The sequence below is a fragment of the Pseudomonas sp. Q1 genome (assembly GCF_009935975.1).
Classification (GTDB): Bacteria; Pseudomonadota; Gammaproteobacteria; order Pseudomonadales; family Pseudomonadaceae; genus Aquipseudomonas; species Aquipseudomonas palleroniana.
In genome coordinates, this window is the sequence record NZ_QODI01000003.1 from 400,485 (window position 1) to 482,922 (window position 82,438).

Here is an 82,438-nt window from a genome sequence, read left to right on the forward strand (position 1 = left end):
AGCGCCGAGGATAAGCAAGAAATGCAAACGGTCATCGGCCAATACCGCCACGGCATCGTGCCGCTGGTGGTGCCGCTGACCTTGCTCAAGCATCACTTTCGCCAACATCCGGACCGCTATATCGCGCAGCAGGCGTACCTGCAACCGCACCCGGAAAACCTCAGCCTGCGAAACGCGATCTGACTCATATGAAAGCTGCCCTGCTAGACGAACCCGGCGAGGACATCGCGCAAGCCCTGCAAAATGGCTGGCTGCCGATCCGTGAAGTGGCGCGCCAGACCGGTGTCAACCCGGTCACCCTGCGCGCCTGGGAACGCCGTTATGGCCTGATCGTGCCGCAGCGTACGCCCAAGGGCCACCGGCTGTTCAGCGCCGAGCATGTCCAACGTATCCACACCATTCTGACCTGGCTCAATCGCGGCGTGCCGGTCAGCCAGGTGAAATCCCTGATCGACTCAGCCCAATCTCCGCCTGACGCCGTCGAAAACGAATGGCACGCCCTGCGCCAGACACTGGTGCAGGCCATCAGCGAGCTGGCCGAGCGCCGGGTCGACGATGCGTTCAACCAGGCCATGGCGTTGTACCCGCCACGGACCTTGTGCGAGCAATTAATGCTGCCGCTGCTCAATGAACTGGAGCAAAAGTGGCAGGGCCAACTCGGCGCACAAATGGAGCGGGTGTTTTTCCTGTCATGGCTGCGCAGCAAGTTCGGCGCGCGCATCTATCACAACAATCGTCAACTGCATGGCGCCCCGTTGCTGCTGATCAACCATTCCGACTTGCCCGTGGAGCCGCACCTGTGGCTGTGCGCCTGGCTGGCCAGCAGCGCCGACTGCCCGGTGGAAGTCTTCGACTGGCCACTGCCGGCCGGCGAACTGGCGCTGGCCGTGGCTCACCTGAAACCCCGCGCCGTGGTGCTGTATTCGAGCAAATCGCTTCAGTTGACGGCGCTGCCTAAACACTTGAGCGGCGTTGCTTGCCCTCTATTGATTGCCGGCCCCACGGTATGCATCCACCAGGCCGAACTGGTCGCGTTGAGCCGTGATACCCCGCAATTGTTCGTGGCCGAAGACCCGTTGTCGGCTCATCAGCTATTGATCCAGCGTGGAATTGTCTAAATGCATTTGATCTGGCTGCGCACCGACCTGCGCCTACACGACAACACCGCCCTGGCTGCCGCATGCCGGCGAGGCCCGACCGCGGCCATCTACGTGATCACGCCCGAACAATGGCTGGCGCACGATGATGCACCGTGCAAAGTCGACTTCTGGTTGCGCAACCTGCAGCACTTGAGCCAAGCGCTGGGCACGCTGAATATTCCTTTGCTGATTCGCACAGCTGCGACCTGGGAAGAGGTACCGGGCGTGCTGAGCGCACTGTGTCGGGAGCTGTCGGTCGCGTCGGTGCATGTCAACGAGGAATACGGCATCCACGAAAGCCGCCGCGATGCCGCAGTGGCCAAGGCCCTGGAAGCCGACGGCGTGACGTTCCACAGCTACCTCGACCAACTGTTTTTCCAGCCAGGCAGTGTACTGACCAAGACCGGCACCTACTTTCAGGTATTCAGCCAGTTCCGCAAAGTCTGCTATATCCGCCTGCACAGCGCCTTGCCGCCGATCGTGCCCACGCCAGAAGCCCAGGCGCCACTCAAGCTCGACAGTGATGCGGTGCCGACCACCGTTGAAGGCTTCGAAACACCCAGTAAAAGCTTGCGTGCCCTGTGGCCGGCGGGTGAGGACGAGGCCCGCCGCCGTCTCGATGCTTTCGCCGATCAACAGATCAGCTACTACAAGGACGAACGCGACTATCCGGCCAAACCCGGCACCAGCCAGCTATCGGCGTACCTTGCCGCCGGCGTGGTGTCGCCGCGCCAATGCCTGCATGCCGCGCTGCAAACCAACCAGGGTGAATTCGAAAGCGGCGACATCGGCGCTATCACCTGGATCAACGAGCTGCTCTGGCGCGAGTTCTACAAACATATCCTCGTCGGCTACCCAAGGGTGTCGCGCCATCGCGCCTTCCGCCCCGAAACCGAAGCCGTGGCCTGGCGCCACGCGCCCAAGGAACTGGCCGCCTGGCAGCAAGCACGCACCGGCCTGCCGATCATCGACGCCGCCATGCGCCAATTGCTGGAAACCGGCTGGATGCACAACCGCCTGCGCATGGTCGTGGCGATGTTCCTGACCAAGAATCTGCTGATCGACTGGCGTGAGGGCGAGCGCTTTTTCATGCGTCACCTGATCGACGGCGACCTGGCCGCCAACAACGGTGGCTGGCAGTGGAGCGCCTCCACCGGTACCGACTCGGCGCCGTACTTCCGGATTTTCAGCCCATTGAGCCAATCGGAAAAATTCGACGGCGAGGGTGTGTTCATCAAGCGCTGGCTGCCGGAACTGGCCGCGCTGAATAAAAAACAAGTGCACAACCCGGAGTCCGTCGGCGGCCTGTTCGGCGTGGCCGATTACCCGCGCCCGATGGTCGACCTGAAACACTCCCGCGAGCGCGCATTGGCCGCGTTCCGCAGCCTGCCGCAACGCCAGGAGGCGGCTGAACATGAGTGATTTCCTGCAACGGTTCGCCCAGGCCTTCGCCGCGTTGGACAAGCACAACCTGCACCGGCTCGACAGCCTGTACAGCCCGGACATTGTGTTCGCCGATCCGCTGCACGAAGTCCACGGGCTTCCCGCAATGCACCGTTACTTCACCCAGCTGTACAGCCATGTCAACCAGTTGCGCTTTGACTTCCAGGGGTTTGACCAAGTGGCGGAAGGCGAAGGCTACCTGCGCTGGAACATGAGTTTTCGCCACCCACGCCTGAACCACGGTGATGAAGTGAGGGTACAAGGCTGCTCACACCTGCTGTGGCACGAAAAGGTCTACCGCCATCGCGACTATTTTGATGCAGGCGCACTGCTCTATGAACACTTGCCGCTATTCGGCCGATTGATCCGTTGGCTGAAGAGGAGACTGGGATGAGCCCTACACCGCCCCGCCGTTATTGGCTGACCGGCGCCAGCAGTGGCATCGGTGCCGCGCTCGCCGTGGAATTGCTCAACAGCGGTGCCCACGTGGCACTGAGCGCGCGCACCAAAGGCCCGCTGGAAGCACTCGCCCAACGTTATTCGGGGCAGGTGCTGGTAGTGGCCGGCGACCTGACCAACAGCCAGACCGTACGCGAGATCGGCGAGCGGATCGAGGCGGCCTGGGGTTCGCTGGACACGGTGATCCTCAACGCCGGCACCTGTGAATATGTCGATGCCAAACAGTTCGACTCATCGATCATCGAGTACGTGATACGCACCAACCTGCTGGCCAGCAGTTACTGCATCGAGGCCGCCTTGCCGCTCTTGCGCAAAGGGCAGAGTCCGCATCTGGTGGGGGTAGCCAGCGCGGTGACGTACCTGCCGATGCCACGTGCCGAAGCCTATGGTGCGTCCAAGGCCGGGCTGCGTTACCTGTTCGAAGCGCTGCGCATCAGCCTGTCGCCGGAGAATATCGACGTGACGGTGATCAGCCCGGGATTTGTCGACACGCCACTGACCGAACGCAATGATTTCCCGATGCCCTTGAGTTGGTCCGCCGACAAGGCGGCGAAGCATATCTTCGGCCAGCTTGCCAAACGGCCTTTGGAAATCGCCTTTCCCGCGCTATTCATCGCCACGTTGTGGCCGTTGTCGAAACTGCCCAACCGCGCGCAACTGATCATCGGCAAACGCATGCTGCGCAGCCCGCCACCGCAGAAGGACGACCTGTGAAGATCGCCATTATCGGCAGCGGCATCGCCGGGCTGACCAGCGCCTACCTGCTCAACCGTCGCCACGACATTACCCTGTTCGAGGCTGGCGACCGTATTGGCGGACATACCCACACCGCCAACGTGACGGTCGAGGGCAAGCAATATGCGGTGGACACCGGTTTCATCGTGTTCAACAACTGGACCTACCCCCACTTCATTCGCCTGCTGGAGCAGCTTGGGGTGAAATTCAAACCCACTGAGATGAGTTTCTCGGTGTGCGACCAGAGCAGCGGTTTCGAGTACAACGGCAATAACCTCAACAGTCTCTTTGCCCAGCGCCGCAACATCCTGTCGCCGGGATTCTGGGGCATGCTGCGCGATATCCTGCGCTTCAACCATCAGGCGCCGCTGGACCTGCAACAGCAGCGCATCAGCGCCGAGATGACCCTGGGGGATTACCTGGCAGCGGGCGGCTACGGCCCACGGTTTATCCAGCACTACATCGTGCCGATGGGCGCGGCGATCTGGTCGATGTCCCTGGCGGATATGCTCGGGTTTCCCTTGCAGTTCTTTGTGCGTTTCTTCAAGAACCACGGTTTGCTGTCGGTGAACAACCGGCCACAGTGGTGCGTGATCGAAGGTGGCTCCAGCCGTTACATAGAACCGTTGACCCAAGGCTTTCGCGAGCGGATCCGCCTCAATTGCCCTGTGCATAAGGTCGAGCGCACGCCTGAGGGCGTGGTTATCCACAGCCCTGCCGGCAGCGAGGCCTTTGACCGGGTAGTGTTGGCCTGCCACAGCGATCAAGCCCTGGCGTTGCTCGCCGACCCGAGCCAGGCCGAACAGGAGATCCTTGGCGCCCTGCCCTACGCCAACAACGATGTGGTGCTGCACACCGATACGCGCCTGTTGCCTGAGCGCAAGCTGGCCTGGGCCAGTTGGAACTACCGGCTGGCCGGCGATGCGCAGACGCAGGCGGCCGTGACCTATGACATGAACATCCTGCAAGGCATCGACAGCGAGACGACCTTCTGCGTCAGCCTCAACCAGACGCCGATGATCAACCCACTGAAGATCCTCGGGCGCTACACCTATGCCCATCCGCAATACAGCCTGGCGGCAGTGGCCGCACAAGCACGCTGGGAAGAATTGCACGGCGCGCGCCACACCTTTTATTGCGGCGCCTACTGGGCCAACGGTTTTCACGAAGACGGCGTGGTCAGCGCGCTGCGCGTGGCGCAAGCCTTTGGAGAAAGCCTGTGAACAGCGCCTTGTACAGCGGCTGGATCGCCCATCGCCGGTTTGCGCCCAGAGGCCATGCCTTTCGCTACCGCATCGGCCTGCTGTACCTGGATTTGAACGAAGAACACCAGGTACTCGGGCTGTCCCCCTTGGCCGGCGCCGGCCGGCTGGCCCCCTTCGGTTTTCGTCAGCAGGATTACCTGCGTGAGTTCACTCGCCATGGCATGAGTTTGAGCGACGCCGTGCGCCAGCAAGTCGGCCAGGCGCTGGGGCGCACACCCCAAGGCGCTATCTGCCTGCTGACCCAGGCCCGCAGTTGGGGCCTGGCGTTCAACCCGGTGAGCTTCTTCTATTGCTACGAGGCCGATGGATCACTGGCCGCCATCCTGTGTGAGGTGACCAACACCCCGTGGCGCGAACGCTACCACTACGTGCTGCCGGCCCAGGCCCTCGATGCCGGTGAGCACCAGCACTTCGCCGTAGCCAAGGCGTTTCATGTGTCGCCGTTTTTGCCCCGCGACCTGGAATATCGCATGAGTTTCAGCCCTCCCGGCGCCAGGCTGGGCGTGCATATGGCTGATTGGCAGGGCGCGCAAAAGGTCTTCGACGCCACCTTGAGCCTGCAACGCCAAGCACTGGATCGCGCCAGCCTGCATCGCTACCTGTGGCGCTTTCCCTGGATGACCGCCAAGACCTGCCTGGCGATTTACTGGCAGGCGCTGCGCCTGCTGCTCAAACGCACACCGATTTTTTCCCATCAGGCCGCCGATGGCGCCTCTCGCACTGCAGTCGGGTATACCAAGGATCACCGCCATGAAATCCCCTAGCTTATCGGTCAAGCCCCACCGCATGAACGTCAACGGCATGACCGGCGCCCTGCTGCGCAAAGGCGTGCTGCGTCAACTCAGCCAACTGCGCCACGGCCAACTGGTGGTGATCGAGGATGGCGAACGGCAGGTATTCGGCGCACGGGAAGCGCATTTGCTTGGGGAAATCCACATCCTCGATTCGGCGGTATGGGGCCTGGTGGCGGCCAACGGCTCTATCGGTGCCGGTGAGGCGTTCATTCATGGTTACTGGAGCAGTCCGGACCTGACCGCCGTGGTGCGGGTGATGGTCAGCAACCTGGAGGTGCTCGACGCCATGGAGGGCGGCCTGGCGCGCCTGGCCCGCCCGTTCACCCAGGCGTTGCACTGGCTCAACCGCAATACCCGCAAGGGCTCGCAGAAGAATATCGCGGCCCATTACGACCTGGGCAATGACCTGTTCGAAGCATTCCTCGACCCGACCATGATGTATTCGGCAGCCCAATTCCTCACGCCCGATGACACCCTGGAACAGGCGCAACTGAACAAGCTTGCACGCATCTGCCAGAAACTGGCACTCAAGCCCACCGACCACTTGCTGGAGATCGGCACCGGCTGGGGCAGCATGGCGCTGTACGCGGCGCAGCACTACGGTTGCAAGGTCACCACCACGACGCTGTCCAAAGAGCAGTTCGCCTACACCGAGAAGCGCATCGAGGCGCTGGGATTGCAGGGCCAGGTCACCCTGTTGCTGCAGGATTACCGCGACCTGAGCGGCCAGTACGACAAGCTGGTGTCCATCGAAATGATTGAAGCGGTCGGCCATCGTTTCCTGCCCACCTACTTCAAGCAATGCGCCCACCTGCTCAAGCCGCAGGGCCTGATGTTGCTGCAAGCCATCACCATTCGCGAGCAACGCTTCGAACAGGCCAAGCGCAGCGTCGACTTTATCCAACGCTACATTTTCCCCGGTGGCGCCCTGCCGTGCGTGCAAAACATGCTGCAGATCGTCTGCCGCGACACCGACATGAACCTGCTGCACATGGAAGACTTCGGCCTGCATTACGCACGCACCCTGCGCCTGTGGCATGAGAACCTGCGCCGCGCTCACGCGCGGCTCTCCGAGCTGGGCTACGATGAGTACTTCCTGCGCTTGTGGGAGTTCTACTTGTGCTACTGCGAAGGAGGCTTCATGGAACGAACCATTGGCACCGCGCAGTTACTGCTGGCCAAACCCGCGGCGATCACTCCGCCCTTGCTCGGCCGCTTCAGTGCTTAAACCCTTGGCAAACGCCGTGCTATTCCAGTGCGGCTGGTTTGCCTGTGTGCTCGGCGGTGACAGTCGCTGGTTACTGGTGGGCAGCGCAGTGCTGGCCATCCACTTGTTATGGACCAGTTCATGGTCCCAGGAAGGCCAGGTGATTCTTGCCGTGGCCTTGCTGGGCATCGTGATCGATACTTTCCTGCGTACATTTGGGGTGTTTCATTTCAGCTTTCCAGGGCCGCTGATTCCCTTTTGGCTGATGCTGCTGTGGGCGTTGCTGGCAACCACCCTGCGGCATTGCCTGGCCTGGAGCGCTCAGCCGTGGTGGCGGGCGAGCCTGTTGGGGGCGATCGGCGGGCCGTTGTCTTATTACGCCGGCAGCCAATTGGCGGGCGTGCGTTTCGGTTACGGCACGACACTTACCCTCATCGGCCTGGCGCTGCTGTGGGCGGCGCTGTTCCCACTGCTGCACTGGATCGCACGGCAACTGGAGCAGTGACGTCTGTCAGAGCATTCATACGCACATCATGCGCTTGCCTTACACTGCGCACCTATGACCCACATCCCCCATACCCAGATCACCGAACCCGCCGTCACCTGCACGACATGCGCAGCCTGCTGTTGCCAGCTGGAAGTCATGCTGATCACCGATACCGGTGTGCCGGAGCGCTATATCGATACCGATGAATGGGGCGGTGAAGTCATGCTGCGCCTTGACGACGGCTGGTGTGCGGCGCTGGATCGGGACACGATGATGTGCACCATTTACGACAGACGACCGCTGATTTGCCGGGAGTTCGAGATGGGAGCGCCGGAGTGCCTGACCGAGCGTGAAGGGATTGCGACCGCGTATCGCTGATGTTGAGATGAGCGCAGAGCAGAATGCGGGAAGGGCTTGCGGTCGATTGCGTGGTGTCAGTTGCAGATGCATTGACTGAACCCGCGCTATCGGGGGCAAGCCCTGATGCCAGTCAGTTAAAGGGTGGGATGTAGAACACATCATCTGTAGTGAGCGGGCTTGCCCCGCGCTGGGTGGCGCAGCCGCCCCAAACCCAGGCACCTCGGTCTTCCTGAAATACCGCGGCGTCTTCGTTGGGGCGGCTGCGCCACCCAGCGCGGGGCAAGCCCGCTCACTACAGAGTTTGGTCGCGGCAGGTTCTCTTAACTGACAGGCATTAGGGCAAGCCCCCTCCCACAGGGGTTTGGCAGTGCTCTGAAGAATTACAACGGTAGGGTGTAGTGCAGCGAGTAGCTTTCCACCCCGTCGTTGTTGCTGCTGATGCCCGCGTTGGAATAGTGCGTGGCACGGATACCCACTTCATGCCCACCCGCAAAGCGCAGGCCAAAGCCCAACCGGTCTTCGAACTGGAAGGACTGGCCGATGTTATTGTCCTCGACCCGCGTGCGCGAGAACAGCGCCACACCGACCCCAGCCTCGATGTAGGGTTTGACCGACTCTCCGGCAAACTCATACACAAACACCGGTGAGAACGACACGCTGCTTACACTGGCGCGCTTGTCACCGTCCCAATAGGTATAGGCGCCGCTCCAATAGCCGGTCAGTCGGCCGGTATCGCTCTGCCACCAGCTTTTATCCCAGTCGGAAGTCAGACCCAGGCGATAGGTCATCGTCGAATCACTCGTGCCCCCCACCCCGAATTCCAGGCCGGCGGCCTGGGCCGAAACAGAGTGTCCCACCACAGCGGCCACAATCGTAGCCAAAGCGAACAAACGCTTCATAAGAAACAGTCCTTTAAGAACGGAGTTAGAGTGATATGTAAGGGCTAACTCGGTATAGAAGCCTGCGTAGTGTCAGAAGTTCAGCTTCTAACCGAGGTTTTTTCACGAATTTTTCACGAGCCAAAACTACTCACAACGCAAGGATATTTCCATAGTGTCGGTAAGATATTTCTTAAATGATCGACATCACCACTGGTCCAGAACTGCGCATGTTCAGGCTTATCAGTGCTTATCAGGTCACGCTCGCCCAATAATCGCTTGAGCTGACGTGCCACGGCGGCGCCGGTGTCGATCAGAATGATGCTCGGCGGGAGCATCTGCTCCAGCAACGGCTTGAGGAATGGGTAGTGGGTGCAGCCCAGAATAATGGTGTCGCAGCCGGCGTTGAGCAGCGGTTCGACATAACCCTGCAACATAGTGCGCAGCGCAGGGCTGACGAGGTCGCCGGTTTCAATCAACTCCACCAGCCCCGGGCAAGGCTGGGTAATCACCCGCACGTCGGTAGCGAAGCGGTCGAGCAAGGCGGCGAACTTGGCACTTTGCAAGGTACCGGTAGTGGCAAGTACACCGACGACGCCGCTGCGCGTAGCGGCAGCCGCTGGCTTGACCGCGGGCTCCATTCCCACCAGAGGCCAGTTGGGGTAGTCCTGGCGCAAGTCAGCGACGGCGGCGACAGTCGCGGTGTTGCAGGCGATCACAAACGCCTTGGCGCCGCGCTTGCGGAAAAACTCGGCGACTGTGCGGGAGCGCTCGAGAATGAACGCCGGGCTTTTCTCGCCGTAGGGAATATGCCCACAGTCCGCGACATACAGCAGCGACTCATGGGGCAACAACCGTTGAATTTCATCCAGCACCGTCAAGCCGCCGACGCCGGAGTCGAACACACCGATAGGCGCGCCCTTATCCACGCTGAGTCCCGCACACGCTGCAGCCCGGGTCGCGCTTGACCCGCAGTTCGCGAAACCGTGTGGTCAAGGCATCGACCAGCAACAAGCGGCCCACCAACGGTTCACCAAAACCGGCGAGCAGCTTCAACGCCTCCAGCGCTTGCAGGCTACCGACCAGCCCCACCAGAGGCCCGACGACGCCGGCCTCGCTGCAAGTCAGTTCGGTATCGCTGCCGTGCCCATATAAACAGTGGTAGCACGGGCTGTCGGCGCGACGCGGATCGAACACCGACAACTGCCCCTCAAGCCGAATCGCCGCGCCGCTGATCAATGGCTTGGCAGCGGCGACGCAGGCTGCGTTAACGGCCTCACGGGTGGAGAAGTTGTCGCTGCAATCGAGCACCACATCCACATTCGCCACCGCCGCCGCCAGGGAATCGGCATCCAGCGCCACACGGTGGGCAAGCAAGGTGATATCAGGGTTGATGGCCGTCAGGCGGCGCATGGCTGAATCGACCTTGGTCTGCCCAACGCTGTCGGTGTCGTGGATGATCTGGCGTTGCAGATTGGTCAGGTCGACCGTGTCGAAATCCGCCAGGTGCAATTGGCCCACACCCGCAGCCGCCAGGTACAACGCGACCGGCGCGCCCAGCCCGCCGAGGCCGATGATCAGTGCCCGGCCGTTTTTCAGGCGCAACTGACCTTCGATGTCGACATGCTGCAACAGAATCTGTCGGCTGTAGCGCAACAGCTCCTGGTCGGTCAGCATGGCCGGCGCCCCAGGGTGATGCGTTCGTGCTCGCCAAGGTCGATGCGGCTGTGCACCTGTTCGAACCCCTGGCTCAGCAACAGATCACGCACGGCGGCCGCCTGGTCGTAACCATGCTCGAGCAACAGCCAACCACCGGCATTCAGATGAGCAGGCGCCGCTTGGCTGATCAACCGCAAATCATCCAGGCCATCGTGGCCCGCCACCAGTGCGCTGGCCGGCTCAAAACGCACATCGCCGGCGACCAGATGCGGATCGTTGTCGGCGATATACGGCGGGTTGCTGATGATCAGATCAAAGCGCTCGCCTAGCAGGGCGCTGAACCAATGGCTGTTCAACACCCTGGCGTTCTTCAGGTGCAGGCGCTGGCGATTGCGCTCGGCCAGGGCCACGGCTTCCAATACCCGGTCGACGGCGGTGACTTGCCAGGCCGGCCGCTCGCTGGCCAGGGCCAGGGCAATGGCGCCGCTGCCGGTGCCCAGGTCGAGGACCTTGGCGGGCGATGCGGGCAACAGTTCCAGGGCGGCTTCCACCAGCAGTTCGGTTTCAGGACGCGGGATCAGCGTGTGGGGCGCGACCTCCAGGTCCAGCTTCCAGAAGCCCTGCTGGCCGAGGATATACGCTACCGGCTCGCCGCTGCGGCGGCGCTGCAGGTAACCGGCGAAGGTCAGCGCGTCTTCACTGCTGACGATTTTCTCCGGCCAGGTGTGCAGGTAACTGCGCGATTTGCCCAGGGCAGCCGCCAGCAAGAGTTCCACATCCAGGCGCGCAGTGGGCGAGTCGGGCAGGTCGGCGGCGCGCAGCAGGCTGGCGATGATGGTCATTTATTCACCGATCGCCGCTAATTGATCAGCCTGGTACTCAGCGAGCAACGGCTCGATCACCGCTTCAACGCCGCCGGCAAGAATTTCGTCGAGGGAATAAAGGGTCAGGTTGACGCGGTGGTCGGTGACCCGGCCCTGGGCAAAGTTGTAGGTACGAATGCGTTCGGAACGGTCACCCGACCCGACCAGCAATTTACGCTCGCTGGCAATCGCGTTGGCGGCAGCGCTGGTCTGCTGGTCGTTGAGTTTGGCCGACAGCCAGGACATGGCCCGCGCACGGTTCTTGTGCTGGGAACGCTCTTCCTGGCACTCCACCACGATCCCCGACGGCAAGTGGGTGATCCGGATCGCCGAGTCGGTCTTGTTCACATGCTGGCCGCCGGCACCCGACGAACGGTAGGTGTCAATGCGCAAGTCCGCCGGGTTGATCTCGATGGCTTCCTGCTCGTCCGGCTCGGGCAACACCGCCACGGTACACGCCGAGGTGTGGATGCGGCCCTGGGACTCAGTCGCAGGAACCCGCTGTACACGGTGCGCGCCGGACTCGAACTTGAGCTTGCCGTAGACGTTGTCGCCTTCAACCCGGGCGATGACTTCTTTATAGCCACCGTGTTCGCCCTCGTTCTCGGACAGGATCTCCACGCGCCAGCCACGACGTTCGGCATAACGCGAGTACATGCGAAACAGGTCGCCGGAGAAGATCGCCGCCTCGTCACCACCGGTGCCGGCGCGAATTTCGAGAAACACGTTGCGGCCATCGTTCGGATCTTTGGGCAGCAACATGCGTTGCAGGTCGCCTTCCAGCTCGGCCAGCTTTTCCTTGGCCTCGCGGACTTCTTCCACGGCCATTTCACGCATGTCCGGGTCGCTGTCCTTGAGCAGCGCCTGGGCGCCTTCGAGGTCGGCCTGCACCTTCAGCAAGTTCTTATAGGTGGCGACCACCGGCTCGACTTCGGCGTATTCCTTGGAATAGGCGCGGAATTTGGTCTGATCGGAGATGACCTCACCATCGCCGAGCAAGGCGGTCAGTTCTTCGAAACGGTCCTGGAGCACATCCAGTTTATTGAGCAGTGACGCTTTCATTGCGGTTTTTTATCCGAAGAGCTATCTGACGCGCCCTCACCGAGGGCAAAGAGTTCCTGGGCCATGGCCAGCGCATCAAGGCGGCCTTCGGCGGTAAGCTTTTTCAACTGCACACTGGGTGCATGCAGCAACTTGTTGGTCAGGCCACGGGCCAGTTGCATCAACACCTCTTCGGCACTGCTGCCGTTGGCCAGCAACCGCTGGGCCTTGGCCAACTCCTCGTCGCGCAGGCGTTCGCTCTGCTGACGATACGCCTTGAGTACATCCACCGCTGCCAGTTCACGCAGGCGCACCATGAAATCTTCGGCGCCGACGCTGACCATTTCCTCTGCGGCCTGGGCAGCGCCCTGGCGGCTCTTGAGGTTTTCGGCGACCACTTCATGCAAGTCGTCGACGCTATAGAGGTAAACGTCGTCCAACTCGCCGACTTCGGGTTCGATATCGCGGGGAACAGCGATATCGACCATGAAGATCGGCTTGTGCTTGCGCAGTTTCAGTGCGCTTTCCACCGCGCCCTTGCCCAGGATCGGCAACTGGCTGGCGGTTGAGCTGATCACGATATCGCTGCGCACCAGTTCGGCCGGAATGTCCGAGAGCAGAACAGCGTGCGCACCGAACTGCTCGGCCAGGATGCTCGCGCGCTCAAGCGTACGGTTGGCCACCACGATACGTTTGACGCCCAGGTCGTGCAGGTGCCGGGCGACGAGCGTGATGGTCTCACCGGCGCCGATCAGCAGCGCCTGGCTGCGCTGCAGGTCACTGAAAATCTGCTTGGCCAGGCTGACGGCGGCAAACGCCACGGATACCGGGTTTTCGCCGATGGCCGTGTCGGTGCGCACTTGCTTGGCCGAATTGAAAGTGGCCTGGAACAGGCGGCCCAGCAGCGGCCCCACGGTGCCGGCCTCGCGGGCCACGGCATAGGCGGACTTCATCTGGCCGAGGATTTGCGGTTCGCCCAACACCAGCGAGTCGAGCCCTGCGGCGACGCGCATCATGTGACGAACTGCCGCATCTTCTTCGTGCACATAAGCGCTGGCGCGCAGGTCGTCGAGGCTTAAATGGTGGTAATCGGCCAGCCAGCGCAGTACCCCATCCGCTGAAAGATGCTCCTGCTCTATATAAAGCTCGCTGCGATTGCAGGTCGAAAGGATTGCAGCTTCGCGGCTGTCGGTGAGCCGGCAGAGCTGCTGCAAGGCCTCAACCAACTGCTCTGGCGTAAACGCCACGCGCTCGCGCACGTCTACGGTAGCAGTCTTGTGGTTAATACCGAGTGCGAGGAAGGCCATTCAATATCGCTGATGATGTCGGGAAGCCGACAATTGTCCTACTTCGAATGATTCAGAACAACCACCGTAGGCTATTGTCCTAATGCCTTGTGTCTATAAAGGCATCAACTGAGACTCGGTTATGTTTGGCCGAAGGCTTGTGTCATGATGATCCGACCGCAGGTTAGTCGTCCTCTTCCTATATGAATAGATCCTCCGCGTTGCTCCTTGCTTTTGTCTTCCTCAGCGGCTGCCAGGCCATGGCACCCGTATCGCCGGACGGTACGCCACCGGTGGAAGACAGCACTCCCGCCCCTGAAAAGCCCAAGGTTTACTCCTCGTTCAGTGAAGATACGGTCTACAGCCTGCTGACGGCGGAACTGGCCGGCCAGCGAAATCGTTTCGATATTGCGCTGGATAACTATGTGACCCAGGCGATCAACACCCAGGACCCCGGCATTTCCGAGCGGGCGTTTCGCATCGCCGAATACCTGGGCGCCGACCAGGCTGCGCTGGACAGCTCGCTGATCTGGGCAAAAAACGCCCCGGACGACCTGGAGGCCCAGCGGGCCGCGGCCGTTCAACTGGCACGCGCCGGGCGCTATGACGACTCCATGGTTTATATGGAGAAAGTCCTGCAAGGCAAGGGTGACACCCATTTCGACTTCCTCGCGCTGTCGGCCGCCGATACCGACCAGGACACGCGTAATGGCCTGATGAAGGGTTTCGACCGCCTGCTGCAAAAGCATCCGAAGAACAGCCAGCTGATTTTCGGCAAGGCGTTGCTGTTGCAACAGGATGACGAAGCCGACGCAGCCCTGAAGCTGTTGGAACAGAACCCGCCGGAAGAGGGCGAGATCGCTCCGATCCTGCTGCGCGCACGCCTGCTGCAGAACCTCAATCGCGGCAAGGAAGCGATTCCACTGCTGGAAAAAAGCATCAAGAAATACCCGGACGACAAGCGCCTGCGCCTGACCTACGCGCGAATGCTGGTCGAGCAGGACCGCATGGAGGACGCCAAAGTACAGTTCGCCAACCTGGTCCAGCAGTACCCGGACGATGACGAGCTGCGCTATTCCCTGGCGCTGGTATGCCTGGAAGCCAAGGCCTGGGACGAAGCCAAGGGTTACCTGGAGGAGCTGATTGCGCGGGAAAGCCACGTGGATTCGGCGCACCTGAACCTTGGCCGTATTGCTGAAGAGCGTAATGATCCCCAGGCCGCCCTGCTGGAGTACGCCCAGGTCGGCCCAGGTAACGACTACCTGCCCGCCCAGTTGCGCCAGGCCGATATCCTGATGAGCAACGGCCGTACCGATGAAGCGGAAAAACGCCTGGCTGCGGCCCGCGATGCCGAACCGGACTACGCGATCCAGCTGTACTTGATCCAGGCCGAAACCTTGTCCGCCAACAAGCAGGGCGAGCGCGCCTGGAAATTGCTGCAACAAGCCTTGCTGCAATACCCCGATGATCTGAACCTGCTATATACCCGCGCCATGCAGGCGGAAAAACGCAATGACCTGGCGCAGATGGAAAAAGACCTGCGCCTGATCATCAAGCGCGACCCCGAGAACGCCATGGCACTCAACGCCTTGGGTTACACCTTGTCTGATCGCACCACGCGCTACGACGAAGCCAAGGCGCTGATCGAGCAAGCGCACAAGATCAACCCGGAAGACCCAGCCGTACTCGACAGCCTGGGCTGGGTGAATTACCGCCTGGGTAACCTGGACGAAGCGGAACGCCTGCTGCGCCAGGCACTGGAACGCTTCCCCGACCAGGAAGTCGCCGCCCACCTGGGTGAAGTGCTGTGGGCCAACGGCAAGCAGCGCGAAGCGCGACAAATCTGGGAAAAATTCCTCAAGGAACAACCCGAAAGCCCCATTCTGCGCGGCACCATCAAGCGCCTGACCGGATCCGAGACCCTTTAAGCTTATGTTCTTGCGCCACATTGTAGTGTTCAGTCTTATTGCCCTGCTCGCCGGTTGCGCGGGTGTCGGTAGCCGCGAATCCGTTGAAGGCCAGGGCAACCCAGGGCAATGGAAACAGCACAAAAACCAGCTCAGCAGCATTGATGGCTGGCAGATAGAGGGCAAGGTCGGAGTGCGCGCGCCGAAAGACTCGGGCAGCGGCACGCTGTTCTGGCTGCAACGCCAGGACTACTACGATATTCGCCTGTCCGGCCCGCTCGGTCGCGGCGCAGCTCGCCTGACCGGTCGACCCGGCCAGGTGAGCCTCGAAGTGGCCAACCAGGGGCGCTATGAAGCGGCATCGCCGGAAGCGCTGCTGGAAGAACAGATTGGCTGGAAACTGCCCGTGTCGCACCTTGTATGGTGGGTGCGCGGCTTGCCCGCACCGGACAGCAAGAGCCGTCTGAGCCTCAATGGCGACAGCCGCCTCGCATCACTGGAGCAGGATGGCTGGCAGGTCGAGTACCTCAGCTATGTAGAACAGGGCGGCTACTGGCTGCCGGAGCGTATCAAGCTGCATGGCACCGACCTGGACGTCACCCTGGTGATCAAGGACTGGCAACCGCGCAAGCTGGGGCAATAACGTGACCGTAGAAAAGTTGACCCTACCCTCGCCTGCCAAACTCAATCTGATGCTGCACATTCTCGGTCGCCGTGAAGACGGCTATCACGAATTGCAGACACTATTTCAATTTCTCGACTACGGCGATGAACTCACCTTCGCCGTGCGCGACGATGGCGTGATCCGCTTGCACACCGAATTCGAAGGCGTGCCCCACGACAGCAACCTGATTGTGAAGGCGGCTAAAAAACTTCAGGAACAATCCGGTTGCTCACTGGGCATCGATATATGGATCGATAAAATTCTACCCATGGGCGGCGGAATCGGTGGTGGCAGCTCGAATGCCGCGACCACACTGCTGGGTCTGAATCACTTGTGGCAACTGGGCTGGGACCTTGATCGCCTGGCCGCGCTGGGCCTGACGCTAGGCGCCGACGTCCCGGTTTTCGTGCACGGACGGGCCGCTTTCGCTGAGGGCGTGGGGGAGAAACTCACGCCGGAATACCCCGAAGAGCCGTGGTACGTCGTGCTTGTTCCGCAAGTATCTGTAAGTACAGCAGAAATTTTTTCAGATCCGTTGTTGACACGTAACTCTTCTCCCATTAAAGTGCGCCCCGTTCCCAAGGGAAACAGTCGAAATGACTGCTTACCGGTTGTAGCAAGGCGTTATCCAGAGGTACGTAACGCTCTGAATTTGTTAGGTAATTTTACCGAAGCAAAATTAACCGGAACTGGAAGTTGTGTGTTTGGGGGCTTCCCAAACAAAGCTGAAGCTGATAAAGTCTCGGCCCTTCTTACAGAGACCCTTACAGGGTTTGTAGCAAAGGGAAGCAACGTTTCGATGTTGCATCGCAAGCTGCAAAGTCTGCTCTAAAAGGAATCGAGTGTTAGGCACTCGTTGCAACAGATACAGGGGCGTCGCCAAGCGGTAAGGCAGCAGGTTTTGATCCTGCCATGCGTTGGTTCGAATCCAGCCGCCCCTGCCATTTTCTAATACTCATCCAGGTTACCCTCAGCCTCTAGGTACTGCGCGTGTCCAAGATGATGGTCTTTACGGGGAACGCTAACCCCGATCTGGCTCGACGTGTCGTACGTCAGCTGCATATCCCTCTCGGTGACATCTCTGTCGGCAAGTTTTCCGACGGCGAAATTACAGCCGAGATCAATGAAAACGTTCGCGGTAAAGACGTCTTCATTATTCAGCCGACCTGCGCTCCGACCAACGATAACCTGATGGAACTCGTCGTGATGGCTGATGCCTTCCGCCGCTCCTCAGCGACTCGAATCACAGCTGTAATCCCTTACTTTGGTTATGCCCGTCAGGATCGCCGTCCGCGTTCCGCACGTGTGGCTATCAGCGCGAAAGTCGTTGCTGACATGCTGACCGTGGTAGGCATCGACCGTGTTCTCACGGTTGACCTGCACGCTGACCAAATCCAGGGGTTCTTCGATATTCCGGTAGATAACATCTACGGCTCCCCAGTATTGGTGGATGACATCGAAGATCAGCGCTTTGAAAACCTGATGATCGTGTCCCCGGACATTGGTGGCGTCGTGCGTGCACGGGCTGTTGCCAAATCCCTGGGCGTGGACCTCGGGATCATCGACAAACGCCGTGAAAAAGCCAATCACTCTGAAGTGATGCATATCATCGGTGATGTCGAAGGGCGTACCTGTATTCTGGTTGATGACATGGTCGACACCGCCGGCACCCTGTGCCACGCGGCGAAAGCCTTGAAAGAGCACGGTGCGGCTAAAGTCTTCGCCTACTGCACACACCCTGTGCTGTCGGGCCGAGCGATCGAGAACATCGAGAATTCCGTGCTGGACGAACTGGTGGTGACCAACACCATCCCGTTGTCCGCCGCCGCTCAAGCCTGTGCGCGTATCCGCCAACTGGATATCGCACCGGTCGTTGCCGAGGCGGTTCGCCGCATCAGCAATGAAGAATCGATCAGCGCGATGTTCCGTTAAGGGTCAAACCTTCGGAACACCTCACTGACGAAAAGCGCCCCGCCCCGGCATCCTGTCGGGGCGGGGCTTTTTTGCCCATATCGAGTACGGCGCTGGTCGCAAACGCCCCTCGATAATGGCTATTTTGGAGATACAAAATGACTGACTTTACTCTGAACGCCCAAGCGCGTACTGACCTGGGGAAAGGTGCGAGCCGCCGCCTGCGTCACGCCGCCAACATCCCTGCTGTTGTTTACGGTGGCAACAAGCCAGCTGAATCCGTAACCATCCTGGCCAAAGAAATCGCCAAGCTGTTCGAAAACGAAGCTGCCTACAGCCACGTGATCGAGCTGAACGTCGATGGCGCCAAGCAGAACGTCATCGTTAAAGCGATGCAGCGTCACCCGTCCAAGCAATTCATCATGCACGCTGACTTCGTTCGCGTTGTTGCCGGCCAGAAACTGACCGCGATCGTGCCTGTGCACTTTGTTGGTGAAGAAGCTCCGGTCAAGAAAGGCGGCGAGATCTCGCACGTTCTGAACGAAATCGAAGTGACCTGCTTGCCGAAAGACCTGCCTGAGTTCATCGAAGTCGACCTGTCGGCTCTGGAAATCGGCGCCATCGTTCACCTGTCCGACATCAAGGCGCCAAAAGGCGTTGAGTTCGTTGCACTGGCTCACGGTGATGACAAAGCTGTTGCCAACGTTCACGCTCCACGCGTTGCTCCAGAAGCTGAAGAAGGCGCTGCAGAGTAATTACTCTGTATTGCCGGAGTTTGAGGAAACATCGCGGACCGAGACGTAGCGAGAAAGCGGGCGATAACGCGGCGTTTACTCTTGAGTAAATGATGTAATGTCGTCCACTTTCGCCGCACTCAGGTCTGGCGATCTTATCCACAACTCCAAAAGAAGGGCCCCTGTCGTGACTGCCATTAAACTGATCGTTGGCCTGGGAAATCCAGGCGCCGAATACGAACAGACCCGGCATAACGCAGGGGCCCTTTTTGTTGAGCGTATCGCCCACGCACAAGGTGTGAACCTTGCGGCCGATCGCAAATATTTTGGCCTGACCGGACGCTTCTCGCATCAAGGTCAGGATGTTCGTCTGCTGATTCCCACCACCTACATGAACCGCAGTGGCCAGGCCGTCGCGGCGCTTGCGGGCTTCTTTCGGATCAAACCCGAAGAAATCCTGGTGGCCCATGACGAACTGGACCTGCCTCCCGGTGTCGCCAAGCTCAAGCTGGGCGGCGGGCATGGTGGGCATAATGGTCTGCGCGACATCATTGCGCAGTTGGGTAATCAGAATAATTTCTACCGCTTGCGGCTCGGCATTGGCCACCCAGGCGTCGCCAGTATGGTTTCAAATTTCGTCCTGGGTCGTGCGCCACGCGCCGAACAGGAAAAACTCGATGCCAGCATCGACTTTGCCCTCGGCGTGCTGCCGGATATCTTCGCCGGTGAATGGAACCGTGCGATGAAAAACCTGCACAGCCAGAAGGCCTGACTCTTACCGAGGGGAAAACACCATGGGATTCAATTGCGGCATCGTCGGCCTGCCCAACGTCGGCAAATCCACCCTGTTCAACGCCCTGACCAAGTCCGGTATTGCGGCGGAGAACTTCCCCTTCTGCACCATCGAGCCCAACAGCGGCATCGTGCCGATGCCGGACCCTCGCCTGGACGCACTGGCGGCTATCGTCAATCCGAAGCGCATCCTGCCGACCACCATGGAATTCGTCGACATCGCCGGCCTGGTGGCCGGTGCCTCGAAAGGTGAGGGCCTGGGCAACAAGTTCCTGGCCAACATCCGTGAAACCGATGCTATCGCCCATGTGGTCCGCTGCTTCGAAGACGAGAACGTGATTCACGTCTCCAACAGCGTCGACCCGAAACGCGACATCGAGATCATCGATCTGGAACTGATCTTCGCTGACCTAGACAGCTGCGAGAAACAACTGCAGAAAGTCGCACGCAACGCCAAAGGCGGTGACAAGGACGCCGTGGTCCAGAAGGGCCTGCTGGAGCAACTGATCGCTCACTTCACCGAAGGCAAGCCGGCACGCAGCCTGATGAAGAACATGGGCGCGGATGAGAAGGCCGTGATCAAAGGCTTCCACCTGCTGACCACCAAGCCTGTGATGTACATCGCCAACGTCGCCGAAGATGGCTTCGAGAACAACCCGCTGCTCGACGTGGTCAAGGCCATCGCCGAGGAAGAAGGCGCAGTGGTTGTGCCTGTGTGCAACAAGATCGAAGCGGAAATCGCCGAGCTTGAAGACGGCGAAGAGAAAGACATGTTCCTTGAGGCCCTGGGCCTGGAAGAGCCGGGTCTGAACCGCGTGATTCGTGCCGGTTACGAAATGCTCAACCTGCAGACCTACTTCACGGCCGGTGTTGAAGAAGTCCGTGCCTGGACCGTCAAGGTCGGTGCCACCGCGCCACAGGCTGCGGGTGTGATCCACACCGACTTTGAAAAAGGCTTCATCCGCGCCGAGGTGATCGCCTACAACGACTTTATCCAGTACAAGGGTGAAGCCGGTGCCAAGGAAGCCGGTAAGTGGCGCCTGGAAGGCAAGGAATACATCGTCAAGGATGGCGACGTGATGCACTTCCGTTTTAACGTGTAAGCATTACCGCAAGACTTCGCTACAACATCAAGCCGATGCAATGCATCGGCTTTTTTGTGGGCGTTGGATTTAAAACCACAAACAAGCTGTTACTTGCCTCCACTCATCACTACTTTAAGATTATTCTTACTTGCTGTGCGGCGTTAAAAACAAAAAAGCACTTGCACAACTTAACCGCTCACTCAATCCAACTTTTCCCACTCTACTTCCTGCGATTATCCATTGAAGAACTCATGACATTCTTCGCAATTTAAGCTCTACTGAGTGGCCTTTATCATTTGCGCCACCCACAGTGAATTAAACGTGAGAGTAGAGCATCCACACTATGTCGGCCGTCTTTCAAGAAGAACACGAAACAGACCATCCACTCAATGAAAGTTCCGATATCGAGCATACAATCAATAGCACTGCAACACTCAATGTTGACATTCTGTTATTAGGAGAAACGGGGACTGGCAAAGACACACTGGCCCAACGCGTTCATCGTTTATCCGGGCGTCGAGGAAACTTCGTCGCCGTGAACTGCGCGGCGATTCCGGAAAGCCTGGCGGAAAGCCAATTGTTCGGTGTGAACAGCGGCGCTTATACCGGCGCGGTGCAGTCACGTGCCGGGTTTATTGAAGCCGCGCATTTAGGCACGTTGTATCTGGATGAAATCGATAGCATGCCCCTCGCGCTGCAAGCCAAGCTATTGCGTGCACTGGAGTCTCGCGGAGTGGAACGTCTGGGGTCGACCCGTTTCATCCCGGTAGACATGCGTGTGATCGCCTCTGCCCAGCAATCGCTGCATGACATGGTTGAACAAGGTACCTTCAGGCGCGATCTGTTCTTCCGGCTCAATGTTGTCAGCATCCGCCTCGCACCGCTGCGTACTCGCCAGGAGCAAATCATTCCGTTGTTCTTGAGCATGGTTCAACAGGAAGCCGAGCACTTCAAATGCGCCGCACCGACGCCTTCCCCTACGTTGTTCCAACAATTGCTGTGTCACGGCTGGCTCGGCAACATCCGGGAGCTGCGTTCAGCGGCAAAGCGCTTTGTGTTGGGCTTGCCGCCCCTGTGCGAACCGCTGGTGGAGCAGAGGGTGCAACCGTTCAAGGAAAAACTGCAACAAATCGAGAAATCACTGATTGAGGCCTCCCTGAAACGTCATGCCGATTGTGTGGAAAGTGTGGCGGTGGAACTGGGAATCCCGAAGCGCACGCTTTACTACCGTTTGAAACACCTGAACATATTCAACTAGGCCGTTAACAGACAACACCGACGAAATATCCAGAAATAACTAAACAATACTCATCAGGAACCGTTGAAGCCTCTTCCGCCACCCATAACATGAGCACTAGCTCGCTAGCTTTTAAACACACAGTGCTGAGCACTTAGCAAGATCCAATCTTAAAAAGGTACTGCATATGTCTATTAACAATGTTTCCTCACTCGGACGTCTCACAAACGAACAGGCAATACTCCAGACAAAGGAACTGCAAGAAACTAAGAATGCGGAAAACGTCGAGCTCACCCGCACCAGTATTCTTGTCGAAAAACTCACCAAAATAATGCAGCAAATAGGCGCGAACAGGCCCTGACCCTATTGCCTCCTTTGCCTGGTTTGCAAGGGAGGCAACTCTCTTCGTTATCAATCTCGTGCAATGGGTGGAGATTACATGCTTTTAAAAAACGAGTGGGCCTCGCCGCCTTCCACACCGCTTCCAATCGCCGAAGCCACGACGGGAGCTGACAGCACCATCGACAGCCACTTTTTTGCGTCAGCCCTGGCAACCAATGACAGCGTGAAAACACCACCCCCCACCATCGGCACGCACTTTCTGGCCGAGCAATCCAACTATCTGAGAACGCGTGCCAACGATGTCTCCAAGGGTTTGAGCGACCTGGTGAAAAACAAGAACTCGATAAAATCAGTTCAAGTCCCCCAGGCGCTGGCTGAAAGCAAAGAGGTCCTGACCGTGTCGGTGAAAATCATTAAGCACTGCGTTTCGATGGTAGAAAAAACCACCAACTTGCAGTAGGCCGCTTATGCGCACGCGTTTCATTTATTTATTACTTGCGCTGATGTTCATGCTGAGCGGCTGTGGTGAACGCATTGACCTTCACCGCCAACTGTCCGAGCAGGAAGCCAACGATGTGATCGCCGAACTGGCGGACAAGCATATCCGTGCCCAGAAAGCGCTGGAGAAAGACGGTGTCGTGGTACGGGTTCGCACAAGCGATATCGCCCGTGCGGTTCGAACGCTGGAGGCGGCAGGGCTGCCAAAAACCGCGCGCACCACACTCGGTGAAATTTTTCGCAAGGAAGGGGTCATCTCCACCCCGCTGGAAGAGCGTGCGCGCTATATCTATGCCTTGTCCCAGGAGCTGGAGGCGACGCTATCCAACATAGATGGGGTCATCGTTGCCCGCGTCCATGTTGTGCTGCCCGAGCGTGTAGCGCCGGGCGAACCCGTACAACCGGCTTCAGCCTCGGTCTTTATCAAGCACGATCCAAGGCTGGAGCCGGACAACATCAGGCCACGCGTGCGCAGGATGGTTGCCAGCAGCATCCCCGGCATGAGCACCACGGCGGACAACCCGCAAAAACTCACCGTTACGTTCGTGCCGGCCGCGACCTATATCGAGCGCGAACGACTGGTCTACTTCGGCGCGTTTCTAGTACCCGAGGCTGACCTGGCCTTTTGGCAGATCTGTGTGACGGTCTTGCTGATCCTCTTGATAGTGTCACTCGTTGCCGCTGCTCTATGGCTTCGCAAGACGCGAACCGCATCACCTTCGAGCTCGCCACCACATGCCTGATATCCGTGACTGGGTGCATTGGTGGGCCTGCCCCTGGAGCCGTTCGCAGCATCCATGGGTCGCCTTCGATCTCAACTCACCCGTCAGCCTGGCGTTATGCCGCGGCCGGCATGAGCTGATCAGTCGCGCATTGGGCATCACGCCCTGCCTGCCGATCCAGCCCTCTGCAGCGCTATTGCGGATGGTACTGGCACCGCCTGAACAACAAGCGTTGATGCTGACCCTGGTCGACGGCATTTACCACCCACAGCGCGATACCGCTTTGAATCATGACCAGCGCCAGTGGTGCGCCCGCCTATCCATGGCCCTGCCCTCCTCGTCCCGACAACCCAGTGAAGACCCTCTGCATCATCTGCGCGCCTGGGTCGATCACACCGTGTGGCAACGCTTGCGCCTCAGTTTTGCGCGCCGTCGGGTACTGGAACTCGAAAGCCAATACCTACCGCAAGTGGGAAGCAAACTGGACACTGTCTGGCAGGCGGTCATCTGGCGTGCCACCGCTGCGGCGGAAGACGACTTTCACGCTGCCCCCTCCGGAGTGCCCCCGCACCATGTTATGCCGACGCAAGATTGAACTGTCGATGCCCACCGCAAGCCTGCCGCATGCCTTGATTCCCCGAGCTGTCCTTGCCGACAGCCGACAGGCCGAGCAGTTGCTCGAAAACGCCCAGGCCCAAGCCGACGCGCTGCTGCGCCAGGCTCAGGCACACAGCGAGCAATTGCTTGAACAGGCCCAGGTCGAGTTCTGGCAGCGTGCCAATCGCCAGCTCGAACGCTGGGAAGTAGAACGCCAGGCCATTTGCGAGCGCCTCGAGCAGATTGCCACCTCCGTCACCAATCAGGCGCTGATCAGCCTGCTGGAGCTGACACCTCCCGCCGAGCGCCTCAACGCCTTGCTTAAAAAACTGCTGAACACGCAAGTCCCGGCAATCGCAGCCAACCTGGTCTGCCACCCACAGGACCACGTGCAGGTCGAGCAATGGCTGCAGCTTCACACTGAGGCCCCCTGGTGCCTGCGCCTTGATGACTCCCTGGCGGCCGAGACACTCATACTGGAAACCGACGAAGGCAGCTTCCACATCGAGTGGCGCTCTACCGTTGATGGCCTGCTATTGCTTGAGCCCGTGTCCCGCGGCAGGTAAGGAATTTCCGGCAACGCTGATTACATTGCCTTTCAAAACTCTTGGCGTGGAACCGTTACCAGCCTTTAGCCACTTATAGCGGCAAAGCCACCGGAGAGCCGACCATGAGTTTTGATTACCGCCAGCAACAACGGCAATACAGGGAACTGGATACCGTCAACCGCCACCTCGAACAGATGAAGAAAGCCTCAGAAGAGCCGCTCGATAACGAAACGTTCGCGGCCTTACTGGAACAGGCCTTTGAGCTCAAGATGGATGCCAACCAACTGATGACCTCAACCTTCGCGATGACCAATCACATGGCCGATAAAGGGAAGATCGTCTTTGATGGAATCCCTTGAAGGTGAGGATGACCTGGCGCGCTGGTTGAGCGGTTCCGATCCGCAGATCACCTTGACTGAAGGCGATAGCCGTATCGTCCTGCAACGTGACAGCGGCGCGCTGGTACTGGGCGTTGAACTCACTCAGCACGTGCCCACCAATGCCCAGTTGGAGAACTGGATGCGTCCGGGCGCCGCCAGCTTGCATCATTTTCCAGGGGCGCTCGCCCAAGACCCGGTCCATGGCGCGCTGTGGTTGCTCGAGTGCCTGCACGACGCGCCAAACCCGACGCAGGTGCAGAAAAGCCTCGAGGCGCTGCTCAATCAGCGTGACACCTGGCGGGCAGTCATGGCCCGCCTTGCACGCCCTGCCCGTGCGCCGCGCCCCGCCTCGCGACATCCGCTTTCGCCTTAATCAGAGAACGCCTTATGAACAATACCTCCGACAAGCCTGATGGCTTGCATGCCCCCTCGCCCCGGTTAACTGCAAAGCGCTCCGGCTGGCGCGGCCTGCTCGTTCTGCCATGGTTGCTGATCCCTTGGCAAAGCGCGCAGGCCGCCATTCCCAGCGAATGGAAAAATACCGCGTATGCCTATGAAGCCGAACACAAGCCTTTGCGCGAGGTACTTGAAGACTTCGCCCAGACCTTCGGCACGCAGTTGCAGATCGAGGGCCTGCTGGAGGGTGTCGTCAATGGAAAGATCCGCGCCAATACCCCCCAGTCGCTGCTCGACAGGTTGGGCGTTGAGCATCGTTTCCAGTGGTACTTGTACAACAACACTTTGTACATCAGCACCCTGGACCAACAGGAATCCGCACGCCTCGAGGTCTCCTCGGAAACCATCGCGGACTTGAAGCAGGCATTGACTGATATCGGCTTGCTGGAAAGCCGCTTCGGCTGGGGCGAGCTCCCCGAGGACGGTGTGATATTGGTTTCCGGCCCCAGACGCTACATCGAGCAGATTAAACAGTTCGCCAGCCAGCGCCGGTCGCCCGATGAAAAACAGAGCGTACTGACGTTCCCTCTGAAGTTTGCCAATGCCGCAGACCGGCAGATTGATTATCGTGGCGAAAAATACAACGTCCCCGGCGTCGCCAATATGCTGCGCGGGCTATTGGAAACGCGCCCAGCGTCAGCCTTGTCATCCCGTGCCACGCCCCCTTCCGCACCCGCACCGCTCGCGGCGAGCGGCGCTCGCTTGAGCAACCCGTTGCTGGGGCAGATGCTGGGCACCACGGCACCTTCGGAGCCCCCAGGCACTGGCCCCATGGTCACGCCGCGTGCGCCCGTCGGCAGCGGCAAAATCCGCGTCGAGGCGGACGTGCGCAACAACGCGGTACTGATCTATGACCTGCCCGAACGCCAGGCCATGTATCGCGACCTGATTGCCCAACTCGACGTAGCGCGCAAGCTGGTGGAAATCGACGCAATCATCCTGGATATCGAGCGCACTCAACTGCGTGAATTCGGGGTTAATTGGGGGTTTCAGAACAGCCGCTTCCGAGGCGGCGTGAACACGAGCCCCGGTACGTCATCACAACTTTCATTTGAAAATCGCGACCGGTTTTACGCAGACATACGGGCCCTGGAAAGCCGCGGCCTGGCGACCCTGGTCTCGAATCCGTCGGTCCTGACCCTGGAAAACCACCCCGCGGTGATCGATTTCAACCGCACTCAATACCTGGTCGGCGGCACCGAGAACGCAACCATTTTGCCCGTCACGGTCGGCACCAGCTTCCAGGTCGTGCCCAGGGTCATCACGTCCCGGGGCAAGCATCAGATCCACCTGCTGGTGGACATCGAAGACGGTAACTTCAATGAGTCCAACCCCCTGAGCACAACACCGGATGTGAGCCGTGGCAAAGTCAGTACCCAGGCGGTGATGGCGGAGAAACGCTCACTGGTGATCGGTGGCTTCCACGTCAGCGAAAGCACCGACAAGCACAACAAAGTCCCATTACTGGGGGATATTCCCCTGCTGGGCAAGGCTTTGTTTTCTTCCACTGAACGCCAGAACAATCGCCGCGAAAGGCTGTTCATCCTGACCCCCCGGGTCATCGGCGATCAGGCCGACCCTTCGCGCTACCTGCCACAAGACGATCAGGCCGAGTTGCAAGCCGCCCTCAAACCCTTGGCCAGGCGCGATGCCCCTCACCAACCGGTGATCAAGCGCAGCGATATCACCAGCACCCTGGCGCATCTGGTGAGCGGCCAGGTACCCAAGCCTTTCAAGACGGCCCCCTTGCCCTTGGGGCTCAATACCCTATGCGTCACGCGCGATCTGCTGGCGCTCAATACCGACCGCAGCCAGTGGTACAGCGGCCCGGACTTCAACGTGGCCGTCGTCGTGCTGCGCAACCAGTTCAACCGCAATGTACGCATTGATGAAAAGGAGTGCAGTAACTCACACACCCTGGCCGTCAGCGTCTGGCCGCGAGCCTGGCTCAAGCCGGGTGAAGAAGCCGAGGTCTTTATTGCCATGCGTCCAGTGGTGAAAGACGAACACATCGGCGTCTCCCGCCCTTCCCTGCTCACCCCAACCCGGAACCAACCGCAATGAAGCCTTTACTGTTGTGCTCCACACTCATCGGTGCGGCACTGCTCGTCGCCGGCTGCACGCCGACCTGCCAAGGCGACTCGTGCTCACGTCCGCAGTCAGGCAAGCACACGCTGGTGGTCTGGTGGCCACCGCAGATGCGGGCCGAGTCGGGCCCGTCAGGCGAGCGTTCGGATTACCAGACGATATCGCTGGAACGATGACGCCCCACGCACTTGCCGATAACCAGCAGCGTCGCAAGGCATTCAGCGACGCATGGGTGGGCGGCCCTGGCGCCCACCTGCCAGTCGGCCCCGGCATTGCCATCTACGCCATGGATACGGCTGCCGGTCCGGGATTGGCCCTGCAGGTGAACCGCGACGTCTTGCAACCCCGACAATTGCAGCGGGCACTTGAGCGCCGGTTTGAACAAGCAGTGGCCTTCAGTGGCTGCTTTGTCTACCTGGACGCCGGGGGCAACCTGGTGATCTGGCATGCACTGCCGACACAGCGCCAGGCGCTCGACGCAACCATCAGCCGCCTGCTCTCGCTGGCCAATCTCGAGACGCTGGACCGGCGCGCCGCTCGCTGAATCAACGCCGCTCCAGTCCCGGCAATTCCAGGGTTTCGCGCTTGGCTTCAGCGTCAAGCTCACGCAAGGTCCGGTAGATCAAGGCGACCGCCTGCAAGGTTTCACGAGGAATCCCCATCCCCAGCTTTTTCTCGTACAGCGTACGGGCCAGCCAGACGCATTGGACCACCGGGACATCGGCGGCTTTCGCCCGGTCGATCAACGCGCGTGCCTGCGCATCCGTGCCCTTGTCCACCAGTAACGGCAGCGGCGTCTTGCCTGGGCTGTAATACAAGGCGACGGCAAAGTGCGTCGGGTTGACCACCAGCATGTCGGATTCCTCCAGCTTGGGCAGCTTGACCTTGGGTTCTTCCTGGGCCAGTTGATAAGCCAGGGAGCGACGCTGCCCCTTCACGTGCGGGTCGCCTTCCATATCCTTGTATTCCTTGAGTACCTCCACTTGGGTCATGCGCATGCGCTTGGCAAAAAAATGCTTCTGCAACGCCAGGTCAATCAACGCCAAGACCAACAGCAAGCCCAGACAGGCATGCAGTAGATGGCGGAACACTACAATCAGCGCCTGGACATAGGTTTGCAGGTCGCTACCGGCCAGCTTGATCAGGGTTCCCAAGGACGGACCGATCACGGCATACAGGATCACGCCCAATAGCAGGGCCTTGGCCAGGCTCATCAACAGGTTCATGACCTGCTGGGCCGAGAACATCTGCTTGAGTTGACTCAGAGGGTTCAGGCGACTGAAGTTGAGCTGCAGGCTCTGTGGCGCAAACAGCAACCCGAACTGCATCCAGCTGCTGATCAACTTCACGCTGATCGCCACGCCGGCCATCATCAGGGCAAACGCAAAAAACACGATCAGGCTTTCCAGCAACACCTCTTCCAAAGCGCGTGCGAAGGGTTGGCCCATTCGCGACATGGGCAGCACCATCAGCTGCTGGAAGCGTTGCATGCTGGGTTCGGCCGTGAACAAGGCGATCTCGCTCAAGGCGGTCAACACCAGCAATTTACCGACATCCTGGCTCTGCGCGACCTGGCCTTTTTGACGTTGGTCACGCAACTTCTTCGGCGTCGCCGCGTGCTTTTTCTCACCGGAGTCACTCATGGCGTCGAGCCCTGAAGCAATAGGCCCAGGGCGTGTTTGAGATCACCCAGCAGGCTCATGCGACCGACGATCAAATCCTGCAACAGGGGAAAGTACAGAATCAGGATCATCAACCCGGCCAGGCTTTTGAGCGGCGGCGCCAGGGTCGACACTTGCAGTTGCGGGCTATACAACCCGAGCAAGGCGACGCCGAATTCCAGCAACAGCAACACGCCAATAAACGGTGCGGCATACAGCATCATGTGCATGAACGTATCGCCAAGCAGCCCGAGGAATACGCTGAAGCCATTCACCGCCACCGACGGCAGCCACGCCGTCGGCGGCCACACCAGGTAGCTGTCCCAGATCACCTGGGTCAATACGCCAAGCCCGAGGGTCGCGATCAACAGGTAGATCGCCAACTGCTTGAACAGGTGGCCCACGGGCGTAGCATCCGGCCCCAATGAAGGGTTGAGCTGACCACCGGCCAGGGCGCCACGCTGGTTGTCCAGCAAGGCGCCCACTGACTCGAACATCCAGAACGGCATGGCCAGCAAGATCCCGAGCAGGAACCCCAGCACCAGCTCCTTGAACACCAACCCAGCGATCATCAAGGCCGAGTAGTCCTGGCCGTTGAGCACGCTGTAGATGCCGGGTGCCGGAATCAGCGCGAGGACCATGACGATGATGTGTCGAGGCATCCCCCTAAGGTGCTGGAAGCAGAATGCAGGCACCAGAAAAGCACAGGGATAGATGCGCGCCATGGCGACCAGCAGGCTGGGCAGGTAATCAACGAGAAGCAGCAAGCCGGTAACCTCAGTTCAGTGCCGAACGGGCAATCATGTCGAACGTCAGGTTGATCAGTTGGATCAACTCCACTCCAATCCAGCGCCCGGTCAATATCAGCGTGACGCCTACCGCGACCAACTTGATGCCAAAGGGCAGGGTCTGATCCTGTATTTGCATCAACGCCTGCACCAGCGATGTCAGCACACCGACCACCACTGCCACGATCAACGGGGGCGCCGACAGGACCACCACCAGCAGCATGCCTTGCTTGAACAGCACGATCGGTTCCATAGGCCACTCACAGATAAGAAAGGAACAGGCTGTCGAGCAGACGCGACCATCCGGACACCAGGACGAACAGGAGCAGCTTGAGCGGCAGTGAGATGGTCATGGGCGAGACCATTTGCATGCCCAATGCCAGGAGCAGATTGGAGACGATCAAATCGATGACGATAAACGGGATGTAGATCAGGAAGCCGATCTCGAAACCCGCCTGCAACTGCGAGAGAACAAAGGCCGGCATCAACAGGATCAAGTCTTCGCGCTGAACCTGCTGCGCCATTTCCGGCGGCCACATGCGCGCACTGTTTTCCTTCAGGTGGGTCAGGACATCCGGATCGGTATTGCGCTGCATGAACGTGCGCAACGGCTGGATGGCCACCAGGCCAGTCTCTTGCATCGTCTGCACGCTGCTCAAGTCCAGCGGTGACACCTTGAGCGTCTGCGCCACCTCATAGCCGACGGGCGCCATGATAAACAGCGTCGCCGCCAGGGCGATGCCATTGATCGCCATGCTCGGGGGTACCTGCTGCACGCCGATGGCGTTGCGGGTAATCATCAGCACGATGACGATCTTCAAGAACGCCGTGCAGACGATCAACAACATCGGCATCAGCGACAATGAACCCAGAAACAGCGCGAGAACGAGCGGGTCCACGCCTTGAAAGGTCATCGGGAGAACACCACACGGGACAACTGCAAGCCGAGCCGCCCATCCACCTCAACCAACTGGCCCTGGCCGATGGGCCGGTCGCCATAGTAAAGCCCGGCCATGCCGGGAGCGTATCCGGTTATCCCCAACACGGCGCCGGGGGCGAGGTTGCGCAACTCGCCGAGGCTCAGGTTCAGCGTGCCGCAGCGTACATTGAGCGCCATGCTCAACTCATCAAATGGCTCATGACCGAACACATCCGTCACCGGTCGATCGTCCCCGCCTTGCGGAGCGTGATGAGCAACCAAATCTTCATCCACAGGTGTTTCCTCTATTGAAGTCACGGTCAGGCACAGCGACCCGCTTGCATCGTCAATGCACCCGTGCAGGCGATGCTTGCCGACGGGCAAGTAACCGGTGCCCTGCACTTGAAAATAGGTGTGTTCGAGCACCACGACGTCGCCTTCGCGGACGCTGCACAGCTGCGCGATCGACAAACGCAAATGCCCCAGCGTGACCGCGAGCGTCAGTTGGAATCGGTCCGGCATCGGCGCGGCTGTCGGCTGCCAAGGCCCGGCCTCGCACAGTGCCAGGAAGCTATGCGTAGACATCCACAGAAAACCCTCGACCCTGGATGCGCCAAGGCACACCCACAGCCGACAACCGAAGTCCAACACCGGCACCGCGGGGGATAAACGCAGGTAGCCGAACAACGCGCGAACCTGTGGGCTCAGATGTTGTTCAAACAGGGCCCAGAACCAGGAGTCCGGATCATTGCCGGCCTGGGCCAGTGTCACCGGGCACTCGCCCAACAGGCTGAGCTGCGGCGAAGGCTCACCGAACGCCAGCACCCCGCAGGCCGTTTCAAAACACAACGGCGTTACGCCTTCCGGTGCGCGCGCGGGCTCAAGCCGCAACTCCCCGCGCTGGCCGTCGACCTCAAAGGGCAGGCGCAACCCGCCCCCCAACCGACGCAGCGCAGCGACCACGTCACCCTGCACCGGGCGCAAGGCCAGAGGCGGCATCATCACGTGCGCTCCAGATGCGCCAGATGCAGGCTGACCGGCTGGCCAACGGCCTGGGCAATCCGATCTTCACAGCGCTGTCGCACACCACTGAGCCAACGCGTCGTCGTGTCCTGCTCGGCCTCCAACTCAACGCTCCAGGCGCCCTGCTCTCGGCGGATACGGGTCTGAATCCGCCCCAGCCGAGGCACGTACAGCATCGCTTCCAGCGGCCACTGCGAAGCGATGTGTAACCGAGGGGCCAACTGTTCGGTCAATGTCTCGATCATGGCGATCTCTGCGGCTGCGCTTCGTCCCGCCGCAGCGTGGCTGCCATAGCCCGTGGGCTCACCTTCATCAGCGAATAGCCGGCGGAACAACTGCCCTTGTTCTTCAGGGATAGCCACGCCGGCCCCGGCCTCACGCGCCTCACGAAGCTCCCGCAGGCGCGGACGCTCGACCTTGTCTGCCGGCACCTGAGTCACGCCTCCTCCTGAATCAATAAACTGGCCAGTTCCTGAAGCTTTTCGACCTCACGCAAACATTGGCTGACCTGCTTCTGCACGCTGCTGATGTGCTCGGCCTGCTGCGCCTTTTGCTCATGCAAGGCGTGTAGCTGGTCTTCTTCACGCTGGGTGCCGGCCGACAGGTTGCGCTCTTGGGCGCTCCAATCTTTCAACGCCTTGAAGGTCATGACCTGCCCCTGGTGCTGACTCAGCAGTTGCGCGCATTGCCGCGCCTCTTCAAGGCGTGTGTGTTCAAGCGCCTGCTGCGCCTGCGCGATCTGTTCCAGCAGGGTTCGCTGGGCTCGCTGGGCGGCACTCAACGCTCGCTCGACACGATCCGCGCGATGCCGACGCAAGCGCCGCAGTGTCTCGACTTCAACGCTCAGTGACTCAGAAGGGGACATACGCTGTCAGCTCCGTCAGTTGCTCCAGGGTCGTCGTGATAGGTGATGGCTCTCGCAAGTCCTGGCGCAGAAAACCATCGACGGACTGACGGCTGTCCACGGCCATATCGGTCAAGGCATCACTGCCGGGCTGATACTCACCCAGCTTGAGCATCAGCTCGATCTGCTGATACGCCGACAACAAGCGTCGCAGCGCGGTGCCGGCCCGGATATGTGCGGGCTCGGCCACATTGCTCAAAATCCTCGATAAGCTGGCCAGTACATCCACCGCCGGATAGTGACCACGCTCGGCCAGCTTGCGCGACAGCACGATGTGACCATCAAGCAGGGAGCGAACCTCATCGGCCACCGGATCGCTCATGGAGTCCTGTTCGATCAGCACCGTGTAGATGGCGGTGATCACACCGTCTCGCGTCAGCCCGGCCCGCTCCACCAACCGCGGCAGCAAGCTATACACCGACGGCGGCAAGCCCCCGCGCCCCAGGGGTTCGCCGGCCGCCAGGCCGATCTCGCGCTGGGCTCTGGCGAAGCGGGTCAGGGAATCGATCAGCAACAACACCCGCTGGCCTTTGCGCCGAAACCCTTCGGCCAGCGCCGTTGCGGTGAAAGCGGCGCGGGCGCGCTCCATGCTGGAACGGTCGGAGGTGGCACAGACCAATACCGCCTTGGCGCGTAATGCGTCATCCAGCTCATGGTCGAGAAACTCACGCAGCTCGCGGCCTCGCTCACCAATCAGGCCGAACACAATCACATCGCAGTCCACGTTGCGGGCAATCTCGGCCAACAAGGTGGTCTTGCCACAACCGGCCCCTGCAAACAGGCCCACGCGCTGGCCCTCGCCCAAGGTCAACAGGCCATCGATCGAACGCACCCCGGTGGCAAGCGCCCGATTGATCCTCGGTCGCTCGGTCGGCAGCGGCGCCTCGCACAATACGGTGCTGGCATCGAGCGTGTCGGTCACGACAAACGCACTGGGGCCGTCCCCCGCAATAGGCCGACCAAAGCCATCCAGCACCTGCCCCAGCAGCGCCTCGCTGACTTGCACTCGGTGTGGCACGCCCAGGCGCTCAACACTGGCGCCTACGCGTACACCTTCCAGGTTACCCAGGGCGCTGAGCACCGCGTCCTGCTGATCGAACCCGATGATTTCGGCCAGCATGCAATCACCCGGTTTTTTCTCCACCTGGCACAAGTCACCAATACGTGCGTCAGGCAACCGGCATTGCAACAGCATGCCGTTCACGCGCTGTATGCGACCGCGCATCGAAACGGGCGCAAAGCGGGTCAACGCGTGTGACTGGTTCAGCCGCCACGCTTCCAGGCGCGCCTGTATCGAGTTGTTCACCAGCGCACCTCATACCGTTGCGTACCGTCAAAAATCACTTTGTTGTTGTCGATCAACACCAACCGCAGGCCATCCAGTTCGTCGCCCACGAACAACCGGACGCCATGCTCCAGCACCACGTGGCCGCTGACGCCGCCGACGATTTGGAGGATCTTGAAAGGGAGTGTGTTATCGCGTACCTGCACGCGGCTGATCACCGGCACGGCGGTGTCGAACTGCTCGGCGAAACGACTGAGCATGCGGGCGACCAGCTCGACCTCCTCCTGGGAAACATCGCCGTTGAGGACAATCTGGGCATTGATCACCTGCAAGCTGACCCGCTGGGCCAACTCACGTTCGCTGAGCATCTTCAACAACTGCTGCCGCACCTCGAAGGGCGAGATCAGCTCCTGCTTTTGCTCCACGGCGGGCATCAGCGACGCCTGTGCCCCGCGCCCTGGCGTCGAGACGATACCGATCGCGACGATGACCACGGCACACAGCAACACCAGGCTGATCAAACGTTTCTGTTGCAACGGGGAGATCGACGACAGCACCAGCCGCTGGGCGGGTTCAGGCGGCGGCGCCAACGGTGTTGGCCGGTCAGGCGGCGCCTGCGGCCAAGGCTGATCAGCCGGCACCACACACAAGCGCACGGCACCGATCACAAAAGGCGTATCGAGTGCCAGGTCGCCGATCTGCGCCAGCACTTGCCCGTCGCTGTCTTGCAACAGCCCCGCTTCGGCCTGCACCGTCCAATGTCCGTCGACCAGTTGCAAACGGGCGTGGTGCTCGGTGATACCCGGGTCCCTCAACAACAGGTCGGCATCCGCGTGGGCGCCAAGGCTCCACTGCTCACCAAACAACGGCAAAGCGGCGCCTTTTTGCAGTCCATCGAGTACCCGCAGCTCGAACATCATCGCACCTGTGGTGTCAGCATTAACGGCGGTGTCATGCCACTGCTCCGCGCATCAACTCGTCCTGGCCCAGGTCAAAACGCCCCAGCACCCTGACCTTGGAAGTACTTCCCAGCTCGGCAAAGGACAGCACCGGTACATGGCTGAATTCGTCCAGCAACAAGGTGCGCAAGGGACTGCGCAGATCCTGTGCCACCAGCATCACGCTCTTGCTTTTGGGCCGCGCCGAAAATGCCTGGTTGAGCAGGTTGATCAGGGCTGCACTGCTCTCGTTGTCGAGGGCAAAGAACACGCCGCTCTGGGTCTGGCGCAACGCTTCGCGCAGGATGTTTTCAGTCTGGGGCGACAGCAGCCAGGCATGCAGGCCATCGGGCTCGCTGTATTGGTGGTAGATCTGCGACTTGAGGGCAATGCGCGCGTAATCGGCCAAGGCATCCGGTTCGCGCTCATGCTGGCCGTACTCGATCAACGACTCGACAATCAAGCGCACCGCACGCAACGGCACGCCTTCGCTGGCCAGGCGCTGCAGCACTGACGAAAACCGCGAAAGCGGCATGATGCGTTGCAGTTCCTGCACCAGTTCCGGCTGGTTGTGTTCCAGCCAACTGAGAATCGCCTTGCTCTCCTGGATACCGAGAAACCGCGGCCCGCTAAGCATCATCGCTCGCGTCATGCGCTCGATGATCAGGCTCGGGGCAGTGAAACGCTCGACCTGGGGGTCGTCCAATAAAGGGTCATCGGGAGCAAGCCATAACCAGTCCTGCTCATCGCGCTCAGGAAGCCCTCTCTCGCCTCGCTCCAAGGGTGGCGTCAGCGATGCGTATTCAACGGCGATGCGATCACTCAGGGTCGCCGCCATCACCGGCACTTCGTGCACGCAGAAGCGCATCTCGTCAGGCGCCAGCAAGTCATCGAATTCGGCTTCAAACGGCGGCAGCGTCAGGCCGATGCTTGTGACCAGCCCGTTCCGGGCCTGGCGAATCTTATGAACGATATCGATGACCTGCGGCGTTGCGTACAACGTCGGGTGGAACTGCAACAGATAGGGGCGTGACGGATCAAAACCGCGCAAGTCTTCGTCGCCGTTTTCCTCGGGCCGCACCACTTTTTCAGCCTGCGGCGGCGGGGCAGCCTCGCGCTGGCGCTGGCGCGCCAGGTAGTAGCCCAGGCTGCCGGTCATCAGCGAGATCAGAATAAACACCACCGTGGGCATGCCCGGCAGCGCGGCGAAGGCGAGCATGCCTACCGAGGCGATCATCCAGCTCTTGGGCTCACTGGTCATCTGCCGGGCAATTTCGGCGCCCATGTTATTGGCGCCCTTGCGCCCATCCGGTGCCACACGGGTAATGATCATGCCGGCGGTCAGGGAGATCAGCAGCGCCGGAATCTGTGCGATCAGGCCATCGCCAATGGTCAGCACCGAATACAACGCCATCGAATCTCCCGCACTCATCCCATGCTGGAACATCCCGGTGGAGAAGCCACCCAGCAGGTTGATGAGCACGATGATCAAGCCGGCAATGGCGTCGCCTTTGACGAACTTCATGGCCCCGTCCATGGCCCCGAACAGCTGGCTTTCGCGGGACAACTGCTCGCGCTTGTCGCGAGCTTGCCCACCGTCGATCAGCCCGGCGCGCAAATCGCTGTCGATCGACATCTGCTTGCCCGGCATGGCATCCAGGCTGAAGCGCGCGGCGACTTCGGCGACCCGTTCGGAGCCCTTGGTAATCACCAGGAAGTTGACCAGGGTCAGGATCATGAAAATCACCAGGCCCACCGCGAGGTTACCGCCCACCACAAAATTGCCGAAGGCTTCGACAATGTCACCCGCGTCCTGCTCCAGCAGGATCAAACGCGTAGTGGCGATCGACAATGCCAGGCGAAACATTGTGGTCAGCAGCAAAATCGACGGGAACGACGAGAACGCCAACGGCCCGGGCAGGTACAGCGCGAGCACGATCAGCAGACAGGAAATGCAGATATTGAGTGCGATCAGGATATCCACCAACCAGGTGGGCAACGGCACAATAAAGATGAACACGATGGCCATGACCACCACCGCGCCTAACACTTCAGCACGCTGCGCCACTTTGAGCAGCACAGCGTTGATGGCGGCCAGCACCGTCACGGGAGGCTCCTCGACTCACCGTCGAAGTGCAGATGACCGCGCTCGGCACGGGTGAATTCGTCCATCACCAGCAAGATGTTATGCAGGGCCTCTTCACGCCCACGGCTGTCACGCCACAGAGCCAGGGGCAAACGTTGCATCACCGGGTACAAGCCGTTGAGAGACACCAGTTGGGCAGCCGGTAGCGCGCCGCCAAAATCGCAAGCTAGCCGCTGGACTTCCGCCGATTCGATACCGGTGCCGGCATAACCCAGAAGCCGTTGCAGCAGGCCTACCGCATCCAGTTCCGCATCCAGGCGCTGGATCAACGCCTGGCAATTGGATAACGCCCCGCCCAGCTGGCTGCAGCTCTGCAAACCCAGCAGCAACGTACGCAGTTGTGCCGTGGGTACCGAAGGCGTGTGGGCGGCGATATCGTCGGCCAAAGCACGACGCATCAGGTTGAGCCCGGCGCCAAACTGCTCGCCACCGTACACCCCGAGCAGCGATTGCATCATGAACGCCAGGGATTGGCGCATGACCACACTGGCGTAATACAACGCACGCACCGCTTGGCGTTCCTGTGGGTCACCACTGGCCTGCTGCAGCGTCAGTGCGATATTCAGCCCGGCCTGGATTTCCCGCTTGAAGCGGATTTCCAACTTTGCGAGTGCATCTCGCGCCAGGGCCGCCTCGACTTTGCGCGCTTCGGCTTGCGCCTCGGCCGCCACCCGCTGAAGTACCACGAAGGTGCGCGCTGGATCACGCCCGGTCGTTTCGAGCAAGGTGTCGATACCAAGGCGCTGCAACAGCTGCATGCGGACCTGACGGGCAACGGTTGCCAATGTCGCCTGGCCAGGATGGCCCAGTTGTTCATAGAGCTGGGTGATCTGCTCGATCGGTGCGATTTGCCGCCCAATCGACCGGCGGCCCAGCGCTATGCCGTTGAGCGCCATTTCTTCGTTGAATATCTGGGCAATGTCGTCGATAGCCGTGGCACCGGCCTGCGTTTGGGTAACGCCGATGCGGGGTTGATCCGGGCTCAGGATCGGTTGCACATCGTTGAACGGTTCGACTTTCATGGGCGGGCCAGGACAGGGAGTTTGTGTCCCTATGTGGCAGGCGCGCGCCATACGGTTCCATCGAAACTACCCCTGCGGCGTTTTTGAAAATACCCGCACAACAGCATCCCCGCTTTTTGCAAACGACTGCACAAAACTCAGCACAAAAAATAAATATCTACTTATAAATCAATGAATTAAAACTTTTTTTCCTTTGGCACAGCCAGTGCAAAAGGGGTCACGTCGAAACCACTTCGACCGTGTCCACCCAGAGGAAAAAATCATGGATATCCCTATTGGTGCCCTCGCTCATCTTGTTGGCAGCTCGCCTCAATTCATGCTCCACCTGACGGACGACCAACAAAAAAAACTCCGGCGCTTCATTCATAAGCGCGTGCTCAACCCGGAAGATGCGGACGATCTTCTGCAACTCACCTACCTGGAAGCCTGGCGTAACCGCGAGCGCTACAGCGGCCAGGCGACACTCAGCACCTGGATGTGCGGAATCGCGCAGAACCTGATTCGCAACCACTTCCGGCGCCTGTATGCCAAACCGGTGCATTGCGAATTCGACGAGGCGCTGTGGCATGGCCAGGAGGACAGCCGTAATCTGGACTGGGAGTTCGAGGTCAATCGCCGGCTGGAAAAAACCCTGATAGCCATCAAGGACCTGCCGCAGGAAATGCGCAAAACCCTGTATGCCTCGCTGGAGACGGATGGCAGCTATCAGGACACCGCCGATGCACTGGACATCCCCATCGGCACTGTTCGCTCGCGCCTGTCACGGGCACGTGAACAACTCAAGCGCGTCACCCATACGCCGTTGCGACCTTAAGCCAGACTAGCTGGCCATCGTTGGGCGACAGGGATATCAGCCCAACTCGATCTAGCCTTTTCATGCGCGACAGCAAGGCCGTGCCCATCCCGCCGAAACCTGACGCCCAACCCGCCACTCGTCGCTGTTTAGCCCGATTTTCGTTAAACAGTTGAAAGCGTAGAAAAATTTTCAACAAAAACGCTTGACGCATTCCCGTTCTACGCGAATAATGCGCGCCACTTGGCTACATAGCTCAGTTGGTTAGAGCATAGCATTCATAATGCTGGGGTCCGGGGTTCAAGTCCCTGTGTAGCCACCAAGTACCGATCCATAGATGTCTACAGCAGTCTGTGAATCACCTCAAGAAGCCCGCCTCGTGCGGGCTTTCTTGTTTCTGGACATCCATGCGGGTCCAGCGAAGTCAAACTCCCCCCTCTCCAATACGACACTCGCCAACCTGGCTGCTTGATCATGCCTGTACTCCAGGCTTTGAAGATGCCCGCCCACGTCCAGACCAACGCACCACAGTTCTCTGCCGCGAATATCATGCAGGCATCGTCGCCGATCAGGCTTAAAGCTAACTTCTAGAAACGCATCAAGCTGAAACGTATCAGCCTGTGTAAAAAGTCAAATTATGCACAAATGCAAATTTACGCTTGACCCCAAAAACCGGTTTGCCTAAGATGAAATCACTGTATGCACATACAGTATTTTTTATAACTTCCTTCACGGACGAGGTATTACCCATGAAAAGCAACACCGAAAAATTCGGCAAGATCCCCCATCAACCCAGCCTCTGGACTCGGGCCGATGCGCTGAAAGTCCACGCGGACGATCCCACTACGACCCAGCCACTGGTCAGTGCGGATTTCCCGGTATTGAGCAATGAGGTGTTCATCTGGGACACCATGCCGCTGCGCGACCTGGACGGAAACGTGACCTCCGTCGATGGCTGGTCGGTGATCTTCACCCTGACCGCGGATCGCCATCCTAACGACCCGGAGTACATCGACGAGAACGGTAACTACGACATCACCCGCGACTGGAACGACCGCCATGGCCGGGCAAAGATGTACTACTGGTTTTCCCGTACCGGCAAGGATTGGAAACTCGGTGGCCGGGTGATGGCCGAAGGGGTCTCGCCGACCGCTCGCGAATGGGCCGGCACGCCAATCCTGTTGAACGAAAAGGGGGACATTGACCTGTACTACACCGCCGTCACGCCAGGCGCGACCATCGTCAAGGTGCGTGGTCGAGTGGTGACGACCGAGCATGGTGTCAGCATGGTCGGCTTTGAAAAGGTCAAGCCGCTGTTCGAAGCCGACGGCCACATGTATCAAACCGAAGCGCAGAACGCCTTCTGGGGCTTTCGCGATCCTTGGCCGTTCCGTGACCCCAACGACGGCAAGCTGTACATGCTGTTTGAAGGCAACGTGGCCGGCGAGCGCGGTTCGCACAAGGTCGGGAAAGCCGAAATCGGCGATGTGCCGCCGGGTTATGAAGACGTCGGCAACTCGCGTTTCCAGACCGCCTGTGTCGGTATCGCCGTGGCCCGTGACGAAGACGGGGACGACTGGGAAATGCTGCCGCCGCTGCTGACCGCGGTCGGCGTCAACGACCAGACCGAACGCCCACACTTCGTGTTCCAGGACGGCAAGTACTACCTGTTCACCATCAGCCACACCTTTACCTATGCCGACGGCGTGACCGGGCCGGACGGGGTGTACGGTTTCGTCGCCGATTCGCTGTTCGGCCCTTACGTGCCGTTGAACGGTTCCGGCCTGGTGCTGGGCAACCCGTCCTCCCAGCCGTTCCAGACCTACTCGCACTGTGTGATGCCCAACGGCCTGGTGACCTCGTTTATCGACAGCGTGCCGACCGACGAAACCGGCAAACAGATTCGTATCGGCGGTACCGAAGCACCGACGGTGGGGATCAAGATCAAAGGACAGCAGACGTTCGTGGTGGCCGAGTATGACTACGGTTACATCCCGCCGATGCTCGATGTAGCACTCCAATAATAGCGACAACGGGTGCTTGGGCAGCGGGCTCGAATTCGATAAAGAGCCCGTTGTGGATAGGATCGAGTATCCCGCCCGGCTCACTGCGACACCGACCCGTTACGGGCTGCAAGGATGCAGCCCGTAACGGGTCTTCCTCTTTGTGAGCTACTTCATCACACTCTTGCCTGTCTGACATACCCTTGAGCGCAGCAGGAACGCCCTTTATGAGCCTCGACGTATTCGCCATCATCCTGCTGGGCGCCGCACTTCACGCCACCTGGAATGCCGTAGTCAAAGGGGGGGCCGACAAGCTCCTGACCACCTGCATGATCGCCTCAGTCGCTTCGCTGATCGCGTTGACGACTGTCCCGTTCCTGGAGCCCCCGGCGCGAGGCAGTTGGCCGTTCATAGGGGCATCAGTGGTTTTCCAGGTGCTGTATTTCGCCCTCATCGCCTCGACCTACCGCGTGGCCGACATGAGCCAGACCTATCCGATCATGCGCGGTACCGCGCCACTGCTGGTGGCGACGGTGAGCGTGCTGCTGTTGTCCGAGGCATTGTCGGCATTCGCCTGGCTCGGCATCGCAATCATCTCCCTCGGCATCTTGAGCATGGCCGCCGTCCCTTCGGCAGGTTCGCGAAAGGGCGTGGTGCTGGCCTTGATCAACGCCGGCGTGATCGCGGGCTACACCCTGATCGACGGCGTGGGTGTGCGTAAATCCGGCGCGCCGGCGGCGTACACCCTGTGGATATTCCTGCTGACCGGCATCCCGCTTTGCGCATGGGCCCTGGCCACGCGGCGCGGCGTCTTCATTGAATACGTCAGGCGCCACTGGCACCTTGGCGTGGTGGGCGGCTTCGGCACACTGGCTTCCTATGGCCTGGCCCTGTGGGCGATGACTGCGGCACCGATCGCCACGGTTTCTGCGCTACGGGAAACCTCCATCCTGTTTGGCGTGGTGATCTGTGCATGGGTACTCAAAGAGCATCTGACGCGGGCTCGCCTCCTCGCCGCCTGCATCATTGCCGGCGGGGCGATGGTATTGCGCCTGGGCTGAACAGCGTTTGCGCTCAAAAAAACTTCGTATCTGTATTTTGACGCTCTGGGGACCCACTGTTAGTGTCCGGCCTCCCCTACACGGAGTGCTCCTGATGAAATTGGATATCTACCAGGTCGATGCTTTCAGCCAACATCCCTTTGGCGGTAACGCGGCGGCGGTCTGCCCGCTGACCGAATGGCTGACCGATGAGCAACTGCACAACATCGCCGCCGAGAACAACCTCTCGGAAACCGCGTTCTTCGTGCCCCGTGATGGCTTTTATGAGTTGCGCTGGCTAACCCCGGAAGTCGAGGTAGACCTGTGCGGCCACGCCACGCTCGCGGCGGCATGGGTCTTGATTCACCAGTTGCCGGCTGCACCGGATGTGTTGCGCTTCGCCACCCGCAGCGGTGAGTTGCGCGTAACGCGCAACGGCGACGAACTGGCGATGGATTTCCCGGCCAAGCAGCCCGAGCGTTGTGAGCCGCCCGCCGGCCTGTTGAACGCCTTGGGGGTTGAGCACGCCGAGGTGTATGCCACCGATGACTACATCGTGCTGCTGGAAGACGAAGCCCAGGTCGCCGCCCTGACGCCGGATTTCGTTCGCCTCAAGGGCCTGCCTAAACGCGGAATTGCGGTGACGGCCAAAAGCACGCGGTTTGATTTCATTTCTCGCTGGTTCGGCCCGAATGTCGGTATCAATGAAGACCCTGTCACCGGCTCTGCGCACACCTCGCTGACGCCATTCTGGGCCGAGCGCCTGGGCAAGTCGCAATTGACCGCCGAACAGGGAGGCAACCGTCGTGGACAACTGCGTTGCGAACTCAAGGGCGACCGCGTGATTATCGCCGGGCACGCAGTGCTCTACCTCAAGGGCACGATTTACCTGTAAAAAGGAGCCACCCAAGGACAACAGATCATTCTCACAATGAACGGAGTTCAGCGCGTGCTTTCGATTTTCCGCCGTCAACTGTCAATGGTTGCCGCAGCCTTCGCCCTCGCCGGCTGTCACACCCCCGTCACTGAACAACCTCCAGCACCGGAGCTGGGTTCGGGCTACCGCAGCGATCTTGTGACGCAACACGCCGAGCGCCATATGGCTGCCGCCGCCAACCCGTTGGCGGCCGAAGCCGGGCGTGAGATGTTGCGCCAAGGAGGCTCGGCCATTGATGCGGCGATCGCCATGCAGGCAGTGCTGACCCTGGTGGAACCGCAGTCGTCCGGCATCGGCGGCGGTGCGTTCATCATGCTCTGGGATGGGCAAACCGTACACGCGTACGACGGTCGCGAAACGGCGCCGGCCGGTGCGACCGAGCGCTTGTTCTTGAAGGCCGACGGCACTCCCATGGCGTTTCCCGAGGCGCAGATCGGCGGGCGTTCGGTCGGCACGCCGGGCGTCTTGCGTGCGCTGGAAATGGCCCACAAGCAAACCGGCCACCTGCAATGGGCCAAGTTGTTCGAGCCCGCCATTCGTTTGTCGGAGCAGGGCTTCGCGATATCCCCCCGCTTGCACGCGCTGATTGCCGCCGACCGCTACATCGCGCAGTCGCCTGACATGGCGGCCTACTTTCTGAACGCCGATGGCACGCCTAAAGCCACCGGCACGCTGTTGAAAAACCCGGCACTGGCGAGTGTATTCAAGCGCATTGCCAAGGAAGGACCCGACGCGCTGTACCACGGCCCGATCGCCGACGAGATCGCACGCAAGGTCCAGGGCAATCGCAATGCGGGCAGCCTGTCGCAGGCCGACCTCAAGGGCTATGTCGCCAAGGAGCGCACACCGCTTTGCACCGACTACAGACAGTACCGCGTGTGCGGCATGCCGCCCCCCTCCTCGGGCGGGATTGCCGTTGCGCAAATCCTCGGCACGTTGCAGGCCGTGGAGGCTCGCGACCCGCGCCTGGCCATCGCGCCGATGGCACCCGTGAAAAGTGCCTCGCCCGCCGGTCTTGAGCCCAGCCCCGAAGCCGTGCACCTGATCGCCGAGGCCGGTCGCCTGGCCTTCGCCGACCGCGCATTGTATGTGGCCGATTCAGACTTCACCCCCGTCCCCGTCGCGGGCCTCGTCGCACCGGACTACCTGGCCCAACGCGCCACGCTGATCGGCGAGCGCAGCATGGGCATCGCCAAACCGGGCCGACCTGCGGGCATCCAGGTGGCGTACGCGCCGGACCGTTCGCCGCTGCGTATCTCCACCTCACAAGTGGTGGCCGTGGACGACCAGGGCGGCGCCGTATCGATGACCACCACGGTGGAAGCGGCGTTCGGCTCGCACGTGATGGTCCAGGGCTTTCTGCTGAACAACCAGATGACCGATTTTTCGTTCATCCCCGAAGAAAACGGCCAGCCGGTGGCCAACCGCGTCGAGCCGGGAAAACGCCCACGCTCGGCCATGGCACCGACCCTGGTGTTCGACCGCAAGAGCGGTGAATTGCTGGCCACGGTAGGCTCGCCGGGCGGCTCACAGATCATCGAGTATGTGAGCAAATCCTTGGTGGCTATGCTCGACTGGAACCTCGACCCGCAAGCCGCCATCAGCCTGCCGAACTTCGGCAGCCGCAACGGCGCGACCGAACTGGAGGCCGGCCTGTTCAGCCCAGGGTTGAAACAGTCGTTGCAGGACAAAGGCCATACGTTGAGCGAGATTGAGATGACCAGCGGCATCCAGGCCATCGTGCGCACGCGGGATGCCCAGGGCAAGGTGTCGCTGAGCGGCGGCGCCGACCCTCGGCGTGAAGGCGAAGCGGTCGGCGACTAATTTTTTCAGCGGAGACATCCTGTGCAGCAGGCAGACAATCTCGGCGCCGTCCCCGGCGTCGACCATGGCTTTTGCTCGATCAATGATCCGCTACGGCCAGAAACCGTGTTCATCTGCAAGCAGGTGCACAGCGCCTCGGTGATTGAATGGCAGGCCGATCAGGTGGCCAACACCCTTGAGGCGGACGGCGTGTTCACCCGCGAGCATCAGGCGATTGCGGTGATTACAGCCGACTGCCTGCCGGTGCTTGTCGCCTCGGAAAACGGCGCAATGGTTGCCGCCGTGCATGGCGGTTGGAAGGGACTGCAAGGCGGGATCATCGCCAACGCGGTGCAACGCTTTGCCGACCAAGGCATTCCCGTGGACCAATTGCGAGTGGCCATCGGACCGTCGATCAAGCCGTGCTGTTATGAAGTGAGCGAGGGGTTTATCGGGCAGTTCCAGATCGATCAAGGCCACTTGTGGTGGAATGGCCTGGCGCCATGGAGCTTTGCGCAACCGACCCCATTGCTGCCACCCGAGATTGCACCGCCGTATGCCAGGCAAGCGGGAAGTGCCTGGTTCGATTTGAGCGGGTATGGGGTGATGCTTCTGCAAGCGGCGGGACTCAAACGTGAGCAGATTGAAGTCAGTGAGGTGTGCACTTATTGCACATCGCCCACCTTCGCCAGCTACCGCCGAAGAACTCATCACCCGCAGGAACCGAAGACGTTGATCTATTCGTGGATTGCTCGCCGAGACCGGTGAGAGAGAACCTACAAAGGATACCGAGAATATTCCAGCGCATATCCTGCACAAAATCGCAAAGGACATGAACCATGCCACTCACTGAGAAGCAACTGAAGGAACGTGACGCCAAACGTAATATTGGCGAAGAGTTACTGGCCGCCATACAGGATGTTAAAGCGGGACATTACGGCGCTGTGCATCAGGTTGAAATCACTCAAGCCGCAGAAGCCAGGAGTAAAACCGGATTGTCACAACCCAAGTTTGCCGAGCTTTTAGGGGTTTCGGTAAGAACACTTCAAGAGTGGGAACAAGGGCGTCGCTCTCCTTCCGGGGCCGCACGCTCACTGCTGCACATAGCAGCCATACGGCCAGACGTTTTCCGGGAAGTACTCAGTAACGCCTGATGACGCTACTGAGCTGTCGGTCGATGACTACCGACTGATCTTGAGCCCCTTGCGCCCGGCATGGCGCTCCAGTGCCAGCTCGATCAAGCGGCTCACCAGCTCGCTGTAGCTCATCCCCGCTGCCTGCCACAGCTTGGGGTACATGCTGATGCGGGTGAAGCCGGGCAGTGAGTTGATTTCGTTGATCAGCACTTCGCCGTCGTCGGTGAGGAACACATCGACCCGGGCCAGCCCGGAGCAGCCCAGCACACCGAATGCCTCGATGGCCAACTGGCGGATACGCTCACTGGCGTCATGGCTGATAGCGGCCGGCACCACCACTTGGGCGGCCTGCTCGTCGATGTATTTACTGTCGTAGGAATAGAAGCCGTTGCTCACCACGATCTCGCCACAACCGCTGGCGATGGGGTTGTCGTTGCCCAATACGGCGCATTCGATTTCGCGGCCTTGAACGGCGGATTCCACCAGCACTTTTTCATCAAAACCCAAAGCCAGCTCGACGGCTGCGTGGTACTCGGCTTCGCTGGCAACCTTGCTCACACCCACCGAAGACCCCTGGTTCGCGGGTTTGACGAACATCGGCAAGCCCAGTTTGTTGACGGCCGTTTCAAAGGATGTGCGCGCCGCATTGCCACGGGTCAGGGTGATGAACGGGGTAACGCCAATACCGGCATCGCGTAGCAGGCGCTTGCTGATGTCCTTGTCCATGCACACCGCCGAGCCGAGCACATCGGAGCCAACGAAAGGCATATCGGCCATGCGCAGCAAACCTTGCAGGCAGCCATCTTCACCCAGGGTGCCGTGGACGATGGGGAAGATTACGTCGATGTGTTCCAGCATACCCTGCCCGGAGGTTTCCACGACTTGCCGGCTGCCCTTGCCTGGCACCACCGCCAGTTCGCGGTTGGACTGGTTGAGGGCGATCAGCGCCGGGTTCTCCTGGTTGATCAGGAAGTTCGACGTGTCGTTGAGGTGCCAGTGGCCGGCCTTGTCGATGCCGATCAGGACGGGCTCGAAGCGCGTACGGTCCAAGGCGTCGACGATATTGCGCGCCGATTGCAAAGAAACTTCGTGCTCGGCCGAACGGCCACCAAAAATAATACCCACCCGCACCTTGCTCATGACCCGGCCTCACAGTTGAAAGTAAGGCTTCTTAACACGGGCGGTCAGCGATTCGCCACCAGATGTGCACCGAACAGTACGTAGCAACCACCGGCAAAACGGTCGAGCCACTTGCGCGAACGACTGTAGAGGTTGGCCATGCGCTCACTGGAAAACACCAGTGCAACGGCGCAATACCAACTGAACGACAAGCTGGCCATGACGACCACAGCCAGCGTCAGCAGCAACGGCGAGGGCGAAGGAGGCATGGTCGAGGCGAAGATCGTCGCGACAAACAAGGCGGACTTCGGGTTGGACAAATTACCGAGCAAACCCAGCCGCCAAGCCGACAACAGCGAGCGTCGCTGCCCATCCGCCAGCGGGTTCCGGCCCGCGACCGGTACCGAACGTTTGAACAGCCTGAGCCCCAGGTAAATCAGGTAGCAGCCACCGATAATCTTGAACGCCAGGTACAACATGGGCGCCGCCGTAAACAACGACTTGATGCCCAGGCCACCGGCCACTCCCCACAGCACCGTACCCGAGGCGACACCTGCCGAGGCCGCCACACCATGGCGGCGCGAGGCATTGGCGGCTAACTGGGCGATGTTGAAAAAATTCGGCCCCGGGGTGACGACAGCAACTATCCAGAGCAACGCTAACGAGAGCAATGGCGCGGTATAGACCCAGTGTGAAAGCTCCATAAACTGACCCCTGCTCGAAAAAATCGCCAATCCGTGTGAAAGCAGCATAAGCCGATCCCTGTTCGAAAAATAGTTAGCCGCTACCGCTCGACCGGAGGTTCCGGCATATGCACCAACAGATCACCGGGCTGGCACTGCAGATAGGCGCAGATGGCATCCAGCGTTCCCAGCCGTATACCCTTGACCTTGCCTTGTTTGAGCAACGACAGGTTCTGTTCGGTAATCCCGATGGCGGCCGCCAGGTCCTTGGATTTGACCTTGCGCCGGGCAAGCATGACGTCCAGCTCAATCACAATGGGCATTTCAATCTCAGACAAAGGTGCGGTTTTCGGAATCGACTTCACTGGCCTGCCACAGAATACGCGCAATCACTGCGATACAACCGGCCAGAAACAGTGCCACAACGCTGGGCGCCGTCACGCTCAGGGTGATCAATCGCTCGCCGACCGGCAAGGTCATCGTTATCCAGGCGCTCAGCAATGGTTCGCATAGGAAGTCCAGCAAGACCCAGATCGCGACGGCTTTCCCAACCTTGCCCAAGTGCGAAGCGGCCGTGCTGGAAAAGTACTCACCCCGCGAATAGCGCTGGAACAGCTTGCGCAGATGATTCAAGCCACTCGCCAAGGCCATCAGCGGAATACTCGACAGCACAATGGCGCCCAGGGTTTGCCATAGCGGGAACAGGGCTACCTGGTCCATGCGCCCCTGGATCAGGCGATCGCTCAGCGCAAAACTGAAGCCTCGCCCACCAGTAGAGGAGCTCAAGGTTGGAAACAACCACACAGCCGCGTTCAGGACCAGCATGCCGACAATCAGCAACAATGTGATCACTGACATTCGTTGGCTAAGCAGGGCAAGACGTTGAGTGTTCATAAACAACCTCGTTGAATTAATGTCGAGGCAAAATAGCGAATTTATTATCGTAAAACAATAATAATTTACCGATAAACGATTAAAACCGCTCATCCTTCCCAAAAAAACCTGCACAATCGTTCAAGACCACGCCCCACAACCTGCACAGACTGGGTTAACGTGTTTCCACCTCTATTTGTGACAAGTCACCATGGGCCAACCCACCTCCACCCTCGACTGGCTGCACCGCGCCCCGCACGCCAGCGGCCTGGACCGTATCGAGGCGTACTTTGCGGGCTTTGCATTCGATCCCCATCGCCATGACACCTATGCGATCGGGCGCACGTTGTTTGGCGTGCAGAGCTATCACTACCGGGGCTGCATGACCCACAGCCTGCCCGGCACGACCATGGTGATTCACCCGGATGAAACCCATGACGGCCGCGCCAGCAGCGTGGAAGGCTTCAAGTACCGCATGATTTATGTGGAACCGGCGTTGATCCAGCAGATTCTCGGAGGCCGGCCTTTACCGTTTATCCACAAGGGCCTGTCGACAGACCCACGGTTATTTCGCGCCAGCGAAGTGTTGCTGCAAAGCCTCGATTGCCCGATCGACCCGATGCAGGAGCAGGACGCACTGTACGACCTGGCCCAGGCACTGAACGCCGCCTCGGGGGTGATTGTCAGCCGCAAGTCGTTCGACTACGTCGCCGCCGAGCGCGCTCGGGAATTTATCCACAGCGCGCTGGGCCGCAGCATTACCCTGGATGAAATGGCCGACCACTGCGGGCGTGATCGCTGGGCCTTGTCGCGGGACTTTCGCTTGTTGTTCGGTACCAGCCCTTATCGCTACTTGACCATGCGGCGGCTGGACCTGGTACGCAGCCTGCTGGCCCAGGGGCAATCGTTGGTAGACGCGGCACTGACCGCCGGCTTCACCGACCAGAGCCATATGACCCGGCAATTTCGCAGCACCTACGGCATGCCGCCGTCGCGCTGGGTGAAGATGCTCGGGCGCTGAAAAAACTGGCTCGCTTTATGTGTAGGAGCGAGCTTGCTCGCGAAAAACTCACAGGCACCGCGCTCATCCAGGCAGCACGCGTTATCGTTGACGTTTTTCGCGAGCAAGTTCGCTCCTACAGAGGGTGGGTTCAGGGCACCAGTTGACGCCCGACAACCGGTGCGCCGATGCTCAGGAAATTCCCGCCGGCAATGTGGTGCAAGGTGCGTAGCTCATCATGCCCTTCAAAATGCCAATGCCCCTCGCTGAACACCCGCACATCGGCGTAGGCGGCAACCACTTCGCCCAGAAACAGGTCGTAGGTCTGCTGGTTGTGGGGTTCGGGTAACAAGCGGCATTCCAACCAGGCCACGCAGCCTTCCAGCAGCGGCGCTTCGGTGTGCTCCCCGCTAAAGGTTTGCAGGCCGTAGGCGGCAAACTTGTCGGTTTCAGCGCCGGTCGTATTACCGACCGTCTGCACCAGGTCAGCCTGGGCCACACAGGGCACCTGGAGCACGAAGGTGCCGGCGCTTTCGAGCAATTGGCGGGTCCAGGTGGATTTGTCCAGGACCACCGCGACTTTCGGCGGTTCGAAATCCAAGGGCATGGCCCAGGCTGCAGCCATGATATTGCGCTTGCCCTCAAAGGCTGCGCTCACCAGTACGGTCGGCCCGTGGTTAAGCAAACGATAAGCTTTGGACAGAGGAACGGGGCGACGATGGGTAGGACTCATGGAAGGTCGGCTCTTCATGCAAGAAAGAACCTACGATACCTGAGCCCTATGCTCAGCTCGACAGCTGATTGGCGAACTGCCCGACCGCGCTGACCACTTTCTGCGCGCCGTCCTGGATTTCCACAATCACCGTACCCGCCTCGGACGCCAGCGCCAGCCCCTGTTCGGCTTGCACGCGGCCATCGGTCATCAGGGCGACCGCATCGCGGGCCATATCCTGGTTCTGACGCACCACACCGACAATCTCCTCAGTGGCTTTGCTGGTACGTGATGCCAGCTGACGAACTTCATCCGCCACCACCGCAAAACCACGGCCTTGCTCACCGGCACGGGCCGCCTCGATGGCCGCATTGAGCGCCAGCAGGTTGGTCTGCTCGGCAATACCGCTGATGGTCTTGACGATGCTGCCGATCACCTGGGACTGCTCGTTCAGCGCTTCAATGCCTTCGCCGGCCTGCTGCATGTGCTTGGCCAGGTCACGCATCACCCCCACCGCCTGCGTCACGACAGTGGTGCCGCGCTGAGCGCTGCTGTCGGTTTGCTGCGAGGTGCTGTAGGCAATGTTGGCGGCCTCGGCCACGGCCTGCTCCCGGTTGACCTGGTCGGTGATCACCGTGGCGAACTTGACCACTTTGTACACTCGATCATTGGCATCCAGCACCGGGTTGTAGGTCGCTTCCAGCCACACCAGACGACCCTGGCTGTCGACACGCTTGAAGCGCGCCGCGATGAATTCTCCGGCCTTCAAGCGCGTCCAGAAATGCTGGTATTCGGCGCTGTTGTATTCCTCCGGCTCGCAGAATATGCGGTGATGCTTGCCCTGAATCTGCGCCAGGCTGTAGCCCATGCCATTGAGAAAACGGTCGTTGGCGGTCAGCACATGACCGTCGAGGTCAAACTCGATGACCGCAGTGGAGCGCACCAGCGCCGTGATCAGGTTTTCATGCTCACGCGAGGCCTCGATGGTACGGGTCAGGTCGCTGGAGACGATCGAGAAATATTTGATGCGCCCGTCCGAACTGCGCACCGGCTGCACGATCGAGCGCAGCCATGCTTCCTTGCCATTGCCGCGCATCAGGCGCACGGTGCCGGCATAGTGTTCACCGCGTACCAGTGCGTTCTTGAAACGCTGCTGGAATTCGTTGTCGCGTACATGTGCCGGAAACAACTCGTCAATCAAGCGCCCCGACAGTTGCGTACCTTGATAAGCCATCTCCTGAAGAAAGAGGGCGTTGACCGATGCGATACGCCCTTGCGGGTCCAGGGTGATCGCGATCATTTCGCTTTCCAGGCTCTCTTTAACCTGTTGCAAGCTGGACAACTCTTCGCGAAGAGCCGACAGCTCCTGCTTCAAACGGGTCGTGAACATGGGGCACCAATGATCAAATGATGACAGGGTATTGTCTGCATCGGCGCGGCCGGCGTTTTCTGAAGAGGGTTTCACCTCAGATCCAACTATATTCCTGGCCGGTCAGCCGCCATTGTTCCGGCATACCCCCATCACTTGATACTCCAGGGTATTGAGCTTGCCCGTGGAGTCCTCATAGGTCATGCGTGACGGCACCGGGTTGCACGAGCGGATGGGCGGCGTCACGTTGACCACGTTGGCGATGTCCAGCTTCATGCCGTAGCGATACGCCTGTACCTCGGGTGCCGGCTTGCCGACCCTGGCCGCGTAATCGGCCATAGCCTTTTCATTGCGCTCCATCATCAGAGCGAACGTACGATCCCCGCCGCCTTCGGCCAATGCGCCAAAAGACAGGATAGCCGTTAATACACCCAGGCCAATTTTATAAAAGTTCATTACCGGTTCCTCGTCTGAAAGTTCAGTGCCGAGATTAACCAGCCAACCCTGACGCCATGTTCACGACAACATTACTTATTTGTTAGGTGGCCATGACTTTCCAGAATTGTAATGTTCGAGCCACTTTCCCGTTATCTGAGGTTTGCAACTATCAGCTTGGGCCAGATCAATAAGAACGCCCGCCCCCATAAGAAGCCGATAACTGCCAAGCCCCAGGAGCGAACCATGAATATCCGCCACTACACCCTTCCCTTTTCGTTGATCGCCGCATTGCCCCTGACCGCCGTGGCTGCTGAGGACAAGCCCGAAGGGTTTATCGAAGGCAGCAGTGTCAACGTGCTAGCGCGCAATTTTTACTTCAACCGAGATGATCGCAAGGGCCAATCCAGCCCCACCGGTAACGGTTATTCCGCGGCCTGGGCGCAGGGGTTGATCGGCAAATTCGAATCCGGTTTTACCCAAGGCACGGTGGGGTTCGGCCTGGATGCGTTCGCCATGTACGGCCTGCAACTCGACTCGGGCAGGGGCCGCAGCGGCGGCAAGGGCTCGTTCGGCGTGCTGCCGGTGGATAGCGACAACCACCCTGAAAACAGCTACAGCAAAGTTGGCGGCGCGGTGAAATTGCGCGTGCTCGACACCGTGATCAAGGCCGGTGATGTGTTCCCGCTCACCCCCGTGGTGGCGTACGGCGACTCGCGTTTACTGCCGCAAAGCTTTCGTGGCGTGACCGCGCAAAACACCTCCATCGAGGGTTTGAGCCTGCAAGGCGGGCGCTTGAGCGGCATGAGCCAACCCAACGAAAGCGGCATGAACAACGGTTTCGCGACCTTCTATGCAGGCAAGGTGGACTCGCCCTGGATCGGCTACTTCGGCGGTGATTACCAGCTCAACAAACACTTGAGTGTGAGCCTGTACAGCAGCCGCTTGAAGGACGCCTGGGATCAATATTATTTCGGCAGCGCCGCCAGTTACCCGATGAACGATGACGTCTCATTGTTCGGCGACTTCAACTATTACAAAGCGGTGGACGAAGGCAAAAAACGCCTGGGTGAGTTCGATAACAACATCTGGAGTGCCAGGCTCGGGGTCAAGATCGGCGCCCACAGCGTAGCCGTCTCGCATCAGCGCAACAACGGCGATGACGACTTTGATTATCTACGCCAATCAGACTCGATCTTCCTCAATAACTCGATCCAGTACAGCGACTTCAACGCGCCCAAGGAACGCTCCTGGATGCTGCGCTATGACCTGGACATGCAGCCGTTCGGTATCCCCGGCCTGTCGTTCATGACCCGCTACGGTAAAGGCACGGGTGCCGACTACAGCAACGCCAACGCCGTCTACATGCGCCGCGATGCAGCGGGTAACCCGCTGACCGACCAGCGTCGCTGGGAGCGGGATATCGAGGCCAAATATGTGGTGCAAAGTGGCACCTTGAAAGACCTGTCATTGCGCCTGCGCCAGGCCAGCGTGCGCTCCAGTGCATTTGAGTCGGACCTGGAGGAAGTTCGCTTGATTGCCGAATATCCACTGGTAGCGCTGTAAGTGATTACATTCGTTCGCCGTTGACCAACATCTGTTCACAAATTCCCAGTTATCAAAACTGTAATATTGGCCTCACCTTCTCGTTAAGTTGATCTTCCTATACTGGCCTCAACTTATTCACCGAGCACATTCATCTCTGAAGCTTTTGTGTAGCTCCTTTGGAAAGAGATGGATTTTTAACGCCCCGCCTGGGGCGTTTTTTTTGAGCCCGGCTTTGTGCGGCCGATGGTCGCAGTTGACCCTGAAGCTACTTCACGGTTCAGACTTTTCCTACTCCCCCAACGCACAGCCCATAAGGAAATGGCCTTCTTTTCTCTTCGTGATAGGTAACCCCCCATGCGTATCCTTGTGGTTGAGGACGAACAAAAAACCGCCGACTACCTGCAGCAAGGCTTGAACGAAAGCGGCTATGTGGTGGACTGCGCCAGCAATGGCATTGACGGCCTGCACCTGGCCGGGCAACACGCGTATGAACTGGTGATTCTCGACGTCAACCTGCCCGGCAAAGATGGCTGGGAAGTGTTGGAGCAATTACGCCGCAACGGCACCCAGCGCGTGATGATGCTGACCGCCCGTGGCCGACTGGCGGACAAGATCAAGGGCCTGGACATGGGCGCCGATGATTACCTGGTCAAGCCCTTCGAATTTCCCGAGTTACTGGCGCGGGTGCGCACGCTGCTGCGGCGCAGCGAACATATTCAACAGCCCGAAGTGTTTCGCGTGTCGGACCTTGAGTTGGACCCTCGCCGCCATCGTGCCTATCGCGGCAACCGGCGCATTGACCTGACCACCAAGGAGTTTGCCCTGCTGCAGGTGCTGATGCGCCAGACCGGCGAAGTACTGACCCGCACGCAGATCATTTCCCTGGTGTGGGACATGAACTTCGACTGCGATACCAACGTGGTGGAAGTCTCCATCAGCCGCCTGCGTGCCAAGGTCGATGACCAGAGCGAGGTCAAGCTGATCCACACCATCCGCGGTGTGGGCTACGTGTTGGAGGCGCGCCCATGAAAACCGGCAGTCTGTCGATGCGCCTGGGCCTGACCGTCAGCCTGATGGGCGCGGGCCTGGTCGTGCTGCTGGCGACCCTGGCCTACCTGGCCCTGACCCATGAGCTGGAAAAACTGGCGCGCAAGGGCCTGGAAAGCAAGATGGAACAGATCCAGCACAGCCTCGCCCTGGGCCTCGATACCCATGCCATTCGTGCCCGGCCACATTCGCTGATGGACCTGGTAATGGGCCACGACAACTTCTACCTGACCATCGTCGGCACCGCGCCCAACAACAGCGTACTGCTGAGCGTCGGTGCCAAGCCGCAAGAACCGCTGCTGACCGACTTCAAGCCTCGGGAAACCCTCGGTTACCTGAACTGGACGGACAGCTATGGCAACCAGGTACTCAGCGCCTCCAGCCTGATGCGCCTGGCCAGCGGCGAACGCGTACGGGTGCTGCTGTCGCTGGACCGCATGGACGACCAGGCACTGCTCAGCGCCTACCTGCGAGCCACTATCATCGCGCTGCCCATGTTGCTGATCCTGATCGGCATGGGTGCCTGGTGGCTGGTGCAACGCGGGCTCGCGCCATTGAAGCAGTTCAGTCATGTGGCAGCCCAAGTCACCACCCAGGACCTCACCCATCGGCTGTCCATCGATAACCTGCCCAAGGAACTGGGCGAGCTGGCCCAAGGCTTCAATGTGATGCTCAATCGCCTGGACGCCGGGGTGCAGCAGCTCTCGCAATTTTCCGATGACCTCGCCCACGAACTGCGTGCGCCCCTGACCAACTTGATGGGCAAGGCCCAACTGACCTTGTCACGCCAACGCCCGCCGGAGGAATACAAGGCCGTGCTGGAATCCAGCACCGAAGAACTGGAACGCCTGGGACGCATCGTCAACGACATGCTGTTTCTGGCCCAGGTCAGCCACCCGGCGGCACGCGCCTCATTTACGGCGGTCCCCTTGGCTGCTGAAGCCCATCGGGTCATGGAGTTGTTTGCGCTGAGTGCCGAAGACAAACAATTGACCCTGACCTTGAGCGGCGACGCCCAGGTACTCGGGGACCGCCTGATGATCCAGCGTGCGCTGTCCAATCTGCTGTCCAATGCCATCCGCCACAGCCCGGCGGGCTCGCATATTTCGTTGCTGGTGGAAACCTATGGCAACCAGGTGTCGGTATCGGTGAGCAACCCCGGCCCAGGCATCGAAGCCCAGCACCTGCCGCACCTGTTCGAACGTTTCTACCGCGTCGACAGCAGCCGCGCCCGCAACGAGGGCGGCACCGGCCTGGGGCTGGCCATCGTGCGGTCGATCATGACCTTGCACCAGGGGCAGGCCGACGTACGCAGCCTGCCCGGTGGTTTCACGCTGTTTCGCCTGGTCTTCCCACTCGTATGAGTTCATCTGACCTCAGACACCTAAATGTAGTGAGCGGGCTTGCCCCGCGCTGGGTGGCATAGCCGCCCCAACAAGGACGCCACGGTGTTTCAGGAAGACCGAGGCGCCTGGGTTTGGGGCGGCTGCGCCACCCAGCGCGGGGCGAGCCCGCTCACTACAAGGTCATTCTTCCTTGCGGTGCGCCCATTGATACAGCGCCGGCAGCACCAGCAAGGTCAGCAGCGTCGATGAAATAATCCCGCCGATCACCACCGTCGCCAACGGCCGCTGCACCTCTGCGCCGGTGCCGGTGGCGAGTGCCATGGGAATAAACCCGAGGGAGGCCACCAACGCAGTCATCAGTACCGGACGCAAGCGCGTCAGCGCACCTTCATTGACCGCGTTTGATAATGAACGCCCTTCCTCCCGCAGGTTGCGGATGAAGGCAATCATGACCAGCCCGTTGAGCACCGCCACCCCGGACAATGCGATGAAGCCCACGCCTGCCGAGATCGACAACGGAATATCCCGTAACCACAGGGCCATGATTCCGCCGGTCAGCGCAAACGGAATTCCGGTAAACACCAGCAGACCATCCTTGAGGTTGTTGAACATCATGAATAACAGCCCGAACACCAGCAGCAACGCCACCGGCACCACGATACGCAAACGCTCGGAGGCTTCCTTCAATTGTTCGAACTGGCCGCCCCAGGTGGTCCAGTAACCGGCGGGCACCTTCACCTGGCGGCTGATCGCCGTTTCGGCCTCTTCGACGAATGAACCGATATCCCGCCCCCGTACGTTGGCACTGACGATCACCAGGCGCTTGCCGTTCTCGCGGCTGATCTGGTTCGGGCCGAGCACCAGGTCCAGGCTGGCGACCTGGGACAAGGCAATAAAGCCCAATGGCCCCGCTCCGCTGCCGGCCATTGCCGGCACCGGGATCAGCAGTCGCGCAAGCCCCTCGATATCGGTGCGCAACGCATCGGACAAACGCACAACCATATCGAAACGACGATCGCCTTCGTACAAGGTCCCGGCCTGGCGCCCACCCACTGCGACGGCAATGGTGTCCTGCACATCGCCCACGTTCAGGCCAAAACGCGCGGCCTTGTCGCGGTCGATATTGATAGTCAGCACCGGCAGGCCGGAGGTCTGTTCCACCTTCACTTCCGAGGCGCCCGTGAGCTTTTTCAATGTTTCGGCAATTTCCTCGGCGGTCTTGTTCAGCACGGCCATGTCGTCACCAAACACCTTCACCGCCACATCACTGCGCACCCCGGAAATCAGTTCGTTGAATCGCAACTGGATCGGTTGCGACAGTTCATACGCGCTGCCCGGCACAATCGCACTGGCACGCTGGATATCGGCAATCAGCGCCTCGCGGGACTTCTTCGGATCGGGCCATTGCTCCTTCGGCTTGAGCATCACATAGCTGTCAGAAATATTCGGCGGCATCGGGTCGGAGGCGATTTCCGCCGTGCCGGTGCGGGCAAACACCCGCTCGATTTCCGGTACCTGGGCCAGCAAGGTTTTTTCCAGTTGCTGCTGCATCTGCACCGACTGCGTCAGGCTGGTGCCGGGTACGCGCAAGGCCTGCTGGGCGAAGTCGCCTTCACTGAGGCTGGGGATAAACTCGCTGCCCATGCGGCTGGCGACCGCCCCGGAGGCGATGATGGTCAGCACCGCCAGGCCGAACACCAGCGAGCGACGAGCCATCACCCAATCCAGCACCGGGGCATAGGCCCGGCGCGCACTGCGCATTACCAGGTTTTCGTCTTCCTGGACCTTGCCGGTAACGAACAGCGCAATCGCCGCCGGCACAAAGGTCACCGACAAGATCATCGCGCCAAGCAGGGCGATCACCACGGTGAACGCCATGGGGTGGAACATCTTGCCGGCTACACCCGTCAGGGCGAAGATCGGCAGGTACACCACCATGATGATCAGTTGCCCGAAGATCAGTGCACGCCGCGCCTCCTTGGCCGCCGCGAACACCTCATGCAGGCGCTCGCTGCGGGTCAACAAACGCCCATGACGCTGCTGCGCGTGGGCCAGACGGCGGATGGCGTTCTCGACGATCACCACCGCACCATCGACGATAATGCCGAAATCCAGCGCGCCGAGACTCATCAAGTTGGCGCTGACTTTATTGGTGAACATGCCGGTAAAGGTGAAGAGCATCGCCAGGGGAATCACCATGGCCGTAATCAGCGCCGCACGGATATTGCCCAGGAACAGAAACAACACCGCAACCACCAGCAGCGCGCCTTCAAAGAGGTTCTTCTTCACCGTGGCGATGGCTTTTTCCACCAGGTTGGTGCGGTCGTAGACGGTAACGGCCACCACCCCCTCGGGCAGCGAACGGTTGATCTCTTCGAGTTTTTTCGCCACCGCCTGGGACACGGTACGGCTGTTTTCACCGATCAACATGAACACCGTGCCCAGCACCACTTCACGGCCGTTTTCAGTGGCCGCGCCGGTGCGCAGTTCGCGGCCGATCTCGACCTGAGCCACATTGCGCACGCGGATCGGCGTACCGTCCGAGGTGGTGATCACGATGTTGGCAATATCGTCGATGGACGCCACTTGCCCCGGCGCCCGAATCAACAACTGCTCACCGCTGCGTTCGATGTAACCGGCACCGACGTTGGCGTTGTTGCGTTGCAACGCCGTGACCAGATCCCCCAGCGTCAGGTTATAGGCGGCCAGGCGTTTGGGGTCCGGGGCGATCTGATACTCCTTGGCGAAACCGCCGATGGTATTGATCTCGGCCACGCCCGGCACGTTGCGCAATTGCGGCTTGATGATCCAATCCTGGATTACACGCAGATCGGTCGGCGTATAGGGGGTACCGTCGTCCTTGCGTGCGTCGTCCTCGGCCTCGACCGTCCACAGGAAGATTTCCCCGAGGCCGGTTGAAACCGGCCCCATGGCGGTTTCGATACCCTCGGGCAGCTGCTCGCGGGCCACCTGCAGGCGCTCGTTGACCAACTGACGGGCGAAAAACAGGTCGGTGCCGTCCTTGAAAATCACCGTGACCTGGGACAAACCCGAACGCGACAGCGAACGCGTCTGCTGCAAACCCGGCAGCCCGGCCATCGCGGTTTCGATCGGAAAGGTGATGCGTTGTTCGGTTTCCAGCGGCGAAAACCCGGCCGCCGCCGAGTTGATCTGCACCTGCACATTGGTGATATCAGGCACGGCGTCGATGGGCAACTTCTGATAGCTGGCAATGCCGACACCGGCCATCAGCAGCACCGCCAGCAGCACGATGATGCGCTGCTCGATGGCAAATTGGATAAGGCGCTCAAACATGGGAAATCACTCGCAGGATCAATGGGCGTGTTCGGCCGAGCCTTTGCCCAATTCGGACTTGAGGATGAAGCTGCCGACGGTTGCCACCTGTGCCCCGGCATCGAGACCTTTGCGGACCTCGACGTAGCCGTTTTCACTCACGCCCAGTTCGAGATGGCGAGTGATAAAACCGTCCGGGGTGCGCACAAACACCGAAGGTTTGTCCTCGACGGTCTGGATCGCGGTTTGCGGCACGGTGACCTTGGCCTGGTAGGTGTCGGTGGCTACTTGCACCGTCACAAACAGGCCCGGACGCCAGGCGTCATCAGGGTTGGGCACGCTCACGCGCACGCTGGCAGTGCGCGTCTGCTCGCCGAGCAGGTTGCCGACATAAGCCACCGTGCCGAGCACATCGGTGCCCATTTCGGTGGAGCTGACTTTCACCGGTTTACCGATGCGCACCTTGTTCAGGTCTTTGGGAAATACACCGAAGGTGACCCACACCTGGGACAGGTCCGAGAGCGTGAAGGCGTTGCTGGTTTCGCTGACCACTTCGCCGACGCCAAGGTGCTTTTCCACCACCACACCGGCGAACGGCGCGCGCAACTCGTAGCGATTACCGCCCGCCAAGACCGCGCTGCCGCTCAGGGCGTTCATCTTTTGCCGAGCGTTGTTCAGGGCAATTTCGGCCTCCTGCAAAGTCTGGCGTGCCAGCAGGTAATCCTGCTCTGCGGAGATCTCGTCCTTCCACAGCTGGCGCTCACGCTGGAAGGTGGTGCGCGCCAGTTCGACACGGCGCTCGCTGGCGGCCAACTCGCTACGTTGATCGGAGATCTGCTGGCTGGCGATAACCGCCAACAGTTCGCCCTTCTTCACCGCTTGCCCGAGGTTGACCTTGACCGCCTCTACGACGCCCGCCGCACGCGGAACAATGTGCGAGGTGCGGTCTTCGTCGAAGCGTACTTCTCCCGGCAATGTCAGCAGCGTACTGAGCGCACGGGGCTGTGCCTGCGCCAGTTGAATACCGGCGGCCTGGATCTGCGCCTCAGTGAGTTCGAGTTTGCCTTCCTCTTCATCGGCGCAGGCAAAACCCGACAGCATCAGGCTCAGGGCGACGGCGAGCGCCATGCCATGTTTCTTGTTCATCAAAAAGACTCCAGAAAAAATCAAAACCGGGCGAGGTCGCCGTAGATCCGTTCGATACGCACCCAGGCGTCGGTGGCCTGGGCGGTCGCCGTGAGGTATTGGGTGCCTGCAGCGATCAAGGTGCGCTGGGCATCGAGCACGTCGAGGAAGTTGAACTTGCCCATCTCGAAGCCACGGGTGGCACTGTCGACCGCGCGCTGGGCCGCCGGCAGAATCTGCTGGTTGAACGCTTGCACCTCGGTGTTTGCGGTTTGCCACAGGTCCAGCGCCTGACGGGTTTCGGTGCGCAGCCGCAGCTCGGTGGCATTGCGCAGGTCGCGAGCCTGGTCCGCACGGCGGCTGGCGGCGAGCACATTGCCCTGGTTACGGTTGAACAGCGGGATCGGCATCGACACCCCGACCACATTCACCCGCTCGCGCACGCTGGCGTCGTATTGGCTGCCGACCGACACGTCGAGGTCGGGAATGCGTTGGGCTTTTTCCAGGCCCACACTGGCTTCGCTTTGCAGGATCTGTAACTCGGCCAGACGCAATTCGGTGGTTTGCGCAAGGCGTGACAGCAATTGCGCAGAGGACGGCAAGGGCGGTGAGGATTGGCTTTGCGTGGCGACAGCCTGGAAGTCAGGCGCGGCGCTGCCGGTGCTAGCGGCCAAGCGGCGGTAGGCATCGGTGAGGCCGACCTGCGCACGGTTCAACTCCAGGCGAATCTCGGACAGTTGCACCTGGGCGCGGGTAGCTTCCACCGGTGAGGATTTACCGGCGTTGACACGCCCATTGGCGACCACCAGGCCGCGTTCGGCCAAGGCCATTGAGCGCTGCGCGAGGTCGAGGCGTTCCTGGGCGCGCAGGGCGCTGTAATAGCTGTCGATCACTTCGGCGCGAAGGCCGTTGCGGCGCTGCTCCAAGGACAGCGCGGCGGCGTCCTGGGCGCGGGTCGCCACGTCGATTCGCGCACCGCGCTTGCCGCCCAGCTCCAGGGTCTGGCTGAGTTTGACGGTCGTGGTGCGGCTGTTGCGGCGGGTGTCTTCCGCGTCCCAGGAGGCCACCGGGTTGGGGATCAAGCCGGCCTGTTGGCGACCGCCCTGGGCAATCTCGATCTCCCATTGCGCAGCCGCCAGTTCAGGGTTGTTGGCGAATGCGGCTTGCAAGGCTGAGTCGAGGGTGAGGGTTTGCGCCTGGGCGACACTTGCGGCCATCCACAACGTCATCGCGCCTAAAAATGCTCTTACGGAAATTGCCATAACGAAAGTTCCACGCCCATGAAGTCGCTGAGGTTCCCAGCGGGGGCAATGTAACTTTCGTTACTTATCAGAGCGGTGGGTGGAACATTACAAATCCGTTAGCCGGGATCAGGCGTGAACCTCGTCGTGCTCGTCATGTTGAAAACCCTCCCCTTCGACCTGAATGGTCGCGTGGGAAATATCGAATTGTTCATGCAGCATTTCCGTGACCGCACTAAGGATTTGTTGCTCGGTGCCCTTCGACGCGTCCGCCACCAAATGGGTGCTCAGCACATTTTTGCCGCTGGTCAGGGCCCAGATATGCAGGTCGTGCACGCCCTTGACCCCGGGTACATTGCCAATGGCCTGCTCGATCTGATCGATATCCAGGCCCTGCGGAACACCTTGCAGCAGCACGTTCATGCTTTCCTTGAGCAGCGTCCAGGTGCGTGGCAATACCCAGAAACCAATCGCCGCCGCGACCACGGAGTCGATCCAGCCCCACCCCGTGAACATGATCACCACCGCCGCGATGATCACACCGATGGAACCGAGCATGTCGCTCCAGACCTCCAGGTACGCGCCTTTGACGTTCAGGCTCTCGCCGCTGGCGGCGCTGAGCAGGCGCATGGAGATCAGGTTGACGACCAACCCCAGCACCGCGATCACCAGCATGCCGGTGGACTGGATTTCGGCGGGCGCCTGTAACCGTTGATAGGCTTCGTAGAGGATGTAGAACGCCACCGCGAACAGCAGCAGCGCATTGAACGCCGCCGCCAGGATTTCGAAACGGGCGTAGCCAAAGGTGCGCTTGCGGTCGGCGGGGCGCTTGGCGACCTGGATCGCCACCAGGGAAATCGCCAGAGCCAAGGCGTCGGTCATCATGTGCGCGGCGTCCGACAACAGTGCCAGGCTGCCGGTGATGAAGGCACCGATCACCTCGGCGATCATGAAGCTGCCGGTCAACCCCAGGGCAAACCAGAGTTTTCTTTCGTGGCCGGCGCGTACTTGGGCGTGGCTATGTCCTGCACTCATGAAATGTCTTCCTGTGAGGGTGTCCGTCGATCATAGAGCTATAGGCCAGATCTTCGGACCTGCATTGCAAACTTGTCATCCGCTCGCCAGCTCGCCGTTACATTGGCCGCACCAAAATCGCTCATGACCGCTCTGGAACCGCTCTATCGGGTATGCTTTTCGAGCAGGAAACAAAAAGAAACATATTAGCCAACCTGTTCGATAAGGAGTTCCCTCTTGGAGTTATCGACTGCTGCGTGGATGGTTCACGACACACGCCTCATGTTTTGCGTCCTGCTGGCCATCGCCAGCATCATCGTGCTGATCAGCGCGACCAAATTACCGCCGTTCCTGTCGATCCTGATCGGCACCTTTATCGCCGGTGTCGGCGCCGGGCTACCGCCGGAAGAAGTTGCCAAAGCCTTCAGCAAAGGCGCCGGGGCGATCCTCGGTGAGGCCGGCATCATCATTGCGCTGGGCTCGATGCTCGGCGCGTTGATGGCCGAATCCGGCGCAGCCGACCGCATCGCCACCACGTTGCTCGGGCTGGGCAAGGGCAAGTCATTGCCGTGGGTAATGGCCCTGGTGGCGATGGTCATCGGCCTGCCACTGTTCTTCGAAGTGGGCCTGGTGATGATGGTGCCGATCATCTTCGTGATGGCCAAGCGTTCGAACCAGCCTCTGCTTAAAATCGCCATCCCGGCGCTCGCGGGCATGACCACCCTGCACGCCCTGATGCCACCACACCCCGGGCCGCTGATTGCGGTGGGCGCGTTGCACGCCGACCTGGGCCTGACCATGTTGCTGGGCTTCTGCCTGGCGGTACCGGCCGTGATGCTGGCTGGCCCGATCTATGGCAACTGGCTGTCTAAACGTCTGCACGTGGATGAACCGGCCGATATCGGCGCGCTGTTCAGCGCACCGCCCAAGGCCCCGCGCCAGCCGAGCTTTGGGGTGTCGTTGCTGATCATTCTGTTGCCGGTGATTCTGATGCTGGGCAGCACCCTGGCCAAAGTCGCGCTGCCGGCAGAAAGCAGCATCGGCCTGACCTTGAAGTTCCTCGGTGAACCACTGATCGCCCTCGGCCTCGCCGTGATCGCCGCTGTGATCTGCCTGGGCTGGGCCGCCGGCATGCCCCGCGCCGATGTCGGCAACACCCTGCGCAAAGCGCTCGCACCCATCGCCGTACTGCTGCTGACGATCGGCGCCGGCGGCGGCCTCAAGCAAACCCTGCTCGACGCCGGTGTCAGCCAGACCATCAGCAAGGTCGCCGAAGGCGCACACATGCCTTATCTCTTACTCGCCTGGCTGATCGCCGTGGCCTTGCGCCAGGCCACCGGCTCAGCGACCGTCGCCACGACCACCACAGCCGGCATTCTCGCGCCGATGATGGCCGGGCTGGCGGCAACGCAGAGCTCATTGGTAGCCCTGGCGATTGGCGCAGGCTCGGTGTTCTTCTGCCACGTCAACGACGCCGGGTTCTGGATGGTGCGTGAGTACTTCGGCTTACAGCTCAAGCAGACGATCTGGGTGTGGTCGGTACTGCAGACTATTGTGTCGGTCGTAGGTTTGATCGGGACGCTGTTGCTCTGGCATTTTCTGACCTGAGCCTCAGGCAGCCAAGGTGTGGCGCTTGCCAAACAGCGCCACACTCGCCACACCCACCGCCCCCATCACCGCGCAGTAACCCACACAAATCCACGGACTGGTCGGCATCAGCGCAATCAGCAACAGCGGCGTGGTACTCGCCCATAGCGCGTAGGCAATGTTGTAGGTAAAGGAAATCCCCGACACCCGCACCTGCGCCGGAAACAGCCCGACCATCACCGACGGCACCGCACCGACTACGCCACAACTCAAGCCCGCCAAGGCGTATGCCGCGCCCAGCCATACGCCACCGGCGATCAGGCTGGCGTACAACACCGCGATGCCTACCGGCAGCAGCAGGCTGTAGACCAGCACCGCACGCCAGGCGCCGATGCGGTCGACCAAAAGGCCGGCGAGCACGCAGCCGATGTTCAGGAAAACAATGCCCAACGCGCTCAAGGCGAAGGTGTGGCTGGGGCTCATACCGAAGGTTTTCTGCATCATGGTCGGGGTGATGACCACCAGTACCACCACGGCCGATGTCAGTACGCACGTGAGGATCATTGCCGGCAGCAACACGGCGCGATGCTCACGCAGCACGGTGCGCAGCGGCAGTTCGGCAGCGGCCTGGCGGCGTGCCTGCATTTCGAGGAACACCGGGGTTTCGCTGAGCCAGCGGCGCAGCCAGACGCCGATCACACCGAACACACCACCGAGCAGGAACGGGAAACGCCAGGCGTAATCGAGGATTTCGGCGGGGCTGAAGAGTTGCGCCAGCAGCGTCGCGGTGAGGGCACCAAGCAGGTAGCCGAAGGTCAGGCCGGCTTGCAGGAAACCCAGGGCGTAGCCGCGGTGATGGATCGGGGCGTGCTCGGCGACAAAGGTCCAGGCGCTGGGCACTTCGCCGCCGACCGCCGCCCCTTGCAGCACGCGCAAGGCGAGCAGAATCAGCGGTGCGAAATAGCCGATTTGCGCGTACGTCGGCATGATCCCGATCAGCAGGCACGGCAAGGCCATCATCAGAATACTCAGGCTGAACACACGCTTGCGTCCCAGATGGTCGGCGAAATGCGCCATCAGGATGCCGCCCAGCGGGCGTGCGAGATAACCGGTGACGAAGATGCCGAAGCTTTGCAGCAGGCGCAGCCACTCCGGCATTTCCGGCGGGAAGAACAGTTGGCTGAGGGTCAGCGCGAAGAATACGAAGATGATGAAGTCGTAGATTTCCAGGGCGCCGCCGAGGGCGGCCAGGCCCAGGGTTTTGTAGTCGGAGCGGGAAAAACGCTGCGCCTGTGAAGAGAAGGTGGCAGTCATGTGAAAGCTCGGCAGACAAACAAAATGGCGTGCAGGTTATGAGCTGAGCCCAATGATGGCAATCACGACAGATATATTTGTTTTCCTCATTGATCGATGAAGATAACTGCATTCCCATATCAATAGCCGTAGCGGAACATGCCGTAAAACTGCCGAACCTCATAATAAATACAAGAGGAATGACTCGTGGCCGATGCTATCGAAGAAAGCCGCTATGCCCGCTTTGCCCTGCGCTGCTCCAATTTCGCCGAGCGCTGGTTTCCTGACTCCTGGGTGTTTGCCGCCCTCGCCGTGATCATCGTGGCCGTGGCGACCCTGGGCATGGGCGCCGCGCCCACTGAAGCCGCCAAGGCTTTTGGTGACGGTTTCTGGAGTTTGATCCCGTTCACCATGCAGATGGCCTTCGTGGTGATCGGTGGTTATGTGGTGGCCAGCTCGCCACCTGCGGTGAAGTTGATCGACCGGCTGGCGCGTATCCCGAAGAACGGCCGCTCGGCCGTGGCCTGGGTGGCGTTGATTTCCATGGTCGCCTCCTTGCTCAACTGGGGCCTGTCCCTGGTGTTCGGTGGGCTACTGGTACGCGCACTGGCCCGACGCACGGATTTGCGCATGGACTACCGCGCCGCCGGTGCGGCTGCCTATTTGGGGCTGGGCGCGGTGTGGGCGCTGGGGTTGTCGTCATCCGCCGCGCAGTTGCAGGCCAACCCGGCGAGCTTGCCGCCCTCGATCCTGTCGATCACCGGGATGATCCCGTTCACCGACACCATCTTCCTGTGGCAATCCGGCGTGCTGTTGCTGGCGCTGATCGTAGTCTCGCTGATCATCGCCTACGCCACCGCACCAGGGCCGAACAGCGCCCGCGATGCCAAGGCGTGTGGCGTCGACCCAGCCTTCAACCTGCCCAAGCCGCAAGCACCGAGCCGCCCTGGCGAATGGCTGGAACACAGCCCGCTGCTGACCATCCTGCTGGCCTTGCTGGCCGCCGGCTGGCTGTTCCATGAGTTTTCGAGCAAGCCGGCGATCAGTGCGATCTCGGGGCTGAACACCTACAACTTCCTGTTCATCATGGTCGGCGCGCTGCTGCACTGGCGTCCGCGCAGCTTCCTCGATGCAGTGGCTCGCGCCGTGCCGACTACCACCGGCGTGCTGATCCAGTTCCCGCTGTACGGCTCGATCGCTGCGTTGATGACCGTGGTCAAGGGCGGCGATGGCCAGACCCTGGCGCACCATATCTCGACCTTCTTTACCTCTATCGCCTCCCACGACACCTACGCACTATTGATGGGCGTGTACTCGGCGGTCCTGGGCTTCTTTATTCCGTCAGGCGGCGGCAAGTGGATCATCGAAGCGCCTTATGTGATGCAAGTGGCCAATGACTTGCAGTATCACCTGGGCTGGGCAGTGCAGATCTACAATGCCGCCGAAGCGCTGCCGAACCTGATCAACCCGTTCTACATGCTGCCGCTGCTGGGCGTGTTGGGGTTGAAGGCACGGGATCTGATCGGGTTTTCGTTCGTGCAACTGCTGGTGCACACGCCGTTGGTGCTGTTCCTGCTGTGGGCGCTGGGGACGACGTTGAAGTATTTGCCGCCGGTGATGCCTTAAAAGCAGCGCAAGCTTCAAGTTACCGGCGTCACGCTTGTCGCTTGAAGCTTACGACTTGAAGCTGTCTTCGTTCCGTCACATTGCATTGCTACCGTCCTGCGAAATATCTTGCAACATCTCGCCAGCAAGGACTCCCAGCAATGAGTGACGAGCACGAAGAACGCCCTTCCCCCGATTCCGTAGCCCAACCGCCGGTCGATACCAGCCGCCGGCGCTTCCTGGGGGGCGCGGCGGTGCTGGGGGTGGGCGCGACGTTGAGTGCCTGCGGCAACGCCAACCAGACGCCGGGCAAACCGGTGGAGCGGCCACTGACGCCGCAAGAGCTGGACAAGGCCCTGCACGAGCAGGTGAAAACCGTGGTGGTGATTTATGCCGAGAACCGCAGCTTCAACAATCTGTTTGCGGACTTCCCTGGCGTAGAAAAACCCTTGTCGGCGCTGTCGGCCGCAGACACCCAGCAACGCGACCGCGACGGCAGCCTGCTGAGCACATTGCCACCGGCCTGGGGCGGTGTGTTGCAAGTCGGCCCACAAACGGTGGATGGGGTGACCTATCCCAGTGAAGTGCAATTCCAGGAAAACCTGCCCAACGCACCGTTTGCCCTCAAGGGGCCGAACGCCGAAGACCTGCCGCTGAGCCTGGTCACCCGTGATTTGTGGCACGTGTTCTATCAAAACCAGATGCAGATCAACGGCGGCAAGAACGATAACTTCGTCGCCTGGGCCGATTCCGGTGGTCTGGTAATGGGTTATTACGCCCAGAGCCGTTACTCCCTGCGCCTGTGGGACGTGGCCAAGGAATTTGTGCTGTGCGACAACTTCTTCCAGGGAGCATTCGGTGGCTCGTTCCTTAACCACCAGTATCTGATCAGCGCTACCGCGCCGTTTTATCCCAATGCTGCGCAATCGGTCGCCAAGGCCCAGATCGCCACGCTGCAAAGCGATGACCCGACCGACACTCGTCTCAAGCCGTTGGACAAGTCCCCCGCCAGCGCCATGACCGGCCCGCCGCAGTTCGGTCCTAGCGCACTGACCCCGGATGGTTACGGCGTGAATACCTTGGCGCCGCCCTACTGGCCGACCTGGATTCGCGACCCGCAAAACCCGGACTACGCCAAGGCCGATCTGCCCAACGTACTGGTACCGCAGACCCACGAACACATCGGCGACAAGTTGTCGAAGAAGAACGTCGACTGGGCCTGGTATGCCGGCGCATGGCAAGCGACCCTGGACCAGTTCAAGGATTCGGGCGGCATCCCGAAGATCCCGAACTTCCAGTACCACCACCAGCCATTCAACTATTTCAAGCAACAAGGTCCGGAAAATCGCGCTGAACGCGACAAACGCCTGCGCGACGGCGGCTTGGGCGATGAGGCCAGCACCAACAAATTCTTCGCCGACGCCCAGGCCGGCAAGCTGCCCGCCGTGACCTTCTACAAGCCCCAGGGCAACCTGAACATGCACGCCGGTTACGCCGACGTGGCATCGGGTGATCGCCACATCGCCCGCGCCTTGAAAGTCCTGCAGGAAAGCCCGCAGTGGAAAAACATGGTCGTGGTGGTCACCGTGGATGAAAACGGCGGCTGGTGGGACCACGTTGCTCCGCCCAAGGGCGACCGTTGGGGCCCGGGCAGCCGGGTGCCGGCGCTGGTGGTGTCGCCATTTGCCCGTAAAGGCACGGTTGACCATACGGTGTACGACACAGCATCGATCCTGCGCTTGATCACCCGGGTGTTCCAGTTAGAGAAACTGGACGGTCTCAAGCAACGGGATGACGCGATGATCGCCCGTGGCCAGAAGCCCATGGGCGACTTGAGCAACGCATTGCAGTTCAATGTGTAGGTTTTCTTATCCAATAGCGACACACCGGGCGATTTAACACGCAGTTTTGCTGGTCAGCCGCTACTGTGTGGGGGTGGGCTTTCACCCCGCGCAGACGGGCTTTCGCTGACAAGGAATCAAGCATGTTCAAACCGACCCGGTTGTCTTTTGCCCTGGCCGCACTCTTGGGGAGTGCGGCCGTCCAGGCTGATATCGAAGTGCCGCTAGGCAGTACGCAGCGCGTCACCCAGTTGTTCGCTTTCCCCAATAATTGCAACGTGATCTGCTTTCGGCCCTGGTCGCTGGAACAGACCGTCGAGCACTACTTGAACCAGAGCCTGCAGCGTGATGGCTACAGCCGCGCCAAGGTCAGCGTGAAGACCCACGAGGGTCAGCTCTCGGCGACCTTCAGCGGCGTGCCTGACAACTACGGCCAGCCTTTGAGCAAATTGCTCGACACCGCCGACCTGGCTTACCAAGGCGCCAGCAAGCTCAACAGCGACGGTAAGTGGGCGTACAACTGGTACCTGTTCCTGCCGTTGGGCATGGCCCTGGAAAACCGCAAGAGCATTGAGCTGCTGCACTTCCCGCCGGACTACTCACTGACCCAGGCCCAGGACTACCTGGAATCGGCCACGACCGACCGTTGGGCGACCTTGCTCACCGACAACGGTATCCCGGCCACAGAAACGCCTGCGTACCAGACGATCATCGATATCGCTCCCGTCGCTGCACCGTCTAACGCGGGCAAGGATCTGGAAGGCGTCTACAGCTATTTCAACGGCTACCAGACACGCATGGTCCAGGAGCTGAGCCTGACGCCAAGTGGCTCCTTGCCGATGGTCGCGTTCGGCGCACCGGTGCGCAATTGGATCAAGCAGCAATACGGCCAGACCGTCGGTGTGCTGGGCCTGGCGCAGATCAGCCCGGCCGCCGGCAAAACAGTCTCGGTGCTGGGCTCCAACCATCCCAGTTACATCTGGTATGCGGCTGACCCGGCCACCTATGACGGTAACGAGCAAAAAGCCGATGAAGCGGGCTTGAAAGTCATGGGGCAGGATTTGAGCGCCGCCTGCTGGCAAGCGGGGATGGGGCAGAAACCGGCCGGCGATCCCAATGTGTTGCTTAAAGCGTGCATGAACACCTGGCAAGTCACGCGCAAGGAACAGACCTGTGAGCTGTTCTACACCTCGGTGCGCAACCTGACACCGGAGCAAGCCAATGCCAAATGCGCTACGCCGGTCATCAAGGCCCAGCTCAAACAACTGAAAACCGCCGCTCCAATCCCCACCCTCGCAGCCCCAGCGTTGTAAATCACGCAAAAAACCCGGGTTTCTACTGTCAGATTTGACAGTAGAAACCGGATCCAACTTCGATGATTCTTGAGCAGCCCCCATCAGCTGCGAGACTGGTAGTCAGACAACATCAGCAAGTCGATGCAGCCTAACCCAGGAGAGTCATGAAAACTCATGCCATGGATAAGGCCAAAGCGTCTGTAAATGACTGCCTTTACCCCTTCAAGACACTGCTTGTCGAACAGGGTTACCCTTCGACCAAGCAATTCAAGGTTTTGCAAGACGTTGAGGGTGCCGGCGCCGGGGTCAAGGCCCGCGTGGCCTTCGACGCCCGCGTGCGCATCGCCAAAGTCTCCGGCTACGCGGTCAGCGAGCGACGCCTGCATACCTTGCAGTTGTCGTCACGCATCCACTTGTACGACCGCTGGTTCGCCGGCTTATTGATGCACTCGTGCAACCCGAACGTGTTTTTCGACACCACCTACCTGGAGGTGTGGACCGTGCAGCCCCTGCGCGCCGGCACAATCCTGAGCATGGATTACGCGAATACCGAAGACGTGTTGTTCCGGCAGTTCGCTTGCCAATGTGGCGAGCTGAACTGCCGGGGGTGGATCACCGGCAGCCAGGAGCCGCTGAACGCCGAAGGCCAGGCGTTCATGCAGCAGTGGCGGATGCGCAAAAGCCCTTAGGCTTCACCCAGTGGGCGCAAGCGATACTGTGGCGGCAACTGCTCAAAGCCACTGATGGTGGTGTTCAAGCTCTTCCAGCGCCCATCCTTGATGCCGTAGATGCAGCCATGGATCGACAGGCTCTGCCCACGGTGCCAGGCGTTTTGCACAATGCTGGTGTGGCCGACATTGGCCACCTGCTGAATCACGTTCAACTCGCAGAGGCGGTCGACGCGTTCTTCTTCGGTGGGCAATTGGGCCAGCAGGTCGCGGTTCTCGTAATAGAGGTCGCGAATCGTGCGCAGCCAGCCGTCGATCAGGCCGAACTGGCGGTCTTGCATCGAGGCACGCACGCCGCCGCAGCCATAGTGACCGGTCACCAGGATATGTTTGACCTTGAGCACGTCGACCGCGTACTGGATCACCGACAAGCAGTTGAGGTCGGTGTGCAGCACCACGTTGGCCACGTTGCGGTGCACGAACAGATCACCCGGCAGCATGCCGACGATCTCGTTAGCCGGTACGCGGGCATCGGAGCAGCCGATCCAGAGGTATTCCGGCGTTTGCTGGCGGGCGAGCTTGGCGAAGAATTCGGGATCTTCCTGTTTGATCGCGTCCGCCCAGCGTTCGTTGTTATCAAGTAAGTCTTGTAGTTCGTTCATCAGGGAAAGCCTCAGGAATGGTGCGCAGTTTTGTGACTGACAACCCGTCGTCCGGGTCACGCTGAGTGCTAATTAGCTTGAATCTTTAGGCTGCCGCGCCTGTCCACACACTATAAGCCCCACAGTATGAGGATTGGCCATGACCGAATCACGACGCCCCTACGGCGCCACGCAGCCCGAACCGATTGATGACAACGAAGATCGCATGGGCTCGATGCGCGAGCTGGATTTTGACGAAGAGGAACCGACGGCGCAGATAGGTGAAGAGATCCCCCCGCGTGAGCGCGAGCACCTGATACCCGCTGAACGGGCGCGGGAGGCCGGCATGACCGGAGCTTCGACGGCCGCTCATGAGTCGACCGACGACGACATGAGCCCGGAAACCCTGATCCGTGAAGACGGCGCGCGGGATGCTCGAGAAGCTGGCGATGGCGACGCTGCCGATTATGACCTGAGCATTGTCGATGAAGACGAGATTGGCGGCGGCAATGGATTGGATGAGGCCGAGTTGGCCGACATCGACCCGGTAGACGGTAGCCGCTGACACACCGCCGGAGCTGAATGTGGGAGCAAGCCGCTCCCACACGAGGCCTGCGCCCTAGTCGACGAGGGTGCAGGCCATCACGACGGCATCTTCGCGGCCACCCACGGCGGGATAATAATCGCGCCGACGCCCGATCTCGTTGAAGCCGTAGCGCTCATACAAGCGAAACGCGCTGGTATTGCTGTCCCGCACTTCGAGGAAGCACTCGCGAGCGTTGGCGGCGTAGGCGCGGGACATCAGGTGTTCCAACAACGCCAAGCCCAGGCCGCGGCCCTGGTTTTCCGGCTTGACGGTGATATTCAGCAAATGCGCTTCATCGAGGATGATCTGTACAACGCCGTGGCCGACTTGTTGCTCGCCTTCGAACATCAGCCAGATCTGGTACTTGCCCAAGCCATCAAGGAAAATCCCGCGGGTCCACGGATGGCTGAACGCCGCGTATTCGATTTTCAGCACCGCGTCGAGGTCAGCCTCGGTCATCGGGCGGAAGGATAAAGCCTCACTCATCAGTCGTTTTCCAGCGCGCCATCAGCCGGCGCATGGCTTGCCAGACATCAGCCTTACGCTGTGGCTCTTCCATTAATAATTCCAGGCCCGGCAGGGCCCAGACCAGGCCCAGGCCCTCGACCTGCAGTTCACGGTACCAGGCTTCGGCATTGGCCTCGCCGGCGAAACGCACGGCGGGCAGGCCGATCAGCCACAGGCATGCACAGGGTTCGTCTTCCAGGCGCGCCGACACAAAGCCTTGCACAAAATCCCGCGCCGCTTCCGGGCCCTGGTCCATGGTGCCGCGTACCAGCAGCGGCCAGCGCACCGGGTCGCCGACGATTTGCGGGCTGTCGGGCAGGCCGGCGGCGCGCAGCATGTCCTTGAGCAGCATATAGGCCGGGTCGCGGGTCTGGAAACGCTCGCCAGTGGGCAGTTCCACCAGCAACAGGCAACGGCCGGCGCGCAGTAATTGCAGGGCGAAGCGCGGCGGCGGCACGACCGGCGCCTTGACCACCGGCGCAGTCTCTTCAGCCACCACCGGCTTGGTCACGGGCGATGGGCGCGGTACTTCGATCTTCGCTCGCTCGACCACAGGGCGCGATTGGGCTACGGGGTTGACCACCGCCACGGGCGCTGCGGCCTCTTCGCCCGATGACTCGAACGCCTCATAGGGTTCAAGCGCCTGCAACAGCTCAGGCCGCGACGGCGCGGCAAACGGCAGTTCGGTGCGGGGCAGCCAGTTGACCACCTGCATGGCGGTCAAGTAAGCGCGACGTCGGGACTCGATAAGCACAGCTCGGCCACTTGTGGATAAGTAAAGAGCGGGGATTCTACCGCTGTTCGGCAACAATCGCCCACTGCGCACTGACCGGCTGTGGATAAATCCCGCGCCTGATGCAGTACAATCGCGACTTTTAATCGCCAACCAGCCGGCCATTCCCATGATCGAACCCAAGCGCGTCCTACGCGCCCTCGCCGAACACTGGGCCTTACTGGAGCCACTGTGTGAACACTTCGACCAAGGCACCTTGAGCCTGGGCGAGCTGCGCGCACAACTGGCCGCCCAACAACTGGACAGCACGCCCCAGGACATCACCAACCTGCTGGACGTATGGATTCGCCTGGATATCCTGGTGCCTGTCGCCAAGAGCCCGAACCGTTTCGAGCTCAATGCGCAGATCCATGACTTCCTGGCTTATCTTCGCAAGGAGCACCGGCTTGGCCTGTGCCTGGAAATCGAAGCCTACCTGCGCCATCTGGAACGCCTGGCAGGCTACATCCAAGATGCGTTCGATATCCGTGACGGCCACGACCTGGCCCGTCAACTGCGCCTGCTCGACATGCGTGTCCGTGACGTGCTGAAAAAGCTCGCCAACGACGAACAGGCCCTCGCCGCAGTGGCCGACCGCGCCAAGACCAGTGACCGGCAGATCCCGCTGCGCCAGCGTTACGCCGAGGTATTGGCGACCTGGGATGAATACGTCGAACCGATGATCCAACTGGTGAACGCCGATGGCGCCTTCGAACAGGGCGTGCGCAAGGTCGAGAATGTGCTGCTGCGCCTGCTCACCGAGCAACAGCGCCTGGGTCACCTGGTGGACGACGACATGCTGCTGCGCACACACGCGCGCATTCTTGAAATGCAGACCAGTGCCCAGCTGACCTTGCGTCATGCGCGCGAACTGCTGTTGCCGCTGCGTGAAGAAGCCCGTCGGCACAACGCCGTGACCCGAGGCGCGGCGCTGGCCTTGTCGGCGATTCGCCGTAAAGGGCTGGACGCAGTGCCGCAAGCGGCGTTGCCCATGTTTACCCGGCCGCAAAGCACCTTTCTCGGCAGTGCGAGCCAGGTGGAAGCCTATGTGTACGCCCTGGCGAATTTCGAGCCGAAACCGGCACGCTTCCCCAAGGCGCACAAGTCCCACAGAGGCGAAGCCCAACGCGCGCCGCGCACGGTCAAGGAAATGCTCGAACGCTGCGAAGACGCGCTGCCGATGCCAGACCTGATGACCTGGCTGCTGGAACAGGAACCGGACGGTGCCACCGACGAGTTGCTGTACTGGTTCTCGCGCCTCTCGCGGGAAAAACGTTTCAAGCGCGAACGCCTGGAACGCCGCGATTACCACACACACGAGCACCAGGTCAGCCTGCGCTCATTCGCCCTGCTCCCGGCCACGCCTGACGCCGCCGAGAATTCTGCGAGCACGCCTTATGCATCTTGATCTATCCGAACTGTCCCAGCTGGCGCCGATCTTTCGCGAGCTGTTCAAGGGTTACCACGTCAGCCGCCGCGACCCTGAACTGTATGCACAACTGTCAAACTTCCAGGACCAGTACCGCACGCTGTTCAAGGCCCTGGGCTTTGAATTGGTATGCGACACCCGGGGTTTCTACTATTTCGTGCCGGACACCGCCGTGGCCGCCGCGCAAGTGAACAAGACCGCGCAGCGCCTGGCGTTGTTCACCTTCATCATCGTCGAACATCTGGCCGACCAGGGCCGCGACCCGATCGCCGTGCTGGACGGTGGTAGCCTGGGCCGCGATGAGCTGCCGTCGTTGCTGGAGAAGTACCGCGACCTGTTTATCCAGGCCGAAGTGCAGACCCAGGAAGAACTCGAAGAGAAAATCATGCGCCGCATGACCCAACTGGGTTTTGCCAGCGAAGACAACGGCGTGTACCGCTTCCTGCCGCCGATGCACCGTTTCCTGGATGTGTGCCTGTCGGTACAGCAGGATCGCGACCTCGCCGCCAGCATCCACAGCGTGTTGCCATTGCCGGCACCGGTGATCATCGACGAAGACAGCGATGAAAAACTGCTGGAAACCGATGACCCGCTGGACCTCAGTGACTTCACCGAGGAAAGCGAAGAAGACGCCCTGGCGCGTGCCATTGCAGAAGAACAGGAGACCGACGCATGAGCAAGGAACGCTACGGCATCCGCCGCTTCGCCCTATTGAACACAGCGGGTTACAGCCTGGGCTTGTTCCCACTGGAAGAACCGCTGTCGGTCTATGGCGCGAACAACCTGGGCAAATCCGCGTCGATCAACGCCTTGCAGTTCCCGATCCTGGCGCGCATGTCGGACATGAGTTTCGGCAAGTACACCCTGGAACAATCGCGGCGCTTCTACTTCGCCAGTGACACCAGCTACATCCTCGTGGAAGTCTCCCTGCCTCATGGCCCCCACGTGATCGGTGTGGTCGGGCGTGGCCCGGGGGGCGGTTTCGGCCACCAGTTCTTTGCCTATGCCGGCAAGCTGGACCTGGCCCATTACCAGAAAAACGATACCTGCCTGCGCCAGAAAGAGCTGTTCACCAACCTTGAGCGCGAAGGCCTGAAAGCCTATGAACTCAAGCCTGATGAACTGCGTCGCCTGCTGGTGGGCGGCCATACGTCGATCCCACTGGACCTGACCCTGATTCCGCTGCGCTCCACCAGCGAGCAGAGCCTGAAGACGTTCCGGGCACTGTTTATCAACCTGCTGCACATGCGCGAAATCACCGCGGCCAAGCTCAAGCAATTGTTCCTCGACGCGTTCGAACACAGCCTGCGTTCCGGCAGTGTCGATTACATCGCTGCATGCGAAGAGGCCTTCCGTGATGTACGACGCATGGAACAGGACTACAACTCGCTGGTGGCCGCCGGGCCTTTGGTCGAGGCACTGTCCAATGGTGTGAAGCAGCGCGATATCCTGCGCGGCAAACTGCATCGCCTGTCGCCGTTGCTGGATTCGTTGCTGGGCACTTGGTCGGATTACGCCAGTGCGCGCAAGGAAGAACTGACGATCCAGGCCGAGCACTACCGCAACGAGCAGGACGCACTGCAGAACGACCAGCGCGGCGGCACCCAGGAGCTGATGCGCCTGGAGCGGGAGATCAGCGGTATTCAGCGCTGGTTGGGCGAGTTGTCGGTGCTCAAGCATCGCTTTGCCTTGGTCAATGACGTCAAGGTGCTGGAGCAGCAACTGCTGGCGGCCAAGGATGCCCACGATGAATTGGCCGGTGCCCTGGCGCAGTCGCGACAATTCAGCGCCGAGGATCTGGACGAGCGTCTGCGGGATCTGGAAAAACGCTTGAAGTCGGTCAGGCAGCAGCTCGACCACGCGGACAACAACAGCTACGCCAAACTGCGTGAAGAGTTCTCGCAGCAGGATGTCGAACGTCTGATGCGCCTGTTCAACAGTTCGCTGTTCAGCCTGCCATTGGGTGAGCACGGCATCACGCTGGACGAGGACGGCCAGTGGGTCAAATCCCTGGAGCAGATCCTCGACGGCTTCAAGGGCGAGCGCTTCGAAGTGCCGGGGCTGTCCATCGACATCTCCCACATCGAGCCACCGGCGTTGCAAGCCTTAGCGGATCGCGCAGCACTGCGTGACCAGAAAGAACGCCTGGAAAAAGAACTCAAGCAGCTCAAGACGCAACAGGCGGTCGCTGCTGACCGCGCGGCGAGCAAGACCCAGACCGAAGCGCTGTACCAGCAAGTGCTGGATGCGCAAAAGGCCTTGGAAGACTTCCGCCGTACGCAAACCCTGAGTGCCGAAGAAGGCGAAAAACTGGAAAGCCTGGCGCAGATGGAAGCCGCCCAGGATGAGTTGAAACGCTCCAGCGATGCCTTCACCGAGCGCGTTCAGCAATTGTCGGCCAAGTTGCAACTGGTCGGCCGTCAGATCGCGGATATGGAAGCCAAGCAGCGTACGCTGGATGACGCCTTGCGCCGTCGCCAACTGCTGCCAGCGGACTTGCCGTTCGGCACGCCGTTCATGGACCCGGTCGACGACTCCATGGACAACCTGCTGCCACTGCTCAATGACTACCAGGACAGCTGGCAAGGTTTGCTGCGCGCCGATGGCCAGATCGAAGCGTTGTATGCGCAGGTACGCCTCAAGGGCGTGGCCAAGTTCGACAGCGAAGATGACGTAGAACGCCGCCTGCAACTGTTGATCAACGCCTATGCGCACCGTACCGACGAAGCCCTGACACTGGGCAAGGCGCGCCGTGCGGCGGTCACCGATATCGCACGTACCCTGCGCAATATCCGTAGTGACTACGACAGCCTGGAACACCAGTTGGCCTTGTTCAACCGCGAGATCAACAAGCGTCAGGTGTCCAACCTGCAGAGCTTTCGCATCGTGTTGGCGCCGAACAAGGAGGCGCTCAAGCATATCGACCAGATCATCCACAGTGCCGGTCAGTATGAGGAAGGCGAAACCTTGTCGGTGTTCGACCTCAGCCAGAGCGCCGAGCAGGACAACAAGAACGAAGAGGCCAAGGAATACCTGGCACGCCTGGTAGCCGCCAACCATAACCAGCTGGGCCTCAAGGACTTGTTCGAGCTGGCGTTCGAGATCACCAAGGTGCACGGCCAACCGGTGATTCACACCGACATCGACGGCGCGGCGTCCAACGGCACCACCATGACCATCAAGGCGCTGACCAACATGTACTTGTTGCTGCACTTGATGGACCGCGACCAGGCCGGACGCGTGCGCTTGCCGTACTACCTCGACGAGGCGGCGGACATCGACGAGAAGAACCAGGCCGCGCTGCTGGAAACCAGCTTGCAGCTGGGCTTCGTACCGATCCTGGCGAGTGTGAAGCCGCAGGTGTCCGCCCAGGTGGCGATTGACCTTGAAGGCGGCAGCGGGCCGAACGGCATCTACATCGATGAGGCGGACTGGAAGTACATCCGTCGTCACGATGTGGTGAAGGCAACGATGAACGTGCAGGCGGACGAGCCGGAGTTGGATGAGGTTTAATCCACTGCGCTGAAACGCAAAAGGCCGCGATCTGATGGATCGCGGCCTTTTTTATGGTTTTGAGTAGCGTGAAGCCCTTGGAGGCCTCTTCGCGAGCAAGCCCGCTCCCACAGTTGACCGAGTGTTCGCTGTAGGAATGCGGGCGAATGTGGGAGCGGGCTTACTCGCGAAAGGCAGCGCCTCGGTCTATTTGCCGAGAGGAATCTTAGGCGCCCAGGTCAGCCATTCGTCTTCGAACTTGTCGAACAGCGCAAAGGTTTGCTGTGGCCGTGCGGCGTTGCCCATGCGCTCGCCGTCTGGCGTGGCAAAGGCGATACCACCGGCAACCAAGGTTTCCAGGGACTCGGTGCGCACTGTTGCACCTTTGAACAGCCCGAAGTCGACCCCGAAGCCGCTGGTGTTCCAGAAGCGGCTGCCACTCCGTACCAAAGGCGCGTACTTGGGCTCGATCAGGATATGGATCAGGACACGGTCCGCAGTCTGGCCCAACTCGTAACCCGTGACCTTGCCGACGGTGACTTCGCGATAGGTGACCGGCACACCTTCTTTCAACGAACCACGGCGTGCGGCGCTGAGTGTCAGGCTCAGGCCAGTCTCCTGGTGGGCGGTTTCAGGAGGCTGGTCCAGCGCGACGAAACTCTTCTGCGCAGTGGCGTTTTTCGCCGCCGGCTGCACTTCGATGTATTGGCCGGTGACCAGGGTTTCCAGGTTCGACGTTTTCATCAGGCCCAGCTCAGGCTTGACCACCCAGAACTGGCTGCCTGCGCGCGCGATCCGATCGGCCACTTGGGTGATACGTGCGCTGAGCAATACCGATTGCATGTCGGCACTCAGGTCAACGCTCTCGATCTTGCCCACATCCAGTCCCTTGAAACGTACCGGTGTGCCCGGGCGCAGTCCATCGGCGCGATCAACCCTGATGGTCACCAGGGTGCCATGCTGATTGGCCGCGTCACGGTCAGCGAACAGGCGGAAACGTGGAATGCGCCTTTTCAGGGGTACGTTGGGCTCCGGGGTCTCGAAAGCAATACCGCCAGCCATCAGGCTGGCCAGCGACTCACTCTTGACCTGGATGCCGCCGGTCAGACCGCCAGTCAGGGTGACGCCGCTGGCATTCCAGAAACGCGTCGAACCGTTGACCAGGTTTTCGTATTCCTTCTCGATGTGAACGCCGATCACAAGCTGCTTGTTCTTGCGGGAGAACTGGTAGCTCTGCACCGAGCCGACTTTGACTTGTTTGTAGAGGATCGGACTGCCCACATCCAGGGAGCCGAGGCTATCGGTGAGCAGCACCATGTGCAGGCCTGGGGAGCGCAGGTCCAACGGCGGAGCTTTGGCACGAGCAGTGAACTCACGCTGTGGCGCGCCGCCTTTATCGCCAGGTCGGATGGCGATGTAGTTACCTTTGACCAAGGCTTCCAGACCAGTGATGCCCGCCAGTGAGATGGACGGCTTGACGACCCAGAACTGGGTGTCCTGCACCAGGTATTCCTCAGCGAGCGGATCGAGGGTCAGTTCAGCGTTAGCACTGGAGAGGCTTGGGTCGATCTTCAGGGTTTTCAGGCTACCGACCTGGATACCTTTGTACATGACGGGGGTGCGTCCAGCCTGCAAACCTTCGAAATCGGTCAGTTTGACCTTGACCCTGATACCGGCCGCGGCCGCATCAAAATCCTCATACAGACGGAAGGGCAGGCTCGGGTCGGTCGGCGGACTGTCCTTGCGATTCTCCGGCGTGGCGAAGGCGATACCGCCGGCAACGATGCTGGAGAGGGATTCGCTGCGCACCTTTACGCCGGAGAGGTTGGCGTCGATGCTGATGCCACTGGCGTTCCAGAACCGCGTATGTTTGCGCACCAGGTGGGCGTAGGTCGGTTCGATATAGACCTTGATCTCGACGGTGCTCTGGTCTTCGGAGAGCAGGTAGCTTTTGACCTGGCCAACTTGGATCTGCTTGTAGAACACCGGGCTGCCACGATTCAGCGAGCCGAGTCGATCGGCCTTGAGGGTCAAGTGCAAACCGGGCTTGGCGTCAGATAACGGTGGCTCTTCAGACAGCGCCTTGAATTTGCGAGTGGGTTCACCATCACCTGGACTGGCAGCGATGTAGTTACCTGAGACCAGGGTTTCAAGACCGGTGATACCCGCAAGACTGACGCTGGGTTTGACCAGCCAGAAACGCGTGTTGGTCTTGAGATACTGCTCAACGTCTTTGTTCATTTCGATGGTAGCGATCACACCGCGATTGCTGCCTTCGTCATCCAGAGCCATGGCTTTGACCTTACCCACGGTCATGCCTTTGTAGACCACTTCGGTCTTGTTGACCTGAATACCTTCGCCGCTTTCAAAACGGACTTGGATCTCGATGCCCTGTTGGTTATAGGCACGCCATCCTAACCAGCCACCGATGATCAGGGCAATCAGGGGCAACACCCAAATGGCCGACCAGTTGGAGGCTGGGCGGGTTTTAGCTTTAGGCAAATCACTCATGGTCGTCGTCCGACTCCGTGTTATCCCAAATCAGTCGGGGATCAAAAGTTACTGCGGCAAGCATCGTCAAGATCACCACACTGGCGAACGCTGCAGCGCCGAGGTCAGCCTCGACACTGGCAAGCCGGCCAAAGTTTACAACCGCCACCAGGATGGCGATCACGAAGATATCCAACATGGACCAGCGGCCAATGAATTCGATGAAGCGGTACATGATAATGCGTTGTTGCGCGGACAGCGGTTGATGGCGCTGCACCGAAAACAGTAGCAGACCGATACCCACCAACTTGAATGTGGGCACCAGGATACTGGCGATGAACACCACGGCCGCAATGGGGTACATACCGTGCTGCACCAGTTGGATCACGCCGGCCATGATGGTGCTGGGGTCGCCCTGGCCGAGGGTATTGATGGTCATGATCGGCAATAGGTTCGCGGGGATGTACAGGATCGCCGCAGTCATCAGCAATGCCCATGTGCGCGCCAGGCTGTTGGGGCGACGGGCATGGATAAGCGCACCGCAACGCGTGCACAGCTGCTCATCGGTGTCCAGCTCTTGCTTGTTCAGTTCGTGGCATTCGGTACAGATCAGAATACCTGCATCAATCGCTCGCATGATCATCCTCTCCAGACAGCGCCTGCCAGATCTGATGGGGCGACATCACCACCTCAAGCAGCACTTGAACGATTAATAGACTGACAAAACAGACGAGCCCCAGGCCGACTGTGATGGAGGCCATGTCAGCGAGTTTGACGATCGCCACAAGCACGCCCATCAAGTAGACCTCCAACATCCCCCAATCTTTCAGATGATGGTAAATGCGGTAGAGCAACAACCCATAGCTGCGGCCGACCTTCCAGCGGATGCTGAGCAGCACGGCCAACTGGCAGAGCAATTTGAGCAGGGGAATGCCCATGCTGCACAGGAACACCACCACCGCGACGCCTTGCATGCCGGTATCAAACAAACCGACGACGCCAGTCCAGACGGTATCTTCGGAGGATTGCCCGAGTAGATTGAGCTGCATGATAGGTAAAAAGTTCGCGGGGATGTAAAGCAATAGCGCGGCAATTACCAAGGCAAGGCTTCGCTCCACGACATTGTGGCGATGAGCGTACAACTCGTATCCGCAGCGTGGGCATTGGGCCTTCTCACCGATGGCGAGTACCGGTTTACGCATCAGCAAGTCGCACTCATGGCATGCCACCAGATCGTCCAGCGGTAAATCCGACACCTCAAGGGTATCAACCGGATCGGGCATAGTAGGGCTCAGACTCTAAAAATGGTTAGGTGCCTATTCTAGTGGCCTGGTTCAGAAATAACTGTGCAAATTTGTCGGGGAGTGCCGGTGAATTTTCGATCGCCCAAAACAAAACCCCATCTGCTTTCGCAAATGGGGTTTCGGAATTTAATCTTGACGATGACCTAC

General features: G+C 60.3%; 82 protein-coding genes and 2 tRNA genes (1 of these 84 running past the window's edge). 49 read left to right on the top strand and 35 right to left on the bottom strand.

The features are described from left to right. The 10 genes in view from DK870_RS06960 to DK870_RS07005 are tightly spaced (at most 54 nt apart) and all read left to right on the top strand, a layout consistent with a single transcriptional unit that may run on beyond the window. Nucleotides 1–183, top strand: partial view of a DUF523 and DUF1722 domain-containing protein gene (locus DK870_RS06960; protein WP_161548309.1) — the end only. It extends 777 nt beyond the left edge of the window; the window shows 183 of its 960 coding nt (coding positions 778–960); its start codon lies beyond the left edge, outside the window; the stop codon is at nt 181–183. A gap of 5 nt (nt 184–188) precedes the next feature. Continuing rightward, nucleotides 189–1,118 (top strand): MerR family transcriptional regulator, encoded by a 930-nt coding sequence (locus DK870_RS06965; RefSeq protein WP_161548310.1) that lies wholly within the window; start codon nt 189–191, stop codon nt 1,116–1,118. After that, nucleotides 1,119–2,561 carry a deoxyribodipyrimidine photo-lyase gene (phrB, locus tag DK870_RS06970; protein WP_161548311.1) on the top strand — a complete coding sequence of 481 codons (1,443 nt, stop codon included), beginning with the start codon at nt 1,119–1,121 and terminating at the stop codon, nt 2,559–2,561. Further along, nucleotides 2,554–2,976 carry a nuclear transport factor 2 family protein gene (locus DK870_RS06975; protein WP_161548312.1) on the top strand — a complete coding sequence of 141 codons (423 nt, stop codon included), beginning with the start codon at nt 2,554–2,556 and terminating at the stop codon, nt 2,974–2,976. The genes phrB and DK870_RS06975 overlap by 8 nt, the downstream gene beginning before the upstream one ends. Beyond that, nucleotides 2,973–3,755, top strand: a complete 783-nt coding sequence (locus DK870_RS06980) for an SDR family oxidoreductase (protein ID WP_060754829.1) — start codon at nt 2,973–2,975, stop codon at nt 3,753–3,755. The genes DK870_RS06975 and DK870_RS06980 overlap by 4 nt, the downstream gene beginning before the upstream one ends. Further along, the gene (locus DK870_RS06985) at nt 3,752–4,999 is read left to right on the top strand and encodes an FAD-dependent oxidoreductase (protein ID WP_161548313.1); all 1,248 of its coding nucleotides are present in this window, start codon (nt 3,752–3,754) and stop codon (nt 4,997–4,999) included. Before DK870_RS06980 ends, DK870_RS06985 begins: the two co-directional genes overlap by 4 nt. Beyond that, entirely contained in the window at nt 4,996–5,805 is an 810-nt protein-coding gene (locus tag DK870_RS06990) for a DUF1365 domain-containing protein (protein ID WP_161548314.1), read from the top strand. The genes DK870_RS06985 and DK870_RS06990 overlap by 4 nt, the downstream gene beginning before the upstream one ends. Continuing rightward, entirely contained in the window at nt 5,792–7,063 is a 1,272-nt protein-coding gene (locus DK870_RS06995; RefSeq protein ID WP_090366905.1) for a cyclopropane-fatty-acyl-phospholipid synthase family protein, read from the top strand. Before DK870_RS06990 ends, DK870_RS06995 begins: the two co-directional genes overlap by 14 nt. Continuing rightward, nucleotides 7,056–7,547, top strand: a complete 492-nt coding sequence (locus DK870_RS07000; protein WP_161548315.1) for a DUF2878 domain-containing protein — start codon at nt 7,056–7,058, stop codon at nt 7,545–7,547. Before DK870_RS06995 ends, DK870_RS07000 begins: the two co-directional genes overlap by 8 nt. Before the next feature lie 54 nt (nt 7,548–7,601). After that, nucleotides 7,602–7,907: a YkgJ family cysteine cluster protein gene (locus DK870_RS07005; protein ID WP_161548316.1), complete on the top strand. Its 306-nt coding sequence runs from the start codon at nt 7,602–7,604 to the stop codon at nt 7,905–7,907. A gap of 362 nt (nt 7,908–8,269) precedes the next feature. Here DK870_RS07005 and DK870_RS07010 read toward each other — a convergent pair whose 3' ends face one another. From DK870_RS07010 to hemA, 6 genes are all read right to left on the bottom strand, one after another. After that, nucleotides 8,270–8,788 (bottom strand): acyloxyacyl hydrolase, encoded by a 519-nt coding sequence (locus DK870_RS07010; protein ID WP_060754823.1) that lies wholly within the window; start codon nt 8,786–8,788, stop codon nt 8,270–8,272. Between the two features lie 113 nt (nt 8,789–8,901). After that, nucleotides 8,902–9,696, bottom strand: a complete 795-nt coding sequence (murI, locus tag DK870_RS07015) for a glutamate racemase (protein ID WP_161548317.1) — start codon at nt 9,694–9,696, stop codon at nt 8,902–8,904. After that, nucleotides 9,689–10,444, bottom strand: coding sequence for a molybdopterin-synthase adenylyltransferase MoeB (locus DK870_RS07020; protein ID WP_104995459.1), 756 nt, complete (start codon nt 10,442–10,444; stop codon nt 9,689–9,691). Before DK870_RS07020 ends, murI begins: the two co-directional genes overlap by 8 nt. After that, a complete protein-coding gene (prmC, locus tag DK870_RS07025) occupies nt 10,438–11,268 on the bottom strand; it encodes a peptide chain release factor N(5)-glutamine methyltransferase (RefSeq protein ID WP_161548318.1) in 831 nt (276 codons plus the stop codon). The genes DK870_RS07020 and prmC overlap by 7 nt, the downstream gene beginning before the upstream one ends. Next, nucleotides 11,269–12,351, bottom strand: a complete 1,083-nt coding sequence (gene prfA, locus DK870_RS07030) for a peptide chain release factor 1 (RefSeq protein WP_060754819.1) — start codon at nt 12,349–12,351, stop codon at nt 11,269–11,271. Then, the gene (gene hemA / locus DK870_RS07035) at nt 12,348–13,637 is read right to left on the bottom strand and encodes a glutamyl-tRNA reductase (protein ID WP_060754818.1); all 1,290 of its coding nucleotides are present in this window, start codon (nt 13,635–13,637) and stop codon (nt 12,348–12,350) included. The genes prfA and hemA overlap by 4 nt, the downstream gene beginning before the upstream one ends. A gap of 182 nt (nt 13,638–13,819) precedes the next feature. On the opposite strand from hemA, the gene DK870_RS07040 reads away from it, so the two are divergent. The 18 genes from DK870_RS07040 (at nt 13,820) to DK870_RS07120 (ending at nt 28,121) form a co-directional block, all read left to right on the top strand. Beyond that, nucleotides 13,820–15,544: a tetratricopeptide repeat protein gene (locus tag DK870_RS07040; RefSeq protein ID WP_161548319.1), complete on the top strand. Its 1,725-nt coding sequence runs from the start codon at nt 13,820–13,822 to the stop codon at nt 15,542–15,544. A 4-nt stretch (nt 15,545–15,548) separates the two neighbouring features. Further along, a complete protein-coding gene (gene lolB, locus DK870_RS07045) occupies nt 15,549–16,166 on the top strand; it encodes a lipoprotein insertase outer membrane protein LolB (protein WP_104995457.1) in 618 nt (205 codons plus the stop codon). 49 nt (nt 16,167–16,215) lie between these two features. After that, nucleotides 16,216–17,019, top strand: a complete 804-nt coding sequence (gene ispE / locus DK870_RS07050; RefSeq protein WP_218580446.1) for a 4-(cytidine 5'-diphospho)-2-C-methyl-D-erythritol kinase — start codon at nt 16,216–16,218, stop codon at nt 17,017–17,019. A 37-nt stretch (nt 17,020–17,056) separates the two neighbouring features. Next, nucleotides 17,057–17,131 (top strand) — tRNA-Gln (locus DK870_RS07055). A 46-nt stretch (nt 17,132–17,177) separates the two neighbouring features. After that, entirely contained in the window at nt 17,178–18,119 is a 942-nt protein-coding gene (locus tag DK870_RS07060) for a ribose-phosphate pyrophosphokinase (RefSeq protein WP_003171603.1), read from the top strand. A gap of 137 nt (nt 18,120–18,256) precedes the next feature. After that, the gene (locus tag DK870_RS07065; protein WP_060754814.1) at nt 18,257–18,853 is read left to right on the top strand and encodes a 50S ribosomal protein L25/general stress protein Ctc; all 597 of its coding nucleotides are present in this window, start codon (nt 18,257–18,259) and stop codon (nt 18,851–18,853) included. A gap of 166 nt (nt 18,854–19,019) precedes the next feature. Further along, nucleotides 19,020–19,604, top strand: a complete 585-nt coding sequence (pth, locus tag DK870_RS07070) for an aminoacyl-tRNA hydrolase (protein ID WP_003171596.1) — start codon at nt 19,020–19,022, stop codon at nt 19,602–19,604. 22 nt (nt 19,605–19,626) lie between these two features. Further along, nucleotides 19,627–20,727, top strand: a complete 1,101-nt coding sequence (gene ychF / locus DK870_RS07075) for a redox-regulated ATPase YchF (RefSeq protein ID WP_060754813.1) — start codon at nt 19,627–19,629, stop codon at nt 20,725–20,727. A 325-nt stretch (nt 20,728–21,052) separates the two neighbouring features. Next, nucleotides 21,053–21,967, top strand: coding sequence for a sigma 54-interacting transcriptional regulator (locus DK870_RS07080; protein WP_161548321.1), 915 nt, complete (start codon nt 21,053–21,055; stop codon nt 21,965–21,967). Between the two features lie 418 nt (nt 21,968–22,385). After that, on the top strand, nt 22,386–22,748 hold the full coding sequence (locus DK870_RS07085; protein WP_060754810.1) for a hypothetical protein: 363 nt from the start codon (nt 22,386–22,388) through the stop codon (nt 22,746–22,748). A 7-nt stretch (nt 22,749–22,755) separates the two neighbouring features. After that, nucleotides 22,756–23,529: a type III secretion system inner membrane ring lipoprotein SctJ gene (sctJ, locus tag DK870_RS07090; protein ID WP_090366930.1), complete on the top strand. Its 774-nt coding sequence runs from the start codon at nt 22,756–22,758 to the stop codon at nt 23,527–23,529. After that, entirely contained in the window at nt 23,522–24,103 is a 582-nt protein-coding gene (locus tag DK870_RS29635; RefSeq protein WP_256679826.1) for a type III secretion protein, read from the top strand. The genes sctJ and DK870_RS29635 overlap by 8 nt, the downstream gene beginning before the upstream one ends. Nucleotides 24,104–24,110: 7 nt before the next feature. Continuing rightward, complete coding sequence (gene sctL / locus DK870_RS07100) at nt 24,111–24,671, top strand: type III secretion system stator protein SctL (RefSeq protein WP_244384400.1); 561 nt, start codon at nt 24,111–24,113, stop codon at nt 24,669–24,671. A 104-nt stretch (nt 24,672–24,775) separates the two neighbouring features. Then, complete coding sequence (locus tag DK870_RS07105; RefSeq protein ID WP_104995453.1) at nt 24,776–25,012, top strand: hypothetical protein; 237 nt, start codon at nt 24,776–24,778, stop codon at nt 25,010–25,012. After that, nucleotides 24,999–25,406, top strand: coding sequence for a type III secretion protein (locus tag DK870_RS07110; protein ID WP_161548323.1), 408 nt, complete (start codon nt 24,999–25,001; stop codon nt 25,404–25,406). Before DK870_RS07105 ends, DK870_RS07110 begins: the two co-directional genes overlap by 14 nt. A gap of 14 nt (nt 25,407–25,420) precedes the next feature. Next, the gene (sctC, locus tag DK870_RS07115; RefSeq protein ID WP_161548324.1) at nt 25,421–27,553 is read left to right on the top strand and encodes a type III secretion system outer membrane ring subunit SctC; all 2,133 of its coding nucleotides are present in this window, start codon (nt 25,421–25,423) and stop codon (nt 27,551–27,553) included. Then, nucleotides 27,550–27,753 carry an HrpT family type III secretion system protein gene (hrpT, locus tag DK870_RS29640; RefSeq protein WP_060754804.1) on the top strand — a complete coding sequence of 68 codons (204 nt, stop codon included), beginning with the start codon at nt 27,550–27,552 and terminating at the stop codon, nt 27,751–27,753. The genes sctC and hrpT overlap by 4 nt, the downstream gene beginning before the upstream one ends. Then, nucleotides 27,750–28,121, top strand: a complete 372-nt coding sequence (locus tag DK870_RS07120; RefSeq protein WP_161548325.1) for a transcriptional regulator — start codon at nt 27,750–27,752, stop codon at nt 28,119–28,121. The genes hrpT and DK870_RS07120 overlap by 4 nt, the downstream gene beginning before the upstream one ends. 1 nt (nt 28,122) lies before the next feature. Here DK870_RS07120 and sctU read toward each other — a convergent pair whose 3' ends face one another. The 11 genes from sctU to sctW are packed head-to-tail and all read right to left on the bottom strand — an operon-like array spanning nt 28,123 to nt 38,263. Beyond that, the gene (gene sctU / locus DK870_RS07125) at nt 28,123–29,220 is read right to left on the bottom strand and encodes a type III secretion system export apparatus subunit SctU (protein ID WP_161548326.1); all 1,098 of its coding nucleotides are present in this window, start codon (nt 29,218–29,220) and stop codon (nt 28,123–28,125) included. Beyond that, nucleotides 29,217–30,005: a type III secretion system export apparatus subunit SctT gene (gene sctT, locus DK870_RS07130; protein ID WP_161548327.1), complete on the bottom strand. Its 789-nt coding sequence runs from the start codon at nt 30,003–30,005 to the stop codon at nt 29,217–29,219. Before sctT ends, sctU begins: the two co-directional genes overlap by 4 nt. Nucleotides 30,006–30,015: 10 nt before the next feature. Next, nucleotides 30,016–30,279, bottom strand: coding sequence for a type III secretion system export apparatus subunit SctS (sctS, locus tag DK870_RS07135; RefSeq protein WP_060754800.1), 264 nt, complete (start codon nt 30,277–30,279; stop codon nt 30,016–30,018). A 7-nt stretch (nt 30,280–30,286) separates the two neighbouring features. Next, nucleotides 30,287–30,940: a type III secretion system export apparatus subunit SctR gene (gene sctR / locus DK870_RS07140; RefSeq protein WP_060754799.1), complete on the bottom strand. Its 654-nt coding sequence runs from the start codon at nt 30,938–30,940 to the stop codon at nt 30,287–30,289. Further along, nucleotides 30,937–31,950, bottom strand: coding sequence for a FliM/FliN family flagellar motor switch protein (locus DK870_RS07145; RefSeq protein WP_161548328.1), 1,014 nt, complete (start codon nt 31,948–31,950; stop codon nt 30,937–30,939). The genes sctR and DK870_RS07145 overlap by 4 nt, the downstream gene beginning before the upstream one ends. After that, complete coding sequence (locus DK870_RS07150; protein WP_060754797.1) at nt 31,947–32,408, bottom strand: type III secretion system HrpP C-terminal domain-containing protein; 462 nt, start codon at nt 32,406–32,408, stop codon at nt 31,947–31,949. The genes DK870_RS07145 and DK870_RS07150 overlap by 4 nt, the downstream gene beginning before the upstream one ends. Further along, complete coding sequence (locus tag DK870_RS07155; protein WP_104995446.1) at nt 32,405–32,833, bottom strand: YscO family type III secretion system apparatus protein; 429 nt, start codon at nt 32,831–32,833, stop codon at nt 32,405–32,407. The genes DK870_RS07150 and DK870_RS07155 overlap by 4 nt, the downstream gene beginning before the upstream one ends. Further along, nucleotides 32,820–34,178: a FliI/YscN family ATPase gene (locus DK870_RS07160; protein WP_060754795.1), complete on the bottom strand. Its 1,359-nt coding sequence runs from the start codon at nt 34,176–34,178 to the stop codon at nt 32,820–32,822. Before DK870_RS07160 ends, DK870_RS07155 begins: the two co-directional genes overlap by 14 nt. After that, nucleotides 34,175–35,074: an FHA domain-containing protein gene (locus DK870_RS07165; RefSeq protein WP_178126859.1), complete on the bottom strand. Its 900-nt coding sequence runs from the start codon at nt 35,072–35,074 to the stop codon at nt 34,175–34,177. The genes DK870_RS07160 and DK870_RS07165 overlap by 4 nt, the downstream gene beginning before the upstream one ends. Nucleotides 35,075–35,108: 34 nt before the next feature. Next, nucleotides 35,109–37,202: a type III secretion system export apparatus subunit SctV gene (sctV, locus tag DK870_RS07170; protein WP_060754793.1), complete on the bottom strand. Its 2,094-nt coding sequence runs from the start codon at nt 37,200–37,202 to the stop codon at nt 35,109–35,111. Next, a complete protein-coding gene (gene sctW, locus DK870_RS07175; RefSeq protein ID WP_161548330.1) occupies nt 37,199–38,263 on the bottom strand; it encodes a type III secretion system gatekeeper subunit SctW in 1,065 nt (354 codons plus the stop codon). Before sctW ends, sctV begins: the two co-directional genes overlap by 4 nt. 262 nt (nt 38,264–38,525) lie before the next feature. Here sctW and DK870_RS07180 point away from each other — a divergent pair, with 262 nt between their 5' ends. The 8 genes from DK870_RS07180 (at nt 38,526) to DK870_RS07215 (ending at nt 45,993) form a co-directional block, all read left to right on the top strand. Then, nucleotides 38,526–39,077, top strand: a complete 552-nt coding sequence (locus DK870_RS07180) for an RNA polymerase sigma factor (RefSeq protein WP_060754791.1) — start codon at nt 38,526–38,528, stop codon at nt 39,075–39,077. A gap of 224 nt (nt 39,078–39,301) precedes the next feature. After that, nucleotides 39,302–39,378: transfer RNA gene (locus DK870_RS07185), tRNA-Met, on the top strand. Nucleotides 39,379–39,805: 427 nt separating this feature from the next. Beyond that, nucleotides 39,806–41,080: a glycoside hydrolase family 68 protein gene (locus DK870_RS07190; RefSeq protein WP_060754790.1), complete on the top strand. Its 1,275-nt coding sequence runs from the start codon at nt 39,806–39,808 to the stop codon at nt 41,078–41,080. A gap of 206 nt (nt 41,081–41,286) precedes the next feature. After that, entirely contained in the window at nt 41,287–42,120 is an 834-nt protein-coding gene (locus tag DK870_RS07195) for an EamA family transporter (RefSeq protein WP_161548331.1), read from the top strand. A gap of 94 nt (nt 42,121–42,214) precedes the next feature. Beyond that, complete coding sequence (locus tag DK870_RS07200) at nt 42,215–42,994, top strand: PhzF family phenazine biosynthesis protein (protein WP_161548332.1); 780 nt, start codon at nt 42,215–42,217, stop codon at nt 42,992–42,994. Between the two features lie 36 nt (nt 42,995–43,030). Beyond that, on the top strand, nt 43,031–44,860 hold the full coding sequence (gene ggt / locus DK870_RS07205) for a gamma-glutamyltransferase (RefSeq protein ID WP_161548333.1): 1,830 nt from the start codon (nt 43,031–43,033) through the stop codon (nt 44,858–44,860). Between the two features lie 21 nt (nt 44,861–44,881). Then, entirely contained in the window at nt 44,882–45,607 is a 726-nt protein-coding gene (gene pgeF, locus DK870_RS07210) for a peptidoglycan editing factor PgeF (RefSeq protein WP_161548334.1), read from the top strand. 71 nt (nt 45,608–45,678) lie between these two features. Beyond that, nucleotides 45,679–45,993: a DNA-binding transcriptional regulator gene (locus tag DK870_RS07215; protein WP_090366954.1), complete on the top strand. Its 315-nt coding sequence runs from the start codon at nt 45,679–45,681 to the stop codon at nt 45,991–45,993. A 27-nt stretch (nt 45,994–46,020) separates the two neighbouring features. Here DK870_RS07215 and ddlA read toward each other — a convergent pair whose 3' ends face one another. The 4 genes from ddlA to DK870_RS07235 all read right to left on the bottom strand — a co-directional run bounded on the left by ddlA (nt 46,021) and on the right by DK870_RS07235 (nt 48,671). Next, on the bottom strand, nt 46,021–47,115 hold the full coding sequence (gene ddlA / locus DK870_RS07220; protein ID WP_161548335.1) for a D-alanine--D-alanine ligase: 1,095 nt from the start codon (nt 47,113–47,115) through the stop codon (nt 46,021–46,023). Nucleotides 47,116–47,159: 44 nt separating this feature from the next. Further along, on the bottom strand, nt 47,160–47,798 hold the full coding sequence (locus DK870_RS07225; RefSeq protein WP_090366956.1) for a LysE family translocator: 639 nt from the start codon (nt 47,796–47,798) through the stop codon (nt 47,160–47,162). An 80-nt stretch (nt 47,799–47,878) separates the two neighbouring features. Next, the gene (locus DK870_RS07230) at nt 47,879–48,100 is read right to left on the bottom strand and encodes a helix-turn-helix transcriptional regulator (protein WP_161548336.1); all 222 of its coding nucleotides are present in this window, start codon (nt 48,098–48,100) and stop codon (nt 47,879–47,881) included. A gap of 7 nt (nt 48,101–48,107) precedes the next feature. Then, nucleotides 48,108–48,671, bottom strand: a complete 564-nt coding sequence (locus DK870_RS07235) for a DUF2975 domain-containing protein (protein WP_090366957.1) — start codon at nt 48,669–48,671, stop codon at nt 48,108–48,110. Between the two features lie 190 nt (nt 48,672–48,861). Between DK870_RS07235 and DK870_RS07240 the strand changes: the two genes are divergently transcribed. Next, on the top strand, nt 48,862–49,671 hold the full coding sequence (locus tag DK870_RS07240; protein ID WP_060754780.1) for an AraC family transcriptional regulator: 810 nt from the start codon (nt 48,862–48,864) through the stop codon (nt 49,669–49,671). A gap of 130 nt (nt 49,672–49,801) precedes the next feature. Here DK870_RS07240 and DK870_RS07245 read toward each other — a convergent pair whose 3' ends face one another. From DK870_RS07245 to DK870_RS07255, 3 genes are all read right to left on the bottom strand, one after another. Continuing rightward, complete coding sequence (locus tag DK870_RS07245) at nt 49,802–50,383, bottom strand: flavin reductase family protein (RefSeq protein WP_161548337.1); 582 nt, start codon at nt 50,381–50,383, stop codon at nt 49,802–49,804. 52 nt (nt 50,384–50,435) lie between these two features. Next, on the bottom strand, nt 50,436–51,752 hold the full coding sequence (locus DK870_RS07250; RefSeq protein WP_090366959.1) for a methyl-accepting chemotaxis protein: 1,317 nt from the start codon (nt 51,750–51,752) through the stop codon (nt 50,436–50,438). 102 nt (nt 51,753–51,854) lie between these two features. Further along, nucleotides 51,855–52,187, bottom strand: a complete 333-nt coding sequence (locus DK870_RS07255) for a DUF2790 domain-containing protein (RefSeq protein ID WP_060754777.1) — start codon at nt 52,185–52,187, stop codon at nt 51,855–51,857. 225 nt (nt 52,188–52,412) lie between these two features. Between DK870_RS07255 and DK870_RS07260 the strand changes: the two genes are divergently transcribed. The 3 genes from DK870_RS07260 to DK870_RS07270 all read left to right on the top strand — a co-directional run bounded on the left by DK870_RS07260 (nt 52,413) and on the right by DK870_RS07270 (nt 56,125). Then, nucleotides 52,413–53,732, top strand: a complete 1,320-nt coding sequence (locus tag DK870_RS07260) for an OprD family porin (RefSeq protein WP_161548338.1) — start codon at nt 52,413–52,415, stop codon at nt 53,730–53,732. Nucleotides 53,733–54,068: 336 nt separating this feature from the next. After that, nucleotides 54,069–54,743 carry a heavy metal response regulator transcription factor gene (locus DK870_RS07265; RefSeq protein ID WP_060754775.1) on the top strand — a complete coding sequence of 225 codons (675 nt, stop codon included), beginning with the start codon at nt 54,069–54,071 and terminating at the stop codon, nt 54,741–54,743. Beyond that, a complete protein-coding gene (locus tag DK870_RS07270) occupies nt 54,740–56,125 on the top strand; it encodes a heavy metal sensor histidine kinase (RefSeq protein WP_161548339.1) in 1,386 nt (461 codons plus the stop codon). Before DK870_RS07265 ends, DK870_RS07270 begins: the two co-directional genes overlap by 4 nt. A 162-nt stretch (nt 56,126–56,287) precedes the next feature. Here the strand turns inward: DK870_RS07270 and DK870_RS07275 are convergent, their stop codons facing one another. The 4 genes from DK870_RS07275 to DK870_RS07290 form a co-directional block, all read right to left on the bottom strand. Beyond that, nucleotides 56,288–59,422: a CusA/CzcA family heavy metal efflux RND transporter gene (locus DK870_RS07275; RefSeq protein ID WP_161548340.1), complete on the bottom strand. Its 3,135-nt coding sequence runs from the start codon at nt 59,420–59,422 to the stop codon at nt 56,288–56,290. A gap of 18 nt (nt 59,423–59,440) precedes the next feature. Beyond that, complete coding sequence (locus DK870_RS07280) at nt 59,441–60,547, bottom strand: efflux RND transporter periplasmic adaptor subunit (RefSeq protein WP_161548341.1); 1,107 nt, start codon at nt 60,545–60,547, stop codon at nt 59,441–59,443. A 20-nt stretch (nt 60,548–60,567) separates the two neighbouring features. Next, nucleotides 60,568–61,788, bottom strand: coding sequence for a TolC family protein (locus DK870_RS07285; RefSeq protein WP_161548342.1), 1,221 nt, complete (start codon nt 61,786–61,788; stop codon nt 60,568–60,570). A 108-nt stretch (nt 61,789–61,896) separates the two neighbouring features. Then, nucleotides 61,897–62,802, bottom strand: coding sequence for a cation diffusion facilitator family transporter (locus tag DK870_RS07290; RefSeq protein WP_161548343.1), 906 nt, complete (start codon nt 62,800–62,802; stop codon nt 61,897–61,899). Nucleotides 62,803–63,018: 216 nt separating this feature from the next. On the opposite strand from DK870_RS07290, the gene DK870_RS07295 reads away from it, so the two are divergent. After that, nucleotides 63,019–64,389, top strand: a complete 1,371-nt coding sequence (locus tag DK870_RS07295; protein WP_060754769.1) for a gluconate:H+ symporter — start codon at nt 63,019–63,021, stop codon at nt 64,387–64,389. Nucleotides 64,390–64,392: 3 nt separating this feature from the next. Here the strand turns inward: DK870_RS07295 and DK870_RS07300 are convergent, their stop codons facing one another. Beyond that, nucleotides 64,393–65,682, bottom strand: coding sequence for an MFS transporter (locus DK870_RS07300; RefSeq protein ID WP_090366969.1), 1,290 nt, complete (start codon nt 65,680–65,682; stop codon nt 64,393–64,395). A 186-nt stretch (nt 65,683–65,868) separates the two neighbouring features. Here DK870_RS07300 and DK870_RS07305 point away from each other — a divergent pair, with 186 nt between their 5' ends. From DK870_RS07305 to DK870_RS07320, 4 genes are all read left to right on the top strand, one after another. Next, nucleotides 65,869–67,287, top strand: a complete 1,419-nt coding sequence (locus DK870_RS07305) for a short-chain fatty acid transporter (protein WP_161548344.1) — start codon at nt 65,869–65,871, stop codon at nt 67,285–67,287. 140 nt (nt 67,288–67,427) lie between these two features. Further along, complete coding sequence (acpA, locus tag DK870_RS07310) at nt 67,428–69,128, top strand: acid phosphatase (RefSeq protein ID WP_161548345.1); 1,701 nt, start codon at nt 67,428–67,430, stop codon at nt 69,126–69,128. Between the two features lie 122 nt (nt 69,129–69,250). Then, nucleotides 69,251–70,420 (top strand): hypothetical protein, encoded by a 1,170-nt coding sequence (locus tag DK870_RS07315; RefSeq protein ID WP_161548346.1) that lies wholly within the window; start codon nt 69,251–69,253, stop codon nt 70,418–70,420. Nucleotides 70,421–70,566: 146 nt separating this feature from the next. Further along, nucleotides 70,567–71,091, top strand: a complete 525-nt coding sequence (locus tag DK870_RS07320; protein WP_060754764.1) for a hypothetical protein — start codon at nt 70,567–70,569, stop codon at nt 71,089–71,091. Here the strand turns inward: DK870_RS07320 and can are convergent. Then, the gene (can, locus tag DK870_RS07325; protein ID WP_010213394.1) at nt 71,088–71,732 is read right to left on the bottom strand and encodes a carbonate dehydratase; all 645 of its coding nucleotides are present in this window, start codon (nt 71,730–71,732) and stop codon (nt 71,088–71,090) included. The two genes, DK870_RS07320 and can, sit on opposite strands and share 4 nt — an antisense overlap. A gap of 139 nt (nt 71,733–71,871) precedes the next feature. Between can and DK870_RS07330 the strand changes: the two genes are divergently transcribed. Beyond that, nucleotides 71,872–72,276, top strand: coding sequence for a serine kinase/phosphatase (locus DK870_RS07330; RefSeq protein WP_161548347.1), 405 nt, complete (start codon nt 71,872–71,874; stop codon nt 72,274–72,276). Nucleotides 72,277–72,330: 54 nt separating this feature from the next. On the opposite strand, the gene rimI is transcribed toward DK870_RS07330, so the two are convergent. Both rimI and DK870_RS07340 read right to left on the bottom strand, forming a co-directional pair. Then, complete coding sequence (gene rimI, locus DK870_RS07335; RefSeq protein WP_090366980.1) at nt 72,331–72,783, bottom strand: ribosomal protein S18-alanine N-acetyltransferase; 453 nt, start codon at nt 72,781–72,783, stop codon at nt 72,331–72,333. Beyond that, nucleotides 72,776–73,519: a hypothetical protein gene (locus DK870_RS07340; RefSeq protein ID WP_060754761.1), complete on the bottom strand. Its 744-nt coding sequence runs from the start codon at nt 73,517–73,519 to the stop codon at nt 72,776–72,778. Before DK870_RS07340 ends, rimI begins: the two co-directional genes overlap by 8 nt. Nucleotides 73,520–73,706: 187 nt before the next feature. Here DK870_RS07340 and mksB point away from each other — a divergent pair, with 187 nt between their 5' ends. From mksB to mksF, 3 genes are read left to right on the top strand one after another with little or no spacing between them, the layout of a single operon-like run. Continuing rightward, complete coding sequence (gene mksB / locus DK870_RS07345; RefSeq protein ID WP_060754760.1) at nt 73,707–74,984, top strand: Mks condensin complex protein MksB; 1,278 nt, start codon at nt 73,707–73,709, stop codon at nt 74,982–74,984. Then, nucleotides 74,974–75,681, top strand: a complete 708-nt coding sequence (mksE, locus tag DK870_RS07350) for an Mks condensin complex protein MksE (protein ID WP_060754759.1) — start codon at nt 74,974–74,976, stop codon at nt 75,679–75,681. Before mksB ends, mksE begins: the two co-directional genes overlap by 11 nt. Continuing rightward, nucleotides 75,678–78,518 carry an Mks condensin complex protein MksF gene (mksF, locus tag DK870_RS07355; protein ID WP_060754758.1) on the top strand — a complete coding sequence of 947 codons (2,841 nt, stop codon included), beginning with the start codon at nt 75,678–75,680 and terminating at the stop codon, nt 78,516–78,518. Before mksE ends, mksF begins: the two co-directional genes overlap by 4 nt. Nucleotides 78,519–78,704: 186 nt before the next feature. On the opposite strand, the gene DK870_RS07360 is transcribed toward mksF, so the two are convergent. The 3 genes from DK870_RS07360 to DK870_RS07370 are packed head-to-tail and all read right to left on the bottom strand — an operon-like array spanning nt 78,705 to nt 82,270. Beyond that, the gene (locus DK870_RS07360) at nt 78,705–81,008 is read right to left on the bottom strand and encodes a PqiB family protein (RefSeq protein WP_161548348.1); all 2,304 of its coding nucleotides are present in this window, start codon (nt 81,006–81,008) and stop codon (nt 78,705–78,707) included. Beyond that, nucleotides 81,001–81,624, bottom strand: a complete 624-nt coding sequence (locus DK870_RS07365) for a paraquat-inducible protein A (protein ID WP_161548349.1) — start codon at nt 81,622–81,624, stop codon at nt 81,001–81,003. Before DK870_RS07365 ends, DK870_RS07360 begins: the two co-directional genes overlap by 8 nt. Beyond that, nucleotides 81,611–82,270, bottom strand: a complete 660-nt coding sequence (locus tag DK870_RS07370) for a paraquat-inducible protein A (protein ID WP_060754755.1) — start codon at nt 82,268–82,270, stop codon at nt 81,611–81,613. Before DK870_RS07370 ends, DK870_RS07365 begins: the two co-directional genes overlap by 14 nt. Nucleotides 82,271–82,438: the final 168 nt, after the last annotated feature.

Bases quoted from the DNA above. Each gene is read 5' to 3' on its own strand.
- DK870_RS07330 (WP_161548347.1), top strand. From the start codon at position 71,872: ATGACCGAATCACGACGCCCCTACGGCGCCACGCAGCCCGAACCGATT.
- sctC (WP_161548324.1), top strand. From the start codon at position 25,421: ATGAACAATACCTCCGACAAGCCTGATGGCTTGCATGCCCCCTCGCCC.
- DK870_RS07300 (WP_090366969.1), bottom strand. From the start codon at position 65,682: ATGACTGCCACCTTCTCTTCACAGGCGCAGCGTTTTTCCCGCTCCGAC.
- DK870_RS07230 (WP_161548336.1), bottom strand. From the start codon at position 48,100: ATGCCCATTGTGATTGAGCTGGACGTCATGCTTGCCCGGCGCAAGGTC.
- sctL (WP_244384400.1), top strand. From the start codon at position 24,111: ATGCCCACCGCAAGCCTGCCGCATGCCTTGATTCCCCGAGCTGTCCTT.
- DK870_RS07340 (WP_060754761.1), bottom strand. From the start codon at position 73,519: ATGCAGGTGGTCAACTGGCTGCCCCGCACCGAACTGCCGTTTGCCGCG.
- DK870_RS07320 (WP_060754764.1), top strand. From the start codon at position 70,567: ATGAAAACTCATGCCATGGATAAGGCCAAAGCGTCTGTAAATGACTGC.
- DK870_RS29635 (WP_256679826.1), top strand. From the start codon at position 23,522: ATGCCTGATATCCGTGACTGGGTGCATTGGTGGGCCTGCCCCTGGAGC.
- sctJ (WP_090366930.1), top strand. From the start codon at position 22,756: ATGCGCACGCGTTTCATTTATTTATTACTTGCGCTGATGTTCATGCTG.
- DK870_RS07245 (WP_161548337.1), bottom strand. From the start codon at position 50,383: ATGAGTCCTACCCATCGTCGCCCCGTTCCTCTGTCCAAAGCTTATCGT.
- DK870_RS07105 (WP_104995453.1), top strand. From the start codon at position 24,776: ATGAGTTTTGATTACCGCCAGCAACAACGGCAATACAGGGAACTGGAT.
- DK870_RS07250 (WP_090366959.1), bottom strand. From the start codon at position 51,752: ATGTTCACGACCCGTTTGAAGCAGGAGCTGTCGGCTCTTCGCGAAGAG.
- DK870_RS07020 (WP_104995459.1), bottom strand. From the start codon at position 10,444: ATGCTGACCGACCAGGAGCTGTTGCGCTACAGCCGACAGATTCTGTTG.
- hrpT (WP_060754804.1), top strand. From the start codon at position 27,550: ATGAAGCCTTTACTGTTGTGCTCCACACTCATCGGTGCGGCACTGCTC.
- sctW (WP_161548330.1), bottom strand. From the start codon at position 38,263: ATGAAAGTCGAACCGTTCAACGATGTGCAACCGATCCTGAGCCCGGAT.
- DK870_RS06980 (WP_060754829.1), top strand. From the start codon at position 2,973: ATGAGCCCTACACCGCCCCGCCGTTATTGGCTGACCGGCGCCAGCAGT.
- DK870_RS07275 (WP_161548340.1), bottom strand. From the start codon at position 59,422: ATGTTTGAGCGCCTTATCCAATTTGCCATCGAGCAGCGCATCATCGTG.
- ychF (WP_060754813.1), top strand. From the start codon at position 19,627: ATGGGATTCAATTGCGGCATCGTCGGCCTGCCCAACGTCGGCAAATCC.
- DK870_RS07225 (WP_090366956.1), bottom strand. From the start codon at position 47,798: ATGGAGCTTTCACACTGGGTCTATACCGCGCCATTGCTCTCGTTAGCG.
- DK870_RS07270 (WP_161548339.1), top strand. From the start codon at position 54,740: ATGAAAACCGGCAGTCTGTCGATGCGCCTGGGCCTGACCGTCAGCCTG.
- phrB (WP_161548311.1), top strand. From the start codon at position 1,119: ATGCATTTGATCTGGCTGCGCACCGACCTGCGCCTACACGACAACACC.
- DK870_RS07255 (WP_060754777.1), bottom strand. From the start codon at position 52,187: ATGAACTTTTATAAAATTGGCCTGGGTGTATTAACGGCTATCCTGTCT.
- DK870_RS07120 (WP_161548325.1), top strand. From the start codon at position 27,750: ATGACGCCCCACGCACTTGCCGATAACCAGCAGCGTCGCAAGGCATTC.
- DK870_RS07365 (WP_161548349.1), bottom strand. From the start codon at position 81,624: ATGCGAGCGATTGATGCAGGTATTCTGATCTGTACCGAATGCCACGAA.
- ispE (WP_218580446.1), top strand. From the start codon at position 16,216: ATGCTGCACATTCTCGGTCGCCGTGAAGACGGCTATCACGAATTGCAG.
- DK870_RS07180 (WP_060754791.1), top strand. From the start codon at position 38,526: ATGGATATCCCTATTGGTGCCCTCGCTCATCTTGTTGGCAGCTCGCCT.
- DK870_RS07315 (WP_161548346.1), top strand. From the start codon at position 69,251: ATGTTCAAACCGACCCGGTTGTCTTTTGCCCTGGCCGCACTCTTGGGG.
- DK870_RS07285 (WP_161548342.1), bottom strand. From the start codon at position 61,788: ATGGCAATTTCCGTAAGAGCATTTTTAGGCGCGATGACGTTGTGGATG.
- prmC (WP_161548318.1), bottom strand. From the start codon at position 11,268: ATGACCATCATCGCCAGCCTGCTGCGCGCCGCCGACCTGCCCGACTCG.
- sctU (WP_161548326.1), bottom strand. From the start codon at position 29,220: ATGAGTGACTCCGGTGAGAAAAAGCACGCGGCGACGCCGAAGAAGTTG.
- DK870_RS07010 (WP_060754823.1), bottom strand. From the start codon at position 8,788: ATGAAGCGTTTGTTCGCTTTGGCTACGATTGTGGCCGCTGTGGTGGGA.
- DK870_RS07265 (WP_060754775.1), top strand. From the start codon at position 54,069: ATGCGTATCCTTGTGGTTGAGGACGAACAAAAAACCGCCGACTACCTG.
- DK870_RS07235 (WP_090366957.1), bottom strand. From the start codon at position 48,671: ATGAACACTCAACGTCTTGCCCTGCTTAGCCAACGAATGTCAGTGATC.
- DK870_RS07005 (WP_161548316.1), top strand. From the start codon at position 7,602: ATGACCCACATCCCCCATACCCAGATCACCGAACCCGCCGTCACCTGC.
- DK870_RS07065 (WP_060754814.1), top strand. From the start codon at position 18,257: ATGACTGACTTTACTCTGAACGCCCAAGCGCGTACTGACCTGGGGAAA.
- DK870_RS07085 (WP_060754810.1), top strand. From the start codon at position 22,386: ATGCTTTTAAAAAACGAGTGGGCCTCGCCGCCTTCCACACCGCTTCCA.
- DK870_RS07280 (WP_161548341.1), bottom strand. From the start codon at position 60,547: ATGAACAAGAAACATGGCATGGCGCTCGCCGTCGCCCTGAGCCTGATG.
- ggt (WP_161548333.1), top strand. From the start codon at position 43,031: ATGAACGGAGTTCAGCGCGTGCTTTCGATTTTCCGCCGTCAACTGTCA.
- DK870_RS06965 (WP_161548310.1), top strand. From the start codon at position 189: ATGAAAGCTGCCCTGCTAGACGAACCCGGCGAGGACATCGCGCAAGCC.
- DK870_RS07260 (WP_161548338.1), top strand. From the start codon at position 52,413: ATGAATATCCGCCACTACACCCTTCCCTTTTCGTTGATCGCCGCATTG.
- DK870_RS07370 (WP_060754755.1), bottom strand. From the start codon at position 82,270: ATGCCCGATCCGGTTGATACCCTTGAGGTGTCGGATTTACCGCTGGAC.
- can (WP_010213394.1), bottom strand. From the start codon at position 71,732: ATGAACGAACTACAAGACTTACTTGATAACAACGAACGCTGGGCGGAC.
- DK870_RS07360 (WP_161548348.1), bottom strand. From the start codon at position 81,008: ATGAGTGATTTGCCTAAAGCTAAAACCCGCCCAGCCTCCAACTGGTCG.
- sctR (WP_060754799.1), bottom strand. From the start codon at position 30,940: ATGACCTTTCAAGGCGTGGACCCGCTCGTTCTCGCGCTGTTTCTGGGT.
- acpA (WP_161548345.1), top strand. From the start codon at position 67,428: ATGAGTGACGAGCACGAAGAACGCCCTTCCCCCGATTCCGTAGCCCAA.
- lolB (WP_104995457.1), top strand. From the start codon at position 15,549: ATGTTCTTGCGCCACATTGTAGTGTTCAGTCTTATTGCCCTGCTCGCC.
- DK870_RS07215 (WP_090366954.1), top strand. From the start codon at position 45,679: ATGCCACTCACTGAGAAGCAACTGAAGGAACGTGACGCCAAACGTAAT.
- DK870_RS06975 (WP_161548312.1), top strand. From the start codon at position 2,554: ATGAGTGATTTCCTGCAACGGTTCGCCCAGGCCTTCGCCGCGTTGGAC.
- DK870_RS07240 (WP_060754780.1), top strand. From the start codon at position 48,862: ATGGGCCAACCCACCTCCACCCTCGACTGGCTGCACCGCGCCCCGCAC.
- ddlA (WP_161548335.1), bottom strand. From the start codon at position 47,115: ATGAGCAAGGTGCGGGTGGGTATTATTTTTGGTGGCCGTTCGGCCGAG.
- rimI (WP_090366980.1), bottom strand. From the start codon at position 72,783: ATGAGTGAGGCTTTATCCTTCCGCCCGATGACCGAGGCTGACCTCGAC.
- sctS (WP_060754800.1), bottom strand. From the start codon at position 30,279: ATGGAACCGATCGTGCTGTTCAAGCAAGGCATGCTGCTGGTGGTGGTC.
- DK870_RS07080 (WP_161548321.1), top strand. From the start codon at position 21,053: ATGTCGGCCGTCTTTCAAGAAGAACACGAAACAGACCATCCACTCAAT.
- mksB (WP_060754760.1), top strand. From the start codon at position 73,707: ATGATCGAACCCAAGCGCGTCCTACGCGCCCTCGCCGAACACTGGGCC.
- DK870_RS07200 (WP_161548332.1), top strand. From the start codon at position 42,215: ATGAAATTGGATATCTACCAGGTCGATGCTTTCAGCCAACATCCCTTT.
- mksE (WP_060754759.1), top strand. From the start codon at position 74,974: ATGCATCTTGATCTATCCGAACTGTCCCAGCTGGCGCCGATCTTTCGC.
- DK870_RS07195 (WP_161548331.1), top strand. From the start codon at position 41,287: ATGAGCCTCGACGTATTCGCCATCATCCTGCTGGGCGCCGCACTTCAC.
- DK870_RS07155 (WP_104995446.1), bottom strand. From the start codon at position 32,833: ATGTCCCCTTCTGAGTCACTGAGCGTTGAAGTCGAGACACTGCGGCGC.
- DK870_RS07040 (WP_161548319.1), top strand. From the start codon at position 13,820: ATGAATAGATCCTCCGCGTTGCTCCTTGCTTTTGTCTTCCTCAGCGGC.
- DK870_RS07290 (WP_161548343.1), bottom strand. From the start codon at position 62,802: ATGAGTGCAGGACATAGCCACGCCCAAGTACGCGCCGGCCACGAAAGA.
- DK870_RS07110 (WP_161548323.1), top strand. From the start codon at position 24,999: ATGGAATCCCTTGAAGGTGAGGATGACCTGGCGCGCTGGTTGAGCGGT.
- hemA (WP_060754818.1), bottom strand. From the start codon at position 13,637: ATGGCCTTCCTCGCACTCGGTATTAACCACAAGACTGCTACCGTAGAC.
- prfA (WP_060754819.1), bottom strand. From the start codon at position 12,351: ATGAAAGCGTCACTGCTCAATAAACTGGATGTGCTCCAGGACCGTTTC.
- DK870_RS06995 (WP_090366905.1), top strand. From the start codon at position 5,792: ATGAAATCCCCTAGCTTATCGGTCAAGCCCCACCGCATGAACGTCAAC.
- DK870_RS07165 (WP_178126859.1), bottom strand. From the start codon at position 35,074: ATGTTCGAGCTGCGGGTACTCGATGGACTGCAAAAAGGCGCCGCTTTG.
- DK870_RS07190 (WP_060754790.1), top strand. From the start codon at position 39,806: ATGAAAAGCAACACCGAAAAATTCGGCAAGATCCCCCATCAACCCAGC.
- mksF (WP_060754758.1), top strand. From the start codon at position 75,678: ATGAGCAAGGAACGCTACGGCATCCGCCGCTTCGCCCTATTGAACACA.